This is a genomic window from Roseovarius salis, from assembly GCF_044472985.1.
In the GTDB taxonomy this organism is placed as follows: Bacteria; Pseudomonadota; Alphaproteobacteria; order Rhodobacterales; family Rhodobacteraceae; genus Roseovarius; species Roseovarius salis.
In genome coordinates, this window is sequence record NZ_JBISDG010000016.1 from 1 (window position 1) to 87,537 (window position 87,537).

At 65.8% G+C, this 87,537-nt stretch carries 97 protein-coding genes and 2 riboswitches; of the genes, 28 read left to right on the top strand and 69 right to left on the bottom strand.

Annotated elements, in window-relative coordinates; translation table 11 throughout:
* Together gcvT and ACH13J_RS08270 are read right to left on the bottom strand one after the other, a co-directional pair.
* Positions 1-810, bottom strand: an 810-nt coding sequence (gene gcvT, locus ACH13J_RS08265) for a glycine cleavage system aminomethyltransferase GcvT (RefSeq protein WP_397542855.1), incomplete at its 3' end; no start/stop codon positions are given.
* A gap of 83 nt (positions 811-893) precedes the next feature.
* A riboswitch (glycine riboswitch) is annotated at positions 894-975 on the bottom strand.
* A riboswitch (glycine riboswitch) is annotated at positions 976-1,062 on the bottom strand. It abuts the riboswitch before it with no gap.
* 32 nt (positions 1,063-1,094) lie between these two features.
* Positions 1,095-1,547 (bottom strand): Rrf2 family transcriptional regulator, encoded by a 453-nt coding sequence (locus ACH13J_RS08270; protein WP_397542856.1) that lies wholly within the window; start codon positions 1,545-1,547, stop codon positions 1,095-1,097.
* 76 nt (positions 1,548-1,623) lie between these two features.
* Between ACH13J_RS08270 and ACH13J_RS08275 the strand changes: the two genes are divergently transcribed.
* Positions 1,624-2,226 carry a gamma-glutamylcyclotransferase gene (locus tag ACH13J_RS08275; protein ID WP_397542857.1) on the top strand — a complete coding sequence of 201 codons (603 nt, stop codon included), beginning with the start codon at positions 1,624-1,626 and terminating at the stop codon, positions 2,224-2,226.
* An 18-nt stretch (positions 2,227-2,244) separates the two neighbouring features.
* Here the strand turns inward: ACH13J_RS08275 and gltX are convergent, their stop codons facing one another.
* Complete coding sequence (gene gltX, locus ACH13J_RS08280) at positions 2,245-3,570, bottom strand: glutamate--tRNA ligase (RefSeq protein WP_397542858.1); 1,326 nt, start codon at positions 3,568-3,570, stop codon at positions 2,245-2,247.
* A 166-nt stretch (positions 3,571-3,736) separates the two neighbouring features.
* Entirely contained in the window at positions 3,737-5,071 is a 1,335-nt protein-coding gene (locus tag ACH13J_RS08285) for an MFS transporter (protein ID WP_397542859.1), read from the bottom strand.
* 156 nt (positions 5,072-5,227) lie between these two features.
* Between ACH13J_RS08285 and ACH13J_RS08290 the strand changes: the two genes are divergently transcribed.
* The 4 genes from ACH13J_RS08290 (at position 5,228) to ACH13J_RS08305 (ending at position 8,844) form a co-directional block, all read left to right on the top strand.
* Complete coding sequence (locus ACH13J_RS08290) at positions 5,228-6,142, top strand: MBL fold metallo-hydrolase (protein ID WP_397542860.1); 915 nt, start codon at positions 5,228-5,230, stop codon at positions 6,140-6,142.
* 61 nt (positions 6,143-6,203) lie between these two features.
* On the top strand, positions 6,204-6,599 hold the full coding sequence (locus ACH13J_RS08295; RefSeq protein WP_397542861.1) for a metallopeptidase family protein: 396 nt from the start codon (positions 6,204-6,206) through the stop codon (positions 6,597-6,599).
* 146 nt (positions 6,600-6,745) lie between these two features.
* Positions 6,746-8,383 (top strand): indolepyruvate/phenylpyruvate decarboxylase, encoded by a 1,638-nt coding sequence (gene ipdC, locus ACH13J_RS08300; protein ID WP_397542862.1) that lies wholly within the window; start codon positions 6,746-6,748, stop codon positions 8,381-8,383.
* Positions 8,384-8,436: 53 nt separating this feature from the next.
* Positions 8,437-8,844: a DCC1-like thiol-disulfide oxidoreductase family protein gene (locus ACH13J_RS08305; RefSeq protein ID WP_397542863.1), complete on the top strand. Its 408-nt coding sequence runs from the start codon at positions 8,437-8,439 to the stop codon at positions 8,842-8,844.
* A 6-nt stretch (positions 8,845-8,850) separates the two neighbouring features.
* Here ACH13J_RS08305 and ACH13J_RS08310 read toward each other — a convergent pair whose 3' ends face one another.
* Positions 8,851-10,509 carry an NAD+ synthase gene (locus ACH13J_RS08310; protein WP_397542864.1) on the bottom strand — a complete coding sequence of 553 codons (1,659 nt, stop codon included), beginning with the start codon at positions 10,507-10,509 and terminating at the stop codon, positions 8,851-8,853.
* Positions 10,510-10,663: 154 nt separating this feature from the next.
* Between ACH13J_RS08310 and ACH13J_RS08315 the strand changes: the two genes are divergently transcribed.
* On the top strand, positions 10,664-12,127 hold the full coding sequence (locus ACH13J_RS08315) for an MORN repeat-containing protein (protein WP_397542865.1): 1,464 nt from the start codon (positions 10,664-10,666) through the stop codon (positions 12,125-12,127).
* Between the two features lie 9 nt (positions 12,128-12,136).
* Here ACH13J_RS08315 and ACH13J_RS08320 read toward each other — a convergent pair whose 3' ends face one another.
* Both ACH13J_RS08320 and ACH13J_RS08325 read right to left on the bottom strand, forming a co-directional pair.
* The gene (locus tag ACH13J_RS08320) at positions 12,137-13,663 is read right to left on the bottom strand and encodes a cryptochrome/photolyase family protein (protein ID WP_397542866.1); all 1,527 of its coding nucleotides are present in this window, start codon (positions 13,661-13,663) and stop codon (positions 12,137-12,139) included.
* Positions 13,657-14,322 (bottom strand): SDR family NAD(P)-dependent oxidoreductase, encoded by a 666-nt coding sequence (locus ACH13J_RS08325; protein WP_397542867.1) that lies wholly within the window; start codon positions 14,320-14,322, stop codon positions 13,657-13,659. The genes ACH13J_RS08320 and ACH13J_RS08325 overlap by 7 nt, the downstream gene beginning before the upstream one ends.
* A gap of 274 nt (positions 14,323-14,596) precedes the next feature.
* Between ACH13J_RS08325 and ACH13J_RS08330 the strand changes: the two genes are divergently transcribed.
* Entirely contained in the window at positions 14,597-16,189 is a 1,593-nt protein-coding gene (locus tag ACH13J_RS08330; protein WP_397542868.1) for a 2-isopropylmalate synthase, read from the top strand.
* Between the two features lie 24 nt (positions 16,190-16,213).
* Here ACH13J_RS08330 and ACH13J_RS08335 read toward each other — a convergent pair whose 3' ends face one another.
* Positions 16,214-18,121, bottom strand: coding sequence for an acyl-CoA synthetase (locus ACH13J_RS08335; RefSeq protein WP_397542869.1), 1,908 nt, complete (start codon positions 18,119-18,121; stop codon positions 16,214-16,216).
* 227 nt (positions 18,122-18,348) lie between these two features.
* Here ACH13J_RS08335 and ACH13J_RS08340 point away from each other — a divergent pair, with 227 nt between their 5' ends.
* Together ACH13J_RS08340 and ACH13J_RS08345 are read left to right on the top strand one after the other, a co-directional pair.
* Positions 18,349-19,368 (top strand): extracellular solute-binding protein, encoded by a 1,020-nt coding sequence (locus ACH13J_RS08340; RefSeq protein ID WP_397542870.1) that lies wholly within the window; start codon positions 18,349-18,351, stop codon positions 19,366-19,368.
* Between the two features lie 156 nt (positions 19,369-19,524).
* On the top strand, positions 19,525-19,941 hold the full coding sequence (locus tag ACH13J_RS08345; protein ID WP_397542871.1) for an Hsp20 family protein: 417 nt from the start codon (positions 19,525-19,527) through the stop codon (positions 19,939-19,941).
* 3 nt (positions 19,942-19,944) lie between these two features.
* Here ACH13J_RS08345 and ACH13J_RS08350 read toward each other — a convergent pair whose 3' ends face one another.
* The 9 genes from ACH13J_RS08350 to ACH13J_RS08390 all read right to left on the bottom strand — a co-directional run bounded on the left by ACH13J_RS08350 (position 19,945) and on the right by ACH13J_RS08390 (position 29,692).
* Complete coding sequence (locus ACH13J_RS08350) at positions 19,945-20,619, bottom strand: nitroreductase family protein (RefSeq protein WP_397542872.1); 675 nt, start codon at positions 20,617-20,619, stop codon at positions 19,945-19,947.
* Complete coding sequence (locus ACH13J_RS08355; protein WP_397542873.1) at positions 20,616-21,737, bottom strand: TFIIB-type zinc finger domain-containing protein; 1,122 nt, start codon at positions 21,735-21,737, stop codon at positions 20,616-20,618. The genes ACH13J_RS08350 and ACH13J_RS08355 overlap by 4 nt, the downstream gene beginning before the upstream one ends.
* A 13-nt stretch (positions 21,738-21,750) precedes the next feature.
* A complete protein-coding gene (locus tag ACH13J_RS08360) occupies positions 21,751-22,839 on the bottom strand; it encodes an SPFH domain-containing protein (RefSeq protein ID WP_397542874.1) in 1,089 nt (362 codons plus the stop codon).
* A gap of 32 nt (positions 22,840-22,871) precedes the next feature.
* Positions 22,872-23,819: a DUF2927 domain-containing protein gene (locus tag ACH13J_RS08365; RefSeq protein WP_397542875.1), complete on the bottom strand. Its 948-nt coding sequence runs from the start codon at positions 23,817-23,819 to the stop codon at positions 22,872-22,874.
* A gap of 8 nt (positions 23,820-23,827) precedes the next feature.
* On the bottom strand, positions 23,828-25,027 hold the full coding sequence (locus ACH13J_RS08370) for a toxic anion resistance protein (protein WP_397542876.1): 1,200 nt from the start codon (positions 25,025-25,027) through the stop codon (positions 23,828-23,830).
* An 11-nt stretch (positions 25,028-25,038) separates the two neighbouring features.
* Entirely contained in the window at positions 25,039-25,941 is a 903-nt protein-coding gene (locus ACH13J_RS08375) for a 5-bromo-4-chloroindolyl phosphate hydrolysis family protein (protein ID WP_397542877.1), read from the bottom strand.
* Between the two features lie 5 nt (positions 25,942-25,946).
* Positions 25,947-26,162, bottom strand: coding sequence for a hypothetical protein (locus ACH13J_RS08380; protein WP_397542878.1), 216 nt, complete (start codon positions 26,160-26,162; stop codon positions 25,947-25,949).
* Positions 26,163-26,280: 118 nt separating this feature from the next.
* On the bottom strand, positions 26,281-27,702 hold the full coding sequence (locus ACH13J_RS08385) for an FAD-linked oxidase C-terminal domain-containing protein (protein WP_397542879.1): 1,422 nt from the start codon (positions 27,700-27,702) through the stop codon (positions 26,281-26,283).
* 31 nt (positions 27,703-27,733) lie between these two features.
* Positions 27,734-29,692 (bottom strand): AsmA family protein, encoded by a 1,959-nt coding sequence (locus tag ACH13J_RS08390; protein WP_397542880.1) that lies wholly within the window; start codon positions 29,690-29,692, stop codon positions 27,734-27,736.
* Positions 29,693-29,792: 100 nt separating this feature from the next.
* Between ACH13J_RS08390 and rimO the strand changes: the two genes are divergently transcribed.
* Both rimO and trhA read left to right on the top strand, forming a co-directional pair.
* The gene (gene rimO / locus ACH13J_RS08395; protein WP_397542881.1) at positions 29,793-31,166 is read left to right on the top strand and encodes a 30S ribosomal protein S12 methylthiotransferase RimO; all 1,374 of its coding nucleotides are present in this window, start codon (positions 29,793-29,795) and stop codon (positions 31,164-31,166) included.
* A gap of 152 nt (positions 31,167-31,318) precedes the next feature.
* The gene (gene trhA / locus ACH13J_RS08400) at positions 31,319-31,972 is read left to right on the top strand and encodes a PAQR family membrane homeostasis protein TrhA (RefSeq protein ID WP_397542882.1); all 654 of its coding nucleotides are present in this window, start codon (positions 31,319-31,321) and stop codon (positions 31,970-31,972) included.
* Here the strand turns inward: trhA and ACH13J_RS08405 are convergent.
* From ACH13J_RS08405 to ACH13J_RS08420, 4 genes are all read right to left on the bottom strand, one after another.
* A complete protein-coding gene (locus ACH13J_RS08405; RefSeq protein WP_397542883.1) occupies positions 31,969-32,262 on the bottom strand; it encodes a DUF6455 family protein in 294 nt (97 codons plus the stop codon). The two genes, trhA and ACH13J_RS08405, sit on opposite strands and share 4 nt — an antisense overlap.
* Entirely contained in the window at positions 32,259-32,528 is a 270-nt protein-coding gene (locus ACH13J_RS08410; protein WP_397542884.1) for a DUF6455 family protein, read from the bottom strand. The genes ACH13J_RS08405 and ACH13J_RS08410 overlap by 4 nt, the downstream gene beginning before the upstream one ends.
* 2 nt (positions 32,529-32,530) lie before the next feature.
* A complete protein-coding gene (locus ACH13J_RS08415) occupies positions 32,531-32,791 on the bottom strand; it encodes a DUF6455 family protein (RefSeq protein WP_397542885.1) in 261 nt (86 codons plus the stop codon).
* A 130-nt stretch (positions 32,792-32,921) separates the two neighbouring features.
* Complete coding sequence (locus ACH13J_RS08420) at positions 32,922-33,626, bottom strand: M48 family metalloprotease (RefSeq protein WP_397542886.1); 705 nt, start codon at positions 33,624-33,626, stop codon at positions 32,922-32,924.
* A gap of 102 nt (positions 33,627-33,728) precedes the next feature.
* On the opposite strand from ACH13J_RS08420, the gene ACH13J_RS08425 reads away from it, so the two are divergent.
* Positions 33,729-33,977: a hypothetical protein gene (locus tag ACH13J_RS08425; protein ID WP_397542887.1), complete on the top strand. Its 249-nt coding sequence runs from the start codon at positions 33,729-33,731 to the stop codon at positions 33,975-33,977.
* On the opposite strand, the gene ACH13J_RS08430 is transcribed toward ACH13J_RS08425, so the two are convergent.
* Positions 33,964-34,218 carry a DUF167 domain-containing protein gene (locus tag ACH13J_RS08430; RefSeq protein ID WP_397542888.1) on the bottom strand — a complete coding sequence of 85 codons (255 nt, stop codon included), beginning with the start codon at positions 34,216-34,218 and terminating at the stop codon, positions 33,964-33,966. The two genes, ACH13J_RS08425 and ACH13J_RS08430, sit on opposite strands and share 14 nt — an antisense overlap.
* Positions 34,219-34,320: 102 nt before the next feature.
* Between ACH13J_RS08430 and ACH13J_RS08435 the strand changes: the two genes are divergently transcribed.
* On the top strand, positions 34,321-34,899 hold the full coding sequence (locus ACH13J_RS08435) for a nitroreductase family protein (protein ID WP_397542889.1): 579 nt from the start codon (positions 34,321-34,323) through the stop codon (positions 34,897-34,899).
* Complete coding sequence (locus ACH13J_RS08440) at positions 34,896-35,594, top strand: EI24 domain-containing protein (protein ID WP_397542948.1); 699 nt, start codon at positions 34,896-34,898, stop codon at positions 35,592-35,594. Before ACH13J_RS08435 ends, ACH13J_RS08440 begins: the two co-directional genes overlap by 4 nt.
* Positions 35,595-35,629: 35 nt before the next feature.
* Here the strand turns inward: ACH13J_RS08440 and ACH13J_RS08445 are convergent, their stop codons facing one another.
* Positions 35,630-36,253 carry a helix-turn-helix domain-containing protein gene (locus tag ACH13J_RS08445; protein WP_397542890.1) on the bottom strand — a complete coding sequence of 208 codons (624 nt, stop codon included), beginning with the start codon at positions 36,251-36,253 and terminating at the stop codon, positions 35,630-35,632.
* 65 nt (positions 36,254-36,318) lie between these two features.
* Between ACH13J_RS08445 and ACH13J_RS08450 the strand changes: the two genes are divergently transcribed.
* The 7 genes from ACH13J_RS08450 (at position 36,319) to ACH13J_RS08480 (ending at position 44,468) form a co-directional block, all read left to right on the top strand.
* Positions 36,319-37,845, top strand: a complete 1,527-nt coding sequence (locus ACH13J_RS08450; RefSeq protein WP_397542891.1) for an AMP-binding protein — start codon at positions 36,319-36,321, stop codon at positions 37,843-37,845.
* Positions 37,832-38,479: a DsbA family protein gene (locus ACH13J_RS08455; RefSeq protein ID WP_397542892.1), complete on the top strand. Its 648-nt coding sequence runs from the start codon at positions 37,832-37,834 to the stop codon at positions 38,477-38,479. Before ACH13J_RS08450 ends, ACH13J_RS08455 begins: the two co-directional genes overlap by 14 nt.
* Positions 38,480-38,482: 3 nt before the next feature.
* Positions 38,483-38,860, top strand: coding sequence for an ion channel (locus ACH13J_RS08460; protein WP_397542893.1), 378 nt, complete (start codon positions 38,483-38,485; stop codon positions 38,858-38,860).
* A 157-nt stretch (positions 38,861-39,017) separates the two neighbouring features.
* Positions 39,018-40,250: an MFS transporter gene (locus ACH13J_RS08465; protein WP_397542894.1), complete on the top strand. Its 1,233-nt coding sequence runs from the start codon at positions 39,018-39,020 to the stop codon at positions 40,248-40,250.
* Positions 40,251-40,402: 152 nt separating this feature from the next.
* The gene (locus ACH13J_RS08470; protein WP_397542895.1) at positions 40,403-42,607 is read left to right on the top strand and encodes an NADP-dependent isocitrate dehydrogenase; all 2,205 of its coding nucleotides are present in this window, start codon (positions 40,403-40,405) and stop codon (positions 42,605-42,607) included.
* A 197-nt stretch (positions 42,608-42,804) separates the two neighbouring features.
* Complete coding sequence (locus ACH13J_RS08475; RefSeq protein WP_397542896.1) at positions 42,805-44,019, top strand: NADP-dependent isocitrate dehydrogenase; 1,215 nt, start codon at positions 42,805-42,807, stop codon at positions 44,017-44,019.
* Positions 44,020-44,132: 113 nt separating this feature from the next.
* The gene (locus tag ACH13J_RS08480; RefSeq protein ID WP_397542897.1) at positions 44,133-44,468 is read left to right on the top strand and encodes an SMR family transporter; all 336 of its coding nucleotides are present in this window, start codon (positions 44,133-44,135) and stop codon (positions 44,466-44,468) included.
* A 19-nt stretch (positions 44,469-44,487) separates the two neighbouring features.
* Here ACH13J_RS08480 and ACH13J_RS08485 read toward each other — a convergent pair whose 3' ends face one another.
* Positions 44,488-44,691 carry a DUF6356 family protein gene (locus tag ACH13J_RS08485; protein WP_397542898.1) on the bottom strand — a complete coding sequence of 68 codons (204 nt, stop codon included), beginning with the start codon at positions 44,689-44,691 and terminating at the stop codon, positions 44,488-44,490.
* A 120-nt stretch (positions 44,692-44,811) separates the two neighbouring features.
* Between ACH13J_RS08485 and ACH13J_RS08490 the strand changes: the two genes are divergently transcribed.
* Entirely contained in the window at positions 44,812-45,270 is a 459-nt protein-coding gene (locus tag ACH13J_RS08490; protein ID WP_397542899.1) for an Lrp/AsnC ligand binding domain-containing protein, read from the top strand.
* Positions 45,271-45,276: 6 nt separating this feature from the next.
* On the opposite strand, the gene ACH13J_RS08495 is transcribed toward ACH13J_RS08490, so the two are convergent.
* Positions 45,277-45,564: a DUF1467 family protein gene (locus ACH13J_RS08495; protein WP_397542900.1), complete on the bottom strand. Its 288-nt coding sequence runs from the start codon at positions 45,562-45,564 to the stop codon at positions 45,277-45,279.
* Positions 45,564-45,968 (bottom strand): methylmalonyl-CoA epimerase, encoded by a 405-nt coding sequence (gene mce, locus ACH13J_RS08500; RefSeq protein WP_397542901.1) that lies wholly within the window; start codon positions 45,966-45,968, stop codon positions 45,564-45,566. The genes ACH13J_RS08495 and mce overlap by 1 nt, the downstream gene beginning before the upstream one ends.
* A 145-nt stretch (positions 45,969-46,113) precedes the next feature.
* Between mce and ACH13J_RS08505 the strand changes: the two genes are divergently transcribed.
* Positions 46,114-46,830, top strand: a complete 717-nt coding sequence (locus tag ACH13J_RS08505) for a response regulator (protein ID WP_397542902.1) — start codon at positions 46,114-46,116, stop codon at positions 46,828-46,830.
* A 15-nt stretch (positions 46,831-46,845) separates the two neighbouring features.
* Here ACH13J_RS08505 and ACH13J_RS08510 read toward each other — a convergent pair whose 3' ends face one another.
* The 3 genes from ACH13J_RS08510 to ACH13J_RS08520 all read right to left on the bottom strand — a co-directional run bounded on the left by ACH13J_RS08510 (position 46,846) and on the right by ACH13J_RS08520 (position 50,278).
* Entirely contained in the window at positions 46,846-47,490 is a 645-nt protein-coding gene (locus ACH13J_RS08510; protein ID WP_397542903.1) for a GNAT family N-acetyltransferase, read from the bottom strand.
* A 143-nt stretch (positions 47,491-47,633) separates the two neighbouring features.
* Positions 47,634-48,878, bottom strand: a complete 1,245-nt coding sequence (locus tag ACH13J_RS08515) for a DUF1501 domain-containing protein (RefSeq protein ID WP_397542904.1) — start codon at positions 48,876-48,878, stop codon at positions 47,634-47,636.
* A gap of 14 nt (positions 48,879-48,892) precedes the next feature.
* Positions 48,893-50,278 carry a DUF1800 family protein gene (locus tag ACH13J_RS08520; protein ID WP_397542905.1) on the bottom strand — a complete coding sequence of 462 codons (1,386 nt, stop codon included), beginning with the start codon at positions 50,276-50,278 and terminating at the stop codon, positions 48,893-48,895.
* A gap of 218 nt (positions 50,279-50,496) precedes the next feature.
* On the opposite strand from ACH13J_RS08520, the gene ACH13J_RS08525 reads away from it, so the two are divergent.
* Positions 50,497-51,129 (top strand): MT-A70 family methyltransferase, encoded by a 633-nt coding sequence (locus tag ACH13J_RS08525; RefSeq protein ID WP_397542949.1) that lies wholly within the window; start codon positions 50,497-50,499, stop codon positions 51,127-51,129.
* On the opposite strand, the gene ACH13J_RS08530 is transcribed toward ACH13J_RS08525, so the two are convergent.
* Genes ACH13J_RS08530 through aspS form a run of 3 tightly spaced genes read right to left on the bottom strand, consistent with a single transcriptional unit; the run spans position 51,102 to position 53,640 of the window.
* Positions 51,102-51,413: a hypothetical protein gene (locus ACH13J_RS08530; RefSeq protein ID WP_397542906.1), complete on the bottom strand. Its 312-nt coding sequence runs from the start codon at positions 51,411-51,413 to the stop codon at positions 51,102-51,104. The two genes, ACH13J_RS08525 and ACH13J_RS08530, sit on opposite strands and share 28 nt — an antisense overlap.
* 6 nt (positions 51,414-51,419) lie before the next feature.
* Positions 51,420-51,857 carry a BglII/BstYI family type II restriction endonuclease gene (locus ACH13J_RS08535; RefSeq protein WP_397542907.1) on the bottom strand — a complete coding sequence of 146 codons (438 nt, stop codon included), beginning with the start codon at positions 51,855-51,857 and terminating at the stop codon, positions 51,420-51,422.
* A 7-nt stretch (positions 51,858-51,864) separates the two neighbouring features.
* Positions 51,865-53,640, bottom strand: a complete 1,776-nt coding sequence (gene aspS, locus ACH13J_RS08540; protein WP_397542908.1) for an aspartate--tRNA ligase — start codon at positions 53,638-53,640, stop codon at positions 51,865-51,867.
* A gap of 249 nt (positions 53,641-53,889) precedes the next feature.
* Between aspS and ACH13J_RS08545 the strand changes: the two genes are divergently transcribed.
* Positions 53,890-55,122, top strand: coding sequence for a class I SAM-dependent methyltransferase (locus ACH13J_RS08545; RefSeq protein WP_397542909.1), 1,233 nt, complete (start codon positions 53,890-53,892; stop codon positions 55,120-55,122).
* 13 nt (positions 55,123-55,135) lie between these two features.
* On the opposite strand, the gene ACH13J_RS08550 is transcribed toward ACH13J_RS08545, so the two are convergent.
* Both ACH13J_RS08550 and ACH13J_RS08555 read right to left on the bottom strand, forming a co-directional pair.
* A complete protein-coding gene (locus ACH13J_RS08550; protein ID WP_397542910.1) occupies positions 55,136-55,774 on the bottom strand; it encodes an aminotransferase class IV family protein in 639 nt (212 codons plus the stop codon).
* Positions 55,729-56,853 (bottom strand): aminodeoxychorismate synthase component I, encoded by a 1,125-nt coding sequence (locus ACH13J_RS08555; RefSeq protein ID WP_397542911.1) that lies wholly within the window; start codon positions 56,851-56,853, stop codon positions 55,729-55,731. The genes ACH13J_RS08550 and ACH13J_RS08555 overlap by 46 nt, the downstream gene beginning before the upstream one ends.
* Before the next feature lie 161 nt (positions 56,854-57,014).
* On the opposite strand from ACH13J_RS08555, the gene carB reads away from it, so the two are divergent.
* Together carB and ACH13J_RS08565 are read left to right on the top strand one after the other, a co-directional pair.
* Positions 57,015-60,338: a carbamoyl-phosphate synthase large subunit gene (gene carB, locus ACH13J_RS08560; protein ID WP_397542912.1), complete on the top strand. Its 3,324-nt coding sequence runs from the start codon at positions 57,015-57,017 to the stop codon at positions 60,336-60,338.
* Positions 60,339-60,549: 211 nt separating this feature from the next.
* Positions 60,550-60,672 (top strand): hypothetical protein, encoded by a 123-nt coding sequence (locus ACH13J_RS08565; RefSeq protein ID WP_397542913.1) that lies wholly within the window; start codon positions 60,550-60,552, stop codon positions 60,670-60,672.
* A gap of 328 nt (positions 60,673-61,000) precedes the next feature.
* Here the strand turns inward: ACH13J_RS08565 and ACH13J_RS08570 are convergent, their stop codons facing one another.
* The 14 genes from ACH13J_RS08570 to rplO form a co-directional block, all read right to left on the bottom strand.
* Entirely contained in the window at positions 61,001-62,689 is a 1,689-nt protein-coding gene (locus tag ACH13J_RS08570) for an ATP-binding cassette domain-containing protein (protein WP_397542914.1), read from the bottom strand.
* Position 62,690: 1 nt separating this feature from the next.
* On the bottom strand, positions 62,691-63,755 hold the full coding sequence (locus ACH13J_RS08575; protein WP_397542915.1) for an ABC transporter permease subunit: 1,065 nt from the start codon (positions 63,753-63,755) through the stop codon (positions 62,691-62,693).
* Positions 63,756-63,767: 12 nt separating this feature from the next.
* Complete coding sequence (locus ACH13J_RS08580; RefSeq protein WP_397542916.1) at positions 63,768-64,724, bottom strand: ABC transporter permease subunit; 957 nt, start codon at positions 64,722-64,724, stop codon at positions 63,768-63,770.
* A 199-nt stretch (positions 64,725-64,923) separates the two neighbouring features.
* On the bottom strand, positions 64,924-66,537 hold the full coding sequence (locus tag ACH13J_RS08585; protein ID WP_397542917.1) for an ABC transporter substrate-binding protein: 1,614 nt from the start codon (positions 66,535-66,537) through the stop codon (positions 64,924-64,926).
* 307 nt (positions 66,538-66,844) lie between these two features.
* On the bottom strand, positions 66,845-68,455 hold the full coding sequence (locus tag ACH13J_RS08590) for an ABC transporter substrate-binding protein (RefSeq protein WP_397542918.1): 1,611 nt from the start codon (positions 68,453-68,455) through the stop codon (positions 66,845-66,847).
* A gap of 227 nt (positions 68,456-68,682) precedes the next feature.
* Positions 68,683-69,990, bottom strand: coding sequence for an AAA family ATPase (locus tag ACH13J_RS08595; protein ID WP_397542919.1), 1,308 nt, complete (start codon positions 69,988-69,990; stop codon positions 68,683-68,685).
* A gap of 5 nt (positions 69,991-69,995) precedes the next feature.
* The gene (locus ACH13J_RS08600) at positions 69,996-71,372 is read right to left on the bottom strand and encodes a trypsin-like peptidase domain-containing protein (RefSeq protein WP_397542920.1); all 1,377 of its coding nucleotides are present in this window, start codon (positions 71,370-71,372) and stop codon (positions 69,996-69,998) included.
* A 138-nt stretch (positions 71,373-71,510) separates the two neighbouring features.
* Entirely contained in the window at positions 71,511-71,933 is a 423-nt protein-coding gene (gene rplQ / locus ACH13J_RS08605; RefSeq protein ID WP_397542921.1) for a 50S ribosomal protein L17, read from the bottom strand.
* Between the two features lie 136 nt (positions 71,934-72,069).
* Positions 72,070-73,086: a DNA-directed RNA polymerase subunit alpha gene (locus tag ACH13J_RS08610; RefSeq protein ID WP_397542922.1), complete on the bottom strand. Its 1,017-nt coding sequence runs from the start codon at positions 73,084-73,086 to the stop codon at positions 72,070-72,072.
* 115 nt (positions 73,087-73,201) lie between these two features.
* Positions 73,202-73,600, bottom strand: coding sequence for a 30S ribosomal protein S11 (gene rpsK / locus ACH13J_RS08615; protein WP_397542923.1), 399 nt, complete (start codon positions 73,598-73,600; stop codon positions 73,202-73,204).
* Between the two features lie 15 nt (positions 73,601-73,615).
* Positions 73,616-73,984, bottom strand: a complete 369-nt coding sequence (gene rpsM, locus ACH13J_RS08620) for a 30S ribosomal protein S13 (RefSeq protein WP_397542924.1) — start codon at positions 73,982-73,984, stop codon at positions 73,616-73,618.
* 360 nt (positions 73,985-74,344) lie between these two features.
* Positions 74,345-74,986 carry an adenylate kinase gene (locus tag ACH13J_RS08625; RefSeq protein WP_397542925.1) on the bottom strand — a complete coding sequence of 214 codons (642 nt, stop codon included), beginning with the start codon at positions 74,984-74,986 and terminating at the stop codon, positions 74,345-74,347.
* On the bottom strand, positions 74,983-76,353 hold the full coding sequence (gene secY / locus ACH13J_RS08630) for a preprotein translocase subunit SecY (protein WP_397542926.1): 1,371 nt from the start codon (positions 76,351-76,353) through the stop codon (positions 74,983-74,985). Before secY ends, ACH13J_RS08625 begins: the two co-directional genes overlap by 4 nt.
* Before the next feature lie 112 nt (positions 76,354-76,465).
* Complete coding sequence (rplO, locus tag ACH13J_RS08635) at positions 76,466-76,948, bottom strand: 50S ribosomal protein L15 (protein WP_397542927.1); 483 nt, start codon at positions 76,946-76,948, stop codon at positions 76,466-76,468.
* A gap of 168 nt (positions 76,949-77,116) precedes the next feature.
* Here rplO and ACH13J_RS08640 point away from each other — a divergent pair, with 168 nt between their 5' ends.
* Complete coding sequence (locus ACH13J_RS08640; protein WP_397542928.1) at positions 77,117-77,884, top strand: vWA domain-containing protein; 768 nt, start codon at positions 77,117-77,119, stop codon at positions 77,882-77,884.
* 69 nt (positions 77,885-77,953) lie between these two features.
* On the opposite strand, the gene rpmD is transcribed toward ACH13J_RS08640, so the two are convergent.
* From rpmD to ACH13J_RS08745, 21 genes are all read right to left on the bottom strand, one after another.
* Positions 77,954-78,142 (bottom strand): 50S ribosomal protein L30, encoded by a 189-nt coding sequence (rpmD, locus tag ACH13J_RS08645; RefSeq protein WP_397542929.1) that lies wholly within the window; start codon positions 78,140-78,142, stop codon positions 77,954-77,956.
* A 12-nt stretch (positions 78,143-78,154) separates the two neighbouring features.
* A complete protein-coding gene (gene rpsE, locus ACH13J_RS08650) occupies positions 78,155-78,733 on the bottom strand; it encodes a 30S ribosomal protein S5 (RefSeq protein ID WP_397542930.1) in 579 nt (192 codons plus the stop codon).
* Between the two features lie 12 nt (positions 78,734-78,745).
* Positions 78,746-79,105: a 50S ribosomal protein L18 gene (rplR, locus tag ACH13J_RS08655; RefSeq protein ID WP_397542931.1), complete on the bottom strand. Its 360-nt coding sequence runs from the start codon at positions 79,103-79,105 to the stop codon at positions 78,746-78,748.
* Between the two features lie 12 nt (positions 79,106-79,117).
* The gene (gene rplF, locus ACH13J_RS08660) at positions 79,118-79,651 is read right to left on the bottom strand and encodes a 50S ribosomal protein L6 (protein ID WP_397542932.1); all 534 of its coding nucleotides are present in this window, start codon (positions 79,649-79,651) and stop codon (positions 79,118-79,120) included.
* 13 nt (positions 79,652-79,664) lie between these two features.
* Positions 79,665-80,057 (bottom strand): 30S ribosomal protein S8, encoded by a 393-nt coding sequence (rpsH, locus tag ACH13J_RS08665; protein ID WP_397542933.1) that lies wholly within the window; start codon positions 80,055-80,057, stop codon positions 79,665-79,667.
* Positions 80,058-80,070: 13 nt separating this feature from the next.
* A complete protein-coding gene (gene rpsN / locus ACH13J_RS08670) occupies positions 80,071-80,376 on the bottom strand; it encodes a 30S ribosomal protein S14 (protein ID WP_397542934.1) in 306 nt (101 codons plus the stop codon).
* Between the two features lie 16 nt (positions 80,377-80,392).
* Complete coding sequence (gene rplE, locus ACH13J_RS08675) at positions 80,393-80,956, bottom strand: 50S ribosomal protein L5 (protein WP_397542935.1); 564 nt, start codon at positions 80,954-80,956, stop codon at positions 80,393-80,395.
* Complete coding sequence (gene rplX / locus ACH13J_RS08680; RefSeq protein ID WP_397542936.1) at positions 80,949-81,260, bottom strand: 50S ribosomal protein L24; 312 nt, start codon at positions 81,258-81,260, stop codon at positions 80,949-80,951. The genes rplE and rplX overlap by 8 nt, the downstream gene beginning before the upstream one ends.
* A gap of 2 nt (positions 81,261-81,262) precedes the next feature.
* Positions 81,263-81,631 (bottom strand): 50S ribosomal protein L14, encoded by a 369-nt coding sequence (gene rplN / locus ACH13J_RS08685; protein ID WP_057819253.1) that lies wholly within the window; start codon positions 81,629-81,631, stop codon positions 81,263-81,265.
* A gap of 65 nt (positions 81,632-81,696) precedes the next feature.
* Positions 81,697-81,927: a 30S ribosomal protein S17 gene (gene rpsQ, locus ACH13J_RS08690; protein WP_397542937.1), complete on the bottom strand. Its 231-nt coding sequence runs from the start codon at positions 81,925-81,927 to the stop codon at positions 81,697-81,699.
* Positions 81,928-81,940: 13 nt separating this feature from the next.
* Positions 81,941-82,144, bottom strand: coding sequence for a 50S ribosomal protein L29 (gene rpmC / locus ACH13J_RS08695; RefSeq protein WP_397542938.1), 204 nt, complete (start codon positions 82,142-82,144; stop codon positions 81,941-81,943).
* Positions 82,145-82,387: 243 nt separating this feature from the next.
* A complete protein-coding gene (rplP, locus tag ACH13J_RS08700; RefSeq protein ID WP_397542939.1) occupies positions 82,388-82,801 on the bottom strand; it encodes a 50S ribosomal protein L16 in 414 nt (137 codons plus the stop codon).
* Positions 82,802-82,814: 13 nt separating this feature from the next.
* Positions 82,815-83,522: a 30S ribosomal protein S3 gene (gene rpsC / locus ACH13J_RS08705; RefSeq protein WP_397542940.1), complete on the bottom strand. Its 708-nt coding sequence runs from the start codon at positions 83,520-83,522 to the stop codon at positions 82,815-82,817.
* Positions 83,522-83,902 carry a 50S ribosomal protein L22 gene (gene rplV, locus ACH13J_RS08710; protein WP_397542941.1) on the bottom strand — a complete coding sequence of 127 codons (381 nt, stop codon included), beginning with the start codon at positions 83,900-83,902 and terminating at the stop codon, positions 83,522-83,524. Before rplV ends, rpsC begins: the two co-directional genes overlap by 1 nt.
* A 3-nt stretch (positions 83,903-83,905) precedes the next feature.
* Complete coding sequence (rpsS, locus tag ACH13J_RS08715) at positions 83,906-84,187, bottom strand: 30S ribosomal protein S19 (RefSeq protein ID WP_397542942.1); 282 nt, start codon at positions 84,185-84,187, stop codon at positions 83,906-83,908.
* A gap of 3 nt (positions 84,188-84,190) precedes the next feature.
* Entirely contained in the window at positions 84,191-85,036 is an 846-nt protein-coding gene (gene rplB / locus ACH13J_RS08720) for a 50S ribosomal protein L2 (protein WP_397542943.1), read from the bottom strand.
* A gap of 151 nt (positions 85,037-85,187) precedes the next feature.
* Positions 85,188-85,484, bottom strand: a complete 297-nt coding sequence (locus tag ACH13J_RS08725; RefSeq protein ID WP_397542944.1) for a 50S ribosomal protein L23 — start codon at positions 85,482-85,484, stop codon at positions 85,188-85,190.
* Entirely contained in the window at positions 85,481-86,098 is a 618-nt protein-coding gene (rplD, locus tag ACH13J_RS08730) for a 50S ribosomal protein L4 (RefSeq protein WP_397542945.1), read from the bottom strand. The genes ACH13J_RS08725 and rplD overlap by 4 nt, the downstream gene beginning before the upstream one ends.
* The gene (rplC, locus tag ACH13J_RS08735; RefSeq protein ID WP_397542946.1) at positions 86,095-86,958 is read right to left on the bottom strand and encodes a 50S ribosomal protein L3; all 864 of its coding nucleotides are present in this window, start codon (positions 86,956-86,958) and stop codon (positions 86,095-86,097) included. Before rplC ends, rplD begins: the two co-directional genes overlap by 4 nt.
* 14 nt (positions 86,959-86,972) lie before the next feature.
* Complete coding sequence (rpsJ, locus tag ACH13J_RS08740; RefSeq protein WP_397542947.1) at positions 86,973-87,281, bottom strand: 30S ribosomal protein S10; 309 nt, start codon at positions 87,279-87,281, stop codon at positions 86,973-86,975.
* 159 nt (positions 87,282-87,440) lie between these two features.
* Positions 87,441-87,537 (bottom strand): EF-Tu C-terminal domain-related protein (locus tag ACH13J_RS08745; RefSeq protein WP_397542950.1); only part of this gene is annotated, 97 nt, incomplete at its 5' end.

Sequence of the window (87,537 nt, forward strand, 5' to 3'; positions counted from 1 at the left end):
ATCTGCGGCTCTTCCCGCGCCTTGAGGTCGGCGCCGAAGGCCGCCTCGCGCGTGGCGGCGTCGGGGGCTCGTGCCTGCATCGATGTCGTTGCCGTAAAGGCAAAGCCCGGCCTCCAGCCGCAGGCTGTCGCGCGCGCCAAGGCCCACCGGCACGACGGCGTCATCGTCCAGCAACCTGCGCGCCAGCGCCTCCGCCCGCGTGGCATCGACCGAGATCTCGAAGCCGTCCTCGCCGGTATAACCGGAGCGCGAGAGCCAGAGCTCGCCGAACTCGGACGGGATGACGGCGACATCCATGAAGCGCATCGCCGTGCACGCTTCGGCAATCGGCGCCAACACGTCCTCGGCCGATGGCCCCTGCAGGGCGAGCAGCGCGCGCTCGTCCCTCTGCGACACCTCGACGCCGGGCAGATTGTCTTGCATGTGGGCGATATCCGCGGCCTTGCAGGCGGCGTTGACCACGACGAACATGTGATCGCCGCGCCGGGCCATCATCAGGTCATCGCGAATACCGCCCTCGTCATTGGTGAAAAAGCCGTATCGCTGGCGGTTCTCGCCGAGGCCGAGAAGGTTCACGGGCACCAGCGTCTCCATCGCCCCTGCCACGGCGTCGTAGCCGTCATCGTGCCGCAGGACCACCTGCCCCATGTGGCTGACGTCGAACAGGCCCGCGGCGCTGCGGGTGTGCTGGTGCTCCTTCATGACGCCCAGCTGGTACTGCACGGGCATCTCGTAGCCCGCGAAGGGCACCATCCTGGCCCCCAGCTCGGCGTGCAGCGCATGCAGCGGCGTCTTGCGCAGTTCGCTCATCCCCGACCTCTCCATCATCAATGGCCGGGGCACATCCTGGGAACGCGTCCGGCACCGTTTCGGCACGCAGATGCGCGCCTTGCGATGCCCCCTCTGTCCTTTCGCCTGAGATCGCTATCCCTTCGGCGCCCCGGCACGCGCCGGGATCTCTCCAGAGTTCCGTTTCGATCCGGACCGGTCCATGGGCCTGAGAGTTTCCGGGGCGGTTGCTCCTTCGGCACCGGCCTCAGCCGGTTCTCCCGATCCGTTCTGGCGCGTACGCTAGTATACTTTTCACCCCGGTTTCAAGCCCGCTCCGGGCAGCGCGCGGGCGCGATGATGTCGAAGAGCGCCTGATTGCCGCAAATCAGGTCCGCCAAAGTCAGGCCGTCGAGGTGGGCGTAGAAGGCCTCCATCGCGTCGGCGAGCGCCACGCGCAGGCGGCAGCCCGACACCAGCGGACAGGTATTGTCGACGTCGGCAAAGCACTCCGCGAGCGCGGTGTTCGCCTCCAGCCGCCGGAACACGTCGCCGATCTCGATCTGGTCACTGGGGCGGGCCAGCGCGATCCCTCCCGCGCGGCCCCGCTGCGTGTAGAGGAACCCTTGCTGCGCCAGATGGTTGATGACCTGCGCGAGATGGCTCTCGGACGTCTTGCAGCGATCCGCGATCTCGGACTTCGTCACGAGCCGATCACCATTGACACCGCAGAACATGAGAATCCGGAAGGCGATGTTGGTCCGTTTGGTGATGCGCATGTTTCGCGGGGCCCCTGCTTGATGTGCGAAGAGATTGTCGGCACAAGAGAGGCGACACCATGACACAGATCAAGCGATGGCATCGAACGTGACCGCCCCGGGCCGGCAGACTGCGGAAAGGTATTTCTTCGGGTATGGCAGCCTGGTGAACAGGGATACCCATGCCTTCGCGGACACCCGCAGGGCACAGCTGACCGGTTGGCGGCGCGTGTGGCGGCACACGATGATCCGCCCCGTGGCGTACCTGACCGTCGTGCCCGATCCCGCGAGCGTGATCGATGGGCTGATCGCGCCGGTTCCGTCCGGTGAATGGGCCGCGCTTGACATGCGCGAGCGCGCCTACGACCGTGTGGCCGCGCACCACCAGGTGCGCCACCCGCTGCCCCACGCGCCCGAGATCGCCGTATATGCCATACCCCATGGCCGGCACGGCACCCCGGACGAGACCTGCCCCGTGCTGCTGAGCTATCTCGACGTGGTGGTTCAGGGATACCTGCGCGAGTTCGGAGAGGAAGGCGTTCAGCGGTTCTTCGAGACGACGGATGGCTGGGACGCGCCCGTTCTCGATGACCGGGCCGCGCCGCGGTACCCGCGCCACCGCGTCCTGACCGGCGAAGAACGCCGCCATGTCGACGACATGCTGCGCGATGCCGGCGTGCGGATCATCCCGTCCGGCTGAGCTGTCCGGCGGCCGGTCTCAGCCCTTGGCCCGGACCGTTTGCAACAGCGGTAGAAGCCGCCCCATGTCAGGGCCGTGCCCCTGCCCCGTCAGGGCCTTGCGCAACGGCATGAACAGTGCGCGCCCCTTGCGGCCTGTCTGCTCCTTCACTGCAGCGGTCCATTCGCTCCAGGTCGCGTCGTTGAAGGGCGGGTCCGGCAAAAGCTCCATCGCTTCCGCCACGAAGTCGGCATCCTCTGTCTCGATCACGGGCTCCGCCCCGTCGCGGCACATGGCCCACCAGCTGTCGAGGTCATTGAGCGTGGTGATGTTCTCGCGCGTTACCTCCCAGAAGCGCGGGGCAAGCTCCTCCGGCACGCCGAGGGCGGCGATCCTGTCGGCCACCGCCTCGAAGGGCTGCGCGTGCAGGACGCGCGCGGTCATGGGGAAAAGGTCATTGGCGTCGAACTTGGTGGGCGCGGCGCCGAAACGCGAGATGTCGAACCCCTCGACCAGCTCCTCGACGCTGCCGCGCAGTTCCACCGGGTCGCTGGAGCCAAGCCGCGCCATCAACGACAGCAATGCCATGGGGTGCACCCCTTGCGCCCGCAAATCGCGCAGCGCCAGCGTGCCCAGCCTTTTCGACAGCGATTCGCCCTGCGCGCCGGTGAGCAGCGAGTGATGTGCGAATTGCGGCGGGGTGCCGCCTAGGGCCTCGATGATCTGGATCTGGGTGGCGGTGTTGGTCACGTGGTCCGCGCCGCGCACGACATGGGTCACCCCCATTTCCGTGTCGTCCACGACCGACGCCAGCGTGTAGAGCACCTGGCCGTCCCCGCGGATCAGCACCGGGTCGGAGACGGACGCCGCGTCGATAGAGGTGGGCCCCAGGATCCCGTCCTCCCACTCGATGCGCTGGTGCTCCAGCTTGAACCGCCACACGCCCGGCCCACGCTCGGCGCGCAGGGTGTCCCGCTCCTCCTGTGACAGCGACAGCGCCGCCCGGTCATAGACGGGCGGGCGCCCCATGTTGAGCTGTTTCTTGCGCTTCAGGTCCAGCTCGGTGGGCGTCTCGAACGCCTCGTAGAGCCGGCCCATCCCGCGCAGTCGGTCGGCGGCGGCAGCATAGCGGTCAAGCCGCTCCGACTGCCGCTCGACCCGGTCCCATGTCAGGCCCAGCCACTCCAGATCCTCCTTGATGGCATCGACGTAAGTTTCCTGCGACCGCTCCGGGTCGGTGTCGTCGATGCGCAGGATGAACGTCCCGCCGGCCTTGCGCGCGATCAGGAAATTCATCAGCGCGGTGCGCAGGTTGCCAACGTGCAGGTAGCCGGTGGGCGACGGGGCGAAACGGGTTGTTGTCATTGGCTGTGCTCCGGGTAACAGGGGCGCGCATGTCACAGGCGCGCGGGTTTGTCCAGACGCGCCGCCCGGCCACACGGCGGCAGGGCGGGCGGCCGGGACCGGGAAAATTCAAGGAATTTTCCCCCCGGATTTTTCGCGAAAAATCCGGGAGGCGGCGTATGTGGTGTCAGGACCGGTCCGGCCACGCCGGGTGCAGGTCGTCGATCACGACGGCATGGCTGTGACGGCCGGCGCCACCGTGTTCACGCAGATGCGGGTGGTCGGGCGGCAGGTCGGGATGGTGATGCGCGATCTCGCGCGGCTGCCCCCCGGGCCAGACAGCGCGCCCCGCGGCCGCGCCCGCCAACGCCAACGCCCCGAGCACGCCAAGCGCGGCGGGCATGCCAAGCGCCTCGCCCGCCCAGCCGGCCAGCGGGTAGGTCACCAGCCAGCAGGCATGGCTGAGCGCGAACTGGGCCGCGAAGACTGCCGGGCGGTCCTCGGGGTGCGCGGAGCGCCGCAACAGCCGCCCCGACGGCGTCAGCACCGAGGCGTAGAAAAGCCCGATCAAGGCCCAAGTGCCGAGGAAACCGGCCCAGGACGGCAGGCCGGCGGCCGCGATCCACGCCGCCAGCGCCACGCAGCTCAGCGCGGCGCCCGTGGCCCCCGCCAACATCACCCGCCGGTCGGCCACGTTTTCCAGCAACCGCGGCAACAACAGGGCCGCCGTCATCGACCCCGCCCCGAAGGCCGCCATGGCAAGGGCGAGGTCCGCCTCCGTGCCGCCCATCTGCCCGCGCACCAGAACCACCGTGTTGACGAGAACGAACGCCCCGGCGGATGCCGCCGCCAGATTGAGCGCCAGCAAGCCGCGCAGACGCGGCGTGGCAAGATATATCCGCGCCCCGCGGGTCAGCCGCTCGCGGAACGGGCGCGCGGCCGGGGCCGGGTCGAGCGGCGGCACGGCGGCCAGCCCGATCAGAACCGCCGACCCGGCAAACCCCAGGGCGGTGCCCGCGAACAGTGCGCTGTAGGTGGTGACCGTCAGCATCAGCGCCGCGAGCGCCGGGCTGGTCAGGTTCTCAAGGTCGTAGGCCAGCCGCGACAGCGACAGCGCGCGGGTATAGTCGCGCTCGTCCGGCAACAGGTCCGGCAGGGTCGCCTGGTAGGCCGGGGTGAAGGTCGCCGAGGCGGACTGGAGCACGAAGACCAGCAGATAGACCTGCCAGACCTCGCTGACGAATGGCAGGCACAGTGCCACCCCGACGCGCAACAGGTCGGCCGCGACCAGAACGGGCTTGCGCGGCAGGCGCTGAGCGATCGCCTGCGCCACCGGCGAAAGGCCCACATAGCACACCATCTTGATCGTGAAGGCGGTCCCCAGAACCAGCCCTGCCCGCTGCCCGGCGAGGTCATACGCCAGCAGACCCAGCGCCACGGTCAGCAATCCCGTGCCGAGCAGCGCGATAACCTGTGCCGAAAACAAAGCGGCATAGGTGCGGTTGGCAAACAGCGAAACCATGCGATCTGCATAAGACCCGGGGCGCATCACGTCCAGCCGGCGGCCACGCGCGGCGCGGTCCGCCGCAACGGCACGGGGCGCGATCACATTGACGTGACCGCTTGGCCATGTGCGGGCGCATGCCCTAGACTTCAGGGCGACTGCAGGAGGATCGACATGACGCAAGACTTAACAAGACGCGGCTTTCTGGCCGCGGCCGCCGCGCTGCCAATCATCACGCCGGGGGCCGTGCGCGCCACCGCGCCTCTGATGGGTGCGGACACCCCCGCCTACCGCCGTTTCAAGCTGGGTGCGTTCGACGTCACGACGCTGCTTGCGGCCACCATGACGCGACCCGACCCCCATTCCATCTTCGGCCTGAACGTGTCCACCGAGGAATTCGCCCGCGTGTCGGCGGGCGCACATCTGCCCACCGACGCGGCGCAGTTCTTCTTTACCCCGACGGTGGTGAACACCGGCCAGCAGCTGGTGCTGTTCGACACCGGGCTCAACCCCGATGGCATCACCGCCGCCCTCGCGGCGGCGGGTTACACGCCCGAGCAGGTGGACCTCGTGGTGATCACCCACATGCATCCCGACCATATCGGCGGGCTGCGGGCGGATGGACGCGACACGTTCCCCAATGCCGCCTACGCGACCGGCCGGGTCGAGTTCGACGCATGGGCCAAGATGGGCAACGAGGGGTTCGAGGCCAAGGTGCGCCCGCTTGCCGACCGGATGACCATGATGGAGGACGGCGCGAACGGCTTTGCGGGGCATACCGCGATGGCGGCCTTCGGCCACACGCCGGGCCACATGGTGCACATGATCGAGAGCGAGGGCGAGCGGCTGCTGATCGCCGCAGACTTCGCCAATCATTACGTCTGGTCGCTGGCGCATCCTGACTGGGAGGTCAAGTTCGACATGGACAAGGCCGCCGCGGCCGCCACGCGCAGGCGCCTGCTGGACATGCTGGCGGCCGAGGACATGCCCTTCGTGGGGTATCACATGCCGTGGCCCGGAACAGGCTTCGTCGAGAAGGCGGGGGAGGGCTATGCCTACGTACCGACGAGCTACCAGCTGATGCTCTGATCACGGCCACGCCATCGCGGGCGGTCTTTTCATTCGGCCGCCCGTCGCGCATATCTGGCGCATGAGCCGAACCGACCCCGACCTCCCGGATATCGAGTCGATGGCGCGCGACGCGGTCGATTCACTGCCACGCCCGTTCCAGCAGGCGGCGCGCGCCGTGGCGTTGCGCGTGGTGGACAGGCCCGACGCGCGGATGCTGCGCGAGCTGGGCATCACGGACCCGCTGGAGCTTACCGGGATGTATGACGGCATCCCCATGACCGAGAAATCCGTCGGGGATCAACCCCACGGACCCGATACCGTCTGGCTGTTCCGCGAGCCGATCCTCGCGGAATGGCGGGCACGCGGCGACGTGACGCTGCAGGAGCTGGTCGCACATGTCACGATCCACGAGTTCGCGCATCATTTCGGCTGGTCGGACGGGGACATAGCGACGATCGACCGCTGGTGGGAATGAGCCGCCCAAGGGGGCGTTCCGCCCCCTCTGCCGCTGGCGCGGCATTCACCCCCCGAGAGTATTTCGCGCAAGATGAAGACGGGGCTTTCGGGACGCGGGCACCGCGCGTTACAATCCGGGCACACGCCAGACCGAGGAGGCCCGCCATGTCGGAAACGCTTGCCACGGCCCTGCTGCACGCCCTGAAGGAACGTGGGGCCGACCGGGTTTTCGGCATCCCGGGCGATTTCGTCCTGCCCTTTTTCCGCGTGATCGAGCAGAGCGGCATCCTGCCCTGGCACACCCTGAGCCACGAGCCGGGCGTTGGATACGCCGCGGACGCCGCGGCGCGGATTACCAGCGCGCCCGGCGTGGCGGTCATCACCTATGGCGCGGGGGCGCTCAACATGGTCAACGCCGTGGCGCAGGCCTATGCCGAGAAGTCGCCGCTGGTGGTGATCTCGGGCGCGCCGGGCACAGGGGAGGGCAAGCTGGGGCTGCATCTGCACCACCAGGTCAAGACGCTGGATTCGCAGCTGGAGATCTACAAGGAGCTGACCTGCGCACAGGCGGTTCTGGACGATCCCGATACCGCGCACCAGCAGATCGCCCGCGTTCTGGACGCGGCGCAGGATTACGCGCGGCCCGTCTACATCGAGATCCCGCGCGACCTTGTCGGCGCGACCTGCGCCCGGGTACCGCCCCGGGCACCTGGAAAGCCGGACCGCGAGGCGGCCCGCGCCTGCGCACGCGAGATCCTCGGCCGGCTGCGCGCGGCCTGCGACCCGGCCGTGCTGGTGGGTGTCGAGGTGCGACGCTACGGGCTGGAGGACAAGGTGGCGGAGCTCTGCCGCCGGCTGGGGCTGCCGGTGGCCACCAGTTTCATGGGCCGCGGCCTGCTGGCGCGGCAGGACGTGCCGCTGAGGGGCGCCTACCTGGGCTCGGCGGGCAGCGAGACGGCGGCGCGGTGCGTCGAGGGGGCCGATTGCCTGCTGATGCTTGGCGTTATCCTCAGTGACACGAATTTCGGCGTCTCGGGGCGCAACATCGACCTGCGCAACGCCATCCACGCCTTCGACCGGCAGGTTGCGTTTCGCCACCACACCTATCCCGGGGTGACGCTGGAGGCGCTGATCGACGCGCTCACGGAACTGGCCGGGCCGGTGGGACGGGCGGCGCGGGCCAACGACGAACCCGCTTACCCGCGCGGCCTGCCGGATGACGACACGCCGCTGGCGCCCTCGCATGTCGCGATGGCCGTGAACGACCTCTTCGACGCCCATGGCCGGCTGCCCATCGCCACCGATATCGGCGACTGCCTGTTCACGGGGCTCGAGATCATGGACACCGAGTTCGTCGCGCCGGGATACTATGCCTCGATGGGCATCGGCGTGCCCGGCGGCATGGCCATCGCCGCCACCATGGACCGGCGGCCCGTCATCCTTGTGGGCGACGGCGCCTTCCAGATGACGGGGTGGGAACTGGGGAACTGCCGCAAATACGGCTGGGCGCCGATCGTGATCGTGTTCAACAACCTCAGCTGGGAGATGCTGCGGGTGTTCCAGCCCGGACCGGCCTACCACGATCTCGACGACTGGCACTATGCCGAGATCGCGCCGCACCTTGGCGGGCGCGGCGTGCGGGTGCGCAGCTGCGCGGAACTCAAACAGGCCATGGCCGACGCCCATGCCGACGACAGCCGTTTCCAGCTGATCGAGGTCATGCTGCCGCGGGGCGAGACATCGCGAACGCTGAGCCGCTTCGTCGGCGCGGTGCGCGAGATGTCGGCGCTCAAGGAGGAATAGCCGGACCTGCCCCCGCGTGTGATCCGGCCGCGGCGCACCGGCGTATCCCGGGTATGAAACAGCAACGGCACGACCGCCCCGACGCCGCCGGCCGCCTGACGGTCTATCACGACGGAAGCTGCCCGCTTTGCGCGATGGAGATCGCGCACTATGCGGATCAGGATGACGCCGGGCGGCTGGCGTTCGTGGATGTGTCAGAGCCGGGTGCCGAGCCCGGAGCGGACCTGACGCGCCATGCGGCGATGCGGCGGTTCCACGTGCGGCGGTCCGACGGCACGCTGCTTTCCGGCGCGGCCGCGTTCGCGGAGATCTGGCGCACCCTTCCGCGCTGGCGCATCGCGGGCCGTGTCGCGGCGCTGCCTGGCGTGACCGCGGCGCTGGAGGGGGTCTATCGCCTGTTCCTTCCGGTCAGGCCCTATCTGTCGCGACTCGCGGGGCGCCTCGCGCGCCGCCGCCGCTGAGGCAGGTCAGGTGCCCTCGCGCCAGCGGTTGACGATCGGGTAGCGCCGGTCGAGCCAGAAGGCGCGCTTGGACAACCGCGTACCCGGCGCGGACTGGAAACGCTTGTACTCGGAGATGTAGATGAGGTGTTCGACCTTTGCCGCCTCCGCGCGGTCGAACCCGGCCGCGACGCAATCCGCCACCGACCCGTCCCTGTCGATGAGGATTTCCAGGATACCGTCGAGCACCCCGTAATCGGGCAGCGAATCACTGTCCTTCTGATCCTCGCGCAACTCCGCCGTCGGCGGCTTCTCGATGACGTTCCGGGGGATCACCTCGGCTGCCGGTCCCTGCATCCACGGGCGGTGATGGGCGTTGCGCCAGCGGCAGGTTTCGAAAACGCGGGTCTTGTACATGTCCTTGAGCGGGTTGTAGCCACCCGCCATGTCGCCGTAGATCGTGGCATAGCCCACCGCGACCTCGGACTTGTTGCCGGTGGTCAGCAACATTTCGCCGAACTTGTTGGAAAGCGCCATCAGCAGCAGCCCGCGCAGGCGCGACTGGATGTTTTCCTCGGTGATGTCCGGCTCCAGCCCCTCGAACAGCGGGGCAAGCGTGGAGGTGATCGCCGCGCGCCCTTCGGAAATCGGCAGGAACTCGTACCGGCAGCCCAGGTTTTCCGCCACGGCCTTGGCATCGTCGAGCGATGCCTGCGAGGTATATTCCGAGGGCAGCATCACGCAGCGGACATTCTCCGCGCCGAGGGCATCCACCGCCACCGCGGCCACCGCGGCGCTGTCGATGCCACCCGAGAGCCCCAGCACGACCTTGGCAAAACCGGTTTTCGCCATGTAGTCGCGCAAGGCCAGCACCATGGCGTGATAATCCTGCTCCAGAAGGTCGGGCACACGCGCAAGCGCACCCGGCGCCGCGTGCCAGCCGTCCTGCGTGCGCTCGAGATCGAGATGGGTAACCGCCTCTTCCATCAGCGGCATCTGCAGCGCCAGCGCGCCGCCCGGATTCAGCACGAAGGTGCCGCCGTCGAACACCTGGTCGTCCTGCGCCCCCACGAGGTTGAGATAGACAAGCGGCAGGCCGGTCTCGACCACGCGCGCGACCATGAGGTTCTGTCGCGTGTCCAGCTTGCCCCGGTAATAGGGCGAGCCGTTCGGAACCAGCAGGAATTCGGCCCCCGTCTCGGCCAGGGTTTCGGCCACGTCGTCGTACCAGCTATCCTCGCAGACGGGGCTGCCGATCCGCACCCCGTCCACCACGTAGGGGCCATTGACCGGCCCGGGCGTGTAGATGCGCAGTTCGTCAAAGACGGTCTCGTTGGGAAGGTGGTGCTTGAACACCCGTGCCGTGATCTGCCCGCCCTGCAGGATGTAATAGGCGTTGTGCAGGGCCGCCCCCTCCAGCGCGGGGCCGCCGATGGCCAGCGCCGGGCCGTCGGCGCAGTCCCGCGCCAATGCCTCGACCGCGGCGATGGCGGCCTGGTGAAAGGCGGGTTTCATCACCAGGTCCTGAGTGTTGTAGCCCGTGATGAACATCTCCGGCAGCGCCACCATGTTGGCGCCCGCCGCGCGCCCCTGCTCCCACGCGTCGCGCGCCTTTTCGGCATTGCCGTCCAGATCGCCCATGGTCGGGTTGAGCTGGGCCAGTGTCAGGCGGAACCTGTCGGGCATGTCGCGTGCCTTTCGCTTCGGGGCTGTCCCGCGGAGATTTAGCAGACGCGCGGCGGAGGGAAACCCGGATTGCGCAAAACCCGTTGTCAGCCATTGCACCGTCCACTAGGCTTGCCCCACCTTGAGGCATGACAGGCGGGGTATCAGGGCAGACATGAGCAAAAGGCTGACCGCACTACTCGTTTTCGCGTTCTCCGGCACCGCGGCACTGGCGCAGGACGGGACGATCCAGACCAAGCAATACGAGGATGGCGGCATCTACGAGGGCACGTTCAAGGACGGGCTCCAGCACGGCACCGGAACCTACACGCTGCCCAACGGGTACCGCTACGAGGGAGAGTGGGTCGAGGGCGAGATCAAGGGACAAGGCAAGGCCTGGTTTCCCAACGGGTCGGTCTACGAGGGCGAGTTCGCCAAGGGCAAGCCGCACGGCGTGGGCAAGATCGTGTTCGCCGATGGCGGCACCTACGAGGGTGAGTGGGTCGACGGCAAGATCACCGGCCGGGGCGTGGCGGTCTATGCCAACGGTGTGCGCTACGAGGGTGAATTCCTCAACGCCATGCATCACGGCCGCGGCCGCATGGAAAGCCCGGGCGGCTACGTCTATGACGGCGAATGGGTGAACGGCGTCAAGGACGGGCAGGCCAAGATCACCTATCCAGACGGCGCAGTGTACGAGGGTGAGGTCGTCAAGGGCGCGCGCGAGGGCGAGGGAACGCTCAAGATGCCCGATGGGCTGATCTACTCGGGCACCTGGAAGGATGGCCAGATCGACGGCGAGGGCCGTCTCGTGCAGCCCAACGGAGATGTCTACGAGGGCGATCTCGTGCGCGGGCGCCGCGAGGGCGAGGGCCGCGTCACCTATAATAACGGCGATGTCTACGAGGGCGAGTTCGAGGATGACCGCCGCCACGGCCAGGGCACGTTCACCGGCACCGACGGCTACCGCTACGAAGGAAGCTGGGTGGCCGGCAAGATCTCGGGCGAGGGCAAGGTCACCTATCCCGACGGCTCGGTCTATGTCGGCGAGTTCCGCGACGATCTCGCCAACGGCGAGGGCAGGATCACGTATCCCGATGGCTCAACCTACGAGGGCGAGTGGGTTGGCGGCGTGATCGAGGGCGAAGGCACGGCGACCTACCCCAACGGTCTGGTCTACGAGGGCGAGTTCAAGGACGCACGCAATCACGGCTACGGCGTGATGACCTACGATGACGGCTACCGCTACGAGGGCGAGTGGCGCGAGGGCCAGCGCCACGGCCAGGGCAAGGCCGTCTACCCCGACGGCACGGTCTACGAGGGGGCGTTCAAGGACGGCCAGCGCCACGGAAAGGGGCGGATCGTGATCCCCGACGACCCCGACACCGAGGAGAACGAACGCTTCGTCTACGAGGGCGAATGGAAGAACGGCGAGATTTCCGGCTACGGCGTGGCGACCTACGCGAATGGCGATGTCTACGAGGGCATGTTCCTGCGCGGCAAGCGGCAGGGCCAGGGCACGATGCGTTATGCCAGCGGCGAGGAGGCCAGCGGCGAATGGAAGGACGGCGCGCTGGCCGAGGCCGCCACGACCTCCGCCGGGGACGAGCAGGCGGAAGAGCAGACCGAACAGCAGTAACGGTCAGGCTCAGACGGGCTCGCCCGCGTCCAGCCGCGACAGGAACTGGTCGGCCTCCTTCAGCACCGTGTCGCGCTTGGCCGTGTCCATCCGGTCCCATGTGCGGTACATCTGCGCCATGCGCGGGTTCGTCTCGAACCGCGCGCGATGACGCACGAGGAAGTGCCAGTAAAGAAGGTTGAAGGGGCAGGCACCCTGCCCCGTCTTTTTCTTCACGGAATAGGCACAGCCGGCGCAGTAATCCGACATCCGGTCGATGTAGTTGCCCGAGCTCACATAGGGCTTGGACGCGATGATGCCGCCATCGGCGAACTGGCTCATGCCGATGACGTTGGGCGCCTCGACCCATTCGAAAGCGTCAAAGTAGACGGCCAGGTACCATTCGTGCACCTGAACCGGGTCGATCCCGGCCAGCAGCGCGAAGTTGCCCGTGACCATGAGCCGCTGGATGTGATGGGCATAGGCCTCGTCCCGCGTCTGCGCCACGGCATGGGACAGACAGGCCATGCCGGTTTCCGCCCCCCAGTAAAGCGGCGGCAGCGCACGGCCGTGGCCCAGGGCGTTGCACCCGGTATATCCCGGCCCCTCGCGGAAATAGATGCCGCGCATGTATTCGCGCCAGCCGATGACCTGCCGGATGAATCCCTCGGCCGAGTTGAGAGGGACATGGCCGGCTTTCAATTCCGCCTCGACACGGGTGCAGATTTCCACAGGATTCAGCAGGCCGATATTCAGATACGCGGATAGCAGCGAATGGTGCAGGAACTTGTCCCCAGCCAGCATCGCGTCCTGGTAGGGTCCGAAATCGGGCAACAGGTAGCGCGCGAAATGGTCCAGCGCCTGTAACGCCTGTTCCCGCGTCACCGCGCAATGAAACGGCCGCAGAGTCCCGAAATTGTTGCCGAAACGCGCCTCGACCAGCTCCAGCACTTCCTCCGTCACCGCGTCCGGCGTGAACTGCATGGGCTTTGCACGCAGCATGTCGTCGGCCGCGGGCTTACGGTTATCGTGGTCGAAATTCCACTTGCCCCCGGCGGGTTTGTCCCCGTCCATGAGCAGGCCGGTCTTGCGGCGCATCTCGCGGTAGAAATACTCCATCCGCAATTCCTTGCGCCCCTCGGCCCATGCGTCGAACTCTTCCAGCGAGGCCACGAAACGGTCATCGGGCAGTTGCGTGACCGACAGCGGGGCATCGTCCAGCGCCTCGACCAGCCGCCATTCGCCCGGCGTGGTGGCCAGAACCTCGCTGGTGCCGTGCACCTGCCCCCGGCGCATCAACTCGCCCACGATGGAGCGCGTCGCCCCCGGCTCGTCCAGCCGGGTATAGGCCACTGTCCAGCCGTCCGCCCGAAGCTCCTCGGCGAAGTGACGCATCGCCGAGAGCACGAGCGCGATCTTCTTGGGATGATGCGGCACATAGGTGGTTTCGTCGACGACCTCGGCCATCACCACCACGTCGCGCACCTTGTCGGCGGCGCGCAACGCGGACAGCTCATGGCTCAGCTGGTCGCCCAGCACCGGCACCAGCCTCACCATGGCACGCGCTCGCCCCGCCAGTCGAAGAACAGCCCCGTCTCCGACGGCGTGAGGTCGTCGATGACGGCCAGCAGGTTCTGCGCGGCCTCCTGTGGCGTCACGGTGGGATGGCCCCGCGCGTATTTCTCGGTCAACGGCGTTTCCACGGTCCCGGGATGGAGCGCGACGCAGACCGCCTGCCTGTGGGTCCGGGCCAGCTCGATGGCGCCGGTACGGATCATCTGGTTCAGCGCGGCCTTGGAGGTGCGGTAACTGTACCAGCCCCCGAACCCGTTGTCGCCGATCGAGCCGACCCGCGCCGACAGCGCGGCGAACACGCAACGCCGGTCGCGCGGCAGCAGGCCACGGGCGTGCTTGAGCACCAGCGACGGCCCCACGCAGTTGAGGCGGAACTGCGCCAGCATGGTTTCCGCGGACAAGTGTTTCAGCGACTTCTCGGGCCCCTGCCCGTTCAATTCCAACGCCCCCGTGGCAACGAAGACCAGATCGAACGGGCCGGTCACGCGCCCGAGCACCTCCTCGACCGAGGACTCGTCGGTCACGTCGATCCCGTCATCCCGGCGCGACAGCCCGGTGACAGCCACGCCCCGCGCGACCAGCGCCTCCGAAACGGCCGCGCCGATCCCGCCCGAGGCGCCGATGATCAATGCCTTGTCCATGTTGGGCGAGCTAGCGGCACGCGCGCGCAGATCAAGACGCCGCACCGGGGCGCCGCGCGATTTCCGGGGTTTGCAAGGGCGATTCGCATGCATATAGTCACGCCCATGACACGGCGACGGCACATACCCACGCATTGCGGACATCACCCCGCGGGTTGCCTTCGCGCCCTGCTGCTCCTAAGCCGCCTCTGAGCGTGCCGTGACCCGGCGCGACCGCTCAGAGGATCAGCTTTCTTCGCGCCGACAGGCTTAGGACAATACAGCGAGACACGACATGACCGACACGACCGAACACCGCGTTTCGCCGCAGGCGGACAAGGACCGCGTGGTGATTTTCGACACCACCCTGCGCGACGGCGAGCAATCCCCCGGCGCGACCATGACCCATGACGAGAAGCTTGAGATTGCCGGGCTTCTGGACGAGATGGGGGTGGACATCATCGAGGCCGGATTCCCCATCGCCTCCGAGGGCGATTTCCGGGCGGTGAAGGAAATTGCCGAGCGGTCGCGCGACGCCACCATCTGCGGACTGGCCCGCGCCAACACCAAGGATATCGACCGCTGCTGGGAGGCCGTGAAACACGCCCGCAGCCCGCGCATCCATACATTCATCGGCACCTCGCCGCTTCACCGGGCCATCCCGGACCTCACGCAGGACGAGATGGCCGAGCGCATCCACGAGACGGTGACCCATGCCCGCAACCTCTGCGACAACGTGCAATGGTCGCCGATGGACGCCACGCGCACCGAATGGGATTACCTGCGCCGGGTGGTCGAGATCGCCATCAAGGCTGGCGCCAACACCATCAACATCCCCGATACCGTGGGGTACACCGCGCCGGTCGAATCGGCCGAGCTCATCCGCCGCCTGATCGCCGAGGTGCCCGGCGCTGACGAGATCGTGTTTGCCACGCATTGTCACAACGATCTCGGCATGGCCACGGCCAACGCGCTGGCCGCCGTGGCGGGCGGGGCGCGCCAGATCGAGTGCACGATCAACGGGCTGGGCGAACGCGCCGGCAACACCGCGCTGGAAGAAGTGGTGATGGCGCTGAAGGTCCGCGGCGACATCATGCCGTACGAAACGCGCGTCGACAGCCGCAAGATCATGCATATCAGCCGCCGGGTCGCCACGGTGTCGGGCTTCAACGTGCAGTACAACAAGGCGATCGTGGGGAAAAACGCCTTCGCGCACGAATCCGGCATTCACCAGGACGGGATGCTCAAGAACGCCGAGACCTTCGAGATCATGCGCCCCGAGGACATCGGCCTGACAGAGACCAACATCGTTCTTGGCAAGCATTCGGGCCGTGCCGCGGTGCGCGCCAAGCTCAGGGATCTCGGCTTCGAACTGGGGGCCAACCAGCTCGACGACGTGTTCTACCGCTTCAAGGAACTCGCCGACCGCAAGAAGGAGGTCTATGACGAGGACCTGATCGCGCTCGTCACCGCCGGGGAAGAGTCCGCAAGCGATCGGCTGGTGGTCAAATCGCTGCGCGTTGTCTGCGGCACCGGCGGACCGGCCGAGGCGGAGCTGGTGATGACCATCGATGGCCAGGAGAGGACCGCGATACAAACGGGCGACGGCCCCGTTGATGCCACCTTCAAGGCGGTGCGCGCGCTGCACCCCAACGACGCGCATCTCTCGCTCTACCAGGTTCACGCGGTGACCGAGGGCACGGACGCGCAGGCCACCGTCTCCGTCCGGCTGGAGGAAGAGGGCAACATCGCCACCGGCCAGTCGGCGGATACCGACACGGTGGTCGCATCGGCCAAGGCCTATGTTAACGCGCTCAACAGGTTGCTGGTGCGCCGCGGCAAGACCGGCGAGGATCGCAAGGAAATCAGCTACAAGGACGTGTCCTGACAGGTCCCCGGCGACGCGGCGGGTTCAACCCGCCGCGTCGCTTTCCTGCCCGGCCCATTCCCAGGGCCGGGTGAAGCGGCCCAGAACGTGGGCGATCTGGTCCCTGTCCACCTCGCCGGTCGCCTCGATCTGCGCCACGAGCCCGCGCTTCTTGGATTCGACCACCTGCGCGACCCGTGCCGCGATCCCTTCCTTTTCCAGCTCGGCGTCATAGACGCGGGCGATGGCCAGCTTGCGCAGGCCGGGCTTGAATACCTTGCCAACGGCCGTCTTGGGCAGTTCCGCCAGAACCTCGACATGCTTTGGCATCGCGGCGCGTTCGTGCACGTGGGTCCGGCAGTGTTCCAGCAGTTCCGCCCCCGTCACGATTCCGCCCTCGACCAGTTCGACATAGGCACAGGGGATCTCGCCGGCATGGGCGTCAGGCTGGCCGATGGCACCGGCCATGGCCACCTGAGGATGGGCCATGAGCGCCTCCTCGATCTCGGCGGGGTCGATATTGTGGCCGCCGCGGATGATGAGATCCTTGGCGCGGCCTGTGATCCACAGGTACCCGTCCCCGTCCACACGGCCCAGATCCCCGGTGCGCAGGTAGTGACCGAAGTGGAAAAGCTCGGCGTTCTTGGACGGATCCGTGTAGGTATGGCCGGCATAGACCCCGGGGCTGGAGATGCATATCTCGCCCACCTCGTCCGTCGCGGCCTCCACCGCCTGTCCCTGCGCGTCGACGTTGTAGATCCGGACATCCGTGTAGGGGAACGGAACCCCGACCGAGCCGACCTTCTTTGCGCCCTCCGGCGGGTTGCAGGACACCAGGCAGGTCGCCTCGGTCAGCCCGTAGCCCTCTATCACCGCCATGCCGGTGGCGGATTCGAACCGGTTGAAAAGCTCCAGCGGCATGGGCGCAGAGCCCGAGAATGCATTCTTGACGCCGGATATGTCGGCATCCACCCTGCGCTGCATCAGCGCCGAGACCGCCGTGGGCACCGTGATGACGAAAGTCGTCCTCCACCGCTCGCAAAGTTTCCAGAAATTGTCGAACACCCCATCGCCGCGATAGCCCGCCGGCGTGGGAAACACCACGTGCGCCCCCGACCTGATCATCGCCATCAGGATCACGTGACAGGCGAATACGTGAAACAGCGGCAGCGGACACATGATGCTGTCGCGCTCGGTGAACAGCAGGCGGTGCCCGATCCAGCCGTTGTAGATCATGCCGGAATAGCGGTGCTGGGCCACCTTGGGCATGCCGGTGGTGCCGCCGGTGTGGAAATAGGCCGCCACCCTGTCGCCGGCGGCGTCCTCGAATTGCAGCGCCAGGTCATGCCGGGCAAGTTCCTTGTGAAAGTCCTTGACGTCGGCATGGTGGTTGCCGGGGTTCCTCGGCCGGACGAGCGGCACGATCCAGCTTTTCGGGGGGGTAAGATAGCGGTTGAGGTCGATTTCCAGAACCGTGTGCACACGCGGGGCGTGGCGGACGGCCTCGGCGGTTTTCTGGGCGATGTCGGTCCTTGGAAACGCCTTCAGCGTGACCACGACCCGGGCGTCGGTTTCGCGCAGGATCGCGCTGACCTGCTCGGGCTCCAGCAACGGGTTGATCGGGTTGGCGATGCCCGCGACCATCGCCCCCACCATTGCAACGGCCGTCTCGACGCTGTTGGGCAGCACGAGCGCCACGACATCCTGCTCACCCAGCTTGAGAGAACGGAACAGGTTCGCCGCGCGGCAGACCTGGTCGTGGAATTCCTTCCATGTCAGCGTCTTCGCGGGGTCCGTGGCACCGGACAGAAGCTGGTAGCTGATCGCCGGACGATCGGGAAATCTGTCCGCCACCTCGTTGAGCATCTCGTAGAGCGTACCCGGAAGCTCACGCTCGCCCCATGGCATTTCGTTCTCGATGTCCAGCGCGTCCGTGCGCGTGGCAAATGTCATGCCGCTTCCTCCCCTTCTCGCGGCCGGCCCTTCCGGTGCCGTAGCCGGCAGCTCCTCGCCCCTGCCGGGGGAGCATGGAAGGCTTTGACCGGGCACGCAAGTTTAACGCTGCGTTGCGGACCATGTGACATTTCCGGGCCGGCAAGAATTTCTCTTGACTGTTTTTATCGGAAACTGCACGAATGTCTTACCATTTTACTCGACAAACAAGAAGGAACCATGCCGAAATGCCGAACACCTGCCGCAGCCTGACCCTGAGCGCCGCCGTCATCGCGCTGGCAGCGCCTGCATTCGCCGACAGCGTCAACATCTATTCCAGCCGCCACTACGACTCCGACGATATCCTTTATGACAAGTTCACCGAGGAAACCGGGATCGAGGTCAACCGCATCGAGGCCAATGCCGACGAGTTGATCGCGCGGCTGGAGGCCGAGGGCGACAACAGCCCCGCGGACGTGTTCATCGCCGTGGATGTGGGCCGCATGGACCGCGCCGAGGAGGCGGGCGTTCTCCAGCCATTCGATTCGGAGGTGATCGAGACGCGCATACCCGAGCACTTCCAGCATCCCGAAAACCTCTGGTTCGGCGTGTCACAGCGCGCGCGCATCATCTTCTACGCCAAGGACCGCGTGGACACCCCGCCGCAAACCTACGAGGCCCTGGCCGAGCCGGAGTGGGACGACAGCATCTGTATCCGCTCGTCCTCCAACATCTACAACCAGTCGCTGCTGGCCTCGATCATCGAGGTGCACGGCGAGGACGCGGCAAAGGACTGGGCCGCCGGGATCGTCGAGAACATGGCGCGCGCACCGCAGGGAGGAGACACCGACCAGCTGCGCGGGCTGGTCTCTGGCGAATGCGACGTGGCGGTTTCCAACCATTACTATTTCCTGCGCGGATATGACCGGGACGTGTCCGGCCTCACCGACGGGATCGACAATATCGGCTGGGTCTGGCCCAACCAGGACGGGCGCGGCGCGCATGTGAACCTTGCTACCGCCTCGATGACCAGGGCCGCCCCGAATGCCGAGAACGCCGTGACGTTCCTCGAGTTCCTGACAGGCGATTTCGCGCAATCCCATTTCGCCTCGCAGAACAACGAGTATCCCGCCGTTCCCGATGCGCCCGGCGATGACAGCACCGCCCGGCTGGGCGCGTTCAACGCAGACGACACGACCCCGACCGCCGCGTTCAGCCGGAACGCCAAGGCGGCGCAGACCATCTTCAACGAGGTCGGCTGGGACTGACGCGTTCGTGTCCGCCCGGATCACGCACCCCGCCGGCCACCGCCGGCGGGGTTTTTTCACGCACATGCTGGCGGCGCCGCGATATTGACCCGCATCAAGGTAATACCCACCTCTGCCCGCGATAGTCGGCACATCCGTCAAAAAGGGAGTATCGAAATGGTTGAAAAATCCCACAGCTCAGGTCTTTGGCCCAGCGTCTACGAACCCCTGCGCCACCTCGGCACACGCATGGCCGAATGGCTCGCACCCGCCTCCGACGCAAGGGGCAGCGAGGACGCCTATTCCATCACGATGGAACTGCCCGGCGTCTCGGAAAAGGACATCGACATATCGATACATGACGGCGTTGTCTCGGTAAAAGGCGAAAAGAGCGCCGAACGCGAGGAAAAGGGCGACACCTGGTTCTTTGCCGAACGCCAGTACGGCACCTTCAGCCGCACGTTCCGTCTGCCGGCGGATGCAGACGGTGACAAGGTTTCGGCCGACCTCAAGGACGGCGTGCTGACGCTCACCGTACCGAAGATCACGCCGAAATCGCCGGAATCGACCAAGGTCAAGATCAACAAGGGCTGACGGCTAGCCGCGCAGGTCGAGAACCTCCGAAAGCCCCGCCCGGCTTGTACGAAAGCCGTTGGCGGGGTGATCGGGGTCCTCGTGACCAAACGAGATGGCGCACAGGATCCGCCGGTTTTCCGGCAGGCCGAAATGGCGGCGGATCATGTCCGGGTAGCTGGCGACAGAGGCCTGTGCGATCGTGGCCACGTCGTGCGCGGTCGCGGCCAGCATGAAGGCCATCACGAAGCCGCCGCAATCAAGCGCGCCGTAGGGGCCGAGCTCCGCCTCGGCATGCAACACAGCCACGTGTGGTGCACCGAACAGGCGAAAATTCTCCATCGATTGCGCCGCCCGCGCTGCGCGGTCCTCGCGCGCGATTCCCACCGCCTCGTAGAGCTGATAGCCACAGGCGCGTCGCCGCTCGCCATGAACGCCGGGATACGCCTCGGGCCATGGCATGTCCGGGGCGGGGGCACAGGTTTCGGCCGCCTCCAGCAACGCGGCACGGAACCGGTCGGTTTCCTGGCCGGTGGTCACCGTCACCTGCCATGGCTGGGCGTTGCACCATGACGGCGCCCGGCCCGCCGCGGCAACGATCTTCTCGATCGTCTCGCGGCGCAACTGCTCGGGGCGAAAAGCCCGGCAGCTGTAGCGCGTTTCGAGAAGGCGGGTCAGCGTCGTGACGTCCCGGCTCATGGAATGGCTCCCTCGTTGATGGCGATGAAGTAACCGGCCCCGCCGGCGACGAGCAGCCCGAGGGCCACCGCCAACGCGATCTTCCAGACGCACCACGGCCGCTCGCCCTGGACGCGGCCCGTGCGCCCGTTGACCACGAAGCGATAACTTTCGCCCCTGTACCTGTATGCCGCCACCCAGACGGGCAGCAAGATGTGCTTGAAGGTCACGTCGCGGACGGTCGTTTCGATATCGTGGATGCGCTGGCGGTCCCCGCCGATGTCGAACCGTACGTCGCGGGCGATCACCCGGTCCATCTGCGCGCGCGCCTCGGCAAAGCCTTCATCAAGCTCGACCTGGTATCCCTCGGCCCCGAACCCGGCGAGGAACTCGGGGCGGTAAGGCTCCAGCGCCGCCAGATCCCACGGTGCCAGGCCATCGGTGTGGCGCTTGGGCAAAGTGCGCGAGGCCAGCACCAGCACATCGTCGAAAAACCGCGCAACCCGGCCCGAGACGGGTTGCCAGCGCACCTTCTGCACCCGCACCTGCCGGCGCTTGCCGTTGCGCATCACCGTGCGCGTTTCGTGATAGACCGTGCCCCTCGCGCCGCGATAGCGCGACTCGGTGTCGGCATCGAAGGTCCAGTAGGGCACGTATATGCCCTGCATGCGCCGCCCCTTGCGGGCATAGTCCTGCAGCCCGCGCGGGGCGAACCAGAGCCGGCCGAGCCAGCCTGTCATCGCGTCATGCGCGGCGCCTTCATCCAGCGCGAAGGGCAATAGCCCCTTGGGCTTGATATGCCTGTGCGTGCCGGTGCCGGTCACGACGGGCGTGGCGCAGAAAGGGCATTCCCGCGCATGAATGGTGTCGTCGAACGCGACCTGCGCCCCGCAATTGGGACATTCCAGCACCCGAGTCTCCTCGATTTCCTGCCTGTCGATCCCCCCCGCGAGCGCGGTTTCGAGATCCAGCTCGCGGATCGTCCCGGCCCACGGGCCGACCTGCGCGATCTCGCTCACATGCCCGCAATGCGCGCAGACAAGCTGGCCCTTGCCGGGGTCGAAGCGGTAATCGGCACCGCACTGGTCGCACGGGAAACGGTGCGCCTGGGGGCCAGCCGGCGCATTTTCCGGGCTCATGCGCGTTTACCCGTCACGCGCCGGGTGGCGGCGGGGGCATCACCGTGAAAAGCTGTGCCAGCTCCTGCACGTCTTCCGCGCGCATCCAGCCATCCTGCCCCGCCGTCCAGACATAGGTGTCGCGGGTTATCTTGCCCTCGGCGGCCATGCGCCCCATGGCCGCCTTGGAGTAAGGCCCGTGCGTCTGCCCGTTCTCGGCGATGTGCCAGACATGTTCCACCGGCGGCGGGGGTGGCGCCGCGGCAGCGGCCCCGGGCGCCTGCGCCGCGGCCTGGCGGCTGGCCATCTGCTGTGCCATGGCCATGCCCATGCCCATCCCCAGCCCCGCGCCCATACCCGAGCCGCCCGACGGGTTGGCCGAGGCGGCCGTCATCGCCTCGGCTGCCGAGTACTGGGCGAACTTGCCCAGATCGCCGGCCAGCCCCATCGAGGTGCGCTTGTCCAGCGCCTGCTCTACCGCCGGCGGCAGCGAGATGTTCTCGATGTAGAATTCGGGGATGGTCAGGCCGTATTCCGCCACCAGCTTGCCAAGCTCGCCGGTATTCGCGGCCATGTCCAGAACGGGGATACCGCTGCCCGCGATGATGCGCGAGAAGGACTGCACGATGACGTTGCGGATCTGGTAGCTGATCTCGTCCATCGTGAATTCGCCATCCGTGCCGACGATCTCGCTCAGGAACGTCGCCGGGTCGGTCACCCGAACCGAGTATGTGCCGTAGGCGCGGATGCGCGTGGGGCCGAACTCCGGGTCGCGGAGCATCACCGGGTTCTTCGTGCCCCATTTCAGGTTGTTGAACCGTGTCGTGTTGACGAAATAGATCTCCGACTTGAACGGCGAGCGGAACCCGTGATCCCAGTGCTGAAGCGTGGTCATGACGGGCATGTTGTTGGTCTCCAGCATGTAGAGACCGGGGGTGAAGACGTCCGCGATCTGCCCTTCGTGGACGAAGACAGCCGCCTGCCCCTCGCGCACGGTCAGCTTGGCGCCGTACTTTATCTCGTGGCCCTCGCGTTCGAACCGCCAGACCATCGTGTCGCGGGTGTCGTCCGTCCAGTGGATGACGTCGATGAACTCGCCGGAGAGGAAATCGAAAATGCCCATGGGTCAGGTCTCCTTCATGGTGACATTTGCCGTCATATCGGCCCCGGCTGGCCGTCAAGGATGCGGCGGATCAGCGGGCGCGCCTGTCCCAGGCTCATGCCCGGGGTCAGGTTGGGGTGGTAGAGCAGGCGCAACAGCTCCTCGTCATGAGTGGTCAGAAGGGCGAACTCCTCGTCATCGTTGAAAATCGAGGGCCGCGCCATCGCGCTGTCATTTCCCAGCCCCAGCCCCTGCGCGAGCTCCTCGTGGATGCAGGATCGGCGCATCAGGTCGGGCTGCTCGGACCGGATGAGCGCGATCGCCTTGTTGTAGACGTTCGGATTGCCCGTGCCCACGAATGTCAGAACCATGCAGTAGATGCTGCGCGGCGGATTGCGCACCAGCCCCATGGTGGCCGGCCCGATACCGGGGGCAAGTTCGCGGACGCGGGCGACGGTGCGCTCGCGGTCGTCCTCGGACGAGATGATGACGTGGAAATTGGGGGTGCGCCGGCTCATCGTTACGGGGTGGCCCGTCACCTCCGACAGCCGCCGCGCATAGGCCGCGACGATGGGCGCATCGGTATCGCGCACCTCCTGCGGCACGCGCTTGCCGAATTCCAGACGCATCCGGACCGGCCCGCCCCATCTGCGCAGCGTCCCGGGCCCGTAATCGGACACACGCAGGCCGCCGCCGCGCACGTACTCGTCATAAAAGGCGATGCGCTCGAAGTTCCGGGCGATATCCTCGGTCGTGTAGGGGGTGTCCACGCCGCCGCCCCCGGTGCGCAGCAGACCCTGCGCCAGAAGATGCGATTGCAGCCGCTCGTAATGACGCGTCAGCGCCGCGCTGTTTGCCGACGGTTCATATGCCGTCTCGGTGTCGAGCCCCGGGGGCCGGGCGCGCGGCTTGCCCGGCGGGGACGGCGCGATGCAGGCGGCCAGCAGCGTCAGCGCGCAGAGCCCGGCCGCGACACGCGAGGATATGACGGCGCGCGGCACGCGCGGCCTCAGCGTTCCGGAACCGCGGTGGCGGAATTGTCGCCCACACCGTCGCGACGGGCCTTGGCGGCGGCCAGAGTGTCACGCAATTCCTTTTCCATCTTGCCCAGCTCCTCCTCGGCCCGGGCGCGCTTGGCCTTGCCCTCATCAGCGATCTGCAGGCTTTCCTCGATCGTGCCGATCAGGTCGGCGTTGGCCTTCTTCACCGCCTCGATATCGAACACGCCGCGCTCCATTTCCTCGCGGATCATCTTGTTGGACTCGCGCAGGTTTTCCGCATTGGCGGTCAGCAATTCATTGGTCAGGTCGCTGGCCTCGCGCACCGAGGCCGCCGCCTCTGCGGAGCGTTGGATCGTAACCGCCTGTGCAAGTTGCGTTTCCCATAGCGGGACAGTGTTCACAAGGGTCGAGTTGATCTTGGTCACGAGGCTCTTGTCGTTCTCCTGGACCAGCCGGATGGACGGAAGCGACTGCATCGTGACCTGCCGTGTCAGCTTGAGGTCGTGCACACGCCGTTCCAGATCATCGCGCGCTGCCCGAAGGTCGCGCAATTCCTGCGCCTTGATCACCTGGTCATCCTCTGGGGCCGCGTCGACATCGGCCTGCTTTTGCGGGATCACCGTTTCATCAAGTTCCTTCAGCTTTTCCTGCCCGGCCGCGATATACAGCGCCAGCTCTTCATAGAAATCCAGCGTCTTCTCGTAGAGTCTGTCGAGCGACTTGATATCCTTCAGCAGCGTGTGCTCGTGCCCCAGCAGATCCTCGGTTATCCTGTCGATCTGCCCCTGCACCTCCTCGAAACGGGCGGTGAACTTGGCAAAGGGCGCCGCCCGCCCCAGCAGCTTTTCCCACCACGAACGTTCGCGCCGTACATCCAGCTCGGACACGTTGAACCCGCGGATCGTGGTAACGATGGTCCGCAGGGAATCACCCGCGGGGCCGACATCCTTGTTGCGCACGCCCGAGAGCATCGATTGCGATATTTCCTGCAGCTCGGCCTGCGCGGCGGAGCCGAAGGCGACGATGGAATTGGTGTCGCTCATGTCGATCTCGTCCATGCGCCTGCGGATCTCGGCCGCCTGGTCGGGCGGCGCGCTCTGCAAGGGCACCACCGCATCGGTCTGCGCGGGCTCGGGCAGGACGGCGCGGCTTACCGTCTCGATCTCGGCAAGTTCGGCCTCGGCCTGCTGTCGGGTTTGCTGGGACATGGGTGGTATCCTCATTCGCTGGGGGTGGCCGGGCGGATGCCCTCGCGCCGCAGCCGGTCGCGCAACACGTCGATCTCGACTTCCAGATCGCCGGCATCATCGGCCAGAAGCGCCCGGGTCTTGGCGGTGAAATTCTCTTCAAGGTCAGTCAGCAGGTCGAAATAATCACGCCGCGCACCGGCATCGCGTGAGCGCGCGTAGATCTCGGCGAACTTCACCGTCGCATCGCGCGCGCCCATCAGGTACACGGTCAGATATCGGCGTGCGGTGGTCAGGTCGCGCGGATCGTTTTCCACCGTCCGAAGCATGTCGCGGACGCTGGTCTGCAGGCGCTCGACGCGTTCCTCGGCCTGCCGGTCGCCCGCGCGCTTCACGGCCTCCCGCATCTCGCGCAGATAGGTTTCCGCCTTGTCGACGGCGCGCGCCACGCGCTCGGTCTGGAACTGGTCTACGCCCTCCATGCCCTTGTCGCGCAGCGGGTCCAGCCCGAAGGACACGACATGCAACCCGGTCGTGACCGCGCCGAAGATGACCGGGGCGAAAAGACCCGGCTCGGCCTTGTAGGCGGCAACGGCGATCCCGAGACCCGCCAGAACGGCGGCGAACAACTTTCGCGGCAGGCCGGGCCGTCGCGCGACCTTTCTCGCCTCGTAGGCCGCCTCGGCCCTGAGTCCCTCGCGCAAGAGCCACGCCGAAAACGCCAGCAGGGCCGCCGCCCCGGCGCCGAGGGCAAGCCCGGTGGCGCCAGCGGTGAGCGAGGTGAACAGCGCCAGCGCAGCCGGCAGAAACATGAAATTCGCGCGGGCACCTACAGGGTCGACCCGGGCGGAGCGGTAGCGCGATGCGCCACCGCTGGCCGGAACGTCGGTGTGCTTGTCAACCGGGCTGTATTTGCCGCCGAATTTCCGCGCCATGCCGTTCAAAGCCCCCCGAGCAACCCGCTCGTGACGCCCAGCATGAGGATCATCAGGGCCGCGTAGGCAATTTTCTGCACATTCGTCCCCCGTGCCATCAGCGCGACCTCCCGGCCAAGGCTGCGCGTCTCGCGCGCGGCGCGCACCGTGGCCGAAACCGCCAGCCCGGTCAGCGCAATCATCGCCAGCGCCAGGCAAACTAGCATGATCAGGCGCGCCATACCGTGCCATTCCCGCTTCGGTCGCCCTTGTTCCATGGAAACTTAGGTGAAGGCGCGACCTGTTGCTAGGGGAAACATCCCCCCGCAAGGCGCCGCTTGGGCGCGGGCGAACCCGCCGTCACGCCCGCATGGCGAGCACGGCGCCGGGGTTCATGATGCCCGAAGGGTCAAGGGCGTCCTTGATCGCGCGCATCGCCGCCAGTTTCACGGGGTCGCCGTAGCGGTTCAGGTCCGCCACCTTGAGCCGGCCGATACCGTGCTCGGCGCTGACCGACCCGTCCATCTCGTGCACGAGATCATGTACTGCCTGCTTGATGGCGTCACGCCGGTCGACAAAGGAGTCCCGGCTTTGGCCCACTGGCGGAAAGACGTTGTAATGCAGGTTGCCGTCGCCAAGGTGGCCGAAGCAATTGACGCGCAAGGGGCCGAAGCGGGCAATCGCCGCATTGCCGGCCTCGATGAATTCGGGAATGGCCCCGAGCGGCACCGATATGTCATGCGAACTGACCGACCCGACGCGCCGGTTCGCCTCGGGTATGGTTTCGCGCACGGTCCAGAACTCTCGGCGCTGCGCTTCGGATTGCGCGATCAGGCCATCGGTCACGAGCCCTGCCGAAAGCGCCTCGGAAAACAGCGTTTCGAGCGCCTCCGCAGGCTCCAGCCCGCGCGCAAGGCCGACATCGATCAGCACGCTCCACTCCGGCGGCTCGGGGAAGGGCTGGCGCGTCTCCGGCATCGTCTCGGCCAGGAAATCCAGCCCCGTGCGATGCATGAGCTCGAACGCCGTGATGCCCTCGCCCATGTGCGCACGTGCCAGCGCAAGCAGCCCCAGCGCCGCGCGCGGGCCGGGCACAACCATCAGCGCCGTGCCCTCGCCGGCCGGCCTCGGGAACAGCTTCAGGGTCGCCGCGGTTATGACGCCCAGCGTTCCCTCCGACCCGATCAGAAGGTTGCGGAGATCATAGCCCATGTTGTCCTTGCGCAGCCGGCGCAGCCCGTGCAGCACCTGCCCGTCCGGCAGAACCGCCTCGACACCGAGGCAGAGATCGCGCGCATTGCCATAGCGCAACACGTTCACGCCGCCGGCGTTCGTGGCCAAAAGACCACCGATACGGGCGCTGCCCTTGGCCGCGATGGACAGCGGAAACAGGCGCCCGGCCTGGCCCGCGGCCGCGTGGACGTCCGACAGGATGGCGCCCGCTTCGACAGAGATGACGTTCTCTTCCGGCCAGATACCGCGAATCCGCCGCATCCTTTCGAGGCTGAGCAGCATCGGCGCCGGGCCATCGGGGGCGATCTGGCCGCCGACCAGCCCCGTGCCGCCCGCGTAGGGCACGACCGGGACGCGCTCATCTGCGGCCGCGCGGACGGCCAGCGCCACCTCCTCGGTGCTGGCGGGAGCAACCAGAACGCCGGCCCGGCCCGCCCAGCGCCCCCGCGGCTCCTCGAGGTAGCCCGGGGCCGCATCGCGTATTGCCGCGGCTGGGAGCATGTCGCGCAAGCGCGCGACGAACGTTTCGCCGGCGGGACTCAGTGGCATGGGGCAAGCGCGCCCGGAGCGGGCCGATCGGTCATTCGAAAAGTTTCCTGAGCTCTTTCTCGACCTCGTCCTTGAGCCTGTCCTCCACCGCGTCCTCGACGGACTGGCCCTCCTCGACCTCCACGCCCAGCTCCTTTTCGACCGCGCGGCGCACTTCCTCCTCGGCGCGTGTCCTCAGTTCCTCTTTCTCCTCCTCGAAATTGAGATCGATGGCCTTTTCGAGGTCGGGCAGGATGCTCGGGTCCGCCCACGGGCCGCGGATGCGAACGGGAATGGCCACGCCCCTTGAGGTCTCTCCCTCCAGCAGGACGGGAGTGAACAGGTAGTCGATGTTGCGTTGCCCAAGCCCGATCACCCCCTCGCCCTCGGCCTTGGCCAGCGGCAGCTTCATCAGCAGGTCGTCATTGCGCAGGCGGCCATCCTTCATGGTGAAGGTCGCGCTCATCTCGTCGAAGATCGTCGTGCCGCCGCTGGCCTGTCCCGAACGCATGAGCTTGTCTAGGTCGATGCCCGCGATCACGCCGCGCCCCGTCTTGAACGCGCCCTCGCCGCTCAGGCTGTTCATGATGGCGTGCTGGCTCTGGCCGACGCCGAGGAAACTGATATTGCCGTCAGCCGTGCCGGAAAAGCGCGTGATCCCGGCGGCATCCGTGAGGAAACTCTCCAGATCGAGCCCAGCCGCAGTGATGTCGCCCCCGACCGAGAGGCCAGAGCGGTTGTTCATGACGAAATTGCCCGTCACCACGGCATCGTAGGCGCGCATCTCGCGCAGATCGAAGACAAGGCGCGAATTGTCCAGCGTCGCCATCGCCCGCGTCGCGCCCACCTGCAGACCGCCAAGGTCGATGCTTTCCGCTGCCAGCGCAACCTCGGCATCGGCCAGGGCAAGGGGCGAGGCGTCGATCGGTGCCCTGGACCAGCCTGTGTCAGCCGCCCCGTCGGCGCCGTCCGCTGCGTCGCCCTTGCCCGCGGCAAGCCCGGACAGATCGAGCGCCTCCGCGTCAAGCTGCGCAGTCACGCGCGGCTTCTGCCCGCCAAGGGCAATATCCGCCCCGCCCGTGATCCGGTTGCCCCGGTCGAGCGACAGGACGGTGTCGCGCAGCGCCACGCGCCGGTCGCCGTCAAGCGTGATGCTGGTTTCAAGGCCGATCGTCCGGCCCAGCCCCGCCGGAATCTCGGCCGCGGCCAGCCCCAGCCGGCCGAGGAAGCCGCCTGTATCCTCGATATTGGCCGTCAGCCGGCCCTCGGCCTGCGGTGCGGAACTCAACCGCCCCCGAAACGTCGCGGTGCCGCCGCCGGTATTCAGGGTGGCCTCCGCGTCGCTCACGCCGCCATCTATGAAATCTCCCACCCGGTCGAGAAACCCGCTGATCCGCACGGCTTCTCCGGCCGGGCGCAGCGTGACGTCGAAGGTGGCGCGCCCCTCGTAATCCGGCCAGCGCAGATCGAGGTCCATGCCCCGCATCTCGGTGCGTGCGCCCGTCCCGTGATCGGTGTAGACCAGCGCCGCGTCTGTAATGAGGGCACGATCGAGGGTGAGCGCGAGCGGTTCGAACTCCGCCGGCGCATCGCCTGCATCGGATTGGCCCGACGGAGCGACGCCCTCCACTCCCAGCTTCCAGTTCACGCGACCGTCCGCCGCGCGTTCGAGGTTGATGACGGGCGCCACCGCCTCCAGCCCGGTGATGCGGATGTCGCCACCCCACAAGACTTGTGGTTCCACCCCCACCTTGAGGCTTTGGGCCTGGAACATGGGGCCACCTTCGCCCCAGTCGGCATTGGCGACCGTCACGGCGCCGGTGCTGACGCCAAGAACCGGCCAGACGCTCAGCGTGGTATCGCCCCGCATCGTGACCTCGCGCCCGGTGATGGACGAGATCTGGTCAGACGCGATCCGGGCGATCCGCTCGCCCGGGAGCATGAACAGGGAGACGAGTGCCACCGCCACTGCGGCCAGCACGACAAGAAGCCCGCGAACAATCCAGCGCATCAATGCATCCTTTCGCTGCATCTCAAGTTAGGCCGGCGCCGCCCCTGCAACAACCGCCTTTTCGCTTTGCGCCCGCGCGGGACGCGCCTATATGCACGGCATGATAACGAATCCACCCGACCTGCGCCCCGACATCGCACGCGCCACGGTCGCCGAAACACGCCGATCAGGTCAGCCGCTCATCGGCATGGTTTCGCTCGGCTGCCCCAAGGCCCTTGTCGACAGCGAGCGCATCCTCACGCGGCTGAGGGCCGAAGGCTACGGCATCTCCCCCGACTACACGGGCGCCGACGCGGTGATCGTCAATACCTGCGGCTTTCTGGACAGCGCCAAGGCCGAGAGCCTCGACGCCATCGGCGAAGCGTTGGCCGAAAACGGGCGGGTCATCGTCACCGGCTGCCTGGGGGCCGAGCCCGACTACATCACCGGCGCCCATCCCAGGGTGCTGGCCGTCACCGGCCCGCACCAGTACGAACAGGTGCTCGACGCGGTGCACGCGGCCGTGCCGCCAACCCCCGATCCCTTCGTCGACCTGCTGCCCGCCTCGGGCGTGAAACTCACGCCCCGGCATTACAGTTATCTCAAGATTTCAGAAGGCTGTAACCACAAGTGCAAGTTCTGCATCATCCCCGACATGCGCGGCCGGCTGGCCTCCCGCCCCGCCCACGCGGTGCTGCGCGAAGCCGAGAAACTGGTCGAAAACGGGGTGCGCGAACTGCTGGTCATCAGCCAGGACACCTCCGCCTACGGGGTCGACACCCGCCATGCCGAAACGCAGGGCCACCGCGCGCACATCACCGACCTCGCCCGCGATCTGGGCGATCTGGGGGCCTGGGTGCGGCTGCATTACGTCTATCCCTACCCGCATGTGCGCGACCTCATCCCCTTGATGGCCGAGGGGCGCATCCTGCCTTATCTCGACATTCCCTTCCAGCACGCCCACCCCGACACGCTCAGGCGCATGGCCCGGCCCGCGGCGGCGGCGAAAACGCTCGATGAAATCCGCGCCTGGCGGGCGATCTGCCCCGAGATCGCGATACGCTCCACCTTCATCGTGGGCTACCCGGGCGAGACCGAACAGGAATTCCATACCCTGCTCGACTGGCTGGACGAGGCCCGGCTCGACCGGGTCGGCTGCTTCAAGTACGAAAACGTCGAAGGGGCGCGATCGAACGCCCTGCCCGACCATGTGCCAGAACCTGTGAAGGAAGAGCGCTGGCAGCGTTTCATGGAAAAGGCACAGGCGATTTCAGAGGATAAACTGGCCGCCAAGGTCGGAACCCGGCAAGAGGTGATTGTCGATGACATCGACGAGGACGGCATCGCCACCTGCCGCACCAAGGCGGATGCGCCGGAAATCGACGGATGCCTCTTCATCGACGAGGACACCGGAAAGCTTTCCGTTGGCGACATCGTGACCGTCGAGGTGGACGAGGCGGGGGAATACGATCTGTGGGGGCGGCTGGACCGCTGAATGCGCCCGTGGCCGCGCACGGCGTGCCGGCACCTGCCGTCGCGTCGGGCTGGACTCCGGTCGAGTCGCAGGCAAGATTATACGCTGTGGCCCGCTCCGCCCGCTGTCGGTTCCGGCGCGTGTGGCGGGCCCGCAGGCAGGAGGCGGTAGAGGTGCCTTATCCGAACTACACCAAGGCCGAGCGGATCGCGGATGGCGTGGTGCACGTGCTCGGCGTGACCGCGGCGCTGGTTGGCGTCACGGTGCTCTTTGCCACGTGGTCGCAACACATGGGGTGGTCGATCTTTCTCGCCAGCAGTGTCTACGCCCTTGCGCTGCTGCTGATGCTCGGAGCATCGGCGGCCTATCACCTTGCGTCGCACACCGCGCTGCGCCCCCTCCTGCGCCGGATCGACCACGCTGCGATCTACGTCAAGATCGCCGGATCATTCACGCCGCTCAGCATCATGCTGGGCACGGTGTTCGGCTATGTCGTCCTCGGGCTGGTCTGGTGTCTTGCGTTGGCCGGCGCCGCGACCAAGCTGATGACCCGCCCCGGCGCGATGACGATGGGCTGGGCACCACAGGTCGCGCTCGGCTGGATCGGGCTTGCCATCATCGTGCCGCTCTGGGAGCTGCTACCGGGACAGAGCGTTGCGCTCATCGTGGCCGGCGGCCTGACCTACACGCTGGCCATCGTCTTTTACCGGTGGGATGACCTGCACTTTGCCAATGCAATCTGGCATGCCTTCGTGCTCGTCGCGACGGGCTGCCTGTTCCTCGGGATATCGACCGCGCTGGCGGTTGCCGTGCAGCCCCCCGTCTAGCCGGGGCAGACCGGTTCCGACCGGCAGCCCAGCAGCGCGTTGAGCCGGTCGGCATTCGCGCAGTGACCGGGCACGCGCTCGGCCCCGGCGCCATGCACGGCAAGCCACGCGGTGCAGGTGTCCGAATTCGGGCACTTGCGGCAGCGCGTGACCATGTCCGCGTATTCCGATGCCGACAGCTCGCCCCGGTTCATCGCATCGGACAGGTTGACCCCGATCGCGCGGGCCACCGACCGCGTGAGCCAGAAGGCGAGATCAGGATCGCCCAACCGGGCCACATCAACCGTCATTCCGCAAGCTCCTCTTCAAGATGCAAGATTGCGAACCGCGCGCGGTTGCGACAGGGCCGTGGCGGCGCCGCGTCCACCACCCCGGAGGCAAGCCACGCGCGGCAGCCGCCCGCCCAGCCGCAGGCACGGCACCGTTCGACCGTTTCCGCCCACTCGTTCTGGCCAAGACGGCCCTCCTCGAACGCCCTGACCAGATCGACACCCGTGGCCCTGGCCATGTCCTGCAACAGCCAGTAGTGGCGTCTGGGATCACCAAGCGGCGTCATGGTCAGACGTGCTTGCCCTGCTTCAGCAACTTGAACAGCTCGCCGTTGCGGCACATGGCGGGCGCGTCGTGCGCAACGCCTTCGCGCGTTTCAAGCCACCGCTCGCAGCCGTCAGGGTCCGAACATCCGGTGCAGCTCAACACGGCGTCTCCAAGCGTATCGATCTGCAACTGGCCCTCGAGGATCTTTTCTTCCAGATCTATACCGAGGGAATTGGCCATCCGGTCGACCAGGTCTGCATGGCGATTTCTGTTCAAATTCATTGACATAGGGGCCTCCCGCTTCGAACCCGCCGCATTGCGGATGTGTCAGCCAGACTAGACGGCGGCCCGCGCGCCGTCCTTGACCTGAGTCAACACGCCCCGCCGCGGCCCGTACCAGTCTTTCGCCCGCTCACAGCCCCGAGGCCACCCGCCGCACCAGCGCCATGCGTTGCGCATTGGGCGGATGGGTTCCGAGAAACCGGTCACCGGGATCCGGCAACTGGCCAAAGAACGCCGCCCCCCGTACGGGATCGAAACCGGCCTCGTGCGCGATGACCGTCCCGATCGCGTCGGCCTCGAGCTCGAATTCCCTGGAATAGCGGCGGGCCCCGACCGTCGCCCCGAGGTCGACGGCCGCCTCGATGGTCCGGCGGCCGGCCCCCGACAGCGTGGCCAGACCGCCCAGCAGGATGGCGCCCGTGCGCGCATTCTCGATCTGACGCGGGATATGGTCCGCAATGTGGTGGGCCGCCTCGTGCCCCATGACAAAGGCCAGTTCGTCGGCATTGCGCACCCCCGCGACAAGCGCGCCTGTAAACGCCAGCACAGGGCGCCCGCCCCGGCCCAGTGTCTGAAAGGCGTTCGGGGGCTGGTCCGGCCGGTCATCGACAAGAATCAGGAAATCGCAGTTGACGCCTGCGCCGCGCCGGCGGCAGATGCGTTCCGCGACCGGCTCAACACGCGCCACGACCGTTGCGAATCTCGCCATCCCCGCAGAGTCCGGGCCGGCGCTGTATTCCGGCCGCGCTCCGGCCGCTGGCGCCGGGCCCGCGGGTGGCGGGGAACACCCCGCGACGATGATGACCAGACTCAGGACAATGCAGGCTCGTTTCATGCGTCGCTCTTCTCCCGATGTTGACTCCAGCACCGTCCCGGTGCCGCGCCGGATCCGCATGACGGCGCTTGCATTACGCAGCCAACCCAATAGGCTGAAGTCATGTTTTCCATCGAACACGAATTCGACTCCACCGTGATCACGCTCGTCGATGAAGGCCGTGAACGGTTGGAGGAGGACGTTATCATAAACGCCTTCCAGGAATGCGTCACGGTCGAGCAGTACGACCCCCGCACCGACCGCGTGGAACGGATCACCCTGTCGCCGGCGCAACTGCGCGATCTCGGCGCGGCGCTGAACCTGCCCGAGGGCGTCTATTCCCTGAACGGCCGGACGCTCAATCCACGCTGAAAACCTTGTCACGCGCGGTGTGCCCGCGGACGAGCGCGAGGCGGGACTTGGGCAGCCCCATGGCCTTGGCCAGCAACGCCTGCACCGCGGTGTTGGCCTTGCCCCCCTCCGGCGCGGCGGTCACCTGCACCCGGATCTGCCCGTCGCGCAGCATGATCGCGTTGCGCGACGCCTTTGGCACCGCGCGGACGGAAACCAAGCTGCCCGGCGTGGCGAGATGGCGAAGGTCGGGCGTTGCCATGGGTGACACCTAGCCGTTTCCGCCCGGCGGCGAAAGATGCGGGGTTGACCCCCGGTCGCGACCGTCGGACATGTAACCGTGTTTTCCAACGAAGGACGCACCATGCCCGACCCCGATCCGGCCGCGCTGGACTTCCTGCTTACCCGGCGGTCGCGCCCGGCCAAGACGCTCTCCACCCCGGTGCCGGACCGCGCCGCGCTCGCCCCGATCCTCAGGGCGGCGGCGCGCAGCCCCGATCACGGCAAGCTGGAGCCATGGCGCTTCATCGTGCTGGAACGCGCGGCGCTGGCGCGGCTCGCGGGGCTCGTGGCCGCGACCGGGGCAAAGCTGGGCAAGACCGAGCAGGAGATCGCCAAGGCCCGGGCACAATACGCGGATGCGCATCTGGTGGTGGCCGTCATCGAGGTTGCCAAACCCTCCGACAAGGTGCCGGCCATAGAGCAGAGCTATTCCGCCGGCGCGGTGTGCCTTGCGCTGCTGAACGCGGCGCTGGCCTCGGGGTGGGGCGCGAACTGGCTCACCGGATGGCCGGTTCATGACAGGGACTTCGTGACAAAAGGGCTTGCGCTCGCGCCACATGAGCGGGTGGCCGGCATGATCCATATCGGCACCGAAACGACCACGCCGCCCGAGCGGCCAAGACCGGATACAATGGCCATCACCGAATGGGTGACGGAATGATCTTCTCCTGTTTCTTCAAGGCATTGACCCAGATCGGCGACCCGCGTTTCCGCAAGGTTCTGCTGCTTGGCGTCGGGCTCACCCTGGCGCTGCTGGTGGGGGCATATGCCGGGCTGCTGCTGCTCATCGAATGGCTGACCGGCGCGACCACCGAGCTGCCGATCGTGGGAGAGGTCACATGGGTAGGGGACCTGCTGAGCTTCGGTTCGCTGATCCTGATGGTCGTCCTGTCGGCCTTCCTGATGATCCCGGTCGCCTCGGCCATCACATCGATGTTTCTCGAAGAGGTGGCACAGGCGGTTGAAGACCGGCATTACCCGCACCTCCCGCCCGTCCCCTCGATGCCGTTGGGCGAGGCGATAAAGGATACCGTGAACTTTCTCGGGATCATCATCGGGGCCAATTTCGTGGCGCTATTCCTTTACGCCATCTTCACCCCGCTGGCGCCGTTCATTTTCTACGGCCTGAACGGTTACCTGCTCGGAATGGAATACTTCACGCTGGCCGCGATGCGCCGGATCGGCCGCCAGAACGCCAAGGCGCTGCGGCGCCGCAACATCCTGACGATCTGGACCGCCGGGGTGCTGATGGCCCTGCCGTTGTCGGTGCCGCTGGTGAATCTTCTGATCCCGATCCTCGGGGCCGCGACTTTCACCCACCTCTTCCACAGGGTGTCGGACAAGCGCACGGGCTAGCCCGCCCCCGTCACGCGCGTCGAAAAATCTTGGCCCTAGGCCAGAGACGTCACCCAGAGGATCGTCGCGTCCTCGTCGCTGACCGACACCACGTTGTGGCCCATCGTGGCATCGTAGTAGGCACTGTCCCCGCGACGCATCTCGATGGGTTCGTAGAACTCGGTATAGAGCCGGATAACCCCCGTCAGCACGTAGAGGAACTCCTCGCCGTCGTGGCGCACCCAGCCGTCGAACTCCTCGATGGAGCGGGCGCGAATACGGGCGCGGTAGGGCAGCATCCGCTTCTTGGTCAGCGCCTCGCCCAAAAGCTCGTGCTCGTAGGTGGCGGTCGCGTGATGCGCGCCGGTGCCCGCCTTGGTGACGGCCAGCCGGCCGCTTATCTGGTCCCGCTGCGGCGGGGTGAAGAGCTGGGGCACGGAAATCTCCAGCCCCACCGCGAGTTTCTTGAGCGCGTCGTAGGTCGGCGACATCTGGCCGTTCTCGATCTTGGACAGCGTGGACCGCGCGAGACCGGCCTGCCCGGCCGCCTGTTCCAGTGTCCAGCCACGCGCCTTGCGAAGGTCGCGCACCCGCTCGCCGAGGTTGAGCGGCTCTCCGTGCTCGTCCGCGCCGTCCTGTCGGGCGATGCGGATAAGGTTGCCGGGCAGCATTTCTTTCATGTCCGATGCTATACGCCGGGGCCGGGCCACTTGCAACTGCAACGCGGGATGCCTAATCGGGGTCCATGCTGTCGCAGACCAGGCCCTCACCCTTCCCGCCCTGCCCCGAGCCCTTCAACCTTGCCGCGCATGTGCTGCGGCGCGCGGACGACCTGCCCGACAAGGTGGCTCTGGCCATCCTGGGGATGTCGCGCACGGAGCGATGGAGTTATGCCAAGCTCAAGCGCGCCGTGCTGGGTACCGGCACCGGCCTTCTGCGCGAGGGCCTGACGCCGGGGGACAAGGTGCTGATGCGCCTTGGCAACACGGTGGAATTCCCCATTGCCTATCTCGGCGCGATCGCCGGCGGGCTGGTGCCCGTGCCCACGTCGTCGCAACTGACCGGGCGCGAAGTCGCGGGGATCATCGAAACCGTGGCGCCGTCGCTCGTCCTGCGTGACCCGGAGATCGCCTGCCCGGATGTCGACATCCCGGTCCTCGGCCCCCGGGCACTGGACGCGATGCGGACGCTGCCGCCGGCAGAGTTCGACATGGGCGATCCCGATCGCATGGCCTACATCATCTACACGTCCGGCACCTCGGGCATACCGCGTGCCGTGATGCACGCCCACCGCGCGATCTGGGCGCGGCAGATGATGGTGGACGGTTGGTACGCGCTGCACGAAACTGATCGCCTTTGCCATGCCGGGGCCTTCAACTGGACCTACACCCTGGGCACGGGGCTCATGGACCCGTGGACGGCCGGGGCCACCGCGCTCATTCCCGAACCGGAAACCGACCCGGCGCTCCTGCCCCTGCTGATGAAGCGGCACGATGCAACGATTTTCGCTGCCGCCCCGGGCGTTTACCGAAAGTTCCTCAAGGATGGCGGGACGCTGTCGCTGCCGCGGCTGCGGCACGGTCTTTCGGCGGGTGAAAAACTGCCGGGCACCACGCGCGCAGCCTGGGAGCAGGCGACCGGCACCGGGATATTCGAGGCATACGGCATGTCGGAATGCTCCACCTTCATCTCGGCCGCGCCCGGGCGCCCCGCGCCGGAGGGCACGCTGGGCTATCCCCAGCCGGGCCGCCGCGTGGCGATCGTGGACGGGGACGGCCCGGTGCCCCTCGGCAGCGAGGGAACGATCGCGGTGCACCGCTCGGATCCGGGGCTGATGCTTGGCTATCTCGGCGCGCCCGAGGCCACGGCGCGGAAATTCAGCGGCGAATGGTTCCTGACCGGCGACCAGGGGCTGATGACCGAGGATGGGGCGATCACCTATCTCGGACGCGCCGACGACATGATGAATGCCGGGGGGTTCCGGGTCTCCCCGGTCGAGGTGGAAGCGGTGCTCAACGCACATCCCGGCATCTCTCAAGCGGCGGTCACCGACATAGAGGTGAAAGAGGACGCGCGCGTCATCATGGCCTTCTACACCGGGCCGGAGGCGCTGCCGGAGGCGGATCTGCGCGCCTTTGCAAGCGAGCGACTGGCGGGTTACAAGTGTCCGCGCGCCTTTTTTCACGTCGACGCGCTGCCCACCGGGGCCAATGGCAAAATCCTGCGCCGCGAACTGCGGCCGATCTACGAGGCGCGTCATGGTCAAGCTTGACATCATATCCGACCCGATCTGCCCATGGTGCTACATCGGCAAGACCCTGCTGGACCAGGCGCTGGCACACCGGCCCCTGCACCCGTTCACGTTCGAATGGCATCCTTTCCAGCTGAACCCGGAAATGCCGTCGGGGGGCATGGACCGCAAGGAATACCTCGAGGCCAAGTTCGGCGGGCGGGAAGAGGCCGCGAAAGCCTACGCGCCGGTGCTGGAACGCGCCGCGGAGGCGGGGCTCGAGATCGACTTCTCGGCCATCGAACGGACGCCCAACACGCTGGACGCCCACCGCCTGATACACTGGGCGGGGATCGAGGACAGGCAGATGCCGGTGGCGATGGCGCTGTTCCGCGCCTATTTCCACGATGCGCGCGACATCGGCGACCCCGAGGTGCTCTGCGACATCGCCGACAGCGTGGGCATGGATGCTGCCGTGGTCATGAAATTGCTCAAATCCGATGCCGATGCCGAGGATATCCGCAAAAGGGATGCGCAGTTTCGTGAAATGGGCATCACCGGGGTGCCAACCTTCATCGTCGCCGGCAAACATGCGGTGCCCGGCTGCCAGCCGCCGGACCTCTGGATCAAGGTGATCGACGAGATCAACGAGCAGATGGATGCACCGGAGGAGTGACCGTTGCGTGCCGCGATGAAATGGCTGACGCTGTTCGGGATGCTGGTCGTCATAATTCTCGTCGGCACGGTATTCTTTCGGATTGTCGAGGGCTGGACGTGGATCGACAGCTATTTCTTCACCGTCGTGACGCTCTCGACAGTGGGGTACGGCAACCTCGTGCCCGCAACCGCCCTCGGCAAGATCGGAACGACGGTGTTCATTTTCCTCGGGCTGGGTATCTTTGCAGTTGCGATCCAGCAATTCGGCGCGTTCGCCGTACGCAAGCGGGAAGAACACACCGAATGGCTCATCGGCATGCTGCGCCATGCGCCGCACGCCGATGAGGCAAGACAGGACAGGCCGGCCAACGCGGACACGACGCCCGGGCAAGACGGCTAGATGACGGGGCGTGGCGCGACGCCGCAATGATGCAAACGGCAGTGCGCGGCGCACCTTGTGCAATTCCGGCCTGGGCCAGCGACCTATCCACAAATTGCCGCCAATGGCTTGACTGCTCCTGCTGGCTATCGCTGTCCCCGCGTGGTAGCGCCCGGGAATGAAGCAGTCGCAGATATCTTCGCCCCGCGGCGCGCCCATGGGGCGGCTGGAGTTCGTGGCGTTGATGGCCATGCTCGTGGCCACGGTGGCGTTCTCGATCGACGCGATGCTTCCGGCCCTGCCGCGCATAGGGGCCGAGCTGACGCCCGGAGCGCTGAACCGCGCCCAGCTTGTGGTCACGTCTTTCGTGCTCGGCCTTGGGCTGGGGACGTTCTTCACCGGCCCGCTATCTGACAGCTACGGCCGCAAGACGGTCATACTGTGCGGCGCTGCCGTCTACATCACCGGTGCGCTGCTGGCGGCGGCCGCCCCGTCCCTGCTTTTGCTGGTGGCCGCACGCGTGCTGCAGGGCCTCGGGGCTTCGGCCGCCCGCATCGTGGCCCTTGCGATCATCCGCGATCTCTACGCGGGGCGCGAGATGGCGCGGCTCACGTCCTTCGTCATGATGGTGTTCACGCTTGTCCCGGCCGTCGCGCCGCTAGCCGGCAGCGGGATCATCGCGGTGTCCGGATGGCGCGGGGTCTTTGTCGCGTTCGTCGCCTTTTCGCTCGTCTCGGGGCTGTGGCTGGCACTGCGGCTGCCCGAACCGTTGCCCCGCAACCGCCGGCGCCCATTTCGGGCGGGGGCGCTCATGACCGCGCTGCGCGAGGTGCTCTCCCACCGGGTCGTCCGCGTCTCGATCGCGGTGCAGATGCTTTGCCTGACAACGCTGTTTTCCTCGGTCAGCTCGATACAGCAGGTGATCGGCGAGTCATTCGACAGGGCCGAGGAGTTTCCTTACTGGTTCTTCATGATCGCTCTGACCGCCGGGGCCGGGAGCCTTGTCAACGCGTCCGTGGTCGTCCGGCTGGGCATGCGGCGGCTCATCTCCTTCGCGCTCGGCGCGCAATGCGTGCTGGCGGCAACGGTCCTGATCCTGTTTCTTTCCGGGCTCCCCGAACCGCTGCGTTTTCCCGTCTACATCGCGTGGCAGACCACGGTATTCCTGCAAGCGGCGCTGACACTGGGAAATCTCACGGCGCTGGCCATGGACCCTCTTGGCCACATCGCGGGCATGGCCGCGAGCACCATAAACTCGATCGCGACGGTCGGCTCGGTCATTTTGACGGTGCCGGTGGGCCTTGCGTTCAACGGAACGCCCGTGCCGCTTCTCGTTGGCGTGCTGGCTTGCGTCGCTCTCGGGCTGGCGTTCATGAAGCGGCTCGATAGCGCCGAACGGCTCGATCCTTAGGCGGATTTATTAGTATACTGTCGCATACCGTCTTTCCAGACGGCCCGCGATAGGCTATGACGCGGCCAACCCGGACACCGGCGGCAGCGCCGACCACCCGTTTGCAGCCAGTGATACGGCAATTTTGATAACCTGTTCGAAAGGGACCACCGATGGCCAAAGACCCCAGCCCCGACATCGTCTACACCAAGGTTGACGAGGCGCCCGAGCTCGCCAGCGCGTCGCTCCTGCCGATCATCAGGAAATTCGCGTCTGCCGCCGGCGTCTCTGTGGGCACGAAAGACATCTCTCTGGCCGGCCGCATACTGGCCGCCTTTCCCGACCGCCTCGCCGCCGATCAGCGCATCCCCGACGACCTTGCCGAGCTGGGCGAGCTGGTCAAGACGCCCGGGGCGAACGTGATCAAGCTGCCCAACATCTCCGCCTCCGTTCCGCAGCTCATCGAGGCGGTCCGCGAGTTGCAGGAACAGGGATATTCCGTGCCGGACTATCCATACGAGCCCTCCACCGAGGAAGAGCGGGACATCCGGGCGCGCTACGACGCGATCAAGGGCTCGGCGGTGAACCCGGTGCTGCGGGAGGGAAACTCGGACCGCCGCGCCGCCGCCGCCGTCAAGAAATTTGCACAGGACAACCCGCACCGGATGGGCGACTGGTCGCCCGACAGCAAGACGCGCGTCGCCTCGATGGATGGCGGGGATTTCCGCTCCAACGAGGCGTCCGCCACGCTGGGGCGCGCGGCCACCGCCCGGATCGTGCTGGAGACCGGCGACGGCGAGACGGTGCTCAAGGACGGCATCACCTATCCCGAGGGAACGGTCGTCGATGCCACCTACATGAGTGCCGACAAGCTCGACGCCTTTCTTGCCCGCGAGATCGATAAGGCCAAGGAAGAAGGGGTCCTGTTCTCGCTGCACCTCAAGGCCACGATGATGAAGGTATCCGACCCGATCATCTTCGGCCACGCGGTCAAGCAGTGGCTCAAGCCCGTCTTTGACAAGTACGGCGACGAGATGAAGGCCGCGGGCGTCGATCCCAGCTCCGGCCTGGGCGACCTGCTGGAGCGGGTAAAGGACAAGCCCGAGATCATGGCCGCCATCGAGCAGGTTCGCGCCGAGCGCCCGGCGATGTACATGGTCGACAGCGATAACGGCATCACCAACCTGCACGTGCCCTCGGACGTCATCATCGACGCCTCGATGCCCGCCCTGATCAAGGCCGGCGGCAAGGGGTGGGGCCCCGACGACAAGCAGCACGACGCCGTCTGCGTGATCCCCGACAACTCCTACGCGCCGGTCTATGACGAGACGATCAGCTTCTTCAAGGAGCACGGCAAGCTTGACCCCGCCACCGCCGGCACCGTGCAGAACATCGGCCTGATGGCCCAGAAGGCCGAGGAATACGGCAGCCATCCCACGACCTTCGAGATCCCCAAGGCGGGTACCGTGAAGATGGTGCTGGACGACGGGACGGTGTTGCATGAACACGCCGTCGCGCCGGGTGACATCTGGCGCTCGGCCTCGGCCCGCAAGGCGCCCATCGAGGATTGGGTGAACCTCGCCATCGACCGGCAGAAGGCCACCGGCTACCGCGCGATCTTCTGGCTGGACGAGACCCGCGCGCACGACGCCGAGCTGATCAGCTATGTCAAGCAGATCCTCGAGGCGAAGGACGTGGCCGATCGCTTCGAGATCATGGCCCCGCGCGAGGCCACGCGCGCCTCGCTGGAAACCATCACCCGCGGCGAGAATACCATCGCCATCACCGGCAACGTGCTGCGCGACTATCTCACCGACCTGTTCCCGATCCTCGAATTGGCCACCTCGGCCAAGATGCTGTCGATCGTGAAACTCATGAACGGCGGCGGCTTGTTCGAGACCGGCGCCGGCGGTTCGGCCCCCAAGCACGTCCAGCAGCTGCAGGCGGAAAACCACCTGAGGTGGGATTCCCTGGGAGAGTTCTGCGCCCTTGGCGAAAGCTTCAAGTTCCTTGCCGAGGCCCGTGAGAACGCCCGGGCCAAGGTCCTCGGGGAGGCGGTGGAGGCCGCCACGCAGGGCATCCTCGACAACGGCCGCTCGCCCAGCCGCAAGGTCGGCGAACCAGACAACCGCGACAGCCACTACTGGTTCGCCCGGTACTGGGCCGAGGCGCTGGCGGCGCAAGACGACGATGCCGCGCTGGCAAGGGAATTCGCGCCGGTAGCAAAGGCGCTGGCCGAGAACGAGGCAAAGATCACCGGCGAACTTGCCGCGGCGCAGGGGCAGCCGGCGGATATCGGGGGCTACTATCACCCAGACCCGGCGAAACTCGCCGCCGTCATGCGCCCGTCCGCCACGCTCAACGGCATCATCGGGTGACACAGCCGGGCACCGCGACGGCGCTGCCCGTGACACCATGAGCGGGGGCGGGCCGGACCCTTCATCTTGCCCGAAATACTCCGGGGGTCCGGGGGCTGGCCCCCGGTCCGCTGGCGAACCCGGCCGATGCCCCCGGCCGCCCTACCCGCGCCGCCGCAACACTGGTATACGCAAAGCAACCCTTCGAGAGAGCGCCCATGTCCAAGATCAAGGTAGACAACCCCATCGTCGAGATGGACGGCGACGAGATGACCCGGATCATCTGGGATTTCATCAAGCAGAAACTGATCCTGCCCTATCTCGACATCGACCTGCTCTATTACGACCTCGGCATCGAGAACCGCGACGCCACCGAGGACCAGGTCACCATCGACGCCGCCGAGAAGGCCAAGCAGGTGGGTGTCGCCGTCAAGTGCGCCACCATCACGCCCGACGAGGCCCGGGTCGAGGAATTCGGTCTCAAGAAGATGTGGCGCAGCCCCAACGGGACGATCCGCAACATCCTGGGCGGCGTGGTGTTCCGGGCGCCGATCATCTGCCGCAACGTCCCCCGCCTCGTCCCCGGCTGGACCAAACCCATCGTGATCGGGCGCCATGCCTTCGGCGACCAGTACCGCGCCACCGACATCAGGTTCCCCGGCCCCGGCAAGCTGAGCCTGAAATTCGAGGGCGCGGATGGCGAGGTGATCGAGAAGCACGTGTACGACGCGCCCTCCTCCGGCGTCTACATGGGCATGTACAACCTCGACGACTCGATCAGGGATTTCGCCCGTGCCTCGATGAACTATGCCCTCAAGATGGGTTGGCCGCTCTACCTGTCGACCAAGAACACCATCCTCAAGGAGTATGACGGCCAGTTCATGGCGCTTTTCCAGGAGGTGTTCGATGCCGAGTTCAGGGACAAGTTCGAAGCCGCAGGCATCGAGTACCAACACCGGCTGATCGACGACATGGTGGCCTGCGCCATGAAGTGGAACGGCGGTTTCGTCTGGGCCTGCAAGAACTACGACGGCGACGTGCAGTCCGACACCGTGGCGCAGGGCTTCGGCAGCCTCGGGCTGATGACCAGCCAGCTGATGACCCCGGATGGCAAGATCATGGAGGCCGAGGCCGCCCACGGCACGGTCACCCGCCATTACCGCCAGCACCAGGAGGGCAAGGAGACCTCCACGAACTCGGTCGCCTCGATATTTGCATGGGCGGGAGGCCTCAAGCACCGGGCCAAGCTCGACGGCAACGAGGATTTGAGGATCTTTGCCGAGACGTTGGAAAAGGTCGTGGTCGAGACGGTGGAGTCCGGTCACATGACCAAGGATCTCGCCCTGCTGGTCGGGCCGGACCAGGGCTGGTTGACAACGATGGGCTTCCTCGAGAAAGTCGACGAAAACCTCAGCAAGGCGCTCCCCGGCTGACATCGCGGTGCAGTCCGGTCGGGCGTTTTTCCGGCAACAACATCACGGTCGGCGCTTGACGGCACCCGGCACAGCGGGCGGTATTGCCCGGCAAACGAAGCGGAGGCGTGGCCATGGCCAATGCGTATCTCATACTGCTGCTTGCAGTCCTGTTCGAGGGGCTGGGGTCCATGTCGCTGCAGGCAAGCCAGCAATTCACGCGCTTCTGGCCCTCCGTGGGCGTCGTGGTGGGCTTTGGCGCCGCCTTCTACCTTTTCACCATCGTCCTGAAATACCTCCCGCTCGGGGTCACCTACGCGATCTGGTCGGGGCTCGGCATCTGCCTGACGGCCTTCCTTGGCTGGGCGATCTTCCGTCAGGGCGTTGATATCCCGGCTTTGCTGGGCATGGCGCTGATCATCGCCGGGATCGTGGTGATAAACGTCTTTTCCAGCACGGCCACGCACTGAGGACTGTCACCCGCAGGTGTCAGCCCCTGTCGCGAGTACGCGCGTGCATGTCTGCAATCATGCGACTCGCGGTCGTCTCGAACGCGGCCGGAACGATCGCGTGAACGAGGGCGCAGCAGCCGGCGGCGAGCAGCCTGGCGCCGAACATGCCCGCGAACGCGGCATGTTCGAGATAGGTTTCGTCCACGCTGCGGGGATGGTCGAGAAAGATTTTCCGGATCATGGCACGGACCTCTTGGTTCAATACTCCGGGCCAGTGTCTACCGCGCTGCCCGGCAACATTTTTCCCAAAATGTCCATGAACTACATGGATATTGGGACAATATCTCAATAATCTGCTTCCATGGGCGATATCGATGAAATTGACCGGCGAATCCTGTCAGAGCTTCAACGGGACGCCGGGCTGCCGCTGGACCGGCTGGGAGAGCGCGTCGGCCTGTCGCGCAATGCCTGCTGGCGGCGGATAAAGGCACTGGAGGCGGCCGGCATCATCCGCGGCCGGGTCGTGCTGCTGAACCCGCAAAAGCTGGGGCTGGGGCTGACCGTATTCATGCAGATCAAGGCAGCCGCGCACGACGCCGACTGGCTCGCGCGGTTCGCCGCAGCAACCCGGGCCATGCCGGAAATACAGGCTGTCTACCGGATGACGGGGGAGCTGGATTACCTGCTGCGCGCGCGGGTGGCGGACATGGCCGACTATGACAGGCTCTACCAGCGGCTGGTCGGTCGATTACCCATGGCCGACGTTTCGGCGTCCTTCGTCATGGAAGAGATCAAGGAAACCACCGAGCTGCCGCTCTGAGCTTCGTCAGGAGGCCTCCTCGGTGTCCGGCCCCATCCGGTGGAAAAGATCGATGTCGCGCACGGTGATCATGCCGCTGATGATGATGCCACCGATGATCACCCACAGCACGGCCGAGATGCCGGTGACGATCCATGCCTTCTTGCGAAGGTTATGACGCTCGGGCGATCCCGAATGTGTTCCGGGCACGATCTCGCCTGCCTCGCCCTGCGTCTGGATACGCATGGGCAGCACGACAAGGAACGTCATGAACCAGATCACCATGAACAGCACGACGGCCGAGGCGATGGACATCAGACTTCCTCCAGTTCGACCAGCGTGCCCTGGAAATCCTTGGGATGCAGGAAGAGCACGGGCTTGCCGTGGGCGCCGATCTTGGGCTCGCCAGATCCCAGCACCCGCGCGCCGCTTTCCTTCAGGCGATCACGCGCGGCAAGGATGTCGTCGACCTCGTAACAGACATGGTGGATACCCCCGGCCGGGTTTTTCTCGAGAAAGCCGTTGATCGGGCTGTCCTCGCCCAGCGGGTAGAGCAGCTCGATCTTGGTATTGGGCAGTTCGATGAAAACCACGGTGACCCCGTGGTCCGGCTCGTCCTGCGGCTCTCCCACCGTCGCGCCCAGTGCGCCGCGATACTGCTCGGCCGCTGCCTCGAGATCGGGCACGGCGATTGCAACATGGTTCAGGCGTCCGATCATCTGCTGTCCTCTCGTGTCGCTTGTCCACGTTATGGAGCCCCAGCCCCGATGAGGCAAGCGACAGGCGGCCGCAACCCGCGATTAACGCTTCATTAGCCAAGCCTGCCTAGCGTGGCGGGGCAACCTCATCCGAAGGGAGCCCCCAATGGACGATCTCAAGGACTGCATGATCTACAAGACACCCACGGCCACGCGCCCGTTGCTCGGCATGACCATCCTCGTGGTCGAGGACAGCCGCTTTGCCTGCGAGGCGCTGCGCCTGATGTGCCTGCGCAGCGGGGCGCGCATCCGCCGGGCCGATTGCCTCGCCTCGGCACGGCGCCATCTGAAGGTTTACCGCCCCTCGGCGGTCATCGTCGACATGGGGCTGCCCGACGGGCCGGGGGCAGAACTGATATCCGACCTGGCCGGGGCGATGCCGCGGATCGGCGTGATCCTCGGCATGAGCGGGGATGACGGGACCGAGGACGCCGCGCTGTCGGCGGGGGCCGACGGGTTCCTTGGTAAACCGCTGACCACGCTTGCCGGCTTCCAGCAGGCCGTGATTGCCGCACTGCCCGACGATCAGAAACCCGATGGACCGCGCAGCGTGGCCACCGATACCGTCACGCCCGAATGGTCCGCCTACCGCGATGACATCGCCCATATCGCCAACCTGCTGGAAACCCGGCAGGACGGCGCAACACTTGACTACGCGGCACAGTTCCTGCGCGGCGTGGCGCTTGCGGCACGCGATTGCCCATTGGAAAACGCGGCAACCGATCTGGCGGAATCGCGTGCCGTCGGCAGGTTGACGCACGACATGACCACCCGGCTCATACGCCTCCTGCGCGCCCGCACCGCCAGCCGGGCCGCGATCTGACGGCGCCCGGCAGCGTCACCGCGTGGCGGGGTCGCTCGCCGCGCGGACGAGCCGCGTGAGATCGCTCAGCCGTTCGGCCTGCACGCCGGTGCCGTCGAAATTGGCCGCTGCAAGCCACAGGCGGAACGCCTCGTCGAGCGCCGGCCACTCGGTATCGATTACCGAGAACCACGCCGTATCCCGATTGCGCCCCTTCACGACGGCCGCCTGCCGGAAAATCCCCTCGAAACTGAAGCCCAGCCGCTGCGCCGCGCGGCGCGATGCCATGTTCAGCGCATCGCATTTCCATTCATAGCGGCGATACCCGGCCTCGAACGCCCATTTCATCATCAGGTACATCGCCTCCGTGGCGGCGCGGGTCCGCTGCAACCGTGGCGACATGACGATATGCCCCACCTCGATCGAGCCGGCCGCCGGCTGGATCCGCAGGAACGCGGCAAGCCCGCCATGCTGGCCGTTGTCGAGATCCTCGATGGCATGGAAAAGCGCATCGCCCCTGCCGGTCACACCGCGCATCCAGCGGTGGAACTGCGCGGCCGAGGGGAACGGGCCGTCAGGCATGTAGTCCCACAGTTCGTCATGCCCGTCGAAGGCGCGGTAAAGCAGCGCCGCGTGCCGCTCGGCCTCCAGCCGCTCAAGCCGCGCATACCGGCCCTGCATGGCAACTCCGTCGGGCAAAGACGGCACCGTCCAGCCGGGAACGGGCCGCCCTGCAGGCCGTTGCGTTTTCCTGTCCAATGGCGCCCCCTCACCTCCGGCCTCGAGAATAGGCGCGGATAATCCAGGTTGGAAGGGCGCCGGAGTCAGAGGATCAGCCCCGGGTCGACGCCAAGGTCAAGCCCGGGGAACACGGTCTGCTCGATCACCCGCCGGTCGAGCCCGAGGAGATGATGCATGATCCAGCCGGCATGCGCGCGCACGTCTCTGGTCGGCATCAGGTCGCGCCGGCGGTAAAGCTCCGCCTCCGTCAGCCCCGGCCAGTCGGTGACGATGCGCCCGCCGCGCAACGCGCCGCCGGCCATCATCATTACACCACCCGTGCCGTGATCGGTGCCCCCGGTTCCGTTGGCGCGCGCGGTGCGGCCGAACTCGGTCATGGCAATGATCGAAGTCTTGTCCCAGACCGGGCCGAGGCCGTCACGCAAGGCCAGAATGTTGTCCGTGAGTGTCCCCAGCGCACGCGGCAGAGTCCTGTGCTGGCGCGCGTGCGTGTCGAACCCGCTGATCGAGTAGGCGGCGATGCGCGTGTCACCGCGCAGCCGCTCGGCCGCAAACTGCGCGATCTCCCCGGTTCCGCCGCCCTTGCGGCGCGGCGCACGCATGCTGTCCTGCATCGCGTCCATCATGCCCGCGGTGTCGAGTGGCCCGTCCTCCGTCAGCGAGGCGAGACTCTCCTGCGAGAGGTCAACGGCCTCCTGCATCGCGTCTCGGAAAAGGGGATCTTCATGCATCACCATTTCAAGCAGCCGTTGCGCCTGCGGGCTCAGCGTCAGCGCGGCATCCGGCGACCAGTCGGCCACCTCCGCCGCCCCGCGGGTCAGCAGCATGTCCGACTGTCCGATGGCATAGGCCGTCTCCGATTCCGTGCCCGGAACGGTCTGGAGCATGCGGTTGAGCCATCCGTCACGCCGCCCGGTTGGGCCGGATGCGCCCGAGCCCGCCTCGAGGATGTCCTGGCCGTCGAAATGACTGCGCTTGTCCCGGTAGGGCGTCGAGACGGCGTGCGCGAACCCCAGCTGCCCGGCCCGCCAGAGCGGCATCAGCGGGGCCATCGCGGGGTGCAGGGCGAAGAACCCGTCGAGATCCAGCTCGCCCGGCACGTCATCGCCGGCCATCCCGTCCCGGTAGGCCGCGAATTCCCGCGCGCCGTAAGGCCGGACCGCGTCGAGCCCATCGAGCCCGCCGCGCAGGATTATGACCACGAGCCGGTTGTCCCACGGAGCACTTGCCATCGTCACGGGGGTCATCAGCGGGCTGGCGGCCAGCGAACACCCCAGGGCGGCCGAGCGTGTCAGGAACAGGCGGCGGGAATGATCGGTTCGGGACATGCGCGTGCTCCTGGTTACATCCGCTGGAATTCCGGCGAGGCCAGAACAAGGCCGATACCCTCGGCCCGCGTCTCCGCCCCGCGCGCCGCGCGGCGCACGCTGTCGGAGGCGACGCCGCCGAGCGCCGTTTCGACGAACTCGCGCGGATCGGGCAGCACGCGACGCAGGCGGAACGGCGCGGTCATCCCCCATTGCAGCCGCGCCGCCAGCCGTTGCGGGGTGATCCACTCGGCATCGGACTCGGGCCAGCCATCGGGTCCGGTCGGGCGGCCCCAGCTCTGCCCCATGAGCTCCAGCGGGTCGAGAAAGAGGTTGCGCATCTTGCGTATGCTGCCCGACGGCACGTGTTGCGGCACGATGTCCAGCGCGCGCAGCGTCGATCCGACGAAATCCAATGGCGGCTTCACGTTGCCCGGACGTGCCGACCAGGCATCCGGATGATCGAGCAACACGGCATAAACGGCCACGAGATCACCGCCGGTTTCTCGATAACGCGCGGCCATGTCGCCCACGAGCGCGTCCGTCGGCGCGTCCGAGACGAAGTGCACCGCCAGCTTGCGGGCGAGATGGGCGGCGGTTGCCGGATGCCTTGCGAGATCGTCCAGCACTTCGTGAATATCCTCCAGCCGCGCCGGGTCGCCCCCGTATTGCCTGCCCAGAACCGTTTCGGCACCCGGCTCGGCCCAGCCGCCAAGGAACCGGACCCCGTGGCGGTCACTGTAGGTCAAACCCGTGAGCAGCTCGGCCAGCTGCCGCACGTCATCCTGGGTGTACGGCCCGTCCGCGCCCAACGTGTGCAGTTCGAGCAGTTCCCGCGCCAGGTTCTCGTTGAGCCCCACCCCCCTCTTGGCGCGCTGTGCGCGCAGGCTGTTGGGCCCCGACGAGAGGCGCTGATCGAGGTAGCTGATCATCAGGGGATGCGTGACCGCCGCGCGCAGCATGTCGGAAAAGCGGCCGGCCAGATGCGGGCGTATCGCCTCCTCGGTGTAGGTGGCATAGGAATGCCGCATCAGGTTGCGCGGGTCGGCGGCGGTGAAATGATCGGTCCAGAAGGCCGCGAGCCGTTCGCGGAACCCGTCCCCGGTCAACGCGCGGCGCAGCAGCGTCTGGCCCAGCCATCCCAGCCCGGCCCGGAACGTGCTGCGCGCCGCGCGCCTCAGCTCCCCCTGCAGCGCCTCGCGCTCGGCCTCGTCCCGCGTGTTCCTGTAGGCTTGGCGAAGCGCCTGAATCTCTCGCCGGTGGGTCACCGCGACCTTGAAGCCGGGAACCGGAAACGCCTCGGCCGCGCGGTCGGGGCCGGACAGGCGTGCCAGCATGTCCGCCGTCGACGCCGGCGGCGCGATTGTCGGCGAAAGCCCGCAGCCAAAGCGGATCGCCGCACGTTCGGAATCAAAGCGCATTGGGCGCCCTCGCGGATGTCACGTGCCTCAGTATAGCATCTGCACGCTCATCTCCATCATGCAAAGACGCCGCACGACACGCCATGCGCGCCGTTCCGCCGGTTATTTTGATGTCTGCTCAACACCGCCTACCCTGTCACCATTAAGCATTGATCAACACACATCGTTCTACTAATGTTCCAATGACAACCTGAGCAGGTTCGGGCTATATGCTGGATATGACACAAGACCCTTCGCAAGATTTGTCCGAATTCCTGGACCAAGACCGCTTCGGCACGGTGATGGCAGATCCGCCGTGGCGGTTCACAAACCGCACCGGCAAGGTCGCGCCAGAACACAAACGCCTGTCGCGGTACCCAACGATGACCGTAGACGAAATCTGTGCGTTGCCGGTCCGTGATTTCTTGGAGGACCGCGCGCACTGCTATATCTGGGTGCCCAACGCACTTCTGCCCGAGGGTTTGCAGGTCATGGCAGCCTGGGGATTCGATTACAAATCGAACATCGTCTGGCACAAGATCCGCAAAGACGGCGGTTCGGACGGACGCGGCGTGGGATTCTATTTCCGCAATGTCACAGAGATCCTTCTCTTCGGGACGCGTGGCAAAAATGCCCGAACTTTGCCACCAGGGCGCCGGCAGGTGAACATGCTGCAAACGCGCAAGCGGGAGCATTCGCGAAAACCCGACGAACAGTATGAACTAATCGAAAGCTGCTCCTGGGGGCCGTATCTGGAGCTGTTCGGGCGCGGTATAAGGGAAGGCTGGACAGTCTGGGGCAATCAAGCGGATGCCGATTACAAGCCGAGTTGGAAAACGTATCCCTACAACTCGGGCGTGGCGGCAGAGTAACCCGAAACGCTGGACAGGGGTAAACCTATCAGCAACAAGGGACAGGGATTGCCGACACCGCGCGTTATCCTGTCTTCCAGTTTACCCCAGTGCGTCGTCGCAGTTCCGAATTTATCGGCAACAAACGATTGGGCAAAAGCATCCGCGAATGGAACCTGACGTCTCAATAGACGGTCCAGCGCTTTCTTTTGCCGAGCGGTCCGTTCCTTCATGCCCCAAGGCTCCAGTTCCTCGGGACCCCGAATACCTTCTTCGCGAATCGTACTCGCGACGATATCTCGCATCGCCGCCTACATGGCCGCCCCGCGCGTCACCAGCACACCCAGAGAAATCGCGCCTTGCGCATGAAGCCGCTGAAAGTTTTCGAGGTCACGGTCGAAGAACGGATCTTTGTTGTTCCACTCGATTTCAAGAGCCAGTGTCCCTTTATCGCAGTGCAGCACATGGTCGATTTCGTGGGATTTCGCCTCTCGCTCCTCGCCGTCCACTATCGTGCGAATGATGAAATTATGTTTCTTCCAGCCTGCCTCATAGAGCGCATCACGGAGACGCATGGTTGATTGCGCCTGGCCGCCACCGCTTTGGATCAGTTCTCGCGCGGATATGCTGAAATTGAGCAGCGACGACACCAGTTCTTCCGTCTCATCCGCAAAGTCGCCAGACAGTATCGCCTGCGCATGATTACGCGTTGTGACATCAAATCCGGCAGCATGCAGGACGTGGAACATGGCTACGTCACTCCCGCGGCAGGAGCCGCAGCCCGAGTTCCATCAACTGGTCCGACGTGGGGTCTGAGGGCGCGTTCATCATCAGGTCCTCGGCCCGCTGGTTCATCGGGAACATGATGACCTCGCGGATGTTCGAGGTGCCCGCCAGCAGCATCACGATCCGGTCGATCCCCGCCGCGCAGCCGCCATGCGGGGGCGCACCGTACTGGAACGCGTTGACGAGGCCGCCGAAACGCTTGCGAACCTCGTCCTCGTCATAGCCCGCCTTCTCGAAGGCACGGAACATGATATCGAGCCTGTGGTTGCGGATGGCGCCAGAGCAGATCTCGTAACCGTTGCAGGACAGGTCATACTGCCAGCCCAGCACGTCGAGCGGATCGCCCTCCAGCGCCTCCAGCCCGCCCTGCGGCATCGAGAAGGGGTTGTGAGAGAAATCGACCGCGCCGGTCTCCTCGTCCTTCTCGTACATCGGGAAATCGACCACCCAGCAGAAAGCGAAACGGTCCTGCTCGGTCAGCTCAAGCTCCTCGCCGATGACGTTGCGCGCCTTGGCGGCGACATGCTCGAAGGCGTGCGGCTTGCCGCCGAGGAAGAAGGCGGCGTCGCCCTTACCGAGGCCAAGCTGCCGGCGGATCGCCTCGGTCCGCTCGGGGCCGATGTTCTTGGCCAGCGGGCCGGCGGCCTCCATCCCCGACTCTCCCTCGCGCCAGAAGATGTAGCCCATGCCCGGCAGGCCCTCTTTCTGGGCGAACACGTTCATCCGGTCGCAGAACTTGCGCGATCCGCCGCCCGGCGCGGGGATGGCCCTGATCTGGGTGCCGTCCTGTTCCAGCAGCTTGGCGAAGATGGCGAACCCGCTGCCCCGGAAATGGTCCGAGACATCGGCCATCTTGATCGGGTTGCGCAGGTCCGGCTTGTCGGTGCCGTACCAGAGCGCCGCGTCGCGGTAGGAGATGTGCGGCCAGTGCTTGTCGACCTTGCGGGTGCCGCCGAATTCCTCGAACACGCCCTCGATCACGGGCTGGACGGTGTCGAAGATATCCTGCTGCTCGACGAACGACATCTCCATGTCGAGCTGGTAGAAATCCGTGGGCGAGCGGTCGGCGCGGGGGTCTTCGTCGCGGAAACACGGCGCGATCTGGAAATACTTGTCGAAGCCCGACACCATGATGAGCTGCTTGAACTGCTGCGGCGCCTGCGGCAGGGCATAGAATTTCCCCGGGTGCAGGCGCGAGGGCACGAGGAAGTCGCGCGCCCCCTCGGGGGACGATGCGGTTATGATCGGCGTCTGGTACTCGCGGAAACCGATATCCCACATGCGCCGCCGGAAACTGGCCACCACGTCCGAGCGCAGCGCCATGGCGCGCTGCATCGCCTCGCGTCGCAGGTCGAGATAGCGGTAGCGCAGGCGCGTTTCCTCGGGGTATTCCTGGTCCCCGAAGACCATCAGCGGCAACTCGTTCGACGCGCCGAGCACCTCGATGTCGCGGATATACACCTCGATTTCGCCGGTGGGCAGCTTGGGGTTGATGAGGCTGTCATCGCGCGCCTTCACCTCGCCGTCGATGCGGATGCACCATTCGCTGCGCACCCGGTCCACCGCGTCGAAGACGGGGCTGTCGGGGTCGCACAGCACCTGCGTGACGCCGTAGTGGTCGCGCAAGTCGACGAAGAGCACACCGCCGTGGTCGCGGATGCGATGCACCCAGCCGGACAGGCGGACGGTCTCGCCCACATTCGATTTCGTGAGATCTGCGCAGGTATGGCTGCGATATGCGTGCATGGGGTCCTCTCGCGGGGCGGTTTCGGGGCGTGGCCACGATCCGCGCCGATACACATGCGCGGGACAGCAAAGTCAAGGGGCGGCGGGGCGCCGCCCGCGCTGCCAGCGCCTCAAAACCGTTTACAGGCCCGGAAAATTAAGCAAAACTGGGTAGTAACAGGCAGGTTGCCCCCATAATCGATAACGACGGCAAGTTGTGCATCATCGTGCAGAGGCGTTGTGGGGACGCGCAGACTGACGGGGTGAAACATGTGGAACAAGGTTTTCGACGGCTTCCTGAGCCACTTGATGCGCGAGGGCGATTTGCGCGTGACGTTCGCCGACGGCAGCACCTGCAGTTACGGTGACGGCTCCGGCGACCCCGTCCATGTCACGCTCCACGATGCGAACCTGCCGCGCAAGATCATACTGTCGCCCGACATGGCCGTGGGCGAAGCCTACATGGATGCGCGCCTCACGATCGAGAATGACGACCTCTACGGGTTCCTCACGCTGGCCATCCGCAACATTGCCCAGCAGGGCGATCCATGGTTCCGTCGTCCGCTCAACTGGGGCCGGCACGCCATGCGGTACCTGCAGCAGTTCAACCCCGCCAGCCGCGCCCGGGCGAACGTGGCGCATCATTACGATCTCTCGCGCGAACTTTACGACCTTTTCCTAGACAAGGACCGGCAGTATTCCTGCGCGTATTTCCGCGACCCCGAGATGACCCTCGACGAGGCGCAGGAGGCCAAGAAGCACCACATTGCAGGAAAGCTGCTGATCGAGCCGGGCATGCGGGTGCTCGATATCGGCTGCGGCTGGGGCGGGATGGGGCTGACCCTTGCGCGCGACTACGGCGCCGAAGTGCTGGGCGTGACCCTGTCGCAGGAGCAGCACGCCATCGCCAACCAGCGGGCAGAGGACGCCGGCCTCGCGGACCGTTGCAAGTTCGAGTTGATGGACTACCGCGACGTTACGGGCCAGTTCGACCGGATCGTTTCCGTGGGCATGTTCGAGCATGTCGGCGTGCCGCATTACGAGGAATATTTCCGCAACGTCCGCAACCTGCTCAGGCATGACGGGATCGCGCTCATCCACACGATCGGGCGGTCGGACCCGCCCGGCACCACGAGCCCGTGGATCCTCAAGTACATCTTCCCCGGCGGCTACGTGCCCGCCTTGTCCGAGGCGATCGCCCCCGTGGAGCGGCAGCACCTGTTCGCCACGGATATCGAGGTGTGGCGCCTGCACTACGCGCAGACGCTGCAACACTGGCACGACCGTTTCATGGCCAACATCGACAAGGCACGCGCGCTTTACGATGACCGGTTCTGCCGCATGTGGCGCTATTACCTGATCGCCTGCGAGCTCACCTTTCGCTACAATTACCAGGTGGTTTTCCAGTTCCAGCTCACCAAGGAGCAGGACGCCGTGCCGCTGACGCGTGACTACCTCTACCGGGGCGACGGGACCAAGCCGATGCGCCACGCCGCCGAGTGAACACCCCCGGAGTTCAGGCCATGGTTGCCGGAATCAGGCCGCGCAGCGCATTGCCCACGTAGAGCGCGCGCGCCGCGCGCAGATGCGCGGGCGTCAAGATTTCCTCCCGCGCCATTCCACGCGCGAGCAGGTCCTCGCGCAGAACGCCGGGCAGCACGCCACAGGCGACAGGCGGCGTAACCATGCCATGCCCGAAATCCACGAAAAGGTTGGTGATCGTTCCCTCGCACAGTTCCCCGCGCTCGTTGACGAAAAGAACCTCGTCGACATTTGCCGGCATCGACTGCCGCGCGCGGTCATAGACGGCGCGCTCTGTCGTTTTGTGACGTCGCCACGGGTCGCCGGACGCCAATCTCTCGGACGCAAGACCGAGCCGCCAGACCGTGCCATCCGGCAACGGCGTGAACGGAACCGTCTTGAGCGTGACCGCGCCATCGGGCGCGACGGTCAATCGCAGCCGGAGCGGCCCCGTTCCGCGCACCGCGTCGAGCCATGCCCCGGGCGCGTGCGGCGTGATGCCGAGCGCGACGGCGCTGCGGTGCAGGCGGGCCAGGTGGCGGTCGCGCAAATGGACGCCCGCGCCGGGTGTCCAGAGACAGGTTTCGATCAGGCGAAAGCCGGGATCAGCCGGCGGGCGAAGCGTGTTTTCCATAGGGCCTCTTCGTACTCCGCGGCAGCGGTGCTGTCATGCACCACGCCGCCGCCCACGCCCAAAACGGCCTGCCCGTGCTCGACCATCAGCGTGCGGATGGCCACGCTGAATTCCGCCCGGCCGTCCGGTGCGGCCCAGCCGATGGTGCCGCAATAGATATCGCGCGGTCCAGCCTCCAGGGCGGAAAGGATTTCCATCGCCCGCAGCTTGGGCGCGCCGGTAATGGACCCGCACGGGAACAGCGCGTGGAATATCTCTCCAAGCCCGGCGTCCGGGCGCAATTCCCCGGTGACGAGCGACGTCATCTGGTGCACGGTCTCGTAGCTCTCGATACTGAAGAGCTCCGGCACGCGCACGCTGCCCGGCGCGCAGATGCGCGAGATATCGTTGCGCAGCAGATCCACGATCATCAGATTCTCGGCACGGTTCTTTTCGTCCTGCGCCAGATGGGCGCAGCGGCGCGCATCCTCGGCCGGGTCGTCGCCCCGGGGCTGGGTGCCTTTCATCGGGCGGGTTTCGATGCGCCCCGCCGCGTCGGTGCGGAAAAAAAGCTCGGGCGAGCGGGACAGGATGTCCGGACCGCCCGTGCCCTGCACAAGTGCGCCGTGGCGCACGGGCTGCGCATGGGCCAGCGCGGCATAGAGGGCGTCCGGCGTGCCCTCGGCGGCCATGTCGACGGGGAACGTCAGGTTCGCCTGGTATATGTCGCCCGCGCCGATGAAATCATGGACCTCGCCGAAAACGCGCGCATACGTGCCTTCGCTCCAGCGCGGGTGGAACCCGCTGAGCGCCGCCGGCCCGTCCTTTACGGGGGCGACCTCCATCGGCCCGTCATAGACCCCGAAACAAAGCAGCGGCAGACGCCGGCCCGGCGGCTGCAACGGCGCAAGGTGCGGCTCCAGCGCATAGCCCAGCTCGTAGCTGGCGTAACCCGCGAGCCATGCGCCGTCCGCCTGCGCCCGCGTGAGCGCCTCCAGCGCGCCGGGCACTTCCCGTGGCGAGTCTGCCACGATCAGATGCCTTGCCCCCTCGAACCGGCAGGGCTTCAGCTTCGGTCCCTGGTCGAAACGAATCTTCACGCGCGGCATCTCCTTCACATACACCCGCGTCCTACCTAATTCCTCCGTTCCCGGCTGACACCCTCAAAAACGCCGTTTTCGCCGGGGTTTGCGATCCCCCTTGCACAGCCTTGCGTGACGGATATAACCGCCGGGATTTTGCGCTGCTCCAGGGAGCTCTCATGCCGAAGAGAACCGACATCTCCTCCATCATGATCATCGGCGCGGGCCCCATCATCATCGGACAGGCGTGCGAATTCGACTATTCCGGCGCGCAGGCCTGCAAGGCGCTCAGGGAGGAAGGGTACCGGGTGATCCTCGTCAACTCCAACCCGGCCACGATCATGACCGACCCCGAGTTGGCCGATGCCACCTACATCGAGCCGATCACGCCCGAAATCGTCGCGAAGATCATCGAGAAGGAACGCCCCGACGCGCTTCTGCCCACCATGGGCGGGCAGACCGGTCTGAACACCGCGCTGGCGGTGGCCGACATGGGCGTGCTGGAAAAATTCGGCGTCGAGCTGATCGGCGCCAACCGCGAGGCCATCGAGATGGCCGAGGACCGCAAGCTTTTCCGCGAGGCGATGGACCGGCTGGGCATCGAGAACCCCGCCGCGACCATCGCCAACGACATGGACGAGGCCATGGCCGCGCTGGAGCATGTGGGCCTGCCCGCCATCATCCGGCCTGCCTATACGCTCGGTGGCACGGGCGGCGGCGTGGCCTATAACCGCGACGACTACGAGCATTACTGCAAGTCCGGGCTCGACGCCTCGCCGGTCAGCCAGATCCTGATCGACGAGAGCCTGCTGGGCTGGAAGGAATTCGAGATGGAGGTCGTCCGGGACAAGGCGGACAACGCGATCATCGTCTGCTCGATCGAGAACGTCGACCCCATGGGCGTGCACACCGGCGACTCGGTCACCGTGGCCCCCGCGCTGACGCTGACCGACAAGGAATACCAGATCATGCGCAACGGCTCCATCGCCGTGCTGCGCGAGATCGGCGTGGAAACCGGCGGGTCGAACGTGCAATGGGCCATCAACCCCGAGGACGGGCGCATGGTGGTGATCGAGATGAACCCGCGGGTGTCGCGCTCCTCCGCGCTGGCCTCCAAGGCGACCGGATTCCCGATTGCCAAGATCGCCGCCAAGCTGGCCGTGGGTTATACGCTCGACGAGCTCGACAACGACATCACCAAGGTGACGCCGGCGAGCTTCGAGCCCACCATCGACTACGTCGTCACCAAGATCCCGCGCTTCGCTTTCGAGAAATTCCCCGGATCGGAGCCGACACTGACCACCGCGATGAAATCGGTGGGCGAAGCCATGGCCATCGGGCGGACGATCCACGAAAGCCTGCAAAAGGCCCTGTCCAGCATGGAGACGGGGCTTTCCGGCTTCGACGAGGTCGAGATAGAGGGCGCCACCGACCCGGCAAACGGCAAGGCCGCGATCGTGAAGGCCTTGAGCCACCAGACCCCCGACCGGCTGCGCACCATCGCGCAGGCGATGCGCCACGGGCTGACCGACGACGAGATACACCAGGTCACCCGGTATGACCCGTGGTTCCTTGCCCGGATCCGCGAGATCGTCGAGACCGAGGCGGCGGTGCGCGACGGCGCCCTGCCCGGCGACGCCGAGGGGCTGCGGCAGCTGAAGATGATGGGCTTTACCGACGCGCGGCTGGCCACGCTGACCGGGTTCACCGAGGCCGATGTGCGTCGCGCCCGTCACGAGGCCGGCGTCACGGCCGTGTTCAAGCGCATCGACACCTGCGCGGCCGAGTTCGAGGCGCAGACGCCCTACATGTATTCCACCTACGAGGCCCCGATGATGGGCGACGTGGAGTGCGAGGCCCGGCCGAGCGACCGCAAGAAGGTCGTGATTCTCGGCGGTGGCCCCAACCGCATCGGGCAGGGGATCGAGTTCGACTATTGCTGTTGTCACGCCTGTTTCGCCCTGACCGGCGCGGGCTACGAAACGATCATGGTCAACTGCAATCCCGAAACGGTGAGCACAGACTATGACACCTCTGACCGCCTCTATTTCGAGCCGCTGACATTCGAGCATGTCATGGAAATCCTGCGGGTCGAACAGGAGCGCGGCACCCTGCACGGGGTGATCGTGCAGTTCGGCGGCCAGACCCCGCTGAAGCTTGCCAACGCGCTCGACGCCGCGGGCATCCCGATCCTGGGCACACCCCCCGACGCCATAGACCTTGCAGAGGACCGCGAGCGGTTCCAGACGCTCGTCAACAAGCTGGATCTCAAGCAGCCCAAGAACGGGATCGCCTCCTCCGGCAAGCAGGCGCTTGAAATTGCCGAGGCGATCGGCTTCCCGCTGGTGATACGCCCCTCCTACGTCCTCGGCGGGCGCGCGATGGAGATCGTGCGCGACATGGCCCACCTGGAACGCTACATCAACGAGGCGGTCGTCGTCTCGGGCGATAGCCCGGTTCTGCTGGACGGCTATCTCGCGGGCGCCATCGAGTGCGACGTCGACGCGCTCTGCGACGGCAGCCGCGTGCACGTGGCCGGTATCATGCAGCATATCGAGGAGGCCGGCGTGCATTCCGGCGACTCGGCGTGTTCGCTGCCGCCCTATTCGCTCTCGAACAGCACCATCGCGGAGATCGAGCGCCAGACCGAGGCGCTGGCGCTCGCGCTGGACGTTCGCGGGCTGATGAACGTGCAGTTCGCCGTCAAGGACGATGATATCTACCTCATAGAGGTCAATCCGCGGGCCAGCCGCACCGTGCCCTTCGTGGCCAAGGCAACGGATTCGGCCATTGCCTCGATCGCCGCGCGGCTGATGGCGGGCGAAACGATGGAATCCTTCCCCCATCGCGGCCCCTACCCCGCCGACGCCAAGCCCGGCTCGCTGCCCATGGCCGACCAGATGACCCTGGCCGACCCGGCGATGCCGTGGTTCTCGGTCAAGGAGGCGGTGATGCCCTTCGCGCGGTTCCCCGGCGTGGATACCATCCTCGGCCCCGAGATGCGCTCCACCGGCGAGGTCATGGGCTGGGACGTGTCCTTTCCGCGCGCCTTCCTCAAGGCGCAAATGGGCGCCGGGACGAACCTGCCGGAATCGGGGCGGGTCTTCTTCTCCATCAAGGACGCCGACAAGACCCCGCTGCTCATCGAAACCGCCCGCACGCTGGTCGATATCGGCTTCTCCATCGTCGCGACGCGCGGCACGGCCGGCTTTCTCGACAGCCACGGAATCGCCTGCGAGATGGTCAACAAGGTCTACGAGGGGCGGCCCGACGTGGTTGACATGCTCAAGGACGGGCAGATCGCGCTGGTGATGAACACCACCGAGGGCGCGCAGGCCGTCGAGGACAGCCGCGAGATCCGGTCGGTTGCACTCTACGACAAGATCCCGTATTTCACCACGGCGGCGGGGGCGCATGCCGCCGCGCGTGCCATCAAGGCGCGCAACGAGGGCGACCTCGACGTCATGTCGCTGCAAGGGCCACCGCCACGGCCCGTGGGCTAGACGGGAATAGCCCCGATACAAGTGGTTGAAAACCGGGCCTTAATCGGATTTGTCCACAGCCATGCCAGCGGGTTCGGACTGGTATGCAGCGGCTGCATGGATTTTCCGTTCGAATTCTATTGCGCGAAAGTCTTGGGCGCTTATATGCGGGCTACGAGAGGCGGCAGACGCCGACTCGCGGGCGAAACCTCACACATGCAGGAGGGCTACCATGACGCGCGATGAACTGAACCGCGAACTGCGCATGCATAGTGCCACGTGGCAGAGCGTGGTTCTGGTGTATGGCCTGCTTGTCGGAACGCTTGTTCTCTCGGCACTGTCCATCACCGCATAAGAGCCCGCGGGCGCGTCAGCGCCCGCGTCACGCTTGCCACCATGTCTGAAATGCGCCGGGCGGTCCTTCCGCGCGGCGCTTGTAGTTTGAAACCGGATGCCGTGCCATCCCCTCCCTGCGAAGGAGTCAAGCGATGACCCGTGACCAGCTTATTCGCGAACTGCGCATGCACAGCGCAACATGGCAGTCGGTTGTCATCATGTACGCCCTGATCGTCGCGACCATGGTCCTGTCCGCCATGGCGATCCTCTGATCGTCGACACGGCTGCCCCTGGCAAAGCGAAACGGCGGAGGTTTCCTCCGCCGTTTCTTGTTTTCTTCGTGTGCTCTATTCGACCTTCTGATCGCCCGGATCGATCTTGGCCGTCGCGGCGTCGCCCACGTTGTCGACTCCGCGCTCTTCCAGAAGGGATGTCAGCCAGTTCGGGTCCATCTCCGGCACCGAGCTGAGCAGGAGGTCGGTGTAGGGGTGGTGCGGCGGCGTGAACATCTCTTCCTTGGGCCCCTGCTCCACCACCTTGCCGTGCTGCATCACCACCACCTCGTCCGCGATCGACCGCACCGTGGCAAGGTCGTGCGTGATGAACATGTAGGCGAGGTTCAGCTCGTTCTGGAGGCGGTCGAGGAGTTTCAGGATGCCCTCGGCCACCAGCTGGTCCAGCGCCGACGTCACCTCGTCGCAGACGATGAAGGACGGCTCGGCGGCCAGCGCGCGGGCGATACCGATCCGCTGTTTCTGCCCGCCGGACAGCTCCGGGGGATACCGGCTGTAGAACTGCGACGGCTCAAGCTCGATGAGATCCAGCAACTCGTCGATCCGGTTCTTCAGCGCGGCCCCCTTGAGACCGGAGTAGAACTGGGCCGGGCGCCCGATGATTTCGGCGATCCGAACCTTGGGATTCAGCGCCGTGTCCGCCATCTGGTAGATCATCTGGCACTGCCGCAGCTGGTCCTTGGTGCGGTCCTTGTAGTTGGGCGGGAACGGCTCCCCCTTGAAAAGGACCTGCCCCTTGCTGGGCGGCAACAGCCCGGTAATGACCCGCGCCGTGGTCGACTTGCCCGACCCCGATTCCCCGACCACGGCCACGGTCATGCCCTCGTAGATGTCGAAGGACACGTCGTCGAGCACCTTGGCCCCTCCGGTATAGGAGGCATCCACGTTCTGCACCGAGATCAGGGGCGTGCCGTCCTTTGGCCGCTGCTTCTGCGGACGCTTGAAGGACCGGACCGCCCAGAGGGACTTGGTATAATCCTCCTGCGGGTTGTCCAGCATCTCCTTGGTGGGCGCCTGCTCCACCTCCTCGCCCTTGAGCAGCACCTTGATGGTGTCGGCCATCTGGGCGACCACGGCGAGGTCATGGGTGATGTAGATCGCCGCGGTGTTGAACTGGTCGACGATGTCGCGGATCGCCGCCAGCACCTCGATCTGGGTCGTCACGTCGAGCGCGGTCGTGGGCTCGTCGAAGATGATGAGATCCGGCCGGCACGACATGGCCATCGCGGTCATCGCCCGCTGGAGCTGCCCACCCGATACCTGGTGCGGGTACCGGAACCCGATCTCCTCGGGGTTTGGCAGGCGCAGCCGGCGATAGAGCTCGACCGCATCCTCCTGCGCCTCCATCCGCTTCTGCAGCCGGTATTGGAGCGGCGCCTCGGTATGCTGGTCGATGAGCTTGTGCGCCGGGTTGAAGGATGCCGCCGCCGACTGCGCCACGTAGGCGATGCGCGAGCCGCGCAGCGCACGTTTCTCGCTCTCGCTGGCGGTGGTCAGCTCCATCCCGTCGAACTCGATCGAGCCTTCGGAGATGCGCGTGCCGTCGCGGGCATAGCCCATGGCCGCGGCACCGATCGTCGATTTGCCCGCGCCGGACTCGCCGATCAGGCCCATCACCTCGCCGCGGTGGAGGGTCAGGTCGACACCCTTGATGATGTCGACCCATGTCTCGTCGGTGTACCCCTGGATCTTGAGGCCCTTGATCTCCAGGAGGACGTCTTTCTCATTGAATTTCTTGACCATGTTAAGTCTCCTTCAGGCCGGAGGACCGCCACAGCATCCAGTCAACCACGAAGTTGACCCCTACGGTCAGCAAGGCAATGGCCGCGGCCGGGATGAGGGGCGTGATGTCCCCGAACGAAATGAGCGTGGCGTTTTCCCGCACCATCGACCCCCAGTCCGCCGTGGGCGGCTGGATACCGAGCCCGAGGAACGACAGGCCGGCCACCAGCAGGAACACGAAGCAGAATTCCAGACCGAATTCTGCCACCAGCGGGGCGGTGGAGTTGGGCAGGATTTCCTTGCGGATGAGATACCATGTCCCTTCCCCGCGCAGCTTGGCCGCCTCGATGTAGTCCATCACCACGATGTTGCCGGCCACCGCACGTGTAAGGCGGAAGACGCGGGGCGCATAGATGATGGCCACGGCGACGATGATCACGATGATCTGCGGTCCGAAGATCGACAGCATCAGCAGGGCAAAGATGAGCGACGGGATCGACATGATCACATCCGCCACCCGGCCCATGAACTGGTCGAACCACCCGCCCTTGGTGGCGGCCAGCAGCCCTGCGAGCGCGCCGAGGATGAAGGCGGCGATGGTGGCGGCGAGGGCCAGGCCAACCGAGTTTCGCGTGCCGTAGATGATCCGGCTGAAGATATCGCGGCCCAGCTGGTCCGCGCCGAGAAGCATCTCGTCATTCGCCGGGGCAAACGCCGAGGCGATCACCTCGGCCTCGCCATGGGGCGCGATCAGGGGCGCGAAGACGCCCAGGATCACATAGGTGAAAATCACGAACATGCCGAAGGCCGCCGTGAGCGGCGCGGTGCGCAGTTCCTTGGCCATCTCTTCCGAGGCCATCGCGATGAGAAACTCGCGGAACCCGTAGGAGACCATCGCGGCGAGCGCGAGCACCCCGGCGGCGACCGCCACGAACATCAGCGCCCCGGTGCCGCCCACGATCCCCAGCACGAAAGACACAAGAGTCAGCGAGAAAAGCAGCAGGAACACCGCCCGCTTGTTCATGTATGCCGCAACGCAGGACGCGGCGAGGAGCACCGTGTAGTATCCGATGACAAACCAGCTCATAGTTCCGCCTCCTTACTTCGGATGCCGCAGACGCGGGTTGGTGAGGATCGCGCCGACATCCGCCGCGAGGTTCAGCAGGATGAAGGTCGCCGCGAAGATGAGGCAGCAGGCCTGCACGACCGGGAAGTCCCGCTTGGACACGGCGTCAACCAACGCCTGGCCGATGCCGGGATAGACGAACACCACCTCGACCAGAACGACGCCCGTGATCAGGTAGGCGAGGTTCAGCGCCACGACGTTGATGATCGGCGCCCACGCGTTCGGAAGGGCGTGCTTGACGATGACCCTCCACGGCGGCGTCCCCTTGAGCCGCGCCATCTCGATATAGGGCGAGGAGAGCAGGTTGATGATCGCGGCACGGGTCATGCGCATCATGTGCGCCATCACCACGAGCACCAGCGTCAGTGCCGGCAGGAACGTTCGGTGCAACAACTCCCAGAGCGTCATGTCCTCGCTCAGGCTCGAAATCGCCGGGAACATGCCCGCGTTTACCGCGAAATACAGGATGAGGATGTAGCCCAGGAAGAACTCGGGCGATGAGATGAAGGACAGCGCCATCACGTTGGCAACCCGGTCGAAGATCGAGTTGCGCAGCAGCGCCACGATGATCCCGAGGATGATCGAGACGGGGACCGCGATCACGGCCGCGTAGGCCGCGAGGAACAGCGTGTTCATGAACCGGTCGCCGATCGTGTTGGCGACGGATTCGCCGGTGACGATCGAGTTGCCGAAATCAAACATCACGGCACCGCTGAGCCATTCGAGGTACCGCACCACGGCGGGTTTATCGAGGCCCATTTCCTTGCGCAGCGCGGCGACGTTCTCCTCGGTCGCGCCCTGGCCGAGAACCGCCTGGGCAATATCGCCCGGCAGCAGTTCGACCATGAAGAAAATGATGATCGAGATGACCAGAAGAATGATCAACCCGAGGCCGAGCCGTTTTCCAACGAGCCCTAGTATGTCTCCCATCTGTCCCTCCTGCTGTTGTCAGACGCCCGGTTCGGGTTCCGGTGTTCCGGGTTACGTCAAGACAGAGTGTCTTTTTTCCTCGGCGGGGAGCCTTGAAGCAACTTCTGTGCCCGCGTCGGTTAATTGGTCCGCCCGGATAAAAACTTCGACTGGGCGGACAATGCCGCCCCGGCGCGCTGGCGCCGGGGCGAAATCGCGCTTAGGCGTCGTCGAACCACCAGCGGCTGCAGCCGCGGGCGCCGTCAACCTGCCAGCTGGCGGCAAGGTTGGGGCCGTGCTTGACGTTGGAGCGGCGCGCGTAGACGAAGTTCGGGAAGAACGGAATGATCGTGCCGCCGTCGTTCTTGGCCAGCATCGCCATCTCGCGGTACATCTCGGCGCGCAAGGAGTCGTCGAGTTCCGACTTGGCCTTGATCAGCAGTTCGTTGAACCGCTCGTTCTGCCAGTGGCTCTCGTTCCACGCCGCGTCCGCCTTGTAGGCGAGCGAGTACATCACGTCGGGCGTCGGACGTGCGCCCCACTGAACCACGCACCACGGCTTCTTCAGCCAGACGTCGGAATAGTAGCCATCGTTGGGCTCGCGCTTGACGCTGATGTCGACGCCGCCGGCCTTTGCCTGCTCGGAGAAGAGCACGCACATGTCCACCGCGCCCGAGAACACCGAGTCGGCCACGCTGATCTCGGTGCTCAGGCCCTCGGCCCCGGCCTTCTTGAGCAGCGATTTCGCCTTGTCGGGATCATAGTCGTTCTGCGGGATGTCATCGGGCCAGTAGGGCATGGCCGGCGAATGGTGGAAGTCGTTGCCGATCGTCGCGGTGTTGAAGGTGATCTTCTCGATGATTTCCTGGCGGTTGATCAGGTGCTTCATCGCGTTGCGCACGTTGACGTCGTCGAACGGCGCGGTGTCACAGAACATCGGCATGGTGATCGCCGCCGCCGAGGGCACGTTGTCGATCTCGATGTTGGGGTCGCGCTGCAGCAGGGCGAGCGTTTTCAGCTCGATCTGCGTCACGGCATCCACGTCGCCGGTGACCAGCGCGGTCTGGCGCGCGTTGGGGTCGTTGAGAACGGTGATCGTGACCTTGTCGAAATAGGCGCCGTCAAGGTGCCAGTCGTCGTGGCGCTCAAGCTCGTAGTTGACACCCATCTCGGCATTGACCAAGCGGTACGGCCCGCAGCCCATGCCGGACTGCCAGTTGATCGAGCCGTCGTCGTTGGCCGGGCAGATGGCAAGGTGATAATCCGTCATCAGCCAGGGCAGGTCTGCATTGCCGCCCGCCAGCTTGACCGTGATCGAATGGTCGCCGTTGTCCACGATCTCCTCGATGTCGGAAACCAGCGCCGCGGCGGCCGAGGTTGTGTCCTCCCCGCGGTGGTGATTGAGCGACGCGATCACGTCGTTGGCGGTCACCTTGTTCCCGTCGTGGAAGGTCGCCTTGTCATTGAGCTTGAACGTCCACTCCTTCGCGTCCGGCGAGGCCGACCACTCGGTCGCCACGTCCGGCCCGAGCGAGCCGTCCGGCTCGATCAGGGTGAGGTAGCTGCGGAAGGTATGCGCCAGCATGATGGTGGAATAGGTGACGTAGGTGCCGGGATCGTGCGTGTCGGAGGTGTTCCCGTCATGCGAGCCCAGCCGGAAGTGCCCGCCGCGCTTCGGGGCCGCCTGGGCGGAACTCGTCCAAAGCCCGGTCGCTGCAGAGGCCGTCATACCGGCCGCCAGCGAATAGTGCATGAACGACCGGCGGGAAATCTTGCCCTCGCGGGCCGCGTCCGCCAGTCGGTCGATTAGAATCTGGTCTTCGTGCTTGGTCATGATCTCTCCCTGAAGGATTGCTGTTGTTGGATGTAGCCATCACCACTGTATATGGGTCAAATCAAAATTCCCCATCCGCGGCCGAAGTGCGTAGCCAATAAACGACATATTCTAACCAAAACACGAAATTCCATGCAGTTCTACCCTTTAGTTACAGCACTCAATGTAAATTTGGGCACTCAACCCGCGCCGCGCCGTCGCAGGCGCCGGATGCCTGTCCGCAACGAAAAACGGGGCGCAGGCATGGTGCCTCGCCCCGCGTGTCGCACCGGTGCCGGCCGTGCCGGCACCGGGATGTCGGCAGGTATCAGGACGCGAACCACCAGCGGCTCGGGGCGCGGGCGCCGTCGAGTTCCCAGCTCGCCGCGAGGCTGTCGCCACGCATCACGTTGCTGCGGCGGGCGTAGACGAAGTTGTTGAACATCGGGATGATGGTGCCGCCGTCGTTGCGCGCCAGCAACGCCATCTCGCGGTACATCTCCGCGCGACGCTCGTTGTTCAGCTCCGCCTTGGCCTTGAGGAGCAGTTCGTTGAACCGCTCGTTCTGCCACCGGCTCTCGTTCCAGTCCGCGTCGGCCTTGTAGGCCAGCGAGTACATCACGTCGGGCGTCGGACGCGCGCCCCACGACACGGCCGTGAACGATTCCTTCAGCCAGACATCGGAGTAGTAGCCGTCATTGGGTTCGCGCACGACCTTGACATCGATGCCCGCCTGCTTGGCCTGCTCGGAATAGAGCACGCACATGTCCACCGCGCCGGAGAACACGCTGTCGGCGGTGTGGATGTTGACGGAGAGCCCCTCGGCCCCGGCCTTCTTGAGCAGCGACTTTGCCTGATCGGGGTCGTATTCGCGCTGCGGGATGTCATCGGGCCAGTACGGCATGGCCGGAGAATGGTGGAAATCGTTGCCCTTGGTCGCCGCGCCGAACGCGATCTTGTCGATGATCTCGTCGCGGTTGATGGCGAGCTTCAGCGCGTTGCGCACGTTCACGTCGTCGAACGGCGCGGTATCGCAGAACATCGGCATGGTGATCGCGGCCGCCGAGGGCACATTTTCCACCGCGATGTTGGGGTCGCGCTGCAGCAGCGACGACGTCTTGAGGTCGATCAGGGATACCGCGTCAACGTCCCCGGTGACCAGTGCCGTCTGACGCGCGTTGGGGTCGTTGAGCACCAGCATTTCAACCTTGTCGAAATAGGCGCCTTCAAGGTGCCAGCCGTCGTGACGGCTGAGCGACCACTGGACCCCCCATTCGCCCTGGTCGATCTTGTAGGGGCCGGAGCCGTCGCCCGACTGCCAGTCGATCGTTCCGTCGTCGTTGGCCGGGCAGATGGCGAGGTGATAGTCCGTCATCAACCACGGCAGGTCCGCCAGCCCGCTTTCCAGCGTGACGACGACGGTATGATCGCCGTCCGCGGCCACATCGGTGATAGAGGTCAGCAGCGCCTTGGCGGCCGATGTCGTGTCCTCGCCGCGGTGGTGGTTCAGCGAGGCGACAACATCATTCGCCGTCACCGGCTTGCCGCTGTGGAACGAGGCGTTGGGGTTCAGCTCGAATGTCCAGACCGACGCGTCCTCGTTGGCCTCCCAATTGCTGGCGAGGTCCGGGCCGAGCGTGCCGTCAGGCTCGATGAGCGTGAGGTAGCTGCGATACTGGTGCGCCAGATAGATCTGCTGGCGCGACACGTACGTGCCCGGATCATGGGTGTCGGAGGTATTCCCGTCGTGCACGCCGACGCGGAACGTGCCGCCGCGCTGCGGCGCCGCATGGGCGGAACTCGTCCACAGCCCGGTTGCGGCCGAGGCTGTCATGCCAGCGGCCATCGAATAGCTCATGAACGACCGGCGCGAGATACGGCCTTCGCGCGCGGCATCCGCAAGACGGTCGATTAGAAGAGGATCGTGCTTCTTTGTCATGCTTTTCTCCCTGGAAGTCTTTACCCGTGCGACCCGGCGCACTGAAACATTATGCGCTCATGCCGCACTGCACACATCACGTGATTCTGCGGGTACTTTGAAAATGACATGCCAATAACAAAACACGAAATCCCTCACGCTTCCACCCTCTCTTTTTATCAACGGAGGGATTCCCATATTTTACAGGTAGATAGCCAGACGCAAACGTCCCGATCCCGGCGGGGCGTTCAGCCACGCCGGCTGCGCAGCCGGGCGAAATAGTCCAGCCGCCGCTTCAGTTCCCGTTCGAAGCCGCGCTCGACGGGCTGGTAGAGCACTTGGCGCTTCATCTCCGACGGGAAGTAGTTCTGGCCGGAAAAACCGTCCTCGGCATCGTGGTCATAGGCATAGCCCGCGCCATAGCCCTCGTCCTTCATGAGCTTGGTCGGCGCGTTCAGGATGTGCTTGGGGGGCGGCAGGCTGCCGGTGTCCTTCGCCGCCCTGCGGGCGGCCTTGTAGGCGGTGTAGGTCGCGTTGGACTTCGGCGCCAGCGCGAGATAGGTCACCGCCTGTGCCAGCGCCAATTCGCCCTCGGGACTTCCAAGGCGTTCATAGATCTCCCACGCGTGCAGGCAATGTGTCTGCGCCTGCGGGTCGGCCAGCCCGATATCCTCGACCGCCATGCGCGTGATCCGGCGAGCAAGATAGCGCGGGTCCTCGCCGCCCTCCAGCATCCGCGCCAGCCAATAGAGCGCCGCGTCGGGATCGGAGCCGCGCACGGACTTGTGAAGTGCCGAGATCAGGTTGTAGTGCGCGTCCCCCGACTTGTCGTACTGGGCCGCCCGCTTCATCAGCCGGGCCGTCAGCCCGTCGGTGTCCAGCTGGCCTTCGGTTCTCCATGCCGCGACCTGCTCGATCAGGTTCAACAGCGCCCGCCCGTCCCCGTCGGCCATCTCCAGCAACGCCTCGCGCGCCGGGCCATCCAGTGGCAGCGGGCGGCCAAGTTCCGCCTCGGCGCGCTGGGCCAACAGCTCCAGATCGGCCAGCGAGAGACGCTCCAGCACGAAAACCTGCGCCCGGCTGAGCAGCGCTGCGTTGAGCTCGAAGCTGGGGTTCTCGGTCGTGGCCCCCACCAGCAGGATCGTTCCGTCCTCCATGTGCGGCAGGAAGCTGTCCTGTTGCGCCTTGTTGAATCGGTGGATCTCGTCAACGAAAAGCAGCGTACCCTGCCCGTTGGCGCGCCGGTGCTTGGCCTCGTCGAAAACCCGGCGCAGTTCCGGCACCCCGGTAAAGATGGCACTGATCTGCACGAAATGCAGATCGGTCTCGTCGGCCAGCAGGCGGGCGATGGTGGTCTTGCCTACCCCCGGCGGCCCCCAGAAGACGAGAGAGCCGAGGCTGCCCGCGGCCAGCATCACGCCGAGTGGCCCGTCGGGCCCCAGCACCTTGTCCTGGCCAACCACCTCGGACAGCTTGCGCGGGCGCAGCCGGTCGGCCAGCGGGCGCGGCGCCGTGTCGGGCAGCGCCTCGGGCTGGGTATCGAAGAGATCGGGCACCGCCGCTACAGCCTGAACCGCATGGACAGGCGCCGCGGACCGCGCTGAACCTCGAGGCTCAGCCACCGCCGCGCATCCGCCAGCAGGCTCGCCGCCATCTCGGACGTCTCGACCGGTACCTCGTTGATCGCCGTCAGCACGTCCCCCGCGCGCAGCCCGGCCCGCCGTCCGACGCGGCCGGGATCCTCCACCACGGCACCGCGGGCCGACAGGGGCAGGTCAAACTCGCTGATGACCCCCGGATTGACGGTGGACAGGGTCATCCCGGGAATGGCCGATTGCCGGGGTGTTGTCAGCCGCGCGCGCGGCGGGGTGTCTGGCGCCGGGACCAACGCGACCGTCACCTCGCTGCGTTTGCCCTGCCGGACGCGCGTGACGCCCGCTTGCGTGCCGATACCCGCCACAGACATGCGAAAGATCATCTCGGCCGGGGTGTTGACGGGGTGCCCGTCCACGGCGGTGATCACGTCGCCGGTCTCGATGCCCGCCTCGACGAACGGGCTTTGCGGATGCAACTGCGAGATCACCACGCCACCCGGCCTGTCCAGCCCGAGCGCCTCCACCATGTCCGCCGTCACGGGCTGGCCGTCGAGCCCCGGCCATGGGCGTTCGAACTCGGTGTTGCCGGCGCGCGCCTGCGTGACGAATTGCGCGACCAGCGCCGACGGAATGGCGAAACCGATCCCGTTGGACCCGCCCGATCGGCTGAGGATCGCGGTATTGATACCGATGAGCCGCCCGTTCACGTCCACCAGCGCGCCGCCGGAATTACCGGGGTTGATCGGCGCATCGGTCTGGATGAAATAGCCCCGCGCATCGCCTGTGGCCGTGCCCGAGCGCGCCAGCCCCGAGACGATACCGCTGCTGACCGTCTGGCCCACGCCGAAGGGGTTGCCGATGGCCAGCACCAGCTCTCCGACCTGCACGGTGTCGCTGTCGCGCAGCCCGAGCGCGGGCATCCCGCGCGCATCCTCGAGCTTGAGCACGGCAAGGTCGCTCTCTTCGTCCGACAACAGCACCTCGGCCGAGAATTCGCGCCGGTCGTTGAGCACCACGCGGATGTCGGTGGCCTCGCCCACGACATGGTAATTGGACACCACGATACCCTCCGCGCCGAGGATGACGCCCGAGCCGAGCGAGTTCTGCACGCGCTGCCGGGGCGTGCCGAAATCGCGGAACAGGTCCTGGAAGAACGGATCGTCGCTGAACGGGCTGCGCACGTCCACCACCCTGCGGGCATAGATGTTGACCACCGCCGGGGCGGCCTGTTTCACCACCGGCACGAACCCGGTACGTATGTCGGCCGCATCCCGCGGAACCCGCATCTCGGCCAAGGCGGGCGGGCCGATCAGCAGGGCGATGAAGAAAAGCACCAGTCGCATCGTCATTCCTGTACCGTCACGACCTCCGATATGCTGGGCCGGACGGCGGATTGCAAGCGGCGGCGGGACCGCTCCCAGAGAATGCGAAACCCCCGCCGGCGGCACCGGCGGGGGTTTTCAATTGCGGAGGGGTGGCCCTCAATCCTCTTCGGCGGCCTCTTCGGCGGCGACGCGTTCCTTGTCGGCCTTGCCCTTGGCGTCGGGATCGCGATCCACCAGTTCGATGATGGCCATCGGCGCCATGTCGCCGTACCGGAACCCGGCCTTGAGCACGCGGACATAGCCGCCCTGACGGTCCTTGTAACGGGGGCCCAGCACGTCGAAGAGCTTGGCGACATGCGTATCCTGCTTGAGCTGGGCGGCAGCCTGGCGACGTGCGTGCAGATCACCGCGCTTGCCAAGCGTGATGAGCTTTTCGACGACCCGGCGCAGTTCCTTCGCCTTGGGCAGCGTCGTCTTGATCTGTTCGTGTTCGATGAGCGAGCCGGCCATGTTCGCCCAAAGCGCCTTGCGGTGCTCGTGGGTGCGATTCAGGCGGCGGTAGCCTCTTGCGTGACGCATTTTCGTGTCTCCTTGACGTGTTTTGCTTTGTCCGGGGCCCGATGCGCGTCAGACCCTCTCCTTGGGGCGGGAATGCCCGGGCTCGGTGGGTTGCCCCCTGCGCGTACTCCGCAGGGTGGGGACAACCCGCCATCTCTCAGAACTGGTCCTCGAATTTCTTGGCCAGGTCCTCGATGTTGTCGGGCGGCCAGTCCTCGACGTCCATGCCAAGATGCAGCCCCATGCCTGAAAGCACTTCCTTGATCTCGTTCAGGGACTTGCGGCCGAAATTCGGGGTCCGCAGCATCTCGGCCTCGGTTTTCTGGATCAGATCACCGATATAGACGATGTTGTCGTTCTTCAGGCAGTTGGCCGAACGCACCGAAAGCTCCAGCTCGTCGACCTTCTTGAGCAGCAGCGGGTTGAACTCCAGCCCGTCATCCTCGGCCTCCCGGCCGGCGCTCTCGGGTTCCTCGAAGTTGACGAATATCGAAAGCTGGTCCTGCAGGATGCGCGCGGCATAGGCCACCGCGTCCTCTGGCGTGACCGAGCCGTCGGTGTCCACCTTCATCGTCAGCTTGTCATAGTCCAGCACCTGCCCCTCGCGCGTGGGCTGGACGTCATAGCTGACCTTGACGACAGGCGAATAGATCGCGTCAACGGGGATGAGGCCGATCGGCGCGTCCTCCGGCTTGTTCCGGTCCGAGGCGATATAGCCCTTGCCCGTGTTGACCGTGAGTTCCATGAAGAGGTCCGCGCCATCGTCGAGGTGGCAGATCACGTGATCCTTGTTCAGGATCTCTATGCCCGCACTGTCGGAGATGTCGCCCGCGGTCACGACGCCCGGCCCCTTGGCGGAAATCGACAGCCGCTTGGGGCCCTCGACGTCCATGCGCAACGCGACGCCCTTGAGGTTCAGAACGATGTCGGTCACGTCCTCGCGCACGCCGGCGACCGAGGAAAACTCGTGCAGAACATTGTCGATCTGCACGCTGGTGATCGCCGCCCCCTGCAGCGACGACAGCAATACGCGCCGCAGCGCGTTGCCGAGCGTCAGGCCGAAGCCACGCTCCAGGGGCTCGGCGACGACGGTGGCCTGACGCAGCGGATCGTTGCCGGGGCGAACCTCCAGCTGTGTCGGCTTGATCAGGTCAGCCCAGTTCTTGTGGATCATGCGTTCCCTCCATTCCTGTTCCTGGCCCCATGTCCAAAGGCCGGGAACGCCCGAGGTTTAAAATGACGGAATGGGGCCGTGAAATGACACGCGGCCCCACCTGGAATGTCGTCGTTCAGACCCGGCGGCGCTTGGGCGGGCGGCAACCGTTATGCGCGATCGGGGTAACGTCGCGGATGGCGGTGATGTTGAAACCGACCGCGGCCAGCGCGCGCAGCGCGCTTTCCCGGCCCGATCCGGGGCCTTGCACCTCGACTTCGAGCGTGCGCATGCCGTGCTCCTGCGCCTTGCGGCCGGCATCCTCTGCGGCCATCTGCGCGGCGTAGGGCGTCGACTTGCGCGACCCCTTGAAGCCCATCGTGCCGGCCGACGACCACGAGATCGCGTTGCCCTGCACGTCGGAGATCAGGATCTTGGTGTTGTTGAACGAGCTGTTCACATGAGCAACGCCAGTGGCGATGTTCTTGGAAACCTTTTTCTTGCCGCGGGTGGTGCGGCGCGTGTCGCGTGCCATTCTCGGTGCCCTCCCTTACTTCTTCTTGCCGGCGATCGGTTTCGCCGGACCCTTGCGGGTGCGGGCATTGGTGTGGGTGCGCTGGCCGCGGACCGGCAGGTTGCGGCGGTGGCGCAGGCCACGGTAACAGCCAAGGTCCATCAGGCGCTTGATGTTCATCTGCACCTCGCGGCGCAGGTCGCCCTCGACGGTATAGTTGCCGTCGATGTGCTCGCGCAGCGCCACGGCCTCGGCATCCGAGAGTTCGTTGACCCGGCGGGCCGGATCGATGTTCACGGCCTCGCAGATGGCCTTGGCCGAGGAATGGCCGATTCCGGTGATATAGGTCAGGGCGATCGGGACCCTCTTGTGGGTCGGGATGTTAACGCCGGCAATACGTGCCAAGTGTCATGTCCTTTCGTTGCGGTTCCGTAACTCCAGAACCTTTTTTCACAACGTAGGCCCGTAGCGTTCCCGCCCGGGCCGCAGCTGAATTCAGGTGATCGATCTGCAACCCGGACAGGCCGGGAAACGAATCGCGCTCTCTCAAGAGATGGTGGTGATTAGGAACAAATCGATTGGGCGTCAAGGCGAAAGCCTCCGCCCTCGATCAGGCTGGGGAACCGGTTGCGCGGGCCGGCGCACACGCGCCCTGACCCCACGAATTCCCACCCTGCCGACGAACCCGCCCAAGGCGCAAGGCCTGTGACGCGGGCGACGCCGGTGCCCGCCGATCGCCCGGCAGCGCCGGCGCGGTCGCAGGTGTCAGTCCAGTGCCTTGGCGATCTGCGCCGAAACCTCTTCGATCTCGCCAAGGCCGTCGACCGTCTTGAGCTTGCCCTTGGCGTAGTAATACCCGATCAGCGGAGAGGTCTTCTTGTAGTACTCCATCAGCCGGTTGCGCAGCGACTCCTCGTTGTCGTCGGCGCGGCGCTTGACGTCGGTGCTGCCGCAGTTGGCGCATTTGCCATCCGCGGGCCACGGCTTGGTGATGTCGTTGTAGACCTCGCCGCAGCCGCCGCAGGTCGACCGCGCGGTGATCCGCTCCACCAGCGCGTCATCATCGACCTGCATCTCGATCACGGCATCAAGTTTCTGCCCGGTCTCCTGCAGCAGGTCCCCGAGGGCGTCGGCCTGCGCCAGCGTGCGCGGGAACCCGTCGAAGATGAAACCGTTGCTGCTATCGCCTTCGAGCTTTTCGCGGATGAGGCCGATCACGATGTCGTCGGTGACCAGATCGCCGCGCGCCATCACGTCGGCCACGACCTTGCCCATTTCGGTGCCACTGTCCTTCGCCTCGCGCAGCATGTCCCCGGTGGAAAGCTGGGTCATGCCCCGTTTCTCGACCAGGATGTGCGCCTGCGTGCCCTTGCCGGCGCCCGGCGGTCCCAGAAGAATGATGTTCATCTGCGTGCTGTCCCTTTCCTGCGGGCGCGTTTGCGCCCCTTTCCGCTCAGTTGCGATTTCTCGATCAGGCCCTCGTACTGGTGCGCCAGAAGGTGCGACTGAACCTGCTGGATCGTGTCCATCGTCACCGACACGACGATGAGCACCGATGTGCCGCCGAAATAGAACGGTATCGCGAACTGGCTGCGCAGGACCTCGGGCAGGAGACAGACCGCCGCGAGATAGGCCGAGCCGAGAACAAGCACCCGTGCCACGACGTATTCGAGGTATTCCGCCGTCTTCTTGCCCGGCCGTATGCCCGGAACGAAGCCGTTCTGGTTCTTGAGGTTGTCGGCCACGTCCTCGGGCTTGAACGCCACGTTGTATGTATAGAAATAGGCGAAAAAGACGATCATCCCGGCAAAGAAGACCAGATAGAGTGGCTGGCCCGGCCCGAAATAGGCAAGGATGGTGGACATCACCGGCCCGCTGTTCTGGCCCGAGAAGGTCGACAGCGTGGTTGGCAGCAGCAGCAGCGAGGAGGCGAAGATCGCCGGGATCACGCCCGCCGGGTTCACCTTGACCGGGAGGTGGGAGGAACCGCCGTCATAGACCTTCATCCCCACCTGGCGGCGCGGATACTGGATGTGGATCTTGCGCAGGCTGCGTTCCATGAACACCACGAAGGCGATCACGGCCACCACCATGATCATCACGCCCACGATCACCGCGGGGCTGATTGCGCCCGACCGGCCCTGGCTGAAGAACTGCGCCAGCGCGGCGGGCACCTCGGCGATGATGCCCACGAAAATGATGAGCGAAATGCCGTTGCCCACGCCGCGCGCGGTGATCTGTTCGCCCAGCCACATCAGGAACATCGTGCCGCCCACAAGCGTGATCATGCACGAGGCGATAAAGAAGGGCGTGCCCATGTCCGGCTGCACCAGCTCTCCGGAAACGAGACTCATGGCAAGACCGTAGGATTGCAGCGTCGCGAGGCCCACCGTGCCGTAACGGGTGTACTGGTTGATCTTCTTGCGGCCCTGCTCGCCCTCTTTCTTGAGCTGTTCGAGCGCGGGCACCATGGCCGCCATCAGCTGCACGATGATCGAGGCGGAGATGTAGGGCATGATGCCGAGCGCGAAGATCCCCATCCGGCCGAGCGCCCCGCCGGTGAACATCGACAGCATGCCGCCGATGCCCTGGCTGGCGCCTTCCATGAACTCGCGCAGCGCGGCGCCGTCGATGCCGGGCACCGGGATGAAGGTGCCAAGCCTGTAGACGATCAGCAGGCCTATGGTGAAGAGGATGCGCTTGCGAAGCTCAGTGGCCTTGCCGAGGGCGGCCCAACTGGTGTTGGCGGCCATTTGTTCTGCTGCAGATACCATTCGCGGTCTCTTCCTCTTGCAAAAACGCCGCCAGCGCCGTTTTCCGGCCCAGGCGGCGCTCGTCGGGAAAACTAGAGGGTATGTAAGCGGCGCGCGCGCCGCTCACAACCTCTTATTCGGCCGCCCCGGCCGTCTGCGCGGATGCGACGCTCAGCGTTCCGCCGGCCTTTTCCACCGCGTCCACCGCGGATTTGGAGGCCCCGGTCACCTGCAGCGTCAGCTTGCTGCTGACCTCGCCCTTGGCAAGCACACGGATACCGTCGCGCTTGCGCCGTACAAGTCCACTGTTCACGAGGACGTCCTCGGTAATGGGCTGGCCCGCGTCGATCTTGCCGCCATCCACGAATTTCTGGATGAGGCCCAGATTGACCACGGCATATTTCTTGCGGTTCGGCTTGTTGAAGCCGCGCTTGGGCAGGCGTTGATAGAGCGGCATCTGGCCGCCCTCGTAGCCCTTGATGGCGACGCCGGACCGGGATTTCTGGCCTTTCAGGCCGCGCCCGCCGGTCTTGCCGTAGCCCGAGCCGGGGCCGCGGCCGATACGTTTGCGGGACTTGGATGCACCCGCGTTGTCGCGCAATTCGTTCAGTTTCATGGTTCGCTTCTCCTTGGCCGGATATGACCCCCGAAGCGGATGGGGCCAAACACGGCATGACTTGGGATATCGATTCCGCGGCCCAAACGGCCACCGGGGGCGTATAAGGGGAGTCCCGGCACGATGCAAGTGCATTGGCCTGTGCCCAATCCGGGCTAAAGTGGTGCCATGGTGCGATTCTGCCCATCTGCGCGCGCCTTGGCGCGCACGCTGGCCGGGGCGGCGGGGTTTGCCTTGGCTCTCCCGCCGGCAGGGTTTGCAGGTGGCTGCGCGCGCGAGGCGATGCTGGTCTTCGATGGATCGGCCTCGATGGCCGAGCTGGGCTTTGACCACACCGCCCCCACCCGGATTGCCGAGGCACGCGCTGCGCTGGCGCGCGCCATGCCACGGATCACTCCTGTCCGACGGGTGGGGCTTTTGACCTACGGACCGGGCGGCGCCCACAGCTGCGGCGGGATAAGGCTGCATTTCGCGCCGCGCGCGGATGCGGCCGGGGCCGTGATGCGCGCGGTAGACAGGCTGCGCCCCGGCGGCCTGACGCCGTTGACGAAATCGGTGGCAGCGGCGGTCGAGATACTGGGCGACGACGGCATCGTGGTGTTGGTCACCGACGGCAACGAGACCTGCGGCGGCACACCCTGCGCACTCGGCACGGCATTGGCAGCGCAGAACCCGGGGATCACCGTTCACGTGGTGGGCTTCCGGGTGGTCCACGACCCGTTTTCGTGGAACAGCCCAGAGGCAGGGTCCTACGATGGAAAGACCGTGGCCAAATGCCTCGCCGACCGAACGGGCGGGACGTACACCTCGACCGACACCGTGGACGCGCTGGCGGCCGCATTACGACAGACGCTGGGTTGCATCATGGTGGGGATGGGGCACTTGCCACCCGGACATGCTTTGCCGCGCGATAGAGACCGGGACACTACCGGTTAACGCGAACGCCCCGGCCGTTTCGGGCCGGGGCGCCATGTTCCGTCGGGTGGGTGTCACCCCGGGACCGTGTTACCCGCGCTCCTCGACGATCTCCACCAGGTGCGGGATCTTGCGGATCATGCCGCGGACGCTGGGGGTATCCTCCAGCTCGCGGGTCTTGTGCATCTTGTTGAGACCCAGCCCCACGAGCGTGGCGCGCTGGTCCTTGGGGCGGCGGATAGGGCTGCCGACCTGCTTGACAACGATGGTTTTGGCCATGGCGTGTCCTCCTTACGCGTCCGCTTGGGCTTCGGCCGGGGCCTCGGCCTTGGGCGACTCGTCCTTGCGCAGGATGTCGGCCACCTTCTTGCCGCGGCGCTGTGCCACCCGGCGCGGGCTGGACTGGAACTGAAGGCCATCGAGCGTCGCGCGGATCATGTTGTAGGGGTTCTGCGTGCCGACCGACTTGGCCACCACGTCCTGAACGCCCAGCATCTCGAATACCGCACGCATCGGGCCGCCGGCGATGATGCCGGTGCCCGCCGGCGCGCTGCGCAGGATCACGCGGCCCGCGCCGTGGCGTCCATAGCCATCATGGTGCAACGTGCGGCCCTCGCGCAGCGGCACGCGGATCATGCCGCGCTTGGCCTGTTCGGTCGCCTTGCGGATGGCCTCGGGCACCTCTTTCGCCTTGCCCTTGCCAAAGCCGACGCGGCCTTTCTGGTCACCAACGACCACGAGCGCCGCGAAGCCGAAGCGCTTGCCGCCCTTCACGGTCTTGCTGACGCGGTTGATCGCCACGAGACGATCGGCGAATTCCGGGGAGTCGTCGCGATCGCGGCCTCCGCGGCGGTTGTCATCTCTTGCCATTCTCTCGTCTCCTTAGATCTTCAGACCGGCGTCCCGCGCGGCCTCTGCCAGCGCCCGGATCCGGCCGTGATAGAGGAATCCGCCCCGGTCGAACTGGGCCTCGGTGACACCGGCCGCCTTGGCCCGTTCGGCGATGGTGGCGCCGATCTTCTGTGCCGCCTCGACCGTGTTCTTGCCGGCGAAGCCGAGATCCTTTTCCAGGGTCGAGGCCGATGCCAGCGTTACACCCTGCGCGTCGTCGATGAGCTGGACGCTCATGTTCTTGGACGAGCGGTGCACGCTCAGGCGCGGACGCCCGGCATTGACCTTGCGAAGCTTGCTCCGAACGCGCAGGCGGCGTTTGAGGAACAGTTGTCTCTTGCTGTTTGCCATCTTGCGCGTCCCTTACTTCTTCTTGCCTTCCTTCTGGAAGATATACTCGCCCTTGTAGCGGATGCCCTTGCCCTTGTAGGGTTCCGGGCGCCGCCAGTCACGGATGTTGGCCGCGACCTGCCCGACGAGCTGCTTGTCATGCCCCTCGACCACGAGCTCGGTCGGCTTGGGCGCCGTGATGGTCACGCCCTCGGGGATGGGGAAATCGACATCGTGGCTGAGCCCGAGGTTCAGCTTCAGGATGTTGTCCTGAACCTGTGCCCGATACCCCACGCCACGGATCTCCAGCTCCTGCTTGAACGGCTCCTTCGACCCGTGAACGAGATTGGCGATGATCGTGCGGCTCATGCCCCACTGCTGACGCGCGCGCTTTGACTTTCCACGCGGCGTTACCTTGATCGCGCCGTCGTCGATCTCGATCGACACGTCGTCGGTAAAGGTGAAGCTCTTCGTTTGCTTAGGGCCTTTCACCTCGATGGTCTGACCGCTCATCGTGGCGGTGACGCCATCGGGCAGGGCCACTGGCTGTTTTCCGATACGAGACATTGCTGTGGCCTCCTCAGAATACGGTGCAAAGCACTTCGCCGCCCACATTGGCCGCGCGTGCGTTTGCGTCCGACATCACACCCTTGGGGGTGGAGACAATCGACACGCCGAGGCCCTGCCGGACCTGCGGGATGTCCTTGACGCCCATGTAAACCCGGCGGCCGGGCTTGGAGACCCGCTTCATCTCGCGGATGGCGGGGGCGCCCTCGAAATATTTCAGGCTGATCTCGATCGCGGGGTGACCGCGCGAATCCGTGCTGTCCTCGAAGCCGCGGATATAGCCCTCGTCGACCAGGACGCCGAGCACGCGCGCGCGCATCTTCGAGGCCGGAACCGAGACGGTGGACTTGCCGCGCAGCCCCGCGTTGCGGATACGGGCCAGCATATCGCCGATAGGATCGTTCATGTCATGTCCCTCCTTACCAGCTCGACTTGACCACGCCGGGCATCAGGCCGTTCGAGCCCAGATCGCGCAGGGCGATCCGGCTGACCTTGAGCTTCCGGTAATAGGCGTGCGGCCGGCCCGTGAGCTGGCAGCGATTGTGCAGGCGGGTGGCCGAGCTGTTGCGCGGCAGTTCCGCAAGCTTGAGGGAGGCGCGGAAACGCTCCTCCATCGGCTTGGATTCGTCGTTGATGATTTCCTTGAGAGCGGCCCGCTTGGCGGCGTATTTCTTCACCAGGCGCTGGCGCTTCTTCTCGCGTTCGACCATTGCTTTCTTGGCCATGTCAGTCTCCTCCGGCTCAGCTGTTGAACGGCATGTTGAAGTGCTTCAACAGGGCCTTGGCTTCAGCGTCTGTCTGCGCCGTGGTTGTGATGATGATGTCGATGCCCCAGACCTCGTCGACCTTGTCGTACTCGATCTCGGGGAAGACGATGTGTTCCTTGACGCCGAGGGCATAGTTCCCGCGCCCGTCGAACGACTTGCCCGACACGCCGCGGAAGTCGCGGATGCGCGGCATGGCGATCGTGATCAGGCGATCAAGGAACTCGTACATACGGGCGTGGCGCAGCGTCACCTTGGCGCCCAGCGGCATCCCCTCGCGCACGCGAAAACCGGCGATCGACTTCTTGGCCTTGGTGATGACGGCATGCTGGCCGGCGATCAGCGACAGGTCTTCCTGAGCCTGCTTGGCCTTCTTGGAATCCTTCACCGCCTCGGCACCGCAGCCGATGTTCAGCACGATCTTGTCGAGCCGCGGGATCTGCATGTCGTTGGTGTAGCCGAACTCTTCCTTCAGAGCCGGGCGGATCGTGTCGCGGTACTGCTGACGCAGGCGCGGGATGTAAGCAGCGGAATCAAGCATCGATCGCATCCCCCGTGGTCTTGGCGTAACGCACCTTCTTGCCGTCCTCCATGCGGAAGCCGACACGGGTGGGTTTGCCGTTCTTGTCGACGATCGCCAGGTTGGACAGGTCGATCGGCATCGCCTTGGGCAGGCGGCCGCCCTGGCTCTGCTGGCTCTGGCGGGTGTGGCGGATGGCCATGTTCACCCCGTCGACAACGGCCTTGCCGGCCTTGGGATCGACGGATGAAATCGTGCCTTCCTTGCCCTTGTCCTTGCCGGCCAGCACGATGACCTTGTCACCTGTCTTCAGTTTCGCAGCCATTGTCAGAGCACCTCCGGGGCGAGCGAGATGATCTTCATGTAATTCTTTGCGCGCAACTCGCGCACGACCGGCCCGAAGATACGGGTGCCGATGGGATCCCCGGCATTGTTGAGAATCACGGCGGCGTTGCGGTCGAAGCGGATGGCGGTGCCGTCCTCGCGGCGAATTTCCTTGGCGGTGCGCACGACGACGGCCTTGCGAACGTCGCCCTTCTTGACGCGGCCGCGCGGGATGGCCTCCTTGACCGAGACGACGATCACGTCGCCCACGGAGGCGTATTTGCGCTTGGACCCGCCCAGGACCTTGATGCACTGAACCTTCCGGGCACCGGAATTGTCAGCCACATCCAGATTCGTCTGCATCTGGATCATTTGGTTTCTCCCGACCTTTGGGGTGACGACCCCAGGGTTTCGATAAAACCGGGTATGCTAGGGCGTCAGGCCTCCAGCACCTCCCAGCGTTTCGTCTTGGACTTTGGCGCGCATTCGATGATGCGCACGCTGTCGCCCACCTTGTAGGTGTTGTTCTGGTCGTGCGCGCGGTACTTCTTGGACTTGCGCACGGTTTTCTGCAGGACCGGATGCTTGAAGCGGCGCTCGACGGACACGGTCACGGTCTGGTCGTTGGCGTCGCTCGTCACCTTGCCTTGAAGAATACGTTTGGGCATAACTCAAGGCTCCTCAGTCTGCGGCCGCTTGCGCGGCTTTTTCGTTCAGCACGGTCTTTACCCGCGCCACGTCGCGGCGCACCAGCTTCATGCGCGCGGGGTTTTCCAGCTGGCCGGTCGCGGCCTGAAAGCGCAGGTTGAACTGCTCTTTCTTGAGCGAGACCAGTTGCTCGCGCAGCTGGTCTGGTGTCTTGTCTCTCAACTCGGCGGCGTTCATCGCCTCTCCTTTCTCTCGCAACACCAGCGGGCCCCTGACGGTTGGTTCAGGGTCACCCGTGACCTGATGGATGAAATGCAACACGCGTTCAAACCGGAAAGCGCCGGGTCACGCGAATTGGGCTTCTATAGGCCAGCGGCGCGCACGGGGCAAGGGGTCAGCCCCGATTTTCCTTTGCGACACCTGTTGGCTGCCCCCGCCGGTGCCCCGGCAGGAACCGATGGAAAGGGGCGTGACGGCCCCCTACCAGTCCTCTCGGGCGACGAGCCGGGTCTTGATCGGCAGTTTCATCGCGGCAAGGCGCAGCGCCTCCTTCGCGATCCCGTCGCTGACGCCGTCGATCTCGAACATGATCCGCCCCGGCTTGACCTTGGCAGCCCAGAAATCGACCGACCCCTTGCCCTTGCCCATACGGACCTCGGTGGGCTTGGACGTCACCGGCGTGTCCGGAAAGATGCGGAGCCACACGCGGCCCTGACGTTTCATGTGACGCGTCATGGCACGGCGGGCGGCCTCGATCTGGCGCGCGGTGATGCGCTCGGGCTGCGCGGCCTTCAAGCCCCAGGTCCCGAAGTTCAGGTCAGACCCGCCCTTCGCCTCGCCCTTGATGCGGCCCTTTTGCTTCTTGCGGAATTTCGTGCGCTTGGGTTGCAGCATCGCTCAATCCTCCTCAGCGGCGGCCGCCGGCGCCACGCGGCGCGGGACCATCCTGGAGTTCCTGGGCCTTGCGGTCACGGGCACCGGGATCGTGCTCCATGATCTCGCCCTTGAAGATCCAGACCTTGACGCCGATGATGCCATAGGGCGTCTCGGCCTCGGCGTTGGCATAGTCGATGTCGGCGCGCAGCGTGTGCAGCGGCACGCGCCCCTCGCGGTACCATTCGGTCCGGGCGATCTCGGCGCCGCCGAGGCGGCCCGAAACGTTCACCCGGATACCGAGTGCGCCCATGCGCATCGCGTTCTGAACCGACCGCTTCATCGCCCGGCGGAAGCTGACGCGGCGCTCAAGCTGCTGCGCGATCGACTCGGCCACGAGGGCCGCGTCAAGCTCGGGCTTGCGGACCTCGACAATGTTCAGGTGCAGCTCGCTGTCGGTCATGTTCGCCAGCTTCTTGCGCAGCGCCTCGATATCGGCGCCTTTCTTGCCGATGATGACGCCCGGGCGCGCGGTATGGACCGTAACCCGGCACTTCTTGTGCGGGCGCTCGATGATGACGCGGCTCACGCCAGCCTGCTTGCACTCGTTCTGGATGAATTCGCGGATCTTGACGTCTTCCAGCAGAAGATCGCCGTAATCCTTGGTGTCGGCGTACCACCGGCTGTCCCAGGTGCGGTTGACCTGCAGGCGCATGCCGATCGGATTGACTTTCTGACCCATTAGGCTTGCTCCTCGATTTCGCGCACCTTGATGGTGATTTCCGAGAACGGCTTGCGCAGAGCGCCGAACCGTCCCCGCGCCCGCGGACGGCCGCGCTTCATCACCAGGTTCTTGCCGACCCACGCCTCGGCCACGACCAACTCGTCGACGTCCAGCCCGTGGTTGTTCTCGGCGTTGGCGATGGCGGACTGAAGGCACTTCTTCACGTCCTCCGCGATCCGCTTCCTGGAGAAGGTCAGATCGTTGAGCGCCTTGTCGACCTTCTTGCCGCGGATCATGGCGGCGACGAGGTTCAGCTTCTGCGGGCTGGTGCGCAGCATGCGCAGCTTCGCCATCGCTTCGTTGTCCGCCACGCGGCGGGGATTCTTATCCTTGCCCATGGCTTATCTCTTCCTCTTGGCTTTCTTGTCAGCCGCATGACCGTAATAGGTGCGGGTCGGCGAATATTCCCCGAACTTCTGGCCGATCATGTCCTCGCTGACCAGAACGGGCACATGCTTGTGGCCGTTGTAGACACCGAAGGTCAGCCCGACGAACTGTGGCAGGATCGTCGAGCGCCGCGACCAGATCTTGATGACTTCCTTGCGCCCCGACTCGCGCGCTGCCTCCGCCTTCTTCAGGACGTAGGCATCGACAAAGGGGCCTTTCCATACAGAGCGTGCCATGTGCTAGCGGCCCTTCTTCTTTCTGGCGTGACGCGAGCGCAGAATGAGCTTCTGCGACGCCTTGTTGGTGTTGCGGGTGCGTTTGCCCTTGGTCGGCTGCCCCCACGGCGTAACAGGATGCCGGCCGCCGCTGGTACGGCCTTCGCCGCCGCCATGCGGGTGGTCGATGGGGTTCATCACCACGCCGCGCACAGAGGGGCGGATCCCCTTGTGGCGCGACCGCCCGGCCTTGCCGATATTGATGTTGGTGTTGTCCGGGTTGGACACCGCCCCAACGGTCGCCTTGCACTCTTGCCGCACCATGCGCAACTCGCCGGAACTGAGCCGGATCTGTGCATAGCCGCCGTCGCGCCCCACGAACTGGGCATAGGTGCCCGCGGCGCGCGCGATCTGGCCACCCTTGCCGGGCTTGAGCTCGATATTGTGCACGATCGTCCCGATCGGCATCCCCGAGAAGGGCATGCAGTTGCCGGGCTTGATGTCTGCGCGGTTGCTGGCCACGACCTTGTCACCGACCGCCATGCGCTGCGGTGCGAGAATATAGGCCCGTTCGCCGTCGGCGTAATTGATCAAGGCGATGAACGCGGTCCGGTTCGGATCGTACTCGATCCGTTCGACCGTCGCCTCGACGTCGATCTTGTTGCGTTTGAAATCCACGATCCGGTAGAGCCGTTTGGCCCCGCCCCCGCGGCGGCGCATCGTGATCCGTCCGGTATTGTTGCGACCGCCCTTCCTGGTCAGGCCCTCGGTGAGGGATTTGACCGGACGCCCTTTCCAAAGCTCCGAACGGTCGATCAGCACCAGCCCGCGCTGGCCAGGCGTCGTCGGATTGTACGACTTGAGTGCCATGCTTTCTGTCTTCCGTTTTCTGGCGCGGGGCGCGCGGCCCCGCTTTGTGAGGGTGGGAATGCGCCCCACCGCGGATGTAGGGCCCCGAAGGTCCCCGGTTGAAAATCGCCGGCCCCGGATCACACACCGGGGCCGCGGATAAGGCCCTTTATTAAAGCCCCGTGGTCACGTCAATGGTGTTGCCCTCCTCGAGGGTGACGTAGGCCTTCTTGACGTCCTTACGCGTGCCCCTGATGCCGCGGAAACGCTTGGTCTTGCCCTTGGTGATCGTCGTGTTGACGGCTTTCACCTTGACCCCGAACAGCGCCTCGACGGCCTCCTTGATCTGGGGCTTCGAACTCTCGATCGAGACCTCGAACACCACGGCACCACCCTCCGACGCCATGGTGGATTTCTCGGTGATGACCGGCTGGCGGATCACGTCGTAATGTTCCGGTTTCGCGCTCATTTCAGTCGAGCCTCCAGTGCTTCGACACCCGCCTTCGTGATCACCAGCGTATCACGCTTGAGGATGTCATAGACGTTTGCGCCCACGCTCGGGAGCACGTCGAGTCCGTCGATGTTGCGGGCGGCCCGGGCGAAATCGGCGTTGACCTCGGTCCCGTCGATGACCAGCGCGCGCTTCCAGCCAAGATCCTTGACCTGCTTGGCCAGCTCCTTGGTCTTGCCGCTGGTCTCAGCGGAATCGATCACCACCAGCTCGCCCGCCTGCGCCTTGGCGCTCAACGCGTGCTTGAGCCCGAGCTTGCGCACTTTCTTGGGCAAGTCGTGGGCGTGGCTGCGCGGGGTCGGGCCCTTGTAGATCCCGCCCTTGCGAAAGATCGGCGCGTTGCGGTCGCCGTGGCGCGCGCCGCCGGTGCCCTTCTGGCGATAGATCTTCTTGCTGGAATAGCTCGTCTCCGAGCGGGTCTTGACCTTGTGCGTCCCCTGCTGCGCCTTGTTGCGCTGCCAGCGGACGACGCGGTGCAGCAGGTCGGTGCGCGGCTCCAGCCCGAAGACCTCGTCGCCCAGGTCGACCGATCCGGCCTTGGCGCCGTCCAGTTTGATCACGTCGAGTTTCATTCCTGGCTGTCCTTCTTCTCGCCGTCACCCGCGCCCTCGTCGGACTGGATATCGGCCTCGGCTTCCTTCAGCGCCTCTTCCTGCTGGGCCGCTTCCTCGGCCAAGCGGGCCTCCTCTGCAGCGCGGGCCTCCTCCTCGGCCTGCTTGGCGGCCTCCTCGGCGGCCTTGGCGGCGGCTTCCGCCTCCGACTTCAGCGCTGCCGGCAGGATGGCGTTCTCGGGGAACGGTTTCTTGACCGCGTCCTTGATCGTGACCCAGCCGCCCTTGGCCCCGGGCACCGCGCCCTTGACCATGATCAGGCCGCGGTCGGCGTCCGTCTTGACCACCTGGAGGTTCTGCGTGGTGACGCGGGCCGCGCCCATGTGGCCTGCCATCTTCTTGCCCTTGAACACGCGTCCCGGGTCCTGGCACTGGCCGGTGGAGCCGTGCGACCGATGGCTGATCGACACGCCGTGGGTCATTTCCAGGCCGCGGAAGTTGTGCCGCTTCATGCCCCCGGCAAAGCCCTTGCCGATCGAGGTGCCGCAGACGTCCACGAACTGGCCCTCGAAATAGTGGTCGGCGGTGATCTCCTCGCCCACGTCGATCATGTTTTCCGGCGCCACGCGGAATTCCGCGATCTTGCGCTTGGGCTCGACCTTGGCCGCCGCGAAATGTCCGCGGAGCGCGCGGTTAACCCGCTTGGCCTTGGCCGTGCCGGCCCCCAGCTGAACCGCCGAATAGCCGTGGTTTTCGGGCGTGCGCTGAGCGACCACCTGAAGTTTGTCCAGTTGCAGGACGGTGACGGGCACCTGCTTGCCGTCTTCCATGAAAAGCCGGGTCATGCCGACCTTTTTCGCGATTACACCAGAGCGCAACATCTCGTTACCCTCCCTCAAACGGAAATCTGCACGTCCACGCCCGCCGCGAGGTCGAGCTTCATGAGCGCGTCCACGGTCTGCGGGGTGGGATCGACGATGTCGAGCAGACGCTTGTGCGTGCGGATCTCGAACTGCTCGCGCGATTTCTTGTTCACATGCGGCCCCCGAAGGACGGTGAACTTCTCGATCTTGTTCGGCAGCGGGATCGGCCCGCGCACGTCTGCACCTGTCCGTTTGGCGGTGTTGACGATCTCCTGCGTGCTGGCGTCCAGCACGCGGTAGTCGAACGCCTTCAACCGGATGCGGATGTTCTGGCTTTGCATTTGTCTAGCCTTTCGCGGCGTTGGAGTTGATAGGAGGGCGGCCGGACCGCCCGGCCCCCCTCGTCGAACCCTTTTTCAGGGGCTGGCCCGGCGTTTCGCCGGGCAGCGCCCATGGCTTCGTTTCGGCCCCGGGGCGCGCCCGGGTATCGCGTCGCCCTTTTACTCGATGATCTTGGAGACGACGCCGGAGCCGACGGTGCGGCCGCCTTCGCGGATGGCGAAGCGCAGGCCCTCTTCCATGGCGATGGGCGCGATC

Excerpts from the sequence above, each read along its gene's own strand:
- ACH13J_RS08270 (WP_397542856.1), bottom strand. The coding sequence starts at position 1,547 with ATGCGCATCACCAAACGGACCAACATCGCCTTCCGGATTCTCATGTTC.
- ACH13J_RS08275 (WP_397542857.1), top strand. The coding sequence starts at position 1,624 with ATGGCATCGAACGTGACCGCCCCGGGCCGGCAGACTGCGGAAAGGTAT.
- gltX (WP_397542858.1), bottom strand. The coding sequence starts at position 3,570 with ATGACAACAACCCGTTTCGCCCCGTCGCCCACCGGCTACCTGCACGTT.
- ACH13J_RS08285 (WP_397542859.1), bottom strand. The coding sequence starts at position 5,071 with ATGGTTTCGCTGTTTGCCAACCGCACCTATGCCGCTTTGTTTTCGGCA.
- ACH13J_RS08290 (WP_397542860.1), top strand. The coding sequence starts at position 5,228 with ATGACGCAAGACTTAACAAGACGCGGCTTTCTGGCCGCGGCCGCCGCG.
- ACH13J_RS08295 (WP_397542861.1), top strand. The coding sequence starts at position 6,204 with ATGAGCCGAACCGACCCCGACCTCCCGGATATCGAGTCGATGGCGCGC.
- ipdC (WP_397542862.1), top strand. The coding sequence starts at position 6,746 with ATGTCGGAAACGCTTGCCACGGCCCTGCTGCACGCCCTGAAGGAACGT.
- ACH13J_RS08305 (WP_397542863.1), top strand. The coding sequence starts at position 8,437 with ATGAAACAGCAACGGCACGACCGCCCCGACGCCGCCGGCCGCCTGACG.
- ACH13J_RS08310 (WP_397542864.1), bottom strand. The coding sequence starts at position 10,509 with ATGCCCGACAGGTTCCGCCTGACACTGGCCCAGCTCAACCCGACCATG.
- ACH13J_RS08315 (WP_397542865.1), top strand. The coding sequence starts at position 10,664 with ATGAGCAAAAGGCTGACCGCACTACTCGTTTTCGCGTTCTCCGGCACC.
- ACH13J_RS08320 (WP_397542866.1), bottom strand. The coding sequence starts at position 13,663 with ATGGTGAGGCTGGTGCCGGTGCTGGGCGACCAGCTGAGCCATGAGCTG.
- ACH13J_RS08325 (WP_397542867.1), bottom strand. The coding sequence starts at position 14,322 with ATGGACAAGGCATTGATCATCGGCGCCTCGGGCGGGATCGGCGCGGCC.
- ACH13J_RS08330 (WP_397542868.1), top strand. The coding sequence starts at position 14,597 with ATGACCGACACGACCGAACACCGCGTTTCGCCGCAGGCGGACAAGGAC.
- ACH13J_RS08335 (WP_397542869.1), bottom strand. The coding sequence starts at position 18,121 with ATGACATTTGCCACGCGCACGGACGCGCTGGACATCGAGAACGAAATG.
- ACH13J_RS08340 (WP_397542870.1), top strand. The coding sequence starts at position 18,349 with ATGCCGAACACCTGCCGCAGCCTGACCCTGAGCGCCGCCGTCATCGCG.
- ACH13J_RS08345 (WP_397542871.1), top strand. The coding sequence starts at position 19,525 with ATGGTTGAAAAATCCCACAGCTCAGGTCTTTGGCCCAGCGTCTACGAA.
- ACH13J_RS08350 (WP_397542872.1), bottom strand. The coding sequence starts at position 20,619 with ATGAGCCGGGACGTCACGACGCTGACCCGCCTTCTCGAAACGCGCTAC.
- ACH13J_RS08355 (WP_397542873.1), bottom strand. The coding sequence starts at position 21,737 with ATGAGCCCGGAAAATGCGCCGGCTGGCCCCCAGGCGCACCGTTTCCCG.
- ACH13J_RS08360 (WP_397542874.1), bottom strand. The coding sequence starts at position 22,839 with ATGGGCATTTTCGATTTCCTCTCCGGCGAGTTCATCGACGTCATCCAC.
- ACH13J_RS08370 (WP_397542876.1), bottom strand. The coding sequence starts at position 25,027 with ATGTCCCAGCAAACCCGACAGCAGGCCGAGGCCGAACTTGCCGAGATC.
- ACH13J_RS08375 (WP_397542877.1), bottom strand. The coding sequence starts at position 25,941 with ATGGCGCGGAAATTCGGCGGCAAATACAGCCCGGTTGACAAGCACACC.
- ACH13J_RS08380 (WP_397542878.1), bottom strand. The coding sequence starts at position 26,162 with ATGGCGCGCCTGATCATGCTAGTTTGCCTGGCGCTGGCGATGATTGCG.
- ACH13J_RS08385 (WP_397542879.1), bottom strand. The coding sequence starts at position 27,702 with ATGCCACTGAGTCCCGCCGGCGAAACGTTCGTCGCGCGCTTGCGCGAC.
- ACH13J_RS08390 (WP_397542880.1), bottom strand. The coding sequence starts at position 29,692 with ATGCGCTGGATTGTTCGCGGGCTTCTTGTCGTGCTGGCCGCAGTGGCG.
- rimO (WP_397542881.1), top strand. The coding sequence starts at position 29,793 with ATGATAACGAATCCACCCGACCTGCGCCCCGACATCGCACGCGCCACG.
- ACH13J_RS08405 (WP_397542883.1), bottom strand. The coding sequence starts at position 32,262 with ATGACGGTTGATGTGGCCCGGTTGGGCGATCCTGATCTCGCCTTCTGG.
- ACH13J_RS08410 (WP_397542884.1), bottom strand. The coding sequence starts at position 32,528 with ATGACGCCGCTTGGTGATCCCAGACGCCACTACTGGCTGTTGCAGGAC.
- ACH13J_RS08415 (WP_397542885.1), bottom strand. The coding sequence starts at position 32,791 with ATGAATTTGAACAGAAATCGCCATGCAGACCTGGTCGACCGGATGGCC.
- ACH13J_RS08420 (WP_397542886.1), bottom strand. The coding sequence starts at position 33,626 with ATGAAACGAGCCTGCATTGTCCTGAGTCTGGTCATCATCGTCGCGGGG.
- ACH13J_RS08425 (WP_397542887.1), top strand. The coding sequence starts at position 33,729 with ATGTTTTCCATCGAACACGAATTCGACTCCACCGTGATCACGCTCGTC.
- ACH13J_RS08430 (WP_397542888.1), bottom strand. The coding sequence starts at position 34,218 with ATGGCAACGCCCGACCTTCGCCATCTCGCCACGCCGGGCAGCTTGGTT.
- ACH13J_RS08435 (WP_397542889.1), top strand. The coding sequence starts at position 34,321 with ATGCCCGACCCCGATCCGGCCGCGCTGGACTTCCTGCTTACCCGGCGG.
- ACH13J_RS08440 (WP_397542948.1), top strand. The coding sequence starts at position 34,896 with ATGATCTTCTCCTGTTTCTTCAAGGCATTGACCCAGATCGGCGACCCG.
- ACH13J_RS08445 (WP_397542890.1), bottom strand. The coding sequence starts at position 36,253 with ATGAAAGAAATGCTGCCCGGCAACCTTATCCGCATCGCCCGACAGGAC.
- ACH13J_RS08450 (WP_397542891.1), top strand. The coding sequence starts at position 36,319 with ATGCTGTCGCAGACCAGGCCCTCACCCTTCCCGCCCTGCCCCGAGCCC.
- ACH13J_RS08455 (WP_397542892.1), top strand. The coding sequence starts at position 37,832 with ATGGTCAAGCTTGACATCATATCCGACCCGATCTGCCCATGGTGCTAC.
- ACH13J_RS08465 (WP_397542894.1), top strand. The coding sequence starts at position 39,018 with ATGAAGCAGTCGCAGATATCTTCGCCCCGCGGCGCGCCCATGGGGCGG.
- ACH13J_RS08470 (WP_397542895.1), top strand. The coding sequence starts at position 40,403 with ATGGCCAAAGACCCCAGCCCCGACATCGTCTACACCAAGGTTGACGAG.
- ACH13J_RS08475 (WP_397542896.1), top strand. The coding sequence starts at position 42,805 with ATGTCCAAGATCAAGGTAGACAACCCCATCGTCGAGATGGACGGCGAC.
- ACH13J_RS08480 (WP_397542897.1), top strand. The coding sequence starts at position 44,133 with ATGGCCAATGCGTATCTCATACTGCTGCTTGCAGTCCTGTTCGAGGGG.
- ACH13J_RS08485 (WP_397542898.1), bottom strand. The coding sequence starts at position 44,691 with ATGATCCGGAAAATCTTTCTCGACCATCCCCGCAGCGTGGACGAAACC.
- ACH13J_RS08490 (WP_397542899.1), top strand. The coding sequence starts at position 44,812 with ATGGGCGATATCGATGAAATTGACCGGCGAATCCTGTCAGAGCTTCAA.
- ACH13J_RS08495 (WP_397542900.1), bottom strand. The coding sequence starts at position 45,564 with ATGTCCATCGCCTCGGCCGTCGTGCTGTTCATGGTGATCTGGTTCATG.
- mce (WP_397542901.1), bottom strand. The coding sequence starts at position 45,968 with ATGATCGGACGCCTGAACCATGTTGCAATCGCCGTGCCCGATCTCGAG.
- ACH13J_RS08505 (WP_397542902.1), top strand. The coding sequence starts at position 46,114 with ATGGACGATCTCAAGGACTGCATGATCTACAAGACACCCACGGCCACG.
- ACH13J_RS08510 (WP_397542903.1), bottom strand. The coding sequence starts at position 47,490 with ATGCAGGGCCGGTATGCGCGGCTTGAGCGGCTGGAGGCCGAGCGGCAC.
- ACH13J_RS08515 (WP_397542904.1), bottom strand. The coding sequence starts at position 48,878 with ATGTCCCGAACCGATCATTCCCGCCGCCTGTTCCTGACACGCTCGGCC.
- ACH13J_RS08520 (WP_397542905.1), bottom strand. The coding sequence starts at position 50,278 with ATGCGCTTTGATTCCGAACGTGCGGCGATCCGCTTTGGCTGCGGGCTT.
- ACH13J_RS08525 (WP_397542949.1), top strand. The coding sequence starts at position 50,497 with ATGACACAAGACCCTTCGCAAGATTTGTCCGAATTCCTGGACCAAGAC.
- ACH13J_RS08530 (WP_397542906.1), bottom strand. The coding sequence starts at position 51,413 with ATGCGAGATATCGTCGCGAGTACGATTCGCGAAGAAGGTATTCGGGGT.
- ACH13J_RS08535 (WP_397542907.1), bottom strand. The coding sequence starts at position 51,857 with ATGTTCCACGTCCTGCATGCTGCCGGATTTGATGTCACAACGCGTAAT.
- aspS (WP_397542908.1), bottom strand. The coding sequence starts at position 53,640 with ATGCACGCATATCGCAGCCATACCTGCGCAGATCTCACGAAATCGAAT.
- ACH13J_RS08545 (WP_397542909.1), top strand. The coding sequence starts at position 53,890 with ATGTGGAACAAGGTTTTCGACGGCTTCCTGAGCCACTTGATGCGCGAG.
- ACH13J_RS08550 (WP_397542910.1), bottom strand. The coding sequence starts at position 55,774 with ATGGAAAACACGCTTCGCCCGCCGGCTGATCCCGGCTTTCGCCTGATC.
- carB (WP_397542912.1), top strand. The coding sequence starts at position 57,015 with ATGCCGAAGAGAACCGACATCTCCTCCATCATGATCATCGGCGCGGGC.
- ACH13J_RS08565 (WP_397542913.1), top strand. The coding sequence starts at position 60,550 with ATGACGCGCGATGAACTGAACCGCGAACTGCGCATGCATAGTGCCACG.
- ACH13J_RS08570 (WP_397542914.1), bottom strand. The coding sequence starts at position 62,689 with ATGGTCAAGAAATTCAATGAGAAAGACGTCCTCCTGGAGATCAAGGGC.
- ACH13J_RS08575 (WP_397542915.1), bottom strand. The coding sequence starts at position 63,755 with ATGAGCTGGTTTGTCATCGGATACTACACGGTGCTCCTCGCCGCGTCC.
- ACH13J_RS08580 (WP_397542916.1), bottom strand. The coding sequence starts at position 64,724 with ATGGGAGACATACTAGGGCTCGTTGGAAAACGGCTCGGCCTCGGGTTG.
- ACH13J_RS08585 (WP_397542917.1), bottom strand. The coding sequence starts at position 66,537 with ATGACCAAGCACGAAGACCAGATTCTAATCGACCGACTGGCGGACGCG.
- ACH13J_RS08590 (WP_397542918.1), bottom strand. The coding sequence starts at position 68,455 with ATGACAAAGAAGCACGATCCTCTTCTAATCGACCGTCTTGCGGATGCC.
- ACH13J_RS08600 (WP_397542920.1), bottom strand. The coding sequence starts at position 71,372 with ATGCGACTGGTGCTTTTCTTCATCGCCCTGCTGATCGGCCCGCCCGCC.
- rplQ (WP_397542921.1), bottom strand. The coding sequence starts at position 71,933 with ATGCGTCACGCAAGAGGCTACCGCCGCCTGAATCGCACCCACGAGCAC.
- ACH13J_RS08610 (WP_397542922.1), bottom strand. The coding sequence starts at position 73,086 with ATGATCCACAAGAACTGGGCTGACCTGATCAAGCCGACACAGCTGGAG.
- rpsK (WP_397542923.1), bottom strand. The coding sequence starts at position 73,600 with ATGGCACGCGACACGCGCCGCACCACCCGCGGCAAGAAAAAGGTTTCC.
- ACH13J_RS08625 (WP_397542925.1), bottom strand. The coding sequence starts at position 74,986 with ATGAACATCATTCTTCTGGGACCGCCGGGCGCCGGCAAGGGCACGCAG.
- secY (WP_397542926.1), bottom strand. The coding sequence starts at position 76,353 with ATGGTATCTGCAGCAGAACAAATGGCCGCCAACACCAGTTGGGCCGCC.
- rplO (WP_397542927.1), bottom strand. The coding sequence starts at position 76,948 with ATGAAACTGAACGAATTGCGCGACAACGCGGGTGCATCCAAGTCCCGC.
- ACH13J_RS08640 (WP_397542928.1), top strand. The coding sequence starts at position 77,117 with ATGGTGCGATTCTGCCCATCTGCGCGCGCCTTGGCGCGCACGCTGGCC.
- rpmD (WP_397542929.1), bottom strand. The coding sequence starts at position 78,142 with ATGGCCAAAACCATCGTTGTCAAGCAGGTCGGCAGCCCTATCCGCCGC.
- rpsE (WP_397542930.1), bottom strand. The coding sequence starts at position 78,733 with ATGGCAAGAGATGACAACCGCCGCGGAGGCCGCGATCGCGACGACTCC.
- rplR (WP_397542931.1), bottom strand. The coding sequence starts at position 79,105 with ATGGCAAACAGCAAGAGACAACTGTTCCTCAAACGCCGCCTGCGCGTT.
- rplF (WP_397542932.1), bottom strand. The coding sequence starts at position 79,651 with ATGTCTCGTATCGGAAAACAGCCAGTGGCCCTGCCCGATGGCGTCACC.
- rpsH (WP_397542933.1), bottom strand. The coding sequence starts at position 80,057 with ATGAACGATCCTATCGGCGATATGCTGGCCCGTATCCGCAACGCGGGG.
- rpsN (WP_397542934.1), bottom strand. The coding sequence starts at position 80,376 with ATGGCCAAGAAAGCAATGGTCGAACGCGAGAAGAAGCGCCAGCGCCTG.
- rplE (WP_397542935.1), bottom strand. The coding sequence starts at position 80,956 with ATGCTTGATTCCGCTGCTTACATCCCGCGCCTGCGTCAGCAGTACCGC.
- rplX (WP_397542936.1), bottom strand. The coding sequence starts at position 81,260 with ATGGCTGCGAAACTGAAGACAGGTGACAAGGTCATCGTGCTGGCCGGC.
- rplN (WP_057819253.1), bottom strand. The coding sequence starts at position 81,631 with ATGATCCAGATGCAGACGAATCTGGATGTGGCTGACAATTCCGGTGCC.
- rpsQ (WP_397542937.1), bottom strand. The coding sequence starts at position 81,927 with ATGCCCAAACGTATTCTTCAAGGCAAGGTGACGAGCGACGCCAACGAC.
- rpmC (WP_397542938.1), bottom strand. The coding sequence starts at position 82,144 with ATGAACGCCGCCGAGTTGAGAGACAAGACACCAGACCAGCTGCGCGAG.
- rplP (WP_397542939.1), bottom strand. The coding sequence starts at position 82,801 with ATGCTGCAACCCAAGCGCACGAAATTCCGCAAGAAGCAAAAGGGCCGC.
- rpsC (WP_397542940.1), bottom strand. The coding sequence starts at position 83,522 with ATGGGTCAGAAAGTCAATCCGATCGGCATGCGCCTGCAGGTCAACCGC.
- rplV (WP_397542941.1), bottom strand. The coding sequence starts at position 83,902 with ATGGGCAAGGATAAGAATCCCCGCCGCGTGGCGGACAACGAAGCGATG.
- rpsS (WP_397542942.1), bottom strand. The coding sequence starts at position 84,187 with ATGGCACGCTCTGTATGGAAAGGCCCCTTTGTCGATGCCTACGTCCTG.
- rplB (WP_397542943.1), bottom strand. The coding sequence starts at position 85,036 with ATGGCACTCAAGTCGTACAATCCGACGACGCCTGGCCAGCGCGGGCTG.
- ACH13J_RS08725 (WP_397542944.1), bottom strand. The coding sequence starts at position 85,484 with ATGAGCGCGAAACCGGAACATTACGACGTGATCCGCCAGCCGGTCATC.
- rplD (WP_397542945.1), bottom strand. The coding sequence starts at position 86,098 with ATGAAACTCGACGTGATCAAACTGGACGGCGCCAAGGCCGGATCGGTC.
- rplC (WP_397542946.1), bottom strand. The coding sequence starts at position 86,958 with ATGTTGCGCTCTGGTGTAATCGCGAAAAAGGTCGGCATGACCCGGCTT.
- rpsJ (WP_397542947.1), bottom strand. The coding sequence starts at position 87,281 with ATGCAAAGCCAGAACATCCGCATCCGGTTGAAGGCGTTCGACTACCGC.